At 67.9% G+C, this 115,343-nt stretch carries 95 protein-coding genes and 4 pseudogenes (1 of these 99 only partly in view); 36 read left to right on the top strand and 63 right to left on the bottom strand.

Translation table 11 applies throughout. The features are described from left to right. A protein-coding gene (locus tag BpN12_RS22355) for an NAD-dependent epimerase/dehydratase family protein (protein WP_246797624.1) crosses the window boundary here: on the bottom strand, positions 1 to 335 show its 5' portion. It extends 496 nt beyond the left edge of the window; the window shows 335 of its 831 coding nt (coding positions 1-335); its start codon is at positions 333 to 335; its stop codon lies off the left edge, out of view. Between the two features lie 124 nt (positions 336 to 459). Between BpN12_RS22355 and BpN12_RS22350 the strand changes: the two genes are divergently transcribed. Next, on the top strand, positions 460 to 1,260 hold the full coding sequence (locus tag BpN12_RS22350; protein WP_246797623.1) for an AraC family transcriptional regulator: 801 nt from the start codon (positions 460 to 462) through the stop codon (positions 1,258 to 1,260). A 122-nt stretch (positions 1,261 to 1,382) separates the two neighbouring features. On the opposite strand, the gene alaS is transcribed toward BpN12_RS22350, so the two are convergent. Continuing rightward, complete coding sequence (gene alaS / locus BpN12_RS22345) at positions 1,383 to 4,007, bottom strand: alanine--tRNA ligase (RefSeq protein ID WP_246797622.1); 2,625 nt, start codon at positions 4,005 to 4,007, stop codon at positions 1,383 to 1,385. 430 nt (positions 4,008 to 4,437) lie between these two features. On the opposite strand from alaS, the gene BpN12_RS22340 reads away from it, so the two are divergent. Further along, entirely contained in the window at positions 4,438 to 5,658 is a 1,221-nt protein-coding gene (locus BpN12_RS22340) for a CaiB/BaiF CoA transferase family protein (protein ID WP_246797621.1), read from the top strand. Positions 5,659 to 6,020: 362 nt separating this feature from the next. Here BpN12_RS22340 and BpN12_RS22335 read toward each other — a convergent pair whose 3' ends face one another. Further along, on the bottom strand, positions 6,021 to 6,230 hold the full coding sequence (locus tag BpN12_RS22335) for an ornithine acetyltransferase (RefSeq protein ID WP_042624632.1): 210 nt from the start codon (positions 6,228 to 6,230) through the stop codon (positions 6,021 to 6,023). A gap of 224 nt (positions 6,231 to 6,454) precedes the next feature. Between BpN12_RS22335 and BpN12_RS22330 the strand changes: the two genes are divergently transcribed. Next, positions 6,455 to 8,164, top strand: a complete 1,710-nt coding sequence (locus BpN12_RS22330; protein WP_246797620.1) for a glutamine--tRNA ligase/YqeY domain fusion protein — start codon at positions 6,455 to 6,457, stop codon at positions 8,162 to 8,164. Between the two features lie 94 nt (positions 8,165 to 8,258). On the opposite strand, the gene BpN12_RS22325 is transcribed toward BpN12_RS22330, so the two are convergent. From BpN12_RS22325 to BpN12_RS22315, 3 genes are all read right to left on the bottom strand, one after another. After that, positions 8,259 to 8,735 carry an NUDIX hydrolase gene (locus tag BpN12_RS22325; protein ID WP_042624630.1) on the bottom strand — a complete coding sequence of 159 codons (477 nt, stop codon included), beginning with the start codon at positions 8,733 to 8,735 and terminating at the stop codon, positions 8,259 to 8,261. Positions 8,736 to 8,740: 5 nt separating this feature from the next. Further along, the gene (locus BpN12_RS22320; protein ID WP_246797619.1) at positions 8,741 to 9,121 is read right to left on the bottom strand and encodes an RT0821/Lpp0805 family surface protein; all 381 of its coding nucleotides are present in this window, start codon (positions 9,119 to 9,121) and stop codon (positions 8,741 to 8,743) included. Between the two features lie 123 nt (positions 9,122 to 9,244). Then, complete coding sequence (locus BpN12_RS22315; protein WP_246797618.1) at positions 9,245 to 10,612, bottom strand: cytochrome-c peroxidase; 1,368 nt, start codon at positions 10,610 to 10,612, stop codon at positions 9,245 to 9,247. Positions 10,613 to 10,888: 276 nt separating this feature from the next. Between BpN12_RS22315 and BpN12_RS22310 the strand changes: the two genes are divergently transcribed. Continuing rightward, positions 10,889 to 12,511 (top strand): acid phosphatase, encoded by a 1,623-nt coding sequence (locus BpN12_RS22310; protein WP_246797617.1) that lies wholly within the window; start codon positions 10,889 to 10,891, stop codon positions 12,509 to 12,511. A gap of 137 nt (positions 12,512 to 12,648) precedes the next feature. On the opposite strand, the gene BpN12_RS22305 is transcribed toward BpN12_RS22310, so the two are convergent. Beyond that, positions 12,649 to 14,058 carry a sensor histidine kinase gene (locus BpN12_RS22305; protein WP_246797616.1) on the bottom strand — a complete coding sequence of 470 codons (1,410 nt, stop codon included), beginning with the start codon at positions 14,056 to 14,058 and terminating at the stop codon, positions 12,649 to 12,651. Beyond that, positions 14,045 to 14,710: a response regulator transcription factor gene (locus tag BpN12_RS22300; RefSeq protein WP_246797615.1), complete on the bottom strand. Its 666-nt coding sequence runs from the start codon at positions 14,708 to 14,710 to the stop codon at positions 14,045 to 14,047. Before BpN12_RS22300 ends, BpN12_RS22305 begins: the two co-directional genes overlap by 14 nt. Before the next feature lie 237 nt (positions 14,711 to 14,947). Here BpN12_RS22300 and BpN12_RS22295 point away from each other — a divergent pair, with 237 nt between their 5' ends. Both BpN12_RS22295 and BpN12_RS22290 read left to right on the top strand, forming a co-directional pair. After that, complete coding sequence (locus BpN12_RS22295) at positions 14,948 to 16,000, top strand: ABC transporter substrate-binding protein (RefSeq protein ID WP_246797614.1); 1,053 nt, start codon at positions 14,948 to 14,950, stop codon at positions 15,998 to 16,000. A gap of 148 nt (positions 16,001 to 16,148) precedes the next feature. Further along, positions 16,149 to 17,408 carry an MFS transporter gene (locus tag BpN12_RS22290; RefSeq protein ID WP_246797963.1) on the top strand — a complete coding sequence of 420 codons (1,260 nt, stop codon included), beginning with the start codon at positions 16,149 to 16,151 and terminating at the stop codon, positions 17,406 to 17,408. 90 nt (positions 17,409 to 17,498) lie between these two features. Here BpN12_RS22290 and BpN12_RS22285 read toward each other — a convergent pair whose 3' ends face one another. From BpN12_RS22285 to BpN12_RS22230, 11 genes and pseudogenes are all read right to left on the bottom strand, one after another. Next, positions 17,499 to 17,906 (bottom strand): nuclear transport factor 2 family protein, encoded by a 408-nt coding sequence (locus BpN12_RS22285; protein ID WP_246797961.1) that lies wholly within the window; start codon positions 17,904 to 17,906, stop codon positions 17,499 to 17,501. Positions 17,907 to 18,079: 173 nt separating this feature from the next. Continuing rightward, entirely contained in the window at positions 18,080 to 18,343 is a 264-nt protein-coding gene (locus BpN12_RS22280) for an SMI1/KNR4 family protein (RefSeq protein WP_483298945.1), read from the bottom strand. 352 nt (positions 18,344 to 18,695) lie between these two features. Next, positions 18,696 to 19,184 (bottom strand): DUF4265 domain-containing protein, encoded by a 489-nt coding sequence (locus BpN12_RS22275; RefSeq protein ID WP_246797613.1) that lies wholly within the window; start codon positions 19,182 to 19,184, stop codon positions 18,696 to 18,698. Between the two features lie 88 nt (positions 19,185 to 19,272). After that, a complete protein-coding gene (locus BpN12_RS22270; RefSeq protein ID WP_246797612.1) occupies positions 19,273 to 19,524 on the bottom strand; it encodes a hypothetical protein in 252 nt (83 codons plus the stop codon). 56 nt (positions 19,525 to 19,580) lie between these two features. Further along, a complete protein-coding gene (locus tag BpN12_RS22265) occupies positions 19,581 to 20,006 on the bottom strand; it encodes an SMI1/KNR4 family protein (protein ID WP_246797611.1) in 426 nt (141 codons plus the stop codon). Further along, positions 20,003 to 21,292, bottom strand: a pseudogene (locus BpN12_RS22255) (RHS repeat-associated core domain-containing protein); the annotation flags it as partial. The pseudogene BpN12_RS22255 and the gene BpN12_RS22265, both read right to left, overlap by 4 nt. Before the next feature lie 157 nt (positions 21,293 to 21,449). Continuing rightward, positions 21,450 to 21,953, bottom strand: coding sequence for a DUF4265 domain-containing protein (locus tag BpN12_RS22250; RefSeq protein WP_246797610.1), 504 nt, complete (start codon positions 21,951 to 21,953; stop codon positions 21,450 to 21,452). 7 nt (positions 21,954 to 21,960) lie between these two features. Continuing rightward, positions 21,961 to 26,529, bottom strand: a complete 4,569-nt coding sequence (locus BpN12_RS22245) for an RHS repeat-associated core domain-containing protein (RefSeq protein WP_246797609.1) — start codon at positions 26,527 to 26,529, stop codon at positions 21,961 to 21,963. A gap of 59 nt (positions 26,530 to 26,588) precedes the next feature. After that, positions 26,589 to 29,816, bottom strand: a complete 3,228-nt coding sequence (locus tag BpN12_RS22240) for a type VI secretion system Vgr family protein (protein ID WP_246797608.1) — start codon at positions 29,814 to 29,816, stop codon at positions 26,589 to 26,591. A gap of 236 nt (positions 29,817 to 30,052) precedes the next feature. Then, positions 30,053 to 30,949: a MurR/RpiR family transcriptional regulator gene (locus BpN12_RS22235; protein WP_246797607.1), complete on the bottom strand. Its 897-nt coding sequence runs from the start codon at positions 30,947 to 30,949 to the stop codon at positions 30,053 to 30,055. Between the two features lie 73 nt (positions 30,950 to 31,022). After that, positions 31,023 to 31,964, bottom strand: coding sequence for a LysR substrate-binding domain-containing protein (locus tag BpN12_RS22230; protein ID WP_246797606.1), 942 nt, complete (start codon positions 31,962 to 31,964; stop codon positions 31,023 to 31,025). A 168-nt stretch (positions 31,965 to 32,132) separates the two neighbouring features. Here BpN12_RS22230 and BpN12_RS22225 point away from each other — a divergent pair, with 168 nt between their 5' ends. The 6 genes from BpN12_RS22225 to BpN12_RS22200 all read left to right on the top strand — a co-directional run bounded on the left by BpN12_RS22225 (position 32,133) and on the right by BpN12_RS22200 (position 38,987). After that, positions 32,133 to 33,026 (top strand): HTD2 family dehydratase, encoded by an 894-nt coding sequence (locus BpN12_RS22225; RefSeq protein WP_246797605.1) that lies wholly within the window; start codon positions 32,133 to 32,135, stop codon positions 33,024 to 33,026. Between the two features lie 32 nt (positions 33,027 to 33,058). Further along, positions 33,059 to 34,219 carry an acyl-CoA dehydrogenase family protein gene (locus tag BpN12_RS22220; RefSeq protein ID WP_246797957.1) on the top strand — a complete coding sequence of 387 codons (1,161 nt, stop codon included), beginning with the start codon at positions 33,059 to 33,061 and terminating at the stop codon, positions 34,217 to 34,219. Positions 34,220 to 34,231: 12 nt separating this feature from the next. Next, on the top strand, positions 34,232 to 35,428 hold the full coding sequence (locus BpN12_RS22215; RefSeq protein ID WP_246797604.1) for a CaiB/BaiF CoA transferase family protein: 1,197 nt from the start codon (positions 34,232 to 34,234) through the stop codon (positions 35,426 to 35,428). A 101-nt stretch (positions 35,429 to 35,529) separates the two neighbouring features. After that, on the top strand, positions 35,530 to 36,933 hold the full coding sequence (locus BpN12_RS22210) for an MFS transporter (protein ID WP_246797603.1): 1,404 nt from the start codon (positions 35,530 to 35,532) through the stop codon (positions 36,931 to 36,933). Positions 36,934 to 37,071: 138 nt separating this feature from the next. Further along, a complete protein-coding gene (locus tag BpN12_RS22205) occupies positions 37,072 to 38,007 on the top strand; it encodes an AraC family transcriptional regulator (RefSeq protein ID WP_246797602.1) in 936 nt (311 codons plus the stop codon). Positions 38,008 to 38,408: 401 nt separating this feature from the next. Continuing rightward, positions 38,409 to 38,987 carry a class I SAM-dependent methyltransferase gene (locus tag BpN12_RS22200; RefSeq protein ID WP_246797601.1) on the top strand — a complete coding sequence of 193 codons (579 nt, stop codon included), beginning with the start codon at positions 38,409 to 38,411 and terminating at the stop codon, positions 38,985 to 38,987. Between the two features lie 169 nt (positions 38,988 to 39,156). On the opposite strand, the gene mgrA is transcribed toward BpN12_RS22200, so the two are convergent. Continuing rightward, a complete protein-coding gene (gene mgrA, locus BpN12_RS22195; protein WP_246797956.1) occupies positions 39,157 to 40,197 on the bottom strand; it encodes an L-glyceraldehyde 3-phosphate reductase in 1,041 nt (346 codons plus the stop codon). 300 nt (positions 40,198 to 40,497) lie between these two features. Between mgrA and BpN12_RS22190 the strand changes: the two genes are divergently transcribed. Together BpN12_RS22190 and BpN12_RS22185 are read left to right on the top strand one after the other, a co-directional pair. Beyond that, entirely contained in the window at positions 40,498 to 41,388 is an 891-nt protein-coding gene (locus BpN12_RS22190) for an NAD(P)-dependent oxidoreductase (protein WP_246797600.1), read from the top strand. A gap of 187 nt (positions 41,389 to 41,575) precedes the next feature. Continuing rightward, positions 41,576 to 42,655 carry a lactonase family protein gene (locus BpN12_RS22185; RefSeq protein WP_246797599.1) on the top strand — a complete coding sequence of 360 codons (1,080 nt, stop codon included), beginning with the start codon at positions 41,576 to 41,578 and terminating at the stop codon, positions 42,653 to 42,655. 107 nt (positions 42,656 to 42,762) lie between these two features. Here BpN12_RS22185 and BpN12_RS22180 read toward each other — a convergent pair whose 3' ends face one another. From BpN12_RS22180 to BpN12_RS22160, 5 genes are all read right to left on the bottom strand, one after another. Next, positions 42,763 to 43,467, bottom strand: a complete 705-nt coding sequence (locus BpN12_RS22180; RefSeq protein ID WP_246797598.1) for a ribonuclease activity regulator RraA — start codon at positions 43,465 to 43,467, stop codon at positions 42,763 to 42,765. 70 nt (positions 43,468 to 43,537) lie between these two features. Next, positions 43,538 to 44,332 (bottom strand): SDR family oxidoreductase, encoded by a 795-nt coding sequence (locus tag BpN12_RS22175; RefSeq protein ID WP_246797597.1) that lies wholly within the window; start codon positions 44,330 to 44,332, stop codon positions 43,538 to 43,540. A 131-nt stretch (positions 44,333 to 44,463) separates the two neighbouring features. Beyond that, positions 44,464 to 45,273 carry an NAD-dependent epimerase/dehydratase family protein gene (locus BpN12_RS22170; protein ID WP_246797596.1) on the bottom strand — a complete coding sequence of 270 codons (810 nt, stop codon included), beginning with the start codon at positions 45,271 to 45,273 and terminating at the stop codon, positions 44,464 to 44,466. A gap of 40 nt (positions 45,274 to 45,313) precedes the next feature. Then, positions 45,314 to 46,864 carry a UxaA family hydrolase gene (locus BpN12_RS22165; RefSeq protein ID WP_246797595.1) on the bottom strand — a complete coding sequence of 517 codons (1,551 nt, stop codon included), beginning with the start codon at positions 46,862 to 46,864 and terminating at the stop codon, positions 45,314 to 45,316. A gap of 88 nt (positions 46,865 to 46,952) precedes the next feature. Next, on the bottom strand, positions 46,953 to 48,077 hold the full coding sequence (locus BpN12_RS22160; protein WP_246797594.1) for a mandelate racemase/muconate lactonizing enzyme family protein: 1,125 nt from the start codon (positions 48,075 to 48,077) through the stop codon (positions 46,953 to 46,955). Between the two features lie 115 nt (positions 48,078 to 48,192). Between BpN12_RS22160 and BpN12_RS22155 the strand changes: the two genes are divergently transcribed. Beyond that, complete coding sequence (locus tag BpN12_RS22155; RefSeq protein ID WP_246797593.1) at positions 48,193 to 49,068, top strand: LysR family transcriptional regulator; 876 nt, start codon at positions 48,193 to 48,195, stop codon at positions 49,066 to 49,068. A gap of 57 nt (positions 49,069 to 49,125) precedes the next feature. On the opposite strand, the gene BpN12_RS22150 is transcribed toward BpN12_RS22155, so the two are convergent. Both BpN12_RS22150 and BpN12_RS22145 read right to left on the bottom strand, forming a co-directional pair. Continuing rightward, complete coding sequence (locus BpN12_RS22150) at positions 49,126 to 50,415, bottom strand: MFS transporter (RefSeq protein ID WP_246797592.1); 1,290 nt, start codon at positions 50,413 to 50,415, stop codon at positions 49,126 to 49,128. Positions 50,416 to 50,717: 302 nt separating this feature from the next. Then, positions 50,718 to 51,707 (bottom strand): AraC family transcriptional regulator, encoded by a 990-nt coding sequence (locus BpN12_RS22145; RefSeq protein ID WP_246797591.1) that lies wholly within the window; start codon positions 51,705 to 51,707, stop codon positions 50,718 to 50,720. Between the two features lie 111 nt (positions 51,708 to 51,818). On the opposite strand from BpN12_RS22145, the gene BpN12_RS22140 reads away from it, so the two are divergent. Continuing rightward, positions 51,819 to 53,021, top strand: a complete 1,203-nt coding sequence (locus BpN12_RS22140; protein WP_246797590.1) for an MFS transporter — start codon at positions 51,819 to 51,821, stop codon at positions 53,019 to 53,021. Positions 53,022 to 53,068: 47 nt separating this feature from the next. Here the strand turns inward: BpN12_RS22140 and BpN12_RS22135 are convergent, their stop codons facing one another. Genes BpN12_RS22135 through BpN12_RS22125 form a run of 3 tightly spaced genes read right to left on the bottom strand, consistent with a single transcriptional unit; the run spans position 53,069 to position 56,823 of the window. Next, entirely contained in the window at positions 53,069 to 54,571 is a 1,503-nt protein-coding gene (locus BpN12_RS22135; protein ID WP_246797589.1) for a serine hydrolase domain-containing protein, read from the bottom strand. Further along, positions 54,568 to 55,671 (bottom strand): ornithine cyclodeaminase, encoded by a 1,104-nt coding sequence (locus tag BpN12_RS22130; RefSeq protein ID WP_246797588.1) that lies wholly within the window; start codon positions 55,669 to 55,671, stop codon positions 54,568 to 54,570. The genes BpN12_RS22135 and BpN12_RS22130 overlap by 4 nt, the downstream gene beginning before the upstream one ends. Positions 55,672 to 55,701: 30 nt before the next feature. Beyond that, positions 55,702 to 56,823: a succinylglutamate desuccinylase/aspartoacylase family protein gene (locus BpN12_RS22125; protein ID WP_246797587.1), complete on the bottom strand. Its 1,122-nt coding sequence runs from the start codon at positions 56,821 to 56,823 to the stop codon at positions 55,702 to 55,704. A 459-nt stretch (positions 56,824 to 57,282) separates the two neighbouring features. Here BpN12_RS22125 and BpN12_RS22120 point away from each other — a divergent pair, with 459 nt between their 5' ends. Continuing rightward, positions 57,283 to 57,909 carry an NUDIX hydrolase gene (locus BpN12_RS22120; protein WP_246797586.1) on the top strand — a complete coding sequence of 209 codons (627 nt, stop codon included), beginning with the start codon at positions 57,283 to 57,285 and terminating at the stop codon, positions 57,907 to 57,909. Positions 57,910 to 58,008: 99 nt separating this feature from the next. Here the strand turns inward: BpN12_RS22120 and BpN12_RS22115 are convergent, their stop codons facing one another. Then, positions 58,009 to 58,992 (bottom strand): LysR substrate-binding domain-containing protein, encoded by a 984-nt coding sequence (locus BpN12_RS22115; protein WP_246797585.1) that lies wholly within the window; start codon positions 58,990 to 58,992, stop codon positions 58,009 to 58,011. A 247-nt stretch (positions 58,993 to 59,239) separates the two neighbouring features. Here BpN12_RS22115 and BpN12_RS22110 point away from each other — a divergent pair, with 247 nt between their 5' ends. Continuing rightward, positions 59,240 to 60,439, top strand: a complete 1,200-nt coding sequence (locus tag BpN12_RS22110) for a porin (RefSeq protein ID WP_246797584.1) — start codon at positions 59,240 to 59,242, stop codon at positions 60,437 to 60,439. A gap of 136 nt (positions 60,440 to 60,575) precedes the next feature. Here the strand turns inward: BpN12_RS22110 and BpN12_RS22105 are convergent, their stop codons facing one another. The 9 genes from BpN12_RS22105 to BpN12_RS22065 all read right to left on the bottom strand — a co-directional run bounded on the left by BpN12_RS22105 (position 60,576) and on the right by BpN12_RS22065 (position 70,494). Then, positions 60,576 to 62,426, bottom strand: a complete 1,851-nt coding sequence (locus BpN12_RS22105) for a dipeptide ABC transporter ATP-binding protein (RefSeq protein ID WP_246797583.1) — start codon at positions 62,424 to 62,426, stop codon at positions 60,576 to 60,578. Next, the gene (locus BpN12_RS22100; RefSeq protein WP_246797582.1) at positions 62,423 to 63,253 is read right to left on the bottom strand and encodes an ABC transporter permease; all 831 of its coding nucleotides are present in this window, start codon (positions 63,251 to 63,253) and stop codon (positions 62,423 to 62,425) included. The genes BpN12_RS22105 and BpN12_RS22100 overlap by 4 nt, the downstream gene beginning before the upstream one ends. Continuing rightward, positions 63,254 to 64,192: an ABC transporter permease gene (locus BpN12_RS22095; RefSeq protein ID WP_246797581.1), complete on the bottom strand. Its 939-nt coding sequence runs from the start codon at positions 64,190 to 64,192 to the stop codon at positions 63,254 to 63,256. Positions 64,193 to 64,211: 19 nt separating this feature from the next. After that, positions 64,212 to 65,879, bottom strand: a complete 1,668-nt coding sequence (locus BpN12_RS22090; RefSeq protein ID WP_246797580.1) for an ABC transporter substrate-binding protein — start codon at positions 65,877 to 65,879, stop codon at positions 64,212 to 64,214. A gap of 277 nt (positions 65,880 to 66,156) precedes the next feature. Continuing rightward, a complete protein-coding gene (locus BpN12_RS22085) occupies positions 66,157 to 66,693 on the bottom strand; it encodes an RNA polymerase sigma factor (RefSeq protein WP_246797955.1) in 537 nt (178 codons plus the stop codon). A gap of 294 nt (positions 66,694 to 66,987) precedes the next feature. After that, positions 66,988 to 67,560, bottom strand: coding sequence for a GNAT family N-acetyltransferase (locus tag BpN12_RS22080; RefSeq protein ID WP_246797579.1), 573 nt, complete (start codon positions 67,558 to 67,560; stop codon positions 66,988 to 66,990). A 131-nt stretch (positions 67,561 to 67,691) separates the two neighbouring features. Then, a complete protein-coding gene (locus tag BpN12_RS22075; RefSeq protein WP_246797578.1) occupies positions 67,692 to 68,828 on the bottom strand; it encodes an L-dopachrome tautomerase-related protein in 1,137 nt (378 codons plus the stop codon). A 205-nt stretch (positions 68,829 to 69,033) separates the two neighbouring features. After that, complete coding sequence (locus BpN12_RS22070) at positions 69,034 to 69,459, bottom strand: GlcG/HbpS family heme-binding protein (protein ID WP_246797577.1); 426 nt, start codon at positions 69,457 to 69,459, stop codon at positions 69,034 to 69,036. A gap of 21 nt (positions 69,460 to 69,480) precedes the next feature. After that, positions 69,481 to 70,494: a zinc-binding alcohol dehydrogenase family protein gene (locus BpN12_RS22065; RefSeq protein ID WP_246797576.1), complete on the bottom strand. Its 1,014-nt coding sequence runs from the start codon at positions 70,492 to 70,494 to the stop codon at positions 69,481 to 69,483. A gap of 144 nt (positions 70,495 to 70,638) precedes the next feature. Between BpN12_RS22065 and BpN12_RS22060 the strand changes: the two genes are divergently transcribed. After that, positions 70,639 to 71,574, top strand: a complete 936-nt coding sequence (locus BpN12_RS22060; RefSeq protein ID WP_246797954.1) for a LysR family transcriptional regulator — start codon at positions 70,639 to 70,641, stop codon at positions 71,572 to 71,574. 85 nt (positions 71,575 to 71,659) lie between these two features. Here BpN12_RS22060 and BpN12_RS22055 read toward each other — a convergent pair. Together BpN12_RS22055 and BpN12_RS22050 are read right to left on the bottom strand one after the other, a co-directional pair. Continuing rightward, positions 71,660 to 71,908, bottom strand: a pseudogene (locus BpN12_RS22055) (integrase core domain-containing protein); the annotation flags it as partial. Positions 71,909 to 71,968: 60 nt separating this feature from the next. Beyond that, complete coding sequence (locus BpN12_RS22050; RefSeq protein ID WP_246797575.1) at positions 71,969 to 73,102, bottom strand: hypothetical protein; 1,134 nt, start codon at positions 73,100 to 73,102, stop codon at positions 71,969 to 71,971. 722 nt (positions 73,103 to 73,824) lie between these two features. Here BpN12_RS22050 and BpN12_RS22045 point away from each other — a divergent pair. Next, positions 73,825 to 74,178 carry a SymE family type I addiction module toxin gene (locus BpN12_RS22045; protein ID WP_246797574.1) on the top strand — a complete coding sequence of 118 codons (354 nt, stop codon included), beginning with the start codon at positions 73,825 to 73,827 and terminating at the stop codon, positions 74,176 to 74,178. Between the two features lie 111 nt (positions 74,179 to 74,289). Here BpN12_RS22045 and BpN12_RS22040 read toward each other — a convergent pair whose 3' ends face one another. The 7 genes from BpN12_RS22040 to BpN12_RS22010 form a co-directional block, all read right to left on the bottom strand. After that, entirely contained in the window at positions 74,290 to 74,901 is a 612-nt protein-coding gene (locus BpN12_RS22040) for an ankyrin repeat domain-containing protein (RefSeq protein ID WP_246797953.1), read from the bottom strand. Between the two features lie 172 nt (positions 74,902 to 75,073). Beyond that, a complete protein-coding gene (locus BpN12_RS22035; protein WP_246797952.1) occupies positions 75,074 to 76,555 on the bottom strand; it encodes a catalase in 1,482 nt (493 codons plus the stop codon). Positions 76,556 to 77,100: 545 nt separating this feature from the next. Beyond that, a complete protein-coding gene (locus BpN12_RS22030) occupies positions 77,101 to 78,324 on the bottom strand; it encodes a heme-binding protein (protein WP_246797573.1) in 1,224 nt (407 codons plus the stop codon). Positions 78,325 to 78,902: 578 nt separating this feature from the next. Continuing rightward, positions 78,903 to 79,943 carry a hypothetical protein gene (locus BpN12_RS22025; protein ID WP_246797572.1) on the bottom strand — a complete coding sequence of 347 codons (1,041 nt, stop codon included), beginning with the start codon at positions 79,941 to 79,943 and terminating at the stop codon, positions 78,903 to 78,905. A 762-nt stretch (positions 79,944 to 80,705) separates the two neighbouring features. Continuing rightward, the gene (locus BpN12_RS22020; protein WP_246797571.1) at positions 80,706 to 81,302 is read right to left on the bottom strand and encodes an anthranilate synthase component II; all 597 of its coding nucleotides are present in this window, start codon (positions 81,300 to 81,302) and stop codon (positions 80,706 to 80,708) included. A 65-nt stretch (positions 81,303 to 81,367) separates the two neighbouring features. Further along, a complete protein-coding gene (locus BpN12_RS22015) occupies positions 81,368 to 82,648 on the bottom strand; it encodes an aminotransferase-like domain-containing protein (RefSeq protein ID WP_246797570.1) in 1,281 nt (426 codons plus the stop codon). Positions 82,649 to 82,711: 63 nt separating this feature from the next. Beyond that, positions 82,712 to 83,284, bottom strand: a complete 573-nt coding sequence (locus BpN12_RS22010; RefSeq protein WP_246797569.1) for a VOC family protein — start codon at positions 83,282 to 83,284, stop codon at positions 82,712 to 82,714. Positions 83,285 to 83,729: 445 nt separating this feature from the next. On the opposite strand from BpN12_RS22010, the gene BpN12_RS22005 reads away from it, so the two are divergent. Continuing rightward, the gene (locus BpN12_RS22005; RefSeq protein ID WP_246797568.1) at positions 83,730 to 84,902 is read left to right on the top strand and encodes an alpha-hydroxy-acid oxidizing protein; all 1,173 of its coding nucleotides are present in this window, start codon (positions 83,730 to 83,732) and stop codon (positions 84,900 to 84,902) included. A 33-nt stretch (positions 84,903 to 84,935) separates the two neighbouring features. Here BpN12_RS22005 and BpN12_RS22000 read toward each other — a convergent pair whose 3' ends face one another. The 3 genes from BpN12_RS22000 to BpN12_RS21990 form a co-directional block, all read right to left on the bottom strand. After that, entirely contained in the window at positions 84,936 to 85,706 is a 771-nt protein-coding gene (locus BpN12_RS22000; RefSeq protein ID WP_246797567.1) for a response regulator transcription factor, read from the bottom strand. Between the two features lie 86 nt (positions 85,707 to 85,792). Beyond that, positions 85,793 to 86,104: a DUF4148 domain-containing protein gene (locus BpN12_RS21995; RefSeq protein ID WP_246797566.1), complete on the bottom strand. Its 312-nt coding sequence runs from the start codon at positions 86,102 to 86,104 to the stop codon at positions 85,793 to 85,795. A gap of 483 nt (positions 86,105 to 86,587) precedes the next feature. Further along, positions 86,588 to 87,478 (bottom strand): LysR family transcriptional regulator, encoded by an 891-nt coding sequence (locus tag BpN12_RS21990; RefSeq protein ID WP_246797565.1) that lies wholly within the window; start codon positions 87,476 to 87,478, stop codon positions 86,588 to 86,590. 236 nt (positions 87,479 to 87,714) lie between these two features. Between BpN12_RS21990 and BpN12_RS21985 the strand changes: the two genes are divergently transcribed. Beyond that, entirely contained in the window at positions 87,715 to 88,851 is a 1,137-nt protein-coding gene (locus tag BpN12_RS21985) for a TDT family transporter (protein ID WP_246797564.1), read from the top strand. A 118-nt stretch (positions 88,852 to 88,969) separates the two neighbouring features. On the opposite strand, the gene BpN12_RS21980 is transcribed toward BpN12_RS21985, so the two are convergent. Beyond that, a complete protein-coding gene (locus BpN12_RS21980; RefSeq protein WP_246797563.1) occupies positions 88,970 to 91,366 on the bottom strand; it encodes a penicillin acylase family protein in 2,397 nt (798 codons plus the stop codon). A gap of 361 nt (positions 91,367 to 91,727) precedes the next feature. Here BpN12_RS21980 and BpN12_RS21975 point away from each other — a divergent pair, with 361 nt between their 5' ends. The 5 genes from BpN12_RS21975 to BpN12_RS21955 all read left to right on the top strand — a co-directional run bounded on the left by BpN12_RS21975 (position 91,728) and on the right by BpN12_RS21955 (position 95,083). Next, positions 91,728 to 92,039, top strand: a complete 312-nt coding sequence (locus tag BpN12_RS21975) for a BufA1 family periplasmic bufferin-type metallophore (protein ID WP_042624587.1) — start codon at positions 91,728 to 91,730, stop codon at positions 92,037 to 92,039. A gap of 25 nt (positions 92,040 to 92,064) precedes the next feature. Continuing rightward, positions 92,065 to 93,009: an MNIO family bufferin maturase gene (gene bufB / locus BpN12_RS21970; protein WP_246797562.1), complete on the top strand. Its 945-nt coding sequence runs from the start codon at positions 92,065 to 92,067 to the stop codon at positions 93,007 to 93,009. Between the two features lie 7 nt (positions 93,010 to 93,016). Then, on the top strand, positions 93,017 to 93,784 hold the full coding sequence (locus tag BpN12_RS21965) for an HvfC/BufC N-terminal domain-containing protein (RefSeq protein WP_246797561.1): 768 nt from the start codon (positions 93,017 to 93,019) through the stop codon (positions 93,782 to 93,784). Positions 93,785 to 93,789: 5 nt separating this feature from the next. Next, a complete protein-coding gene (locus BpN12_RS21960) occupies positions 93,790 to 94,293 on the top strand; it encodes a DoxX family protein (RefSeq protein WP_246797560.1) in 504 nt (167 codons plus the stop codon). 148 nt (positions 94,294 to 94,441) lie between these two features. Further along, the gene (locus BpN12_RS21955; protein WP_246797559.1) at positions 94,442 to 95,083 is read left to right on the top strand and encodes a DUF1109 domain-containing protein; all 642 of its coding nucleotides are present in this window, start codon (positions 94,442 to 94,444) and stop codon (positions 95,081 to 95,083) included. A gap of 12 nt (positions 95,084 to 95,095) precedes the next feature. Here BpN12_RS21955 and BpN12_RS21950 read toward each other — a convergent pair whose 3' ends face one another. From BpN12_RS21950 to BpN12_RS21930, 5 genes are all read right to left on the bottom strand, one after another. After that, on the bottom strand, positions 95,096 to 95,422 hold the full coding sequence (locus BpN12_RS21950) for a hypothetical protein (protein ID WP_246797558.1): 327 nt from the start codon (positions 95,420 to 95,422) through the stop codon (positions 95,096 to 95,098). A gap of 143 nt (positions 95,423 to 95,565) precedes the next feature. After that, the gene (locus BpN12_RS21945) at positions 95,566 to 95,808 is read right to left on the bottom strand and encodes a hypothetical protein (protein ID WP_246797557.1); all 243 of its coding nucleotides are present in this window, start codon (positions 95,806 to 95,808) and stop codon (positions 95,566 to 95,568) included. 471 nt (positions 95,809 to 96,279) lie between these two features. Continuing rightward, positions 96,280 to 97,023: a helix-turn-helix transcriptional regulator gene (locus tag BpN12_RS21940; protein WP_246797556.1), complete on the bottom strand. Its 744-nt coding sequence runs from the start codon at positions 97,021 to 97,023 to the stop codon at positions 96,280 to 96,282. Between the two features lie 452 nt (positions 97,024 to 97,475). Then, positions 97,476 to 98,726 carry a dicarboxylate/amino acid:cation symporter gene (locus BpN12_RS21935; RefSeq protein WP_246797555.1) on the bottom strand — a complete coding sequence of 417 codons (1,251 nt, stop codon included), beginning with the start codon at positions 98,724 to 98,726 and terminating at the stop codon, positions 97,476 to 97,478. Continuing rightward, entirely contained in the window at positions 98,710 to 99,372 is a 663-nt protein-coding gene (locus BpN12_RS21930; protein ID WP_055138432.1) for a GntR family transcriptional regulator, read from the bottom strand. The genes BpN12_RS21935 and BpN12_RS21930 overlap by 17 nt, the downstream gene beginning before the upstream one ends. 140 nt (positions 99,373 to 99,512) lie before the next feature. Between BpN12_RS21930 and BpN12_RS21925 the strand changes: the two genes are divergently transcribed. After that, entirely contained in the window at positions 99,513 to 99,971 is a 459-nt protein-coding gene (locus BpN12_RS21925) for a GNAT family N-acetyltransferase (protein WP_246797554.1), read from the top strand. A 349-nt stretch (positions 99,972 to 100,320) separates the two neighbouring features. Here BpN12_RS21925 and BpN12_RS21920 read toward each other — a convergent pair. The 5 genes and pseudogenes from BpN12_RS21920 to BpN12_RS21900 form a co-directional block, all read right to left on the bottom strand. Continuing rightward, positions 100,321 to 101,607: pseudogene (locus BpN12_RS21920) on the bottom strand (MFS transporter). Positions 101,608 to 101,679: 72 nt separating this feature from the next. Next, entirely contained in the window at positions 101,680 to 102,822 is a 1,143-nt protein-coding gene (locus BpN12_RS21915; protein WP_246797553.1) for a mandelate racemase/muconate lactonizing enzyme family protein, read from the bottom strand. Positions 102,823 to 103,080: 258 nt separating this feature from the next. Beyond that, positions 103,081 to 104,400 carry an MFS transporter gene (locus BpN12_RS21910; RefSeq protein WP_246797551.1) on the bottom strand — a complete coding sequence of 440 codons (1,320 nt, stop codon included), beginning with the start codon at positions 104,398 to 104,400 and terminating at the stop codon, positions 103,081 to 103,083. A gap of 141 nt (positions 104,401 to 104,541) precedes the next feature. Continuing rightward, positions 104,542 to 105,816 carry a glucarate dehydratase family protein gene (locus BpN12_RS21905; RefSeq protein ID WP_246797550.1) on the bottom strand — a complete coding sequence of 425 codons (1,275 nt, stop codon included), beginning with the start codon at positions 105,814 to 105,816 and terminating at the stop codon, positions 104,542 to 104,544. Between the two features lie 49 nt (positions 105,817 to 105,865). Beyond that, a complete protein-coding gene (locus BpN12_RS21900; RefSeq protein WP_246797951.1) occupies positions 105,866 to 107,170 on the bottom strand; it encodes an MFS transporter in 1,305 nt (434 codons plus the stop codon). Between the two features lie 328 nt (positions 107,171 to 107,498). Here BpN12_RS21900 and BpN12_RS21895 point away from each other — a divergent pair, with 328 nt between their 5' ends. The 8 genes and pseudogenes from BpN12_RS21895 to BpN12_RS21860 all read left to right on the top strand — a co-directional run. Beyond that, a complete protein-coding gene (locus tag BpN12_RS21895; RefSeq protein WP_246797548.1) occupies positions 107,499 to 108,227 on the top strand; it encodes a GntR family transcriptional regulator in 729 nt (242 codons plus the stop codon). 501 nt (positions 108,228 to 108,728) lie between these two features. Then, positions 108,729 to 109,592, top strand: a complete 864-nt coding sequence (locus BpN12_RS21890; RefSeq protein ID WP_246797546.1) for an STAS domain-containing protein — start codon at positions 108,729 to 108,731, stop codon at positions 109,590 to 109,592. 10 nt (positions 109,593 to 109,602) lie between these two features. Beyond that, positions 109,603 to 109,962, top strand: a complete 360-nt coding sequence (locus BpN12_RS21885; protein WP_246797545.1) for an STAS domain-containing protein — start codon at positions 109,603 to 109,605, stop codon at positions 109,960 to 109,962. 20 nt (positions 109,963 to 109,982) lie between these two features. Further along, on the top strand, positions 109,983 to 110,408 hold the full coding sequence (locus BpN12_RS21880; RefSeq protein ID WP_042624570.1) for an ATP-binding protein: 426 nt from the start codon (positions 109,983 to 109,985) through the stop codon (positions 110,406 to 110,408). Further along, on the top strand, positions 110,393 to 111,532 hold the full coding sequence (locus tag BpN12_RS21875) for an ATP-binding SpoIIE family protein phosphatase (protein ID WP_246797544.1): 1,140 nt from the start codon (positions 110,393 to 110,395) through the stop codon (positions 111,530 to 111,532). The genes BpN12_RS21880 and BpN12_RS21875 overlap by 16 nt, the downstream gene beginning before the upstream one ends. A gap of 86 nt (positions 111,533 to 111,618) precedes the next feature. Beyond that, entirely contained in the window at positions 111,619 to 113,154 is a 1,536-nt protein-coding gene (locus BpN12_RS21870) for an ATP-binding protein (RefSeq protein WP_246797543.1), read from the top strand. Beyond that, the gene (locus tag BpN12_RS21865) at positions 113,142 to 114,668 is read left to right on the top strand and encodes an ATP-binding response regulator (protein ID WP_246797542.1); all 1,527 of its coding nucleotides are present in this window, start codon (positions 113,142 to 113,144) and stop codon (positions 114,666 to 114,668) included. The genes BpN12_RS21870 and BpN12_RS21865 overlap by 13 nt, the downstream gene beginning before the upstream one ends. 470 nt (positions 114,669 to 115,138) lie before the next feature. Further along, positions 115,139 to 115,343: pseudogene (locus BpN12_RS21860) on the top strand (NAD(P)-dependent dehydrogenase); the annotation flags it as partial.

The following is a 115,343-nucleotide window of genomic DNA, read 5'->3' as shown; positions in this document are numbered from 1 at the left end:
CCCGTGCTCGGGAAGATGAACCGCTTCACGCCGGCGGCCCGCGCGGCGCCCGCCAGACGCTGCGTGCCGATATGGTTGACGTGGTGCGCCTGGTCCGAGGTGGCGCCACGGAAAAATGCCGCGCAGTGAACCACCGCGTCGATCCCCGCCACGGCGGCCGCGAGCGAGTCCGCGTCGAACAGGTCGCCCTCGACGAGTTCGACGCCGTCCGCCTGACAGTGCGTGGCACGCAGCGGATCGCGGATCAGCGCGCGCACCCGATCGCCGCGCCGGGCCAGGCGCTTGACGAGCCGGCTTCCGATCTTCCCGGTGGCTCCGGTCACAAGAATTGTCATGAAGGGTTCGCGTCAGAGTGATGGGATCCGCCCACTGTATCCGTCGGCTTCCGGCCTGCATTGGAAAAAACGGACAGATTCCGCGGCACGTGCGCGACCTCCGAACGCTGTTTACACTCTGCCCATGCCCATCGACACCATTCACCGCAAACCGGCCACGCACCGTCCCGCGGTCCCGCCGGTCATCGCGGCCCTGTTCGCCGACGAATGCCTCGCCGACGCGCCGAGAGTGGCGATCCCGCGCCCCGAGCTGCATCTCGTCGTCCGGTTCGGACCGTCGGCCAACCGGGGACTGGACATTCACGTACTCGGCGCGCGTCAGCGCGTGATGCGCAAGGTCATTCGCCAAGGACAGCGGACCATCGTGGCCCGCCTCCAGCTGGGCATGGCGGCGGCGGTGCTCGGCGCGCCGCCCGCCGGGTTCAACGATTGCGTGGTGCCGGTGGAAGCGGTGTGGCACGCCGCCGAAACGCAGCGCCTGTACGACGGTCTGGCGGCGGCGGCCGACGACGCCGAGGCCGCGACGAGTCTGGCGCGAGCCATTGCCGCTCGCCTGTCGCCGGGCACCCCGCGGCCCAGGCACGCATCGCTGGTCGGCGAAGCCGCGAGGAAGCTGCTCGAGGCCAAGGTCAGCGACGTGGCCGCCGACCTGCGGATCAGCGAACGGCAGCTGCGCCGCGTTTTTCTCGACGCGGTCGGGGTCAGTCCGAAGCGGTATGCGCGACTCATGCGATTCTCGCGCGCGACCGATCTGGCGCGCGAGAACACGCGCGCGGATTGGGCGGGCATCGCCGTCGCGGCCGGCTATTACGACCAGGCGCATCTCATCGAGGATTTTCGGGTCTTCGCCGGTACCACGCCCGAAGCATTCCGTCGCGAACTCGATGGCACCGGCCTGCCCGTGAGACAGGCGGGAGCGGCGTAGCGGCAATCGATGCCCGCCCCGCTGCCTCGCTCGCGTACCGCCAGCCCCGCCCCAGCAAGCAAAAAGCCGCGAACCTCGCGGCTCGCGGCTTTTTTGCCTGGCCTCGCAGCCGGCTCAGCGCGTCACAGCTTCGACGCGACCCAGGCCGGCACGCCGGCCAGCGCTTCCGGCAGCTTGCCCGGCTCGGTGCCGCCCGCCTGCGCCATGTCCGGCCGGCCACCGCCCTTGCCGCCCACCTGCTGCGCGACGAAGTTCACGAGCTCGCCGGCCTTCACCTGCTTGCTCGCCTCGGCCGTCACGCCGGCGATCAGGCTGACCTTGCCGCCCTCGACGGCGGCCAGCACCACGGCCGCGCGCTTGAGCTTGTCCTTGAGCTTGTCCACCGTCTCGCGCAGCGTCTTCGAATCGGCACCCTCGAGCACGGCGGCCAGCACCATCACGCCGTTGACGTCCACGGCCTGCTGCGCGAGTTCGTCGCCCTGGCTCGAGGCCAGCTTCGACTTCAGCGCGGCCAGCTCCTTCTCCAGCGACCTGACCTGATCCTGCACCTGGCCGATGCGCTGCGTGAGTTCGGCCGGCTGCGCCTTCAGCATCGCGGCGGCCGTGGCGAGGCGCGCGTCGAGTTCCTGCACGTAGCGCACCGCGTTGTCGCCGGTGATCGCCTCGACGCGGCGGATGCCGGCCGCGACGCCGCCTTCGGCCACGATCTTGAAGAAGCCGATGTCGCCGGTGCGGCTCACGTGGGTGCCGCCGCACAGCTCGCGCGAGAAGCCGAGATCGAGCACGCGCACCTCGTCGCCGTACTTCTCGCCGAACAGCGCCATCGCGCCGCCCTTCACCGCATCGTCATAGGACATGTTGCGGATCACGCCGGGCGCGTTCGCGAGGATTTCCGCGTTGACGATCGCCTCGACCTTGCGGATTTCGTCGTCGGAGAGCGGCGCGTTGTGCGCGAAGTCGAAACGCGTCTTCTCGGCGTCCACCAGCGAGCCCTTCTGCTGCACGTGGCTGCCCAACACCTCGCGCAGCGCCTTGTGCATCAGGTGGGTGGCCGAGTGGTTGCGCTGGGTGCGCGCGCGGCGGCCGGCGTCCACCTCGGCGCGCAGCACGTCGCCCACCTTCAGCACGCCCTGCTCGACCGTGCCGTGGTGGCCGATCACGTCGGCCTGCACCTTCAGCGTGTCCTCCACCGCGAAACGCGTGGCCGCGTTCGCGAGCGTGCCCTGGTCGCCGACCTGGCCGCCCGATTCGGCGTAGAACGGCGTGTGGTCGAGCACCACCACGGCCTGCTCGCCGGCCTTCGCCTCGTTCACGGCGGTGCCGCCGACGTAGAGCGCGATGACCTTCGCGTCGTCGAACGCGAGCTTCTCGTAGCCGTGGAAGGTGGTCTTCGCGCCCGAGTAGTCGAGCCCCTGCGTCGCCTTGAACTTGCCGGCCGCGCGGGCCTGCTCGCGCTGGCGCGCCATCGCGTCGTCGAACGCGGGCTCGTCCACCGTCATCTCGCGCTCGCGGCAGACGTCGGCCGTCAGGTCGAGCGGGAAGCCATAGGTGTCGTGCAGCTTGAACGCGAGTTCGCCGTCGAGCACCTTGCCGCCCTTCGCGTCGAGCTCGGCCAGCGCCGCGTCGAGGATCGTCATGCCGTGCTCGATGGTTTCGAGGAAGCGCTCTTCTTCCTGACGCAGCACGTCGGTCACGCGGCCCTCGGCCTCCTTCAGCTCCGGATAGGCGGCGCCCATCTCGGCCACCAGGTCGGCCACCAGCTTGTGGAAGAACGCGCCCTTGCGGCCCAGCTTGTAGCCGTGGCGGATCGCGCGGCGCACGATGCGGCGCAGCACGTAGCCGCGGCCTTCGTTGCCGGGGATCACGCCGTCGACGATCAGGAACGAGCAGGCGCGGATGTGATCGGCGATCACCTTCAGCGAGTTGTTCGCGAGATCGGCCACGCCGGTTTCGCGCGCGGCGGCCTTGATCAGGTTCTGGAACAGGTCGATCTCGTAGTTGCTGTGGACGTGCTGCAGCACGGCCGCGATCCGCTCCAGGCCCATGCCGGTGTCGATCGACGGCTTCGGCAGGCGCGTCATGTTGCCTTGCGCGTCGCGGTTGAACTGCATGAACACGAGGTTCCAGATCTCGATGTAGCGGTCGCCGTCTTCCTCGGGAGACCCCGGCGGGCCGCCCCACACGTCCGGGCCGTGGTCGTAGAAGATTTCCGAGCACGGGCCGCAAGGGCCGGTGTCGCCCATCTGCCAGAAGTTGTCCGACGCGTAGCGCGCGCCCTTGTTGTCGCCGATGCGGATGATGCGCTCGGCCGGCACGCCCACGTCCTTGGCCCAGATGTCGTAGGCCTCGTCATCGTCGTGATAGACGGTGACCCACAGCTTTTCCTTCGGCAGGCCGTACACGCTGGTCAGCAGTTCCCAGCTGTAGTGGATCGCGTCGTGCTTGAAGTAGTCGCCGAACGAGAAGTTGCCGAGCATCTCGAAGAACGTGTGGTGGCGCGCGGTGTAGCCGACGTTCTCGAGGTCGTTGTGCTTGCCGCCCGCGCGCACGCTGCGCTGCGAGGTGGTCGCGCGCGAGTACGGGCGCGATTCGGTGCCGAGGAACACGTCCTTGAACTGCACCATGCCCGAGTTCGTGAACAGCAGCGTCGGGTCGTTGCCCGGGACGAGGCTCGACGAACGGACGATCGTGTGGCCCTTCGATTCGAAGAACTTGAGGAATTTCTCGCGGATTTCGGCGGCTTTCATAGCGTGCGGGAACGGTCCTGCCAGACTGGCTCTATGGCTATCGGCGCCTTGCGCCGGGGATCGGGCGACAGGCGGCTGGTTTCTGAAACGATCGATTATACGGGATCGCGCCCCGCGGGCGGCAGGCCCGCGCCGGCCAAGGCGCGCGCGGCGCCGGCACGGCCCTTCGAGCGGCGGCGGGGTGCCCTGAAAACGATCCTGAAAACGGCGCGGGCGCGCGGCCCGAACGGCACCGCGGCAACCGGGGTGGGCCGGCGCAACCGCGCCCCTCGCCGGTCCCTTGCCCGCCCCTGCCCCGATCCCGCCGACGCGCCCGCGCGGCGCCGGACTCGCGCCGCCTCCCGCCGATTCGCTTTAAGATGCACGACGACCGCCGCCCGGGGCAACGCCCGCGCGGACGCCGCCCGACACCGAGGGAGAACGACGACAGATGGGTGCTTTGAGTCATATCCGCGTCCTGGACCTGAGCCGCGTGCTGGCCGGCCCGTGGTGCGCGCAGACGCTCGCCGATTTCGGCGCCGACGTGATCAAGATCGAGCGCCCCGGCGCCGGCGACGACACCCGCCACTGGGGCCCGCCCTACCATCGCGCGGCCGACGGCAGCGACACGCGCGAGGCCGCCTACTACCTGGCCGCGAACCGCAACAAGCGCTCGGTGACGATCGACATCGCCACGCCGGACGGCCAGCGCCTGATCCGCGAACTGGCCGCGCAAAGCGACGTGGTGATCGAGAACTACAAGGCCGGACAGCTGAAGAAATACGGCCTCGACTACGAATCGCTGCGCGCGATCAAGCCGGACCTCGTCTACTGCTCGGTGACGGGCTTCGGCCAGACCGGCCCCTACGCGCACCGCGCCGGCTACGACTTCATCATCCAGGGCCTGGGCGGCTTCATGAGCATCACCGGCGAGCGCGACACCGAGCCCGGCGGCGGCCCGCAGAAGGCCGGCGTCGCGATCGCCGACCTCGCCACCGGCCTCTATGCGTGTACCGCGATCCTGGCCGCGCTGGCGCACCGCGACCGTACCGGCGAAGGCCAGTACATCGACATGGCGCTGCTCGACGTGCAGGTGGCGCTGCTCGCCAACATGACCACCAACTATCTCGCGAGCGGCCAGCCGCCGGCGCGCTGGGGCAACGCGCATCCGAACATCGTGCCGTACCAGACGTTCCAGGCCAGCGACGGCTGGATCATCGTGGCGGTCGGCAACGACAGCCAGTTCCGCAAGTTCGTCGAGGCCGGCGGCCGGCCCGAACTGGCCGACGACGCGCGCTTCGCGACCAACCCCGAGCGCGTGCGCCACCGGCCGGTGCTGGTGCCGATCCTGGCCGAGATGACGCGCCGGCACACGCGGCAGGAATGGATCGCCGCGCTGGAGGCGGCCGGCGTGCCGTGCGGGCCGATCAACGACCTGGCCGAGGTGTTCGAGAACGAACAGGTGATCGCGCGCGGCCTGCAGGTGGCGCTGCCGCATCCGAGCGGCGCGCCGGTGAAGCTGGTGCGCAATCCCGTGAAGATGAGCGCGACGCCGCCCGAGGCGCGCAGCGCACCGCCGCTGCTCGGCGAACATACCGACGCGGTGCTCGCCGAGCTGCTCGGCTACGACGCGAGCGCGATCGCCGCGCTGCGCGAGAAAGGGGCGGTGTAGGCAGGCTGGTGCGGAAACAGGCGCCGGCGCACGGTGGCCATGGCTTGCCGCCGCCATGCATGAAAATGAAAAACGCCGGAGCGCGCGCTTGCCCGCTCCGGCGCCGTGCCGGCGGTGAGCGGCCGGACCGGTGAAGGCCGGCCGCTCCCGCGGCGTCGTGTTGTAGCCGGCCCGCATCGCGCGGGCCTGCGTGGCCGCGGCGACGCTCGCCGGTTCTCCCTGATGCCGGTGTTGCTGCCTTGGTGTTGCCTTGGCTGCCGCTGCTGTCGCGTCCCGGCGCCGACGGGCCGGGGCGCGACGACCAGCGAGGCCCGGGCCGCCCGTCAGGCCGCTACCGGCCCGTCAGCGCGCCCGCGCCCGCTTCAGCGATGCACGTTCGCGCCGACGATGCCGCCGGCGGCGGCACCGGCCACGGTGCCGATCGGCCCGCCCGTGACGAGGTAGCCGAGCGCGCCGCCCGCGGCCGCGCCAATGCCGGCGTTGCGCTGGGTGCGCGTCATCGTGCAGGCGCCGAGGCTCGCGACGACGACGGCGAGAACGGTGGCACGAACCAGAAAATGCGTGGTTTTCATTTGAGTGGACATATCGAAACTCCCTGCGCGGCACTTCCATATCGAAGCGGTAGGCGAATCTTAAAAAATGCCCGGCACCCGCGCCAGCGCGTTTTACCTCCCGTTACGACTGATACAGCCGCCCCGGCCGCCCGACGCAGGCTCCTCACCGGGCGCCCGGCTCAGGTAGAATCGACGGTTTCAGGCGGCGCAACCGGCGCGCGCCCACTTCTTCCAGTTCCCGCATGAGCACCGAACGCAACGACGCCCCCGCGGCATCCAACTTCATTCGCAACATCATCGACGACGACAACGGCTCGGGCAAATGGGGCGGGCGCGTCGAGACGCGCTTCCCGCCGGAGCCGAACGGCTACCTGCACATCGGCCACGCCAAGAGCATCTGCCTGAACTTCGGCGTGGCGCGCGACTACGGCGGCGTCTGCCATCTGCGCTTCGACGACACCAACCCCGAGAAGGAAAGCGTCGAGTACGTGAACTCGATCATCGACGCCGTGCAGTGGCTCGGCTTCGACTGGCAGAAGGACGGCGCCGATCACCAGTATTTCGCGAGCGACTACTACGACAAGCTCTACCAGTTCGCCGAGCTGCTGATCGAGCGCGGCCGCGCCTACGTGGACAGCCAGAGCGCCGACGAGATGCGCGCCAACCGCGGCTCGCTGACCGAGCCGGGCAAGCCCTCGCCGTTCCGCGAGCGTTCCGTGGAGGAAAACCTCGACCTGTTCCGCCGCATGAAGGCCGGCGAATTCGCCGAGGGCGAGCACGTGCTGCGCGCGAAGATCGACATGGGCTCGCCGAACTTCAACATGCGCGACCCGGTGCTGTACCGGATCCGCTTCGCGCATCACTACCGCACGGGCGACGCGTGGTGCATCTACCCGATGTACGACTACACGCACTGCATCTCGGACGCGCTCGAGAACATCACGCACTCGCTCTGCACGCTCGAGTTCGAGGATCACCGCCCGCTCTACGACTGGGTGCTCAACGAGCTGGCCGACGCCGGCGTGTTCACGCGGCCGCTGCCGCAACAGATCGAGTTCTCGCGCCTGAACCTGACCTACGCGATCACCAGCAAGCGCAAGCTGCTGCAGCTCGTGACCGAGAACCACGTGGACGGCTGGGACGATCCGCGCATGCCGACCATCGTCGGCATCCGCCGCCGCGGCTTCACGCCCGAGAGCCTGCAGCTGTTCTGCGAGCGCATCGGCGTGACCAAGGTCGATTCGTGGATCGACATGGGCGTGCTCGAAGGCGCGCTGCGCGACGACCTCGACGAGAAGGCGCCGCGCACGGCCGCCGTGCTCGACCCGCTCAAGCTCGTGATCGACAACTACCCGGAAGGCCAGAGCGAGGCCTGCACGGCGCCCGTCCACCCGCACCATCCGGAACGCGGCCTGCGCACGTTCCCGATCTCGCGCGAGCTGTGGATCGAGCGCGACGACTTCCAGGAAGTGCCGGCGAAGGGCTACTTCCGCCTGTACCCCGGCAACAAGGTGCGGCTGCGCTACGGCTACGTGGTCGAATGCACGGGCTTCGACAAGGACGAGCAAGGCAACGTCACGGCGGTCCACTGCAACTACTTCCCGGACAGCAGGTCGGGTACCGACGGCGCCAACACCTACAAGGTCAAGGGCAACATCCACTGGGTCAGCGCCGCGCACGCGGTGGCGGCCGAGGTGCGGATCTACGACCGCCTGTTCCGCGAGGCGCATCCCGACGCGGGCGGGCGCAACTATCTGGAAGCGCTGAACCCCGACTCGAAGAAGATCGTCAACGCCTACCTCGAACCTGGCGCGGAACTGGCCGAGGCCGAGGCGCGCTACCAGTTCGAGCGCCACGGCTACTTCGTGGCCGACCGCCTCGACTCGCAGCCGGGCAAGCCGGTGTTCAACCGGATCGTGCCGCTGCGCGACAGCTGGGGCAGCAGCAAGTAACCGGCCCCGCGCCATGAAAAATCCCCGGTCCGGCCGGGATTTTTCATGGCTGTCGATCCGGCGTCGATTTCTTTGGACACCGGCGCGGGCGGGATCAGCCCGGCAGCTCGCGATGCAGGTCGGCCAGCGACAGCGCGCGCGAGAACAGCCGCGTGAGGCTGCGGCTCGCATAGCGCGCCACCTCCTCGATCGCGACCCAGCGGAACGCGTCCATCTCGGGAATCGAGGCGCCGGTGGCGCGGCTCGGGAACATCGAGGTGCAGAGGCAGGCGGACAGGTCGGTTTCGTCCTCGCGCAGGCGCGCGGCGAACAGGTAGAGATCCTTGTCGGGACGATAGGCGAAGCGGCCGAGATCGACGAGGCGCGCCGGCGCGAGCGCGATGCCGGTTTCCTCGAACAATTCGCGCAGCGCGGCGTCGCGCTCCGATTCGCCGGGATCGAGATGCCCTTTCGGGATGTCCCAATGCGACGTTTCAGTTGCATGCGCAAGCAACAGCCGCCCGGCCGGATCGAGCAGCACGGTGCCGCACGACAGTGCGCGTGCGGCCCGCTCCGGCCGTCGTCCCGCCATGGCCGTCAACGCTTCTGCAATTGCCACTTGCCCGCGGGCGTCTTGCAGTAGCGCGGGCGCAGCGTCATCGACTGGCCTTTCGCGTTAATCTCGGTGGCGATCTCGCGGCAGGTATGGCCGTCCTGCTCGGCGGTCGACGGCGTGAGCTTCGCCTCGATCCGGACGCCGCGATTGCCGTTGTTCCACTCGGTCGTCTCGCCGTCCTTGCCTTCGTCGCGGGCCTGATGCACGGCCTTGGTCAGCGAGGCGACGTCCGCCTTGCTGAAATACGTGATCGGCGTGTCGTTCAGGAAGTTCAGGTTGCTCTGCGCCTGCGCGCCGAGCGCGGCGGCCATCAGCGCGGCGCCGGCCAGGGCTTGCGATAGGTTCGACAGGGTTACCCGCATCGGCTTGTTCTCCTTGTTGGGTTGCCGGGACGCGCACGCTGCGCGCCCCCCGCCGGCGAGGATATCACGGCGTCATGACCCCAAAGCGCGGCCCCGGCGCCGCGCCGCGCCCTCAGTGGCCCCTTAGTGCGCCGCCGCGTCCGGTGCGGCGCCGAGGTTGGCGCTGCTGGTGATGCGGGTAGGCTGGTAGTCGTCCGTCAGCGTGTGGAGGAACGCGATCACGTCCTGGATCTCGGCCTCGTCGAGCGCCGGCTTGTCACCCTTCTTGCGGTCGAACGGCGGGTCCGTGTTGATGTTCGCCCAGTAGCGCTTGGGCAGATCGTCGAACTTCTGCACCACGCCGTGACGCACCGGATAGAACTTCTCCGGATTCGTGTCGCGCTGCACGTAGAAGCGCAGCACGTCCTCGAGCGAGTGGTAGATGCCATTGTGGAAGAACGACTGCTTCAGCGCGACGTTGCGCAGCGTCGGCGTGCGGAAGATCCCGCAGTATTCGTCGCGGCCCTTCAGGTCCTGGCGCTCCGGCCCGCAGGCGCCGAGGTCGAAGAACTTCGGGTCCTTGTTGACGGTGAGCTCGCGGTTGCGCGGCACGCCGATCGCGATCAGGCCGAAGTCGCTGAACTGCGGCGCCGAGCCGTCGAGCGCGCGCTGGCTGATGTGGCAGCTCGCACAGTTGCCCTTGCGCTCGTCGTTGAACAGCAGCAGGCCGCGCATCTCGGCATCGCTGAGCGTGGCCTTGTGGTCGAGGAACGCGTCGTACTTGCTCGAGTACGGCGTGAAGGTTTCCGGCGACTGCTCGAACGCGCCAAGCGCCTGCAGCACCGCCTTGAAGGTCGCCTCGTCGCTGCCGAACACCTGTTCGCCAAAGGCCGCGCGGAACTCTGCCGAGTACGGCGCCGCGCGCACCGCGCTGGCCACCTTCGCCGGCGTGCTGTTCATCTCGAACGGCGTGGTGAGCGGAATCCGCGCCTGCTCCTCGCCGTGATCGACGCGCCCGTCCCAGGTCAGGCCACCCGTCGGGCCGGCGTCCACGCTCTCGTCGCCCTCCTCGTCCGAGTCGTGGAAATGCTCGGTGAAGGGCGGCACCTTCTGCAGATACATCAGCGTCGGCACCGCGCGGAAGCCCTGCTGATGCATGTCGTCGCCGCCCAACTGCACCGACAGCGCGTTGGCCGGCGTGAAAGCATGTTGTGGGCTATGGCACGAGGCGCATGCAAGCTTGCCAGTACCCGACAGCGACGGATCGAAAAACATCTGCTTACCCAGCGCTGTCATTTTTCTGACGGCCTCGTAGACCTGCGCACGCGTCTGCGGCTGGTTCGCGACCACGATCGGCCCGCTCGCGCCCGCCTGCGCGGCGGCCGCCGGCTGCGCCGACGACGCCGCCGAGGCGGCGGCGCCCGAAGCCGGGGCCGCGCCCGAGGCGCCCGGCGCACGCGAGTCGCAGCCCGTCAGGGCAGCCGTCAGCGCGCCGGCGAACACGACCGCCATGAACACGGCCGCGCGCCCGACGCGGGAATGGCGAACCGGCCGGGGCCGGGCGAAGTCTTCGTGCTGGCTGCGCATGTCGATCCGAAAGACAAGAAAGGAAGGCGCGAGCGTATGTCAGAAAAGTGTCAACTCCGTGACGACACACAGACAGGAAAACGAAAGACTCACTACATTTAGCTGTCAAAAATTACTTACATAATCCGGTCGGCCTGCTGTCATTCCGCATAAGAATGATTGCCGGTTCCTACGGTACATGTGCGACAAGAGAGACAACGAATGAAGAAGACTTTTCACCGCGTGACGCCCATCGCGCTTGCAGCAGCGGCCTTCCTTGGCGCCTGCGGCGGCAACGATGACGCCCCTTCGACTCCGCCGGCCACCACCACCCCGGCCCAGCCGGCCGCACAGACCCTGTCGGCCGTCAAGAACATCGTCGTGATCTATGCGGAAAACCGCAGCTTCGACAACCTCTACGGTGCGTTCCCCGGTGCCAACGGCATCCAGAACGTGACCGCCGCCAGCGCGCAGCAGCTCGATCGTGACGGCACGCCGCTCGCGACGCTGCCGAAGATCTGGGGCGGCCTGACCGCCTCCGGCGTGACGCCGGCCGTGACCGAAGCCGCCACGGCGAACCTGCCGAACGCCCCGTTCGCGATCGACGATCCGGCCGGCTTCAACACCGGCATCGACGTGACGACGCGCGACCTGTATCACCGGTTCTATGAGAACCAGATGCAGATCAACGGCGGCAAGAACAACATGTTCGCGGCCTGGGCGGATTCGGGTGGCCTCGTGATGGGCCACTACAACACCAACCAGAACAGCCTGCCGCTCTGGAAGATCGCGCAGCAGTACACGCTGGCCGACAACTTCTTCATGGGCGCGTTCGGCGGCTCGTTCCTGAACCACCAGTACCTGGTCTGCGCCTGCGCGCCGTTCTATCCGAACGCCGACACCAGCGTGGCGGCCGGCTCGATCTCGGCCGTGAACGCCGACGGCGTGTCGCTGCAGGTGGCGAGCACTTCGAAGGCCTCGGCGCTCGACGGCGCACCGGTGTTCGTGAACTCGGGCAACCTCACGCCCGACTTCTACGCGGTCAACACGATGCAGCCGCCGTATCAACCGAGCGGCAACAAGGCGCCGGCCAGCGACGCGACGCTGGCCGACCCGACCCTCTCCAACACGCTGCCGCCGCAGACGGCGACCAACATCGGCGACCTGCTCAACAACGCCGGCGTATCGTGGGCATGGTACGGCGGCGCGTTCGGCGCGGCGCTGCAGAAGTCGCAAGGCACCACGCCGGCCGCGGGTGCCGACGGCACGACGCTGACCACCGCGAACTTCCAGTACCACCACCAGCCGTTCAACTACTTCAAGAACCTGGCTCCGGGCACCACGGCACGCGCACAGCACGTGCTCGACGGCGGCATCAACGGCAGCGAGTTCATCAAGGCGATCGACGCGGGCACGCTGCCGGCGGTGTCGTTCTACAAGCCGCAGGGCAACCTGAACGAGCACGCTGGCTACGCCAACGTCGCGACGGGTGACCAGCACATCGCCGACGTGATCACGCACCTGCAGAACAGCCCGCAGTGGAGCAACATGATCGTCGTCGTGACCTATGACGAAAACGGCGGCTTCTGGGATCACGTCGCGCCGCCGAAGGGCGACCGTTGGGGCCCGGGCACGCGGATTCCGGCGCTGATCGTCTCGCCGTACGCGAAGAAGGGTTTCGTCGATCACACGCAATACGACACCGCGTCGATCCTGCGCCTCATCACGCGCCGCTACTCGCTGCCGAAGCTCGACGGCCTGAAGCAGCGTGACGACGCGCTGGTGAAGAACGGCGGCACCGCGATGGGCGACCTGACCAACGCGCTGACGCTATCGACGAACTAAGTCAGGCTGACAACAGCAGCAATCGACCCGTTGGTAGCGGGCTCGAGTGATTGGGCGGCTTCGGCCGCCCTTTTTTTGTTTGGGGGGCGCCCGCACCGGTTTCTCGTGGATCGAGATCGTACTGCCCGACAGGCGCGTCAGCGCCCCGCCGCCGCCCCGCCAGCCCGTGCGAACGCCAGCGTCACCGCGAACCCGCCCGCCGCCGGAAACGCGAACCTCACCTGGCCGCCGTGCGCGTCCATCACTTCCTTGACGATCGCGAGGCCGAGCCCCGAGCCATCGCGGCGCTGGGCGCCATCGCCGTCGAGCCGCACGAACGGGCGCAACACCGCGTCCCAGTGTTCACGCGCGATGCCGTGGCCGTTGTCCGCCACGGTCAGCGTGACTTGCCCGACGCTGCCGTCGAGGGTGACCGTGATCTGCGTCGCGAGGCCGTGATGCAAGGCGTTGTGCAGCAGGTTCTGCAGCGCTTCCTGCAGGCTGATCGCATCGCCGTCGATGGTCGCGTCGGCGCGCCGGATCTCGAGCGAGACCTGCACGTCGCGCTCGTGCGCGAGCGGAATCGCGCGGCCCAGCCCCTCCTTCGCGAGCGCGACCAGATCGACCGGCTGCAGCGGCACCACCTCGGTGCGGTGAATCACCATCGCATGATTGAGCAGTTGCCCCGTGAGCCGGCCCACGTCGGAGCAGGTCGCGCGCAGCGTGGCGAGCCGCGCGCGCTGGCGCGCCGCGTCCGGCTCGTGGCTCAGCATCTCGATCTGCGCGTCCAGCCGCGCGAGCGGAGTGCGCATCTGGTGCGCCGCGTCGGCGATGAAGCGCTGCATGGTCGCGACGCGCTCCGCGAGCCGGTGCATCAGCCCGTTGATCGCGCCGATGATCGCCGCGATCTCGCTCGGCGTGTCGATCGCCACGGGCCGCAGGTCCGACGGCTCGCGCGCCGCGATGATCGCCTCGATCTGCGCGAGCGGCAGCAGCCCGCGCCGGATCGCCAGCGCGCTCGCGCCGATCGCGAGCGCCGCCATCAGCACGATCAGCGTCCAGACCTTGAGGCTCATGTCGTTGGTCAGCTGCTCGCGCGCGTGGGTGGTCTGCGCGACCGTGACGAGCGCCCAGCCCGGCACGCGTTCCTCCGGCATGTAGCGCGCGATCGTCGCGATCCGCACCGGCTGCTGCTGATAGGTGCCGGTGGCGAAGCGCGTGCCGCGCTGCGCCGCGCCGACCGGCGCCGCGTCGGGCAGATCGTGATAGCCGGCCACCGCGACGCCGCGCGAATCGACCACCTTGTAGTAGACGAGGTCGTAGCGCGACAGCGACGACAGCGCGGCCACCGGCGGATTCAGCGCGAGCACGCCGCCCTGCACGTAGAGGTTCTCGGCCACCTGGATCACCGCGCCCGACAGCAGCTGGTCGTAGGCGCGCTCGGCCGCCACGCCCGCGTAGAAGCGCGTGATCACCGCGAGCGCGAGCGCGCCCGACACGACCACGCACGCGATGAACAGCAGCGTGCGGCCGAACAGGGTCTTCGGGAACCAGTCAGCGCGTCGCAATCTGGTATCCCATGCCGCGCGCGGTGCGGATTTCCACGTCGCTGCCCTGCAGCTTCCGGCGCACGCGCGTGACGTACTGCTCGACCGCGTTCGCCGACGGCTCGCGGCCGAAGCTGAACAACTGGTTCAGCAGTTCGTCCTTCGAGAACACGCGCTGCGGACGGCTCGCAAGGATTTCCAGCAGCGCGAACTCCTGGCGCGAGAGCGGCAGCGGCCGGCCGTCGAGCTCGGCAAGCCGGCTGCTGCGATCGATCGACAGGCCGCCGAAACGCAGCACGTCGCTGGCGTGACCGCTGTTGCGGCGCAGCAGCGCCTGCACGCGCGCGTCGAGTTCGCGATAGTCGAACGGCTTCACGAGGTAATCGTCGGCGCCGAGCCCCAGGCCGCTCACGCGGTCGTCGATCGCCGAGCGCGCCGTCACCAGCAGCACCGGCGTGGTGCTGCCCGAGGCGCGCAGGCGGCGCAGCACCGAGAAGCCGTCCAGCGACGGCAGCATCACGTCGAGCACCACCAGATCGAACGACTCGACGCCGAGCAGGCTGCTCGCCGCCGCGCCGTCGCGCTCGAGATCGACCGCGTGGCCCAGGCGCGTCAGGCGGCTGCCGATCGCCTCGCCAATTTCCGCGTCGTCCTCGACGACCAGAATGCGCATGTTGGAGTCCTGCCAGTCAAAGTGATTAGGGGTATTCCCGAGGGGGAGTTCTCAGCATTTTCTCAGACTCGCCCGGTAACCTCCATTGGCTATGACATGGGACAAACAGGCTTTCCAGGGAGACCGCACGATGCCGTGCGCATTCGAATCGACCGCGACGCGCGGGCGAGGCATCGCGTTTGCGTTCGCGTTGGCGTTCATTCATGTGCCGGCGCCCTGCTCGGGAGATGCCCGGCGATGAGTGCGTCGCCGCGGCGCCGCGCGCTGCTCGCCGCCGGCATCGGCACCGCGACGCTCGCCCCCCTCGCCTCGCCGGCCGCGCGCGCGTTCGGGCTGCCGGCCTGGCTGTCGTCGCCACGCACGGTCCGGATCTCGAAGGGCTATGGCGTGCTGTACCTGCCGCTGCTCGTGATGGAGCGCCAGCGGCTGTTCGAGGCGCATGCCGCGCAACGCGGGCTCGGCAAGGTGAAGCCCGAGTGGGTGCTGCTCGACGGCGGCAACTCCGTCAACGACGCGATGATGGCCGGCACGCTCGACTTCGCCGGCGCCGGCGCCCCCGGCTTCATCGAGCTGTGGGCGCGTTCGCGCGGCATTCCGAACGTCGAGGTGATCGGCATCAGCGGGCTGTCGGCCACGTCGCTGTCGCTGAACACGAACCAGCCGCGGATTCGCACGCTGGCCGACTTCACGCCCGAGGACCGGATCGCCGTGCCCGGCATTCACACCTCGCTCGCCGCCGTGGTGCTGCAGATGATCGCCGCGCAGCGCTTCGGGCTGCCCCGCTTCACCAAGCTCGATCCGATCACCGTGAACCTGCCGCATCCGCAGGCCATGGACGCGCTGATCCGGCGCGACGGCGGCGTCACCGCGCATTTCGCGTCGCCGCCGTTCTCGACGCTCGAGCTGCGCCAGCCCGGCATTCATCGCGTGGTCGACGCCGTGGAGGTGCTCGGGCCGCTGACGCTCGACGTCGTGTTCGCGCCGCGCCGCGTGGTGGACACCGAGCCCGGGCTCGCCGCCGCGTTCATCGGCGCGCTCGACGAGGCGAACCGCTTCATCGCCGCTCAGCCGCGCGAGGCCGCCGCGATCTACGTGGCCACCTCGGGCGTGCGCGTGACGCCCGACGACGTGGCCACCATGCTCGCCACGCCGGAAACGCGCTTCTCGGTGGTGCCCGACCGGCTGATGGCGTTCGTCGATTTCCTGCACGGCGTGGGCACGATCAAGACGCGGCCGCGCCGATGGGAAGACATGTTCACCGCGCAGCTGGCCGCGTATCAGGCGCGCTGAATCGGGTTCCTCGCATTGCCTTTGCAGCAAGGTTGTGTTGTTCAGCATCCGTTCATTCGTATTCGTACCCATTCGTATCCACCAGGAGTTTCGTGTGACCGTTACCTCTCCCCGCATCGCCGCAGCCGACGACGACGAGCCACGCGTGATGTCGAAGATCGCATGGCGTCTGATGCCGATCCTCGTCGTGATGTTTCTGATCTCGTTCATCGACCGTCAGAACGTGGGCTTCGCCAAGCTGCAGATGGTGCATAGCCTGAACATGACGGAGGCCGCGTTCGGGCTTGCCTCGTCGCTGTTCTTCATCGGCTATCTGCTGTTCGAAGTGCCGAGCACGCTCGCGCTGCATCGCTTCGGCGCGCGCGTCTGGCTTGCGCGGATCATGTTGACGTGGGGCTTGATCACCGTCGCGATGGGCTTCACGACGTCGATGCCGGTGTTCTGCGGGCTGCGCTTCGTGCTCGGCATCGCCGAGGCCGGCTTCTACCCGGGCGTGATCTATTACCTGACGCTGTGGTTTCCGCAGAGCTACCGCGCACGCGTGCTCGGCATCTTCACGCTCGGCAGCGCGCTCGCCAACATGCTCGGCTCGCTCGTCGGCGGCTGGCTGCTGAGCCTGAGCGGGATCGGCGGCCTGGCCGGCTGGCAGTGGGTGTTCATCGCGACGGGGCTGCCCGCCGTGATCGTCGGGATCCTCGTGTTCCGGCTGCTGCCGACGTCGTTCCGCGAAGCGCGCTTTTTGTCCGATCACGAGAAGGCGATCGTCGGTGCCGCGCTCGAACGCGAAGCGCCCGTGCAGGCCGAGCATTCGCATCCGTGGAAGGCGCTGCTCGATCCGCGCGTGATCCTGTTCGCGGCCACCTACATGATGATGTCAACCTCGCTGTACGGCGTGACGTACTGGCTGCCGACCATCGTGAAGTCGTTCGGCGTGTCGAACAGCACCAACGGCCTGCTCAGCATGCTGCCGTGGGCGCTGGCTGTCGTGCTGCTGATCTGGCTGCCGCCGAAGCTGCGCCGTGCCAAGAGCCTGCTGCGCACGATCGGGATCGTCGCGGTGCTCGGGGCGATCGGGTTCGTGCTGAGCCTCGTGCTGCCGACCACGCCGCTGAGGTTCATCGCGCTGGTGCTCGGCGGGGCGTGTATTCCGTTGATCTACCCGTGTTTCTGGTCGATGCCGCCGCGGTATTTCACCGGCGCGCGCGCGGCGGCGAGCGTGGCCGCGATCAATTCGATCGGGAATCTGGGCGGGTTCTTCAGCCAGAACCTGATGCCGCTGGCGGGCAAGCTCACGGGCAGCGCGTTCGGGCCGATGATCGTGCCGATCGTTTGTTTGAGCGTGCTGGGGGTGGGTGCGTTTGTGGGCTGGGCAAGGTCGGAGCGGTCGCTGGCGGCGGTGGGGGTTTGAGGTTGGGCAGTTGAGGTTGAAGCGGGCGCGTGCCTTGATGGGTGCGCGCCCGTTTTGCTATGTCCTAGGTCGTATTGTCGGCCGGCCTGGTCAGGCGGTTTGACGGCGTGCCGGGTCGGCGGCGGACAACAGCGAACGCAGGCCGTGCCAGCCCCAGTAGACGCGATGCGCGACGATCAGGCCGGCCTCGATGTCCATGACCTCAACGAGATCGGTTTGATCGCCCGATGGCGTGGCCCGCGGATATTCCCATGTGAGCTGGCGGCCATTCGAAAAGAAATCGCCGGTGCGGTACCAGTCGGCGAACGTGCCGGAGAGTTTGTTGAAGCCAACTGTAAAGAAATCGCGGATCGCCGCGTGGCCTTCGAGGATGCCGGTGCCGAGTTCAGGCAGCACGACGAGGATCGACGGGGATTCGAAACGGGCATGCGGCGCGTAGAGGGACATCAGGGTGCTGATGTCGCCGGTGGTGATCGCGGTGTGCCAGTGGGTGTAGATGTGGCGGGTTTGGGCTTCGGTAACCTAAATAGCTTGCATGATGAATTCGCTCGAATTGTTGAAGTTCACTTCAGATTAGGCAAATTCCATGAGATGTGTTTCACGGCAACGTGAAATATGAACGCTTAATCTGTTGAGTATAGGCGTACGGACTCGAGACAGAGCAACCGCGATCAATACAACAAATTTATAAAATCCGAGAACGATTCGGCAATCTTCACCACCGCCGCATCCGCCTCGCCTTCGAAAGCATCCCGGTTCCAGAAGCAAACAGCCCCGTGCTCAGCTGGAAACAGATTCATCACAAAATAATTACCAGCCGGATCCTCACCAATCGGGATGAAACTCCCACCAAACTCATTGGTCACATGTCGCCTCGCCGCACTCACTGTGTAGGCCGCATATGCATGATTGACTCCATGCAAATAAGAAAGCACAGTACTATTTAGCAACGTCTCGGGCGGGAGTTTAATTCCATTCAGACTTGGATTTCCGCCATTTTCGTGGATTTGAAAATCTCTGTGGTGCTCGGGAGTTTATAACCAAGCGTTTCCTCAAGCTTCGAAATTTGCTCGAGAGTGGGTTTTGGACTGGCTGCTCCAGTCAACATGCTTCGCTGGGTCCGCTTGTTCAGCTTCAAACCATGCTACTTCATTAGGACGAGTTGTTCGTCGCTTATGCCTAGCGGCTTGAATGTCACGCTCATCGATGGTCACGCTCCAAAACTGCGAGATCGCAACTCGGCTCGCTCAAGAAATCATCCAACCATGAATATAAAGCGTTCGAAGCTCATTTCTCATACGCCACCCACCAATTCAAAAGCGTTTCATCGGCTGGATCCTCGAAATTTTTATATATGTTCGAATAATACCACTCAACCCCAGATCGCCTCTTGAATTCATCGAACAGTTCATTGATTTTGCTGATGCCATTAACGGCAGGCACGGAACAGGCCAAGCTCCCCTCATTCATACTGTCCAGCGTACCATTCATCTTGTCTTTTAACTCTGCCTCCAGCCATGAAATGTCATTTTTTGATACTTCATCAGCATAAATTTGAATACAAAAATTTCCACCCCGCATCAAAACAGTTACCGGAAGGTCAACTCCATCTAGGCGAACCAGATCCCCTCTCGCAAGATTGAGCGTCAGCCCTGGCGATGCCAACAACTCATAAACATCGACGTCTATTTTTTTAGCGGGCAATCTGTCATATACTGGACCCGACTCATTATTTCCTGCATACACATCAATTAGGCACCAATTTTCAATGTTCACGCAGAGCCTCGCAGCTTTTATTCAAATGCCCCGCTACACCCCTCACCAACCCAGCACAAAATAAAACTCAGAAACCCACAATCAGAAATTAAGCAGAAAATTTTTTATCAACCCATTCCTGCAAGCTTCCTGCCACAACAACAAAATCCTCAGGTTCAAGATCTCCGAATCCAGAACCGAAAACACAAGACCTCTCATCATTCAGATCAATCAAAAAACCTCTCCCGCCGCCATCATCACCGATCAGCAGATAGCCAACACAGTACCGCCCAACTTCATAAGTTTCATTTCTTTCCGACAAATCATATGACGCCAATACCTTAGATAAAAAATCTCCCATTAAATTTAAATATCACGAAGTACACCTACACAACGCACTCAAATCAATCGCAAAAATCATAAATCATTTCCCGTAATGATGTAATCCCTAATTTTTTCCACTCCAGGAACAAATGAGTTATCTAACCTTCTGACTTCATCATCCGCAAGAGCACCTAGCGGAACGACCACAAACTCACATCCTCCGCGGAGATCCAATGCAAAACAATAATCCCCACCATCCGTACCAATCCCCAAAAATTTCGCGCTCATTCTTTTATCTATCAAATACAAAGAATTGAGATCACTCAGCTGACTAAGCGTCCACATTGACAAGTAAAGATCCCCAACCTCTCCCTCCCCGCCATCAGACCAAAGCAGAAAATCCTTATAATCTGAGGGCAAGGAAGTACCAATCACAGACTCCAGCCTCTCAATATCCAGCAACGCAGATGAGTCATTTTTCTTGAATTTCTCGCCGAAAATTTTAGGAAAATCCATCATTTAAAATCCTCGAGTTTATCGAAATATTTGCATGCCTTTTTCAAAGCATGCTTCCTACAATCATCCGAAACCCCTGCTACGCGCATATCCTGGGAAGAATAATTAAATTGATCTTGAATACTGGTACTCCATGGATCTTGCCCCGCAGCCACCATCGCATCGCGACGAGTATTTTTACTATCACTAATTGCTTTATGCGTGGGATTCTGAGGTATAAGTATGGCAGGCGCCTGCCGATAGTTATACCCATCGATGTCATTTGCCTTCGCCCAACGATCCTGAATAATATGACGGCTCTGATAACCAAAAGGCCTTGGGCTTGATTGATTACCATGTGGCTCGACACCACATGGACAGTCGCATCGTTTTGCAAGGCCAAGTGGATCAATCTACGCCACTGGATTATCAGCATAGGTAAAGGAATTGACTCCCCCGAATAAACCGACAGGGGCCTAGCTAACGAACCGGCCACTGTCCGGATCGTAATACCGATACCGGTTATAGTGCAGCCCCGTCTCATCATCAACCTGCTGCCCCTGGAACCGCAGCGGATTCCTGACCGCCGCCACCCCGGCCGCCGCCGACGCCCGCTCGATCACCTCCCGCGTCTCGCCCCAGACCTTGTAGCTCGCCTCCCAGACAACCTCACCCGCCTCGTCCGTCATCATCAGCGGCGTGCTGATCTGGTCGCAGTGATAGAACATCAAGCGCGCCTCGCCCTGCGCCTCCGGCACGCGCTGCAGCAGATCGTCCTCTGGCGTGTAGCGCTCGTCCGCCCGCGCCACCGGCGTCTCGATCCCCACCACCGGGGCCGTCACATACTGCGCCATCGGCACGAAAGAACGCGCCTCGTACACGTAATGCGTGCTACCAGCCTCGCTCGATTCATAAGCAAGCGTATCGCCGTCCCAGCCGAACACGGTCCGCGCGCCGTTCACGTCCTTCGCGATCCGTCGCCCCAGCGCGTCGTAGTAATACCGCGAGGCGCTATGCCGTGACGGCTCCTCGACGCTCGCCGCACTCATCCGGTCGAACCCATCCCACTCGAATCGCTGCGTCCCGCCCGGCGAGCGCTTCTGGATCAGATTCCCCTGCTCGTCGTAATCGAAGTGCGTACCGGCATATTCCTTCAGCAGATTGCCGAGCACCTTCGGCACCGAAGCCGGCAGTGTGCTCTCGCTGCGCGCCGCCAACGAAGACATGGATGAGATCCGTGCATTCCCCGGCTTGCCGGGATCAACGATATTGCTCGCCGGATCGAACGCGAACCGCTCGCGCCCATCTGGTCGATTCAATCAATCATGCCATCAATTCAATGCGAAGCAGAAAAAAAGCATTTGCTGGCGTAATAAGCTTCGCAAGACGCCCAAACTAGTTGTAGCAGTTAACCAGCCATTATCCTAACGCATTGATAGAGGCTAACTTCCCGGCGTCGACAAAGGTTTAATTGAGTCGCAATGGCACCGTCGCCAGTGACGAACACTCATCCATTCGCACGCTGTCTATTCCCGCGTGCTGGAGGCATGCATCCTCATAGGCAACGTGCTCGCCATCGCATTGCGAAGCCAAGAAGGCGTCGATTCCCTGAAACTCGACATCAGCGGCAATATCAACTGCAAAGAGCGATAACCCGTCGGTTACCGAGCATTGTGCTCCCAATTGTGTGAGGCTCTGGACAATTGCCTTTCTGGTTGCATCATCCTCCGCAAACACCCGGAGGGTCGAATGCCCCTCTCGGGCAATCACTCCAGTGGCAACCACTTCGCCGTCAATCTCCTCGGTCACAACCGTATCACCTTTGCTCACCCCACATATGTAGTAGGGCACGTTGTCGATCACGTAGGAATTCTCGCCAAGAGCCCGCCCCCATAGTGATTCGAAGCCAACGGGCGGATATCCGTCAGCGTCAGTTTTAAGACGAAACACGATTTTTACGAAGCCTGCCATGATGATCCTATTCATTTCCGCAGGGGTTGCGCCCCAAACGGTTGAGTTGCTTAAAATTTTCCTTCAGCTTATTCGAGAAGCCGCGATTGCACTTACGGCATAGCAGTTGTGTGTTTTTTTCGTTGTTTGCCCCGCCTAGTGAGTCGGGTTCGACGTGATCGAACTGGCGTTCGTTCGCCGGGGGTATGACACCGCGTTGACTTTTTTGACCAGGCACCACGTCGGTGCCACAGCATTCACACGTTTCCGTCCCAAAGAAGTCTTTATTCTCCTGAGCCACTTTCTGTTTGACAGAAGCCGGGATGCGTGCCAACCCAAGCGGATCGATCCATTCGGTTGGCGCTGGTACGTATTGATAGACGTTGATGTCGCCCGCCAAGCCGATTGGGTCTTTCGACACGAACCGTCCACTACTCGGATCGTAATACCGATACCGGTTATAGTGCAGCCCCGTCTCATCATCAACCTGCTGCCCCTGGAACCGCAGCGGATTCCTGACCGCCGCCACCCCGGCCGCCACCGACGCCCGCTCGATCACCTCCCGCGTCTCGCCCCAGGCCTTGTAGCTCGCTTCCCAGACCACCTCTCCCGCCTCGTCGGTCATCATCAGCGGCGTGCCGATCTGGTCGCAGTGATAGAACATCACGCGCGCCTCGCCCTGCGCCTCCGGCACGTGCTGCAACGGATCATCCTCGGGCGTATACCGCTCGTCCACGCGCGCCACCGGCGTCTCGATCCCCGCCACCGGCGCCGTCACATACTGCGCCATCGGCACGAAAGAACGCGCCTCGTACACGTAATGCGTGCTACCAGCCTCGCTCGATTCATACGCAAGCGTATCGCCGTCCCAGCCGAACACGGTCCGCGCGCCGTTCACGTCCTTCGCGATCCGCCGCCCCAGCGCGTCGTAGTAATACCGCGAGGCGCTATGCCGTGACGGCTCCTCGACGCTCGCCGCGCTCATCCGGTCGAACCCGTCCCACTCGAACCGCTGCGTCCCGCCCGGCGAGCGCTTCTGGATCAGATTCCCCTGCTCGTTGTAATCGAAGTGCGTGCCGGCATATTCCTTCAGTAGATTGCCGAGCACCTTCGGCACCGAAGCCGGCAGCGTGCTCTCGCTGCGCGCCATCGACAACGACGAGGTGCGCGCATTCTCCGGCTTGCCCGGATCGACGATATTGCTCGCCGGATCGAACGCGAACCGCTCGCGCGTGCCCGGCCCGATCGCCTCGATCAGCCGACCGACCGGGTCGTACCGGTAATCGGTCGCGCCCTTGCGGCTATCCTCGATCTGCGTGAGCTGTCCCGCCGCGTCATAGCGATAGCGCCGCGTACTCAACGCGGCCGGCGCCTTTTCGCGCTGCACGGTCTGCCGCTCGACGCGTCCGGCGGGATCGTAGACGGTGCTCTGCCCGATCCGGCTCGACAGCGTGCGCGTCACCTCGCGATGCAGGTCGTCGCGTTCGAGCTGCAATCGGTCCTCGCCGTCCACCAGCAGCCCATGCACGTGCCCGGACCCATACATCAACCAGTCGATCGCATGTCCGTCGGGCCGCACGGTGCGCACACGGTTGCCGAGTTCGTCGTAGCCGTGATGCCAGACGTAGCTGCGCTTCACGCCGAATACGTCATAGGCATGGTGCTCGCGCACGAGATTGCCGGCCGGATCGAAGAAGCGCTGCACGCGGCTGTAGCGGTTGCTCGCGTCGATCAGCCGTCCGCTCGCGTCATAGGCGAACTGCTCGAGGTCGTCTCCCACCTCGCGCCGCGCAAAGCGGCCGGCACCATCCTGTCCGATCCGCGTCACGCGCCCGGCCTCATCGATCGAGTCGAGCCGCCCGCTGGCTTCGTCATAGGCATAACGCGTCGTCTTGCCGTCGAACTCGACTTCCTCGAGCAATCTGCCAACCGGGTCATAACGGAACGTATAAGACGCATCGTTGGCATCGGTCAGCCGCACGAGGCGCCCAAGCCGGTCGTAGCCATAACTCAAGCGCTGCCCGAGCGCATCGACGCGCAGCGAGACGCGTCCCGCGCCGTCATAGGAATAACGCGTCGTGCGCTGCATCGGATCGACGGTCGAGATCAGCCGCCCCTCGGCGTCGTACTGGATCGTCTCGACGCCGGCGGGCGACACGATCTCAGCCAGATGCCCGTTCGCGCCATAGGCGAACGCGGTAGTGGTACCGGCCGCATCCTTGGTGCTGCTCAACCGCCCAGCCGCGTCATAACTCCATTGCGTGGTCTTGCCCGAGCAATCGCGATACGACACCAACCTGCCGCCTGCGTCATAGCTCAGCGATTTCGTGCCGCCCTTCGCATCGACCACCTTGATCGGCAGCCCCTGCCCGTTGTACTGATACTTCGTCTCGTGCCCGAGCGGATCCTTGGCAAGTACCACGTTGCCGGCATCGTCATACTCCTGCGCCCACGCATGACCCTGCGGATCGATGGTGCGCACGAGCTGATCCTTCGCGTCGTACTCCATCTCGATCACGCTGCCGTCCACGCGCCGATGCCGGATGAAGTTGCCGCGCGCGTCGTAGTCGAGGAATTCCACGCCGCCGTCGCGGTGGATGTACTCCACGAGCTTCTCGTTCGCGTTGCGGTACAGCCACTCCTCGCTGCCATCGGGATGGATCACGCGGAACGTGTAGCCCTTGTAGTCGTAGTAGTGCTGCGTAACGTTGCCGAGCGCATCGGTCACGCTGACCATCCGGAAGTCCGGATGCCAGGCGAGCGTGACCTCGTCGCTGCCGTCGTCGCGATACTCGCGGAAGCATCGCGCCTTCGGATGCGTGCCGTCCCACTCGAGATTCATGCCGCGCCCGGTGCGATCGGTGTAGCGCGTGAGCAGGTGATGCCGGTAGCGGTATTCGCGATGATTGCCGAAGCGGTCCCGGGCGCCGGTCAGATCGCCCTCGGCGTCGTATTCGTAGGCGGCGAGCTGCCCGACGCGCACGCCCTCGGCATCATGTTCGACGATCTCGACGATGCGCCCCTGCGAGTCGTGCTTGAACGCCACCTGCACGTGCGGCGCGATCAGCCGGTACAGGCGCCCCTGCGCGTCGTAATCGCAGGTCAGCTGATTGCCGGCGCGATCCTTGAGAAACGCGAGCCGGTAGCGGTCGCCGTCGCGCTCGTAGGCTTCGAGGAAATCGTGGCCGCGCGTCACGCTCATCCAGCGATCGTCGAGGCGCAGCAGCGTCATGTTCTCGGCCGGATCGTCGTGCGCGACACCCACGTCGAGCAGCGGGTAATCGAGGCTGCGCCCCTCGGCATCGTGATAGACGAGCTTGCTGTCATGCACGTCGAAACGCACGGTGTAGGGCGTGATCCAGCGCGGCCCGAGTTCGCCGCCGGCGTCGTTGGCGTCGAAGAACGAGCGGTAGGTACGCACCCAGATGATCGGCAACGGGCCGTCGATCGTGAAGTCGTCGTGATCGATGCGCTCGTCGCCGAGCGCGAAGCCGATCGATCCGCCCGATCTCGCGGCCGGGGTGGGCACCGCCGAGTTGAGGTTGCAGCATCCGCCGCCGGGATGCTTCGCGTCGGCGGTCTTGTGCAGCGTCTCGTGCGGCCCCTGCCCGCGATGCGCCTGCGCCTGAGCCTTGCCGTGCGAGGGCACGCCCACCGATTGCGACTTCGGGTGCGACATGCGCCACCGCTTCACGCCTTCCTCGGCGACCTGGATCAGCCAGCCGATCTTGCCGATGTCGTTGCCGTTGAGCTCCCTCACGGCCTTCTGCACGGCCGGAATCTTCTGGCGCAGGCCGTTCGCGATCGCCCTGAGCTGATCGCCGGCATGCGAATCCACGGTGTGAACCGCCGAGGAAACGGTGTTGATGCCGGCCTTCGCGACGATCTTGACGGCGTCATGCAACAGCAGGCCGAGGCTCTTGAAGGTGCTGCCCGGTTCGTACACCAGTTGATGCAGGTGCGAGCCAGCGTCGTGGACATTGTTGGCTGCGCTGTAATGCTTGCCGCCCGCATGGTCGAACAGGTCGGCGAGGCCGCTCATCAGCGCGCCGATATACGTCGCAGCCCGGTTGAGCACGTCGGCCAGCGCGCCGCGCAGCGTGGTGAGGAACGTCTCGATCTCGCCCGCATAGCGCGCCTGGAGACTTGACACGATGGCGGTGATGATGCCGTCGCGCACCATGTTGAGGACGGCTTCGCCGGCAGCGCGACCGTTCTTGGCCACTTCCTCGCGCATCAGCTTGAGCATCGGCCGCGCGCCCATGCGCACCTCGGCGGTGCCAACCGGTAGCGGAATCACGCCGATCAGGTCGAGGCCGAGGTTCAGCCAGTCGAACAGATTGAGCGGCCTGTTGCCATGATTGATCATCGCGCGAATGTCGCCGATCAGATCCACGGCTGCGAAGATGTTGGCAAGCACCGGCATGTTTTCCGCGACGGTCTTGAGCCGGTCGAGGGTGATCACGCCATGGCTGATTCCCATCAGCCACTGGTTCAGGTCGCGCAGATTCGCGTCGATGTCGATCGGATGGAAGCCGCTGAGCGGACCGACGAAGATGTCGGTCGGCTTCGGTTGAATGGTGGCCGGCGAATTCATGTTGAGAACGTGCGGATCGGGTTTTTATCGAAATCGACGAAGGAATCGGGCGCCGCGCATCAAACGATTTTCAGGGCGGCGGCCGCGCCGCGCGCGCCTTGCGCGAGGCCACCGAGCTGCTGCGCGGCGGACTTCAGCGCATTGGCCTGGGACAATGCCCCCTGCGCGCCGGCCGGCAGCGCGCTGCCCAGCGCCTGCTGCGCCGCGCCGAGTCCCTTCGAGGCGAGCGCGCCAGTCAATCCGGTGGTACCGCCGGACGCCAGCGAGCCGGCCATCCCGGCGACACTGCCGAGGCTGCCGAGCCCGCTCGCGCCTGCGGCTCCGCCGAGGCTGCCCGCCTTGCCGAGCGCGCCCGAAGCGAGCGAGCCAAGCGAGCCGACCGAACCGAGCGCGCCGCCGAGTCCCCCCAGGCCCCCGCCACCGGCCGCGCCCGTCACCGCGCCGGCCGCCTTGGCCACGGCCCCGGCCGACGACGCCAGCGCCCCCGCCGACGGCAGCAGCGAGCCGAGCTGCGATTGCGCGGCGGCGCCGGCCTCGGCGCCGCCATTCGCGGTGGTCTCGGGCGCCGGCCAGGTCGGCAGCTTGAATGCGCTGGCCTTGTCGGCCTGCGAGCGCGGGTCCTTGCCGAACACCACCTGCACCACGCCGGGCGGCAGCCCGCTCACCACGCTCCTGCCGCTCGCGTCGAGCGCGCCCTGGCGCAGCACGCCGCCGTTCGCGTCGAGCACCGAGAACTGCCCGCCCTTCACGGCCTCGCCGTTCGCGTACTGATGCAGCAGTTCGAGCTGGCCCGGCTGGTCGGGGCGCGGCGACGGCAGCGGGTAGCCCATGCTGGCCGGCCCCGCGAACACGTGCGAGGCGCCCTTCACGTCGACGGTGCCGGGCGTGTGGATCTCGATGTTGCCGCCGCTCAGGCGGATGTAGCCGCCGCCGCTCGTCAGCAAAATGCCCTGATCGGCGGCCAGCTGCACCTGGTCGGTGGCGGACAGCACCTTCACGGTCTTCTGCGCGCTCAGTTCGACGTTGTCGTCCTGCGCCTGGATCTCGATCTTGCCCTTGGCCGCGAACAGCTTCATGCCGGCGTTCTGCACGAACAGGCTCAGCTTCTGGCCAATGCTCGCGACCAGCGACTTGCCGGCGGCCACGTGCGTGCTCTGCGCGCTGACGAGGTTCAGGTGCTGGGTGGCGGCCAGATGGATCGACTGCTTCGACGACACGCCGATACCGGCCGGGCTGCCGAACACCATCACCGGCTGCTGGAACGCGTTGGCGCTACCGGTGCCGCCGCCCGCGGTGTTGCCGCCCGAGGCGCTCGCGCCGCTGGCGCTGCTCTGGGTCGCGTCGGTCAGCGCGCGCAGCGCGTCGTGCGCGTCCTGCAGGCTTTCGGCCTGATGCTGGACGCTCGCGTCGGACATCGCCTCGACGAGGCTCTCGGCGCTGACGAGCTGCTGCTGCGTCTCGCCGACGTCGAGCGGCTGGCTCGCGGCGGCCTTCGGATGCGTGGTCAGGTACAGGCCCTGGCTCGCGCGCAGCGCGCCGTAGTCGTCGGTGCGCAGGTCGAAGCCGCTGCCGAGGTAGGCGCCGCGCGAGTTGCCGCTCTGGTCGATCAGGTAGCCCAGGTGCAGCAGGCTGTTGGCGCTGCTGCTCATCAGCTGCACGCGGTTCTGGCCGGTGGCGTCGTCCATCACCATCTGGTTGTAGCCGCTGCCGCCGTACTCCTTGGAACGATGGCCGGACAGGATGCCGTTGCTGTGCCATTCCGGCTTGACGGCGCCGTTGTAGACGCGCGCGATCGCGAGCGGCCGGTCGCAGTCGCCGCCCACGTGGTCGATCAGCACCTCCTCGCCGACGCGCGGCACATGCACGCCGCCATAGCCGCCGCCGGTGTCGGCCTGCACCACGCGCACCCAGGTCGAGGCGCCCTGGTCGCCGGGATTCACGCGATCCCAGACGAAGCGCACGCGAATCCGGTTCAGCTCGTCGGTATAGACCTCCTCGCCGTCGGGCCCGACCACGACGGCCGTCTCCAGATGCATCTCGGGCTTGCGGTGTTCGAGCGGGCTGCGGTACGGCACGCTGGTGCGCTGCGCCTCCACCTCGACGCGATAGAAGCCGACCGAGCCGTCGGCATGCGCGACGCCGGCCGCCGCGCCGCCGTCGGCGGCACGCGCCTCGGCCAGCTCGGTTTCGAGGCTGTGCGGGAAATGCGGCGCGCCGGTCACGGGCAGGTTGTTCTCGATCCACCACGCCACCTCGATCGTGGCGAACTCGCGCTGCGCGGCCGGATCGGCGTCATGGACAGGATGGTCGGCCAGCGTGAAGCGCCGGCCCGCATCGAGCGCGCGCGCGCCGCCCGCGCCGTGGAAGCGCTTGGCGCGCGACTCCCATTCCTCCATGCGGATCTGCGCGAGCCGGTCGCCGCGCGACTGGTCGCCGAACGTGTAGGCGCCGGTGTAGTCGTACACCTCCAGCTGATCGGGCAGCTCGCCCTGCTGGCCCATGGTCGGCGTCAGCGTGCCCTTTGGATTGGCGGGCACGGCGGGGTTCTTGTAGTCGAACGTGCGGGTGGTCAGCGTGACGCTCTGCAGCGTGCGCGTGCCGGACCACTGCGTGAGCGCGTCGGTCTCGGCGCCGGTGGCCACCCGCGCGAACGACACGCTGGCCGGCGCGAGTTCGGGCAGCGAGGTGATCGCGTCGGTCACCACCAGCGTATGCGATTTGCCGTCGCCGCCCTGCTCCCAGTGGCCGTAGAGCCCCTCGCTCTCGAGCAGCCGGTGGACGAAGTTCCAGTCGGTTTCGTGCTGGCGCGTGTAGGAGCGGCTGGCGAGCGGCTGCGAAAGCGCGAAACGGAACCGGCCGCTCGCCTGCGGGTGCGCGTTGAACACGTCGGTGATGATCGCGTCGGCGCTCTTGTCGATCCAGATCTTCTGGTCGCGCCGGAAGTGCAGCAGGTGCAGCCACGCGTGGATGGTCAGCTGGTAGGTGGTCAGCCCGCCGTCGGCGCCGAGCCGGCGCGCGGTGAATACGTGGCCCTGAATCGGCCGGTAGCTCTGGTCGGCTTGCTGGAGCCACAGCGTGACGGGCTGTGCGATCAGCGATTTCAGCGGCACGTCGTCGTTGGAGGAGACCACGTCGAGCGTGAACGCATAGTCGCGCCCCAGCCTCGAACGGCCGACGGCGCGTTGCACGACCAATTGGTCCGATCCCAGCGGGGTGTCGAGTTTCACGAGCCGGTCCTGCTGAATCACACCGGCCTGGATCGCCCCCGCGATATCCTGCACGTTCATGGTGGTTCGCCCTTCTTCTTATTCAGCGCTCTCGGCAAGCGTCTGATTGAATCGACGGGCGATTGTAACCGGCCAGACAGCGATTCGCGAACCATGCGGGTATGACAATGGCTAATTAATCGGGCCATCGGTTCATGCGCGAGAAAATCGGCCGATTAATCAGAAATTAATACCTCGATTAATCGCCGGATCTGTAATTTCTGCCGACTTTTCGTGATTGGCGCACCGGCCCCGATTCAGCTTTTCGCGTGATCGGGTGCCGGGTCGTAGGCGAGTTCGAGCCGGTAGGCAAGCGCGATGAACAGGCTCTGCGCGAGCCCCATGGTGCTGGTCAGCGAGCGGAAGCCGAAGGTGTCGGACTCCTGCAGCAGCAGCGCCGCGTCGGCGCGGCTCGCCAGCGCGTTGAGCCGGCTGTCGGTGATCGCGATCAGCGTCGCGCCGCGCTGCAGGCCGTCCTCGACGATCTGCAGCGTCTCCTGCGCATACGGCGCGAACGACACGGCCAGCACCACGTCGCCGGCGCGCAGCGAACGCAGCTGCCCGGCCTGCATGCCGCCGGTGCCGGCCACCAGCTGGATGCGCTTGCCGGTGTGCTGCAGCGCGTAGTCGAGATAGGCGACCACCGGATACGAGCGGCGCATGCCGACCAGCCAGATCGCGTCGGTGGCGGCGAGCAGATCCACGGCGCGTTCGAACGCGGGCGCGTCGAGCGACGCGCTGAGCTGCTGCATGCCGGCGATGCTGTCGCCGAGGAATTCGGCGGCGAGCTCGCTGGTGCGGCGCGGCCCGCCCTGCTCGATGATGCCGCGAATCCGCGACTGGTAGCTGAGCTCGGGCGCGACCTGGCGCACCATCGCGTCGCGAAACACGCGCTGCATGCCGGAGAAGCCGGAGAACCCGAAGTGCTTCGCGAAGCGCACCACCGCCGAGGGCTGCACGCCGCAATCGTTGGCCACTTCCTGCACGCCTTGCAGGCCCACGCGCCCGGGATGCGCCTCGACGTGGCGCGCGATCAGCTTCAACTGCTTGCTGAGCGACGCGAACTGCGCCGAGATGTCGGCCAGCAATGCCTCGGGCGTCTGGCGCCCGGAATCCGGCGGGCTGCCGGCGGCGTCGGGTCGGGAAGATGGCATACGGGGAGCCGGGCGGTTTGTCATGTGGCGCCATTCTAGCAACAGGGCCGGCGCGCCCCACGCCCCCTGTCCGTCACGCGGCGGCGGCCTCGCGCAGCGCGATGCCGGTCCACGCGCCGCTCGCGCACAGCTCCACCACCAGCTCGCGGATCACGTGGCGCACGGCGAGCGAGGCGGAACTGACTGGCAGCGCGTTCGGCCAGCAGAGGCTGCCGGGCCGACGGATCACCGGATCGACGATGCGGCGTATCCGCGGCCGGTCGGCCGGCGCGCGCAGCGCCACCGACACGGACGGCAGGATCGTGCAGGCCGCGCCCGACTGCGCGATCGACAGCAGCGTGGGCAGCGAATCGACGTCGGCAATGATGTTGAGCGGCACCTGCTCGCGCGCGAAGCTGCGTTCGAGCAGCACGCGCAGCCCGTTCGAGGCACCGGGCGCGACCAGCGGCACGCCGCCGAGCGCCGCGAGCGGGCAGCTGCGCGCACGGGGCGAGAGGCCGCCCGGCTCGCCCATCAGGCACAGCGCCTCGTCGAACAGCGGCAACGTGGAGATGCCGGGCGTGTTGGTGTCGCGAAACAGGATCGCGAGATCGAGCCGGCCGTTGGCGAGCAGCTCGTTCAGGTAGCCGCTCATGCTCTCGAAGAACTGCAGGCGGATGCCGGGATAGCGCTCGCGCACGCGCTCGAACACCGGCATCGCGAGGATCGCCGACATGGTGGTGGGAAAGCCGAGCGCCACCGTGCCCGATTCAGCGCCCACGCCCTCGCGCACCTCCTGGCGCAACTGCTCCATCTGGTGCAGCACGAGCCGCGCGTGGCGATACATGGCCTGCCCGGCGGCGGTCGGCTTCACGCCCTGCGGACTCCTGACGAGCAGCGGCACGCCGAGATCGTGCTCGAGCTTCGCGACCTGCTGGCTCAGCGAGGGCTGCGCGACGTAGAGCATCTCGGCGGCCTTGCCGAGGCTGCCGTAGTCGACGATGTTGACGAAATAGCGGAGCTGGCGAATATCCATGACGGGGGCGGCGAAAGGATGGCGCAAGGAGCCGGAGCGGTCATAGGATACCCCTATGACCGGCACATCCAATCGGTATTTCCGGCGTACCGCGCATTCCCCTACAGTCGGTCCATACGAATCCGGGCGCGCGAATTCCCTCGCCCGCGCCCTAGCCGGAGACACCGCATGCCCCTCGATCCGTCCGGTTCACCCGCGTCCAGCGCCGATCCCCTCGACCCCGCTGCTCCCATCGCCAAGCCCGCCCGGCAATGCGTGAGCGACCTGATCGGCACCGCGCCGGCCACCGCGCTGGCCGCCACGCTCGATCTCGACGCGCCGCCCGCGATCGGCGACGCGCTGCCGCCGCTCTGGCACTGGCTCTACTTCTGGTCCATCACCCCGCAGGCCGCGCTCGGCGCGGACGGCCACGCGGCCACCGGCGGTTTCCTGCCCGACCTCGGCCTGCCGCGCCGGATGGCGGCGGGCGGGCGGCTGCGGTTCACCGCGCCGCTGCCGGTGGGTTCGACGGCCACGCGCGAATCGCGCGTGCTGTCGATCGAGCGCAAGACGGGCCGCAGCGGCCCGCTCGCGTTCGTCACGGTGCTGCACGAGATCCGCGCCGGCGCCGTCACGGCGATTCGCGAGGAACAGGACATCGTCTATCGCGAGGCGGCCGTGCCCGGCCGGCCGCAAACGCTGCCGGCGCCGGTCGCCGCGCCGGGCGGCGCCGAATGGGAGCGCCGCGTGATGCCCACCGAGGCGATGCTGTTCCGCTACTCGGCGCTGACCTTCAACGGCCACCGCATCCATTACGACCGCGACTACGCGCGCCAAGTCGAAGGCTATCCCGACCTCGTGGTACACGGCCCGCTCGTGGCCACCCTGCTGCTCGACGCGGCCGCGCGCTTCGCCCCCGGCATGCGCGTGGCCGAGTATGTCTACCAGGCCGTCCACCCGAGCTTCGCCGGCCATCCGCTCGCGCTGTGCGGGCGCCGCGCCGACGACGGTTGCGCGTTCGACCTGTGGGCGCACGACCACGAAGGCCGGCTGACGATGTCGGCCCGCGCGCGCCTCGCCTGACTCCCCACCTTGCGGCCCCACCCTTGCCCACGATGAACGCCACCACCGACGCCTTCCAGGACATCCGCGACGCGATTCGCGATCTGTGCAGCCAGTTTCCCGCCGAGTATTTCCGCAAGATCGACGAGGCGCGCGGCTATCCCGCCGAGTTCGTCGACGCGCTCACGCAGGCCGGCTGGCTCGCCGCGCTGATCCCGCAGGAGTACGGCGGCTCGGGCCTCGGGCTTACCGAGGCCTCGGTGATCATGGAGGAGATCAACCGCAACGGCGGCAACTCGGGCGCCTGCCACGGCCAGATGTACAACATGGGCACGCTGCTGCGCCACGGCTCCGAGGCGCAGAAGGCGCGCTACCTGCCGAGGATCGCCTCGGGCGAGCTGCGTCTGCAGTCGATGGGCGTGACCGAGCCCACCACCGGCACCGACACCACGCGCATCAAGACCACCGCGGTACGCCGCGGCGACCGCTACCTGGTGAACGGCCAGAAGGTGTGGATCTCGCGCGTGCAGCATTCGGACCTGATGATCCTGCTCGCGCGCACCACGCCGCTCGCGGACGTGAAGAAGAAGAGCGAGGGCATGTCGATCTTCCTCGTCGACCTGCACGACGCGATCGGCCACGGCATGACGGTGCAGCCGATCCCGAACATGGTCAACCACGAGACCAACGAGCTGTTCTTCGACAACCTCGAGATCCCGGCCGAGAACCTGATCGGCGAGGAAGGCCAGGGCTTCCGCTACATCCTCGACGGGCTCAACGCCGAGCGCACGCTGATCGCGGCCGAGTGCATCGGCGACGGCCACTGGTTCGTCGACAAGGTCACGCAGTACGCGAAGGACCGCGTGGTGTTCGGCCGCCCGATCGGCCAGAACCAGGGCGTGCAGTTCCCGATCGCGCGCGCCCACGTCAACGTCGAGGCGGCCAGCCTGATGCGCTTCGAGGCCGCGCGCCGCTTCGATGCGCACGAGGCGTGCGGCGCGCAGGCCAACATGGCGAAGCTGCTGGCCGCCGACGCCTCGTGGGAGGCGGCCAACGCCTGCCTGCAGTTCCATGGCGGCTTCGGCTTCGCCTGCGAATACGACGTCGAGCGCAAGTTCCGCGAGACGCGGCTCTATCAGGTCGCGCCGATCTCGACCAACCTGATCCTGTCCTACGTGGCCGAGCACGTGCTCGGCCTGCCGCGCTCGTTCTGACGGAGGCATCCCATGCGCCCGCTTGAAGGCATCCGCGTCGTGACGTTCGAGCATGCGATCGCCGCGCCGTTCTGCACGCGCCAGCTCGCCGATCTCGGCGCGCGCGTGATCAAGATCGAACGGCCCGGCAGCGGCGACTTCGCGCGCGGCTACGACGAGCGCGTGCGCGGCCTGGCCTCGCACTTCGTCTGGACCAACCGCTCGAAAGAGAGCCTGACGCTCGACGTCAAGCAGCCGGTGGCGCTCGAGATCGTGCAGGCGCTGCTGGCCGAGGCCGACGTGTTCGTGCAGAACCTCGCGCCCGGCGCCACGCAGCGGCTCGGGCTCGATCACGCGAGCCTGGCCGCGCGCCACCCGCGCCTGATCGTCTGCGACATCTCCGGCTACGGCCTCGACGGCCCCTATCGCGACCGCAAGGCCTACGACCTGCTGATCCAGGCCGAGGCCGGCTTCCTGTCGGTGACGGGCGCGCCCGACGCGCCGGCCAAGGCGGGCTGCTCGGTGTCCGACATCGCGGCCGGCATGTACGCCTATTCGAACATCCTCGCCGCCCTGCTCGCGCGCGTGAAGACCGGGCGCGGCCGCCACATCGACGTGTCGATGCTCGAAAGCACGGTGGAGTGGATGAGCTACCCGCTCTACTACGCGTTCGACGGCCAGCCCCCGCCGCCGCGCGCGGGCGCCTCGCACGCGACCATCTATCCCTACGGGCCGTTTCGCGTCGGTACCAGTCACGGCGGCGGCAACGGCGACACGGTGATCCTCGGCCTGCAGAACGAGCGCGAATGGCAGCGCTTCTGCGAGACGGTGCTGCGCCGCCCCGAGCTGGCCGACGATGCGCGCTTCGCCTCGAACAGCGGACGCGTCGCGCATCGCGACGAACTGGGCGCGCTGATCGACCAGGTGTTCGCGGGGCTCGATGCGCCCGAGGTGCTGGCGCGCCTCGACGCCGCGCAGATCGCCAGCGCGCGCATGAACGACATGCAGGCCGTGCGCGAGCATGAACAGCTCGCCGCGCGCGGGCGCTGGACCACGGTGGCGACGCCGGCCGGCGAGATCCCGGCGCTGCTGCCGCCGGGCCTCGCCGCCGAAGACGACGCGCGGATGGACCCGGTGCCGGCGCTCGGCGAGCACACCGACGCGATCCTCGCCGAACTCGGCTACGGGCACGAGGCGATCACCGCGCTGCATCGGTCCGGCGTCGTCTAGCGACGCTGGCGACGCTGGCCGCGCGGCACCCGCAACCGATCACAAGACGACGCCCCGCGCCCGCTCCGGGCGCACGGGGCGCGATAACGGAGACACCCCTGATGACCCGCACTGTCAATGCCGCGGGCCGGCTCGATCGCCTGCCCGTTTCGCGTTTCCACTGGAAGATCCTCGGCCTGATCGCGGGCGGCGCGTTCCTCGACGCGTTCGACCTCTATCTCGCCAACGGCGCGCTCGCCTCGATGGTCAAGGAAGGCTTCACCGACCTGGCCCATGGCGCGATGTTCGTATCGTCCACCTTCATCGGCATGATGATCGGCGCGTTCGCGGCCGGCTACGTCGGCGACCGGCTCGGCCGCCGCTACTCGTACCAGCTCAACCTCGCGATCTTCGGCGTGGCGTCGCTGGCGGCCTGCTTCGCGCCCGGCATCGACTGGCTGATCGCGCTGCGCCTCGTGATGGGCATCGGGCTCGGCGCCGAGCTGGTGGTGGCGGCCGGCACGCTCGCCGAATTCGTGCCGCCCGCCACGCGCGGCAAGTGGGTGTCGCTGCTCGCGGTGATCACCAACAGCGGGCTGTTCGCGGCGCTCGCGGCCGGCTACTGGATCATCCCGCACCTGGGCTGGCGCTACATGTTCGCGCTGGCCGGCGTCGGCGCGCTGGTGGTCTGGTTCCTGCGCAAGCGCATGCCCGAATCGCCGCGCTGGCTCGAATCGGTGGGCCGGCTCGACGAGGCCGAGGCCACGCTCGCGACGATCGAGGCCGAGGTCCGCGCGCGCCACGGCGCGCTGCCGCCCGTCACGCGCACGGTCAGCCTGCAGACGGGCCGCGTGCCGCTCGCGCGGCTGTTCGCGCCGGCCATGCGCGGGCGCACGCTGGTGGCCGCGCTGACCGCGATCGGCGTGAACGTGGGCCTGTACGGCTTCGTCGCCTGGCTGCCGACGTTTTTCGTGGCCGAGGGGCTGTCGGTGGTCAGGTCGCTCGGCTTCGTGTTCCTGATGTCGATCGGCTCGCCGGTGGGCGGCCTGATCGGCTACGCGGTGGCCGACCGCTGGGGCCGCGCGCGCGGCATCGTGATCGCCTCGCTGGTGACGATCGCGCTGGGCTGGCTCTACGTGACGCTGCGCGACGCCACGGCGATCGTGATCGTCGGCTTCGGGCTCGTCAGCGCGCTCTACACGATCACCACGCTCGGGCTGTTCGGCTACATCCCCGAACTGTTCCCGACCGAGGTGCGGCTGCGCGGCACCGGCGTGGCGGGCACCTGCGGGCGCGCCTCGTCGATCGCCACGCCGTATCTGGCGCTGCTGCTGTACCAGCGCTTCGGCGTGTCGGGCGTGATCTCGATGGTGAGCATCGTGCTGGCGGTGCTGTGCGTGGCGATCGCGGTGCTGCGCGTGGAGACGAGCCGGCACGCGCTGGAGGACATCTCGCCCGGCGACGGCGGCGGCCCGGTCGCGGAGCCGGGCGAGGCCAGCGCCGCCGAGACGGTGGCCGAGCACTGAGCCGGTTGTCCCATGACGAACGGCCCGCGCGGGCGGGCCGCTTCCCGCCGATGATCGAACGTCCCATGACATCAGCGCCCGCGCCCCGCTTGCCCGATCCTCTTTGCGCCGCCCTCCGGCCCGCGTATCATCGCCGGCATGACACCTGAAACTGCCCGCCAACGCATCGACCGCCTGCGCCGCGAGATCGAGGCCGGCATCCTGGCGCATCCGCGCCCCGATCCGCGCGGCCGGACCGAGGTGGACGGCCTCGCGATCGGCTGCCTCACCGAGCCGATCCCGCCGCGCGCCTACTTGTACGAACCGGGCATGTGCGTCTCGATCTCGGGCGTCAAGCACCTGCTGGTGGACGGCAAGCCGTTCTCCTACGATCCCGACCACTTCCTGCTCACCTCGTTCGGCCTGCCCGCGATCGTCGAGGTGCCGGGCGCGAGCCGCCGGCGGCCCTATACGGGACTGCAGATCCGGCTCGACCTCGACGCCGCGCGCGAGGTGCTGGCCGAGACCGGCGCCACGCTGGCCGGCGTCGCGCCGGCCGCGCCCGGCTTCGCGGTGGCGCCGCTGTCGGCCGAACTGCTCGACGCGCTCGCGCGCATGGTGGCGCTGCTGCGCCGCCCGCACGACGCCGCCGTGCTCGGCCGCCTGCTGCACCGGGAGATCCTTTACCTGCTGCTGACCGGGCCGGCCGGCCCGAGCCTGCGCCAGATCATCCAGACCGACTCGCCGGCGCCGCGCATCACGCGCGCGCTGGCATGGCTGCGCACCCACTACCGCGAGCCGTGCAACGTCGCGCATCTGGCCGCGCTGTGCGGGATGGGCGTCTCCACGCTGCATCGCCACTTCCAGCGGCTCACCACCATGAGCCCGATCCAGTACCAGAAGCAGTTGCGGCTGCACGAGGCGCGCCGACTCATGATCAACGACGGCGTGGACGCGGCCAGCGCCGCGTTCCAGGTCGGCTACGAGAGCGCGACGCAGTTCAGCCGCGAATACCGGCGGCTGTTCGGTGACGCGCCCAAGCGCGACGTCAGCACGATCCGCGAGCACGGCGTGGCGACCGAACCGGTCGTCTGAACCGGGCTCGCTTCCAGTCCGCTTCCGAGTCAACTTGCCCGATCGTCTCGTTGCGGCACCGCAAAGCGGCAGCGGGTTCTCCCCTCGCACCGCTGCTCGCCCGCCGCTCACACCCCAGTAGCAAACCCGATTCCCACCACCCACGATCCGACCGATGATCGCGATCGACCGGAAAATCGTACCGTCGCACGCGCCGCCCGCCCCCGTTCCTGTCGCGAAACTGGCGCGTTCGCCAGCCTCACCGCGACTGGCACAAAAAAGTTGCAACGATCTATGACCGCGATTTCAACCGGAGCCGAAACGATGCAACACTAGGCGGCGTTGCCCCGCGCAAAATCCTTCAGTCCGACGCGCGGCCCGTGCCGCGCGAATCCGGTCTCCCCTGTTAAGGTACCCGACCCATGCGAATCCGAAGCGCATCGTCCGATCTGTTGTTCTTCCTGAGGTCCTGGTTCGAGAATCCGCTCAGCGTCGCCGCGATCGCCCCGTCGGGCGAGCCGCTCGGCCGCCTGATGACGCGCGACATCTCCCGCCTCGACGGCCCCGTGCTCGAACTCGGCGCCGGCACCGGCGTGTTCACGAAGGCGCTGCTGCGCCGCGGGCTCGCGCAGCGCGACCTGATCCTGGTGGACAGCAGCGAACGCTTCGCCGCCCTGCTCGCGGGGCGCTTTCCCGACGCGAAGATCGTGGTGGGCGACGCGGCCAACCTGTTGCCGCTCGGCGTGGCGCTGCCGCGCTCGGTCGGCTCGGTGGTGAGCGGCCTGCCGCTGCTGTCGATGCCGAAGGACAAGGTGGCCGCGATCGTCGGCGGCGCGTTCCATTACCTGCAGGACGACGGCGCGCTCTACCAGTTCACCTACGGCTTCCGCTGCCCGATCCCGCGCGCGACGCTGCACGCGCTGGGGCTCAAGGCCGTCTGCGTGGGCCGCGTGTTCCGCAACCTGCCGCCCGCGGCCGTCTACCGGATCTCGCGCAAGTAGGCGCGGCGGCGCTGCGTCCACGAAAAAAAACCGCCGGGCCGGATACGCGCTCCGCGGCGGTTGGATAACGGCGGCCATGAGCCGCCGTGGACCGTGATCATGGCCCGGGCCTTCATGGCCCGCGCATGGCGCGCAGCGGGCGCCATGCCCGCCGCCCGCCACGCAAGCCTTACTGCGCGCCGATGCCCGACGACACGCGCCAGAGATCGACGTTGCCGTCCTGCGCGTGGCGGTCGATCTCGGCCAGTTCCTCGGCGCTGAACGCGAGCTGCTTGACCGCATCGAGCGCATCGTCGAGCTGCGCCACGGTGCGCGCGCCGATCAGCGTGGACGACACGCGCGCGTCGCGCAGCGTCCAGGCGATCGCCATCTGCGCGAGCGTCTGGCCGCGCCGCTCGGCGATCGCGTTCAGCGCGCGGATCCGCTCGAGATTGTCGGCGTTCAGCATTCCCGCGTTCATCGAACCGCTGCGGCTCACGCGTGCGTCGGCCGGCACCTCCTTCAGGTACTTCGAGGTCAGCAGGCCCTGCGCGAGCGGCGAGAAGCCGATGCAGCCCACCCCGAGTTCGTCGAGCGTCTGCAGCAGCCCGTGCTCGATGCTGCGGTTCAGCATCGAGTAGTTCGGCTGGTGGATGAAGAGCGGCACGCCCTCGGCTTCGAGGATCGCGGCCGCCTGGCGCGTCAGTTCGGGCGAGTACGACGAGATGCCGACGTACAGCGCCTTGCCCTGCCGGTGCAGCTGCGCGAGCGCGCCCATGGTCTCGTCGAGCGGCGTATCCGGGTCGACGCGATGCGAATAGAACACGTCGACGTAGTCGAGCCCCATGCGGCGCAGGCTCTGCTCGCAGCTCGCGATCAGGTGCTTGCGGGTGCCGGTCGGGCCGCCGTAGGGGCCGGGCCACATCGCCCAGCCGGCCTTGGTCGAGATCACCAGCTCGTCGCGGTGGGGCTTGAAGTCCGCCGCGAGCCAGCGCGCGAAGTTTTCCTCGGCCGAGCCGGCGGGCGGGCCGTAGTTGTTGGCGAGATCGAAATGCGTGACGCCGCGGTCGAACGCGCGGCGCAGGATCGCGCGGCCGGTCTCGAACACGTCGACGCCGCCGAAGTTCTGCCAGAGGCCGAGCGAGATGGCCGGCAGCACCATGCCGCTGCGGCCGACGCGGCGATAAGGCATGGCGTCGTGATAACGATTCGGGTCCGCCTGATACTGCATCATGTTTTCTCCTCCTGGACCGATGCACGGCGCCGGGCGAATCCGCGGCGTCGCATCGCGTGCGAGGCGACGAGTGTAGAGGCATGGCACGGCATTCCGGAAATTGATTCTGCAGATCGAATCCATCTATTTTCGGAATAGATGCGGCAAGCCGGACTTGCTAAGCTGCTGGCCGTCGCGCCCGCGCGGCGCCCTTGCATCGAAGCTCGCCAGGCGGCGGCCTCACCCAACACCTCGCGCGCCGCGCACGGCGGCGCGCCCCGCTCACCTCATCGCTCACCATTCCCCGGGAGAACACACATGGAAAAGGCTGCAATCGGATTCGTCGGCGTCGGGCTGATGGGCCACGGCATCGCGAAACACCTGCTCGGCGCCGGCCATCCGCTCACCGTCGTCGGCCGCCGCAATCGCGCGCCCGTCGACGATCTGGTCGGCCGCGGCGCGCAGGAAGCCGCCTCGCTGGCCGCGCTCGCGGCGGCCTCGTCGATCGTGTTCCTGTGCCTGACCGACGCGCCGGCCGTCGAGTCCGTGATCGGCGAGATGAAGGACCACCTGCGCGAAGGCACGATCATCGTCGACTGCTCGACCTCGGACCCGGCCGCCACCGAGCGCGTGGCCGCGATGCTGGCCGAACGCGGCGTCGACTATTGCGACGCGCCGCTCGGCGGCACCCCGGAGCAGGCCGAGGCCGGCCAGTTGCAGGCCATCGTCGGCGCCACGCCGGCCGTGTTCGCGCGGCTCGAGCCGGTGTTCGCGCCGTGGACGGCCAAGGTCGTCCACGTGGGCGGCGTCGGCGACGGCCACCGGATGAAGCTGATCAACAACTTCGTCGCGCTCGGCTACGGCGCGCTCTACGCCGAAGCGCTCGCGATCGCGCGCAAGTCGGGGCTCACGGCCGAGCAGGTGGACGGCGTGCTGCGCGGCAGCCGCATGGACTGCGGCTTCTACCAGACCTTCATGGGCTACACGCTCGAGGGCAAGCGCGACGCGCACAAGTTCACGCTGACGAACGCGCACAAGGACCTGCGCTACGTGGAGGCGATGGGCAACCATGCCGGCTGCGCGACCTACGTGGCCAGCACCGTCAAGAACGCCTATGCCACTGCGCTTGCGGCCGGCGCCACCGGCGCCGAGGACTACGTGCCCCATCTGCCCGACTACATCGCGCGCGCCAACGGCCATTCGGTCTGAGCGCCCGCCGGCGCGCACGCGGGCATGCACGCGCCGGCAAGCAACAATCGCTATCGAATCAAGCAAGCGGCAGCCGCTGTTCCGGCCCGGCACCGCGCGCGATACTGAGGCCGGCGCGCGCCTCGCCGGTCATGCCGGCACGGCACGCGGCGCGCGCCGCCCCCTCACCTTCGCCCGCGCCGCCATCATGCCGAACCTGCTCACCGTCGTCGTCGCGAACGCGGCCGACGCCGATCTCGCCACCTATCTGCTGGACCCCGAGCGGCCGGCGCTGCAAGCCGGCACGCGCCACATGGTCGGCCCGCAGGTGATGCCGCTCGCGGTCGCGCCGGACCGCGCCACGCTCTACGCGGCCACGCGCGGCACGCCGCCCACGCTGGTGCAATGCCGGCTGGAACCTCACACAGGCCGGCTCGAAACCGGCTACCGGCTCGCGGTCGAGGCGGGCCACGTCTCGCTCGCGATCGACCATGCCGGGCGCTTCCTGTTCGGCGCCTCGTATGGCGCGCACCAGCTGGTGGTTCACGAACTGGCGCGGCTCGAACACGGCGATGCCGCGCCGCGCCAGATCCTGCCCGGGATCCGCCATGCGCACGCGGTGGTGGTCTCGCCCGACGACCGCTTCGTCTACGCGAGTTCGCTCGGCGGCGACATGCTGGTCTGCTGCACGCTCGACGCCGCGCGCGAGGCGCCGCTCGCGATCGTCGCCACGGTGCCGTTCGAAGCCGGCTTCGGCCCGCGCCATCTGCGGCTCTCGCCCGACGGCGCGTGGCTGTACGTGCTCAGCGAATTCAGCGCGCGCGTCGCGGTGTTCCGGCGCGATCGCGACGACGGCCGGCTCAGCCTGCACGGCGTCACGCCGCGCCCGCTCGAACTCACGGCGCTGCACGACGGCCAGGCTCGTCCGCCCGCCACCGAACCGCAGCCGGACCCGGCCACGCTGGCCCGCGCGATCTGGGCCGCCGACCTGCAGGTGCGGCCCGACGGGCGCTTCGTCTATGTTTCGGAACGCACCACGCACCGCCTGTTCGTGCTGCGCGTGGCCGACGACGGCACGCTCGTACACGCCGGCGCGGTGCCGACCGAGGCACAGCCGCGCGGCTTCGCGATCGATCCGTCGGGCCGCTGCCTGATCGCCTGCGGGGAACGTTCGCCGTGGGTCGCGCTCTACGAGATCGACGCCGAATCGGGCCTGCCGGTGCTGCATTCGCGCCTGCCCGGCGGACACGGTGCAAACTGGGTGGAGATCGTCGCGCACGAGGCGTGACGCGCGGCGCGCGCGGCCGGATCGACCCAGGACAATGCCGCGAGCGCCGCGCCGGCCACGCGCCCGGCGCGGCGCCGCGATCGACCTGAGACAAAGCGGATCGATCGTCACAACGCGCGCTTGTATGCCTCGTAGCGTGCGCGGTTCTCCTCGTTCGGCGGATACAGCCCCGGCAGCGACGCGCCGTTGCGCACCTGCTCCATGATCCAGCCTTCGAGCCGCTCCTGCTCGGGCGCCGCGTTCGCGATGGTGTCCACCAGCGCGGCCGGGATCACGATCGCGCCGTCGGTATCGACGACGATCAGGTCGTCGGGAAACACGGCCACGCCGCCGCAGCCCACCGGCTCCTGCCAGTTCACGAAGGTCAGGCCCGCCACCGAGGGCGGCGCCGCCGCGCCGCGGCTCCACACCGGCAGCTGCGTATCGAGCACGCCGGCCACGTCGCGCATCACGCCGTCGGTCACGAGCCCGGCCACGCCGCGCCGGCGCATCCGCGCGCAGAGGATGTCGCCGAAGATGCCGGCATCGGTGATGCCCATCGCATCGACCACGGCGATGCAGCCGGCCGGCATCGCCTCGATCGCGGCGCGCGTCGAGCGCGGCGACGACCACGATTCCGGCGTCGCGAGATCCTCGCGCGCCGGCACGAAGCGCAGCGTGAAGGCGCGCCCGACGAGGCGCGGCTGCCCCTCGCGCAACGGCCGCGCGCCGCGAATCCAGACGTTGCGCAGGCCCTGCTTCAGCAGTAGCGTGGTGAGCGTGGCGGTGGTGACCGACGACAGCGCGCAGGCGATCTGCGGATCGATTGACATGGTGATTCCTCCAGCAAAGACGAACAGGCAAACAGTCGAATGAACGAACGGGGAGCCGCCAGAGCCCGGCTCAGATGCTGGCGATCAGGCCGCCGTCCACGCGCAGCACCGAGCCCGTGATGTAGGCGGCGCGCGCGCTGGCGAGGAACGCGACGGCGTCGGCGTATTCGGCGGGCTCGCCGTAGCGGCCGAGCGGGATCGACGCGGTGCTCTCGGCCGCCACCGCCTCGACCGGGCGCCCCTCGCGACGCGCCTTCGCCTCGTCGAGGAAGCGGATCCGGTCGGTGGCGATGCGGCCCGGCACCACCACGTTCGCGGTGATGCCGTCGCGCGCCACTTCGCGCGCAAGCGTCTTCGACCAGCCCACCAGCGAGGCGCGCAGCGCGTTCGACATGCCGAGGTTCGGGATCGGCGCGATCACGCCCGACGAGGCGCTCGTGATCACGCGGCCCCAGCGCCGCTCGCGCATGCCCGGCAGCACGCGATCGGTGATCGCGATCACCGACAGCACCATCATGTCGAAATACTTGCGCCATGCCTCGGCCGCCTGCCCCGAGGCCGGCGTCGGCGGCGGCCCGCCGGTGTTGTTGACGAGCACGTCCACACCGCCGAAGCGCGCCTCGATCGCGGCCACGCGCGCGTCGATCGCGTCGAGTTCGGCCAGATCCCAGTGCAACGCCTGCACCTGCACGCCGGCCGGCGCGGCGGCCTCGACCGCCTGCGCCGACTGCCGCAAGGCGGCCTCGTCGAGATCGGCGAGCACGAGGTTCGCGCCCTCGCGCGCCAGCGCCGTGGCAATCGCGCGCCCGAGCCCACCGCCGCCGCCCATCACGAGCGCGGTCCTGCCGTTCAAACCCAGATCCATGTCTGTCTCCCGGCCCGATGGCCGTGGTTGCGAAATCGGTCGGCACGGCGGCATGCCGTGCCGGAATGTGGATGACGCCGGCGGATGACGCCGGCGGATGAGGCCGGCGGATGAAGCGGGCGCAGCGCCGCTCAATCGACGTCGTCGGGGTGCCCGTCGTATTCGACGCGGCAGCCGAAGCCGCCATGGAACAGCGCCTCGAACGCATCCTCGGCCGGCGCCTCGGCGAGGATGCGCGCCGCGTGCCGCTCGGCGTCGTCCTCGGGCCGGTAGCCGAGGAAGCGCGCATTGGCGTTGTCCCAGCGGTTGCGTGCGTTGTCCGACACGCCGTAGACGATCACGAAGTGATAGCCGGGATGCTCGATCGCGCGCCGCACGAGCTGCACGGTGTCGCGATGGCTGATCCACGTATACAGATGGCGCGGCGCGCCGGGCCGGTCGTCGGGGCGGAACGAGCCGATCCGCAGGCAGGCCACCGACAGCCCGTGCTTGTCGGCATAGAGCCGCCCGAGCGCCTCGCCGAACACCTTCGACACGCCGTAGCGGCTGTCGGGGCGCGGCGCGGCCGTGTCGTCGATCATCCGGTCGCGCCGGTGGAAGCCCACCGCGTGGTTCGAACTCGCGAACACGAGCCGCTTCACGCCGGCCACGCGCGCCGCCTCGAACACCTGATAGCAGCCCTCGATGTTCATGCGCTGGATCCGCTCCCAGCTGTCCTCGTCGGGAATCCCGGCCAGGTGGACCACGCAGTCGATGCCCGCCATCGCCCGGGCCAGCTGCGCGGCATCGGTGATGTCGGCCGTGACGACTTCCTCGCCCTCGCGCGCCGGGGCCTGCGCGGCGATGTCGGCGAGCCGCAGCAGCGCGTAGCGGCCCGTCAATCCTTCTCGCAGCACGCGGCCGATCTGGCCCGCCGCGCCGGTGATCAATACCTTCGTCATCTCGTGGCTCCTGTCTGCCTGGGCGGCGGCGCGCCGCCCCTCAACTCATGATCCCGATCTGCCACGGCACGAACTCGTGGTCGCCGAGCCCGAGCAGCTCGCTGCGCGTGCGCTGCCCCGACGCCGTGGCCAGCAGCGCGTCGAAAATCTCGCGCCCGGTGCTTTCGATGGTGGCCGTGCCGTCGAGGATGCCGCCGCAGTTCAGGTCCATGTCGTCGGCGAGGCGCCGGTACATCGGCGTGTTGGTGGCCAGCTTCAGCGACGGCACCGGCTTCGCGCCGAACATCGAGCCGCGCCCGGTGGTGAACGCGATCAGGTTCGCGCCGCCGGCGATCTGCCCGGTGGCCGAGACCGGATCGAAGCCGGGCGTGTCCATGAACACGAGCCCGCGCGCGGTGACCGGTTCGGCGTAGCGGTAGACGGCCATCAGCGGGCCGGTGCCGCCCTTCATCGACGAGCCGATCGATTTCTCGAAGATGTTCGCGAGGCCGCCCACCTGGTTGCCGGGGCTGACCTGGCCGTTGATCTGCACGTCGCGCCCCACCGAGTATTCGTGCTTCCACCAGCGAATCCGCTCCACCAGCTTCTCGCCGATCTCGCGGCTCGCCGCGCGGCGCGTGAGCGTGTGCTCGACGCCGTAGATCTCGGGCGTCTCCGACAGGATCGCGGTGCCGCCGTGCCGCACCAGCAGGTCGACGGCCGCGCCGAGCGCGGGGTTCGCGGTGATCGACGAGAAGCCGTCCGAGCCGCCGCATTGCAGGCCGACGCGCAGATGCGCGGCCGGCACCGTGCGGCGCGTGGCGCGGTTCGCCTCGGGCAGCAGCGCGGCCACGGCCGCGATGCCGGCCTCGATGGTGCGGCGCGTGCCGCCCGATTCCTGCATCACGAACGTATGCAACCGCGTGCCCGGCTGCAGCCCCTCCTGTTCGAGCAGGCCGGCCAGCTGGTTGCGCTCGCAACCGAGCCCGACGATCACGGCCGCGGCCAGGTTCGCGTGGCGCGCATAGCCGGCCAGGGTCCGGCGCAGCAGCGCCATCGGCTCGCCGCTCATCTCCATGCCGCAGCCGATGCCGTGCGTGAACGCCACCACGCCGTCCACGTTCGGATAGTCGGCGAGCCGCTCCGGCGTGAAGTGCGCGGCGATCCGGTGCGCGACGGTGGCCGAGCAGTTCACGGTGGCGAGGATGCCGAGATAGTTGCGCGTGCCCACCGCGCCGTTCTCGCGCACGAAGCCCTCGAAGCTCGCGCGCTCGGCCTCGGGCAGCGGCTCGACCGGGCGGTAGTCGGCGCCGAACGCGTAGTCGCGATCGAACTCGCGGAACGTCAGGTTGTGGCTGTGGACCAGCGTGCCGGCCGCGATCTCGCCGGCCGCGAAGCCGATCACCACGTTGTATTTGCGGATCGGCTCGCCGTCGCGAATCGCGTGCGCGGCGATCTTGTAGCCGGCCGGCACCTGGCTGCGGCAGCTGACAGGCTCGCCGAGCGGCAGCGGCGTGCCGAGCGCGATGTCGGTGCGCGCGATCACGACGTTGTCGTCGGGATGGAGCCGGATCACGGGGCCGGCAACGGTCTTGGTCGATGTGGAAAGCATGGTGTGGGCGAAGGGAAAGCGCCGGCCCGGCGGCAAGCCGGCCGGCGAAAGTGCTATCGCGGGAAGCGCGGCCGACGTGGCAGCGCCATCAGCCGATGCGGGTCCAGCGGCCGTACTTCGCGACCTGCTGCTCGTCGAAGCCGAAGCCGAGCCCCGGCGTCTGATGCAGCACGACGCGGCCGTCGCGATGGCTCAGCTGGCGGTCGACGAGCCGGCGGAAGTTCAGCACCTGATCGTCGGGGAAGAACTCGACGTAGCGCGCGTTCGGCGTGGCGGCCACCAGCGGCGCGTGCAGGTCGTGGAACCAGTGCGGGCACATCGTGACGCCGTGGCTGGCGGCCGTGGCCGCGATGCGGCGCCACTCGCTGATGCCGCCGCAGACGGCCGCGTCGGTCTGCAGGATCGCGGCCGCGCCGGCCTCGAGTAGCGCCTTGTGATACCAGCGGCCATAACCGATCTCGCCCGTCACGACGGGAATCCGCGTTGCCTTCGCGAGCCGCGCGTGGTTATCGACGTCGTCGGGCGAGAACGGCTCCTCGACGAAATACGGATCGTAGGCCTCGAGCCGGCGCAGGTATTGCAGCGCCTGCGGCACGTCGGTCCAGCCGTTGTTGATGTCGAGCATCAGCTCGACGTCGGGGCCGATCGCCTCGCGCGCGGCACGCACGCGGGCCTCCTCCTCGCGCGGCGAGAGCCGCCCGCATTTCATCTTCACGGCGCGAAAGCCCTGCTCGACGTAGCCGGCCATCTCCTGCCCGAGCATCTCGGGCGTCTTGCCGTCGAGGTAGTAGCCGCCGCTCGCGTAGGCCGGCACCGTGTCGAGCTGGCAGGCGCCCAGGTATTTGTGCAGCGGCACCGCGTGGGTGCGCGCGTTCAGGTCCCACAACGCCGTGTCGAGGATGCTGATGGCGCGCATCACGGTGCCGGCGCGCCCCTGAAGCAGCGCCTCGTCGTACATCGCGCGCCACAGCCCTTCCACTGCGTAGGAATCCTTGCCGATCAGGAGCGGCGCGAGCAGCTGCTCGACGGCGGCGCCCAGCAGCGCGCCGCCCGCGCTGCCCACGTAGCAGAAGCCGATGCCTTCCACGCCGTCGGTCGAACGCACTTTCACGAGGCCGTAATGGCGCACCGCCACGGTTCGCGTGGCAAACGAGGTCACGCGGTCGAGCGGCACGGCCGCCGCGCACACCTCGATCGATTCGATGATGGGCATCTGTCTCCTCCGTTGAGGGCGGCCCTTACCGGCCGCCTGTTAGGGTAAGTGTGAAGGCAGCGCGGCAGGCAAAGGAAGTATGCTTTGGCTTCTTCAAAGCATAGAATTTTTATCGATGGACTCCCGCTACCTGCAGAGCTTCGTCTATGTGGTCGAACTCGGTTCGATCGCCGAAGCGGCGCGCCGGCTCGACCTGACGCCGGCCGCGGTGGCGCAGCGGGTGAAGATGCTGGAGCAGGAGCTGGGCGCGCAGCTGGTGCGCCGCTCGGGCCGCACGGTCGGCACCACCGAGGCCGGCGAGCGGATCCTCGAACGCTCGCGCGCGATCCTGCACGACATCCGCGATCTGAAGTCGGACCTGGCCGAATCGTCGGTGCTGGCGGGCCAGCTGCGCATCGGCGGCATGGCCACCATGATGACGGCGTTCATTCCCGCCGTGCTCGCGCAGCTGCTCGCGCGCCATCCGGCGATCGACTTCTACCTGGAGCCCGGCACCTCGCTCGATCTCTATCGCAAGGTGGTCCACGGCGATCTCGACGCGGCGCTGATCGCGCATCCGCTGTTCAACATCCCGAAGAGCTGCGAGTGGCATACGTTCCGCGAGGAGCCGCTGGTGCTGCTCGCGCCGGCTTCGATGGCGGTCAGCGACCCGCACCTGACGCTGCAGGCCGAGCCGTTCATCCGCTACGACCGCAACGTGGTGGGCGGCCAGCTGGCCGACAGCTACCTGCGCCAGCACGGCATCATCACGAACCAGCGCTGCGAGCTGGACGGGCTCGCGGCGATCGCGGCGCTCGTCGATCGCCGGCTCGGCGTGTCGCTGGTACCGGACTGGAACGTGCGCGCGCTCGACGGGCTGTCGCTCGCGAAATGGCCGCTGCCGCACGCGTTCCTGAAGCGCCGCGTCGGGCTGATCTGGCATCGCTCGTCGGCGCGCGTGCGGCTCGTGCAGGCGTTCCTCGGCGTCGCATCGGAGCTGGCCGGCGCCTGAGCCGCCGCATTCGGCACCCGAAGCCACGCCCGCGCGGCATGGGACAATCGCCCCGCCTCACTCCACCGAATGCGCGTGCGAGACACGCAGCGTCAGCGCCCCGCGAATGCAGAACAGCATCGCCAGCGCGCCGGCGAAATCGATCAGCGCACCGAACAGGAACGCGCTGCTGTAGCCGCCGAAGTACTGGATCAGGAAGCCCGTCAGCGCCGGTCCGACGATCCCGGACAGATTGCTGAGGAAATGGATGAAGCCGCCCACGCCGCCCTGCCGGTGCAGCGGCAGGATCTCGTGCTGGATCGCCCAGATCGACTGGCACGAGCCGGTCAGGAACAGCAGCGCCGCGCCGATCAGCGCGACGGCCAGGCTCAGCGAGTTCGCCGAGGTGATCAGCAGCACCGCCACGCCCGACAGCGCGAGCGGGATCGTCGCGACCAGCTTGCGCGCGAGGATCGGGTCATCCATGCGCCGATAGATGAAGTCGCCGATCAGGCCGCCGCCGAAATAGCCGAGCGCGCCGCAGATCCACGGGATCGACGAGACCAGGCTCATCGACTTCAGGTCGAGATGGCGCTCGGTGGTCAGGTAGCTCGGCAGCCACGAGATGAACACGTACTGCGTGTAGTTGACGGCGAACAGGCCGGCGCCGAGCGCGAGCGTGCTGGGCCGCTTCAGATAGGTGCCGAGCGTGGTGCCGGCCGGCTCCGCGTTGCGCACCTCGGCGCTCGCGCGGCTGTCCTCGATCAGGCGGCGCTCGGCGGCGCCCACATGGCGGCTCGCGGCCGGCGTCTCGGTCACCAGCAGCCGCCAGCAGGCGATCCACAGCAGCCCGAGCACGCCGATCACCACGAACGACACGCGCCAGCCGAAGCCGAGCGCGATCAGGCCGATGATCGGCCCGGCCATCGCGTTGCCGAGCGTCTGGCCCGAGAACGTGAAGCCGATCATGGTGGCCGCCTCGTGGCGCGGGAACCAGTTCGAGATGGTGCGGTTCGTGTTCGAGCTCATCGGTCCTTCGCCGATGCCGAACAGCACGCGGTAGACCAGCAGCGAGACGAAGCCGGTGGCCGCCGCGGTCAGCGCGCAGAACAGCGACCAGATCGCCATCGCCCAGGTGAACACGCGCCGCGTGCCCCATTTGTCCGACAGATAGCCGCCGAGGAACGAGAAGATCGAGTAGCCGACGAAGAACACGCTGAACACGATGCCGAGCTGCGACGGCGACAGATGCAGCGTGCCGCCCACCATCGGCGCGACGATGCCGAGCGCGGCGCGGTCCATGTAGTTGATCGCGCCGGCGGCGAACAGCAGGCCGGCTACCACGTAACGGTATCGTCGAAGGTTCATCGCTGTCTCCATGATTCGACTCATCGGCGGCGCCCGGCACGGGCCGGGCGCGCCCCGCTCGCGACGGCGCGGCGGGCCGGCGCGCGCGAGGCACGCCGGGTGTCGGTCAGGAGTGTGCTGGCGATGCCGGCATGGGGAAAGCCAGCGCCGATTGTTTCAAAAGATAAAAATTCTTTCGACCTCGGGCGGGCTGGCTCGCGCCGTCAGCCGTTTGTCAGCGTGCTGCGCGAATGTGAGGGACTGCGAATGAACGAACAAACGATCGATCGGCCGGCGCACGGCCGCGAAGCGAGGCGTCGTTCTCAGCCCGTATACGCGTCGCCCAGCGCGCGCACCACGCCGGGCGGATGCCCGATGGTGCGCTTGAACGCGCGGCTGAACGCGGCCAGCGAGCCGTAGCCGAGCCGGTACGACACCGCCTCGATCGGCTCGCGGTCGCGCGCGATCCATTGCGCGGCGAGCCGCATGCGCAGCTCGGTCAGGTAGCGCACCGGCGTCATGCCGGTGGCCGCGAGGAAGCGCTCGGCGAACACCGAGCGCGAGTTGCCGGCCTCGGCGGCCAGCTCGGCGACGGTCCAGTTGCGGCCCGGGTCGCGATGCAGCGCGACGAGCGCGCGGCCCAGGCGCGGGTCGCGCAGCGCCTGTACCCAGCCCGCAGCGTCGCCGCAGCCGCACTCCACCCAGCCGCGCACGATGAACGCGGCCACCACGTCGGCCAGCCGCGCCAGCACCGCCGCGAAGCCGGCCCGCTCCAGGCACGACTCGCGCTCCATCGCGTCGAGCATCGCGCGCAGCTCCGGGTAGCGTTCCAGCAGCGTGCCCACGTGCATCATCTCCGGCATCGAGGCGACCAGCGGCTGCATCCCGCCGAGATCGAGCTCCATGCAGCCGCTGAAGATCAGCACGTCGTCGTCGGCCTCGCCGTGCGCGGGCCGCCCGCCCTGCATCGTGTCGATCGCGGCGATCGATTCGCAGAGCTTCGCGGTGTCGAAATCGGCCACCGACATGCAGCTCACGTCCGGCGCCGAGAGCAGCGCATGCATGCCGCCGCGCGGCATCAGCACGGCATCGCCGGCATGCAGCGCGACGGTGCTGCCGTCCGCCTCGCGCAGCAGCACCGAGCCCTTGCCGATGAAGTGGAACTGCGCGCAGACGGGCGGGTTGTGGAAGCGCACGCCGAACGGCGGCGCGAGATGGAGCCGGCGGTACTGCACGCCCTTCAGGCGCATCCCGAGCAGCAGTTCGCTGACGAGATCGTGGGAATCGGGGAGGGATTGGGGCGTGTCGGGCATGGTGATCCGGACGTTCGATCAAGTTTCGCGGATTGTATGTCATAGACCGTCAGCCTGCTGGCCCGTACTCTATGCGCTCGTCGTAAACCCTAGTCTCGAGCGAAACGAACCATGGATATCAGCCCCCAGACCTCCGCCACCGTGACCCCGGCCGAACAGCCCGCATGGAGCGCCGTCTACGCGATGGCGCTCGGCGTGTTCGGGCTCGTCACCGCGGAATTCCTGCCCGCGAGCCTGCTCACGCCGCTCGCCGCCAGCCTCGGCATCACCGAGGGCACGGCGGGCCAGGCCGTCACGATCACCGCCGCGGTCGCGCTCGTCACCAGCCTGCTGATCGCCGTGATCACGCGCGGCATCGACCGGCGCCGCGTGCTGCTGGCGTTCTCGGTGCTGCTGGTGGCCTCCAACGTGCTGGTGGCGAGCGCCACCAGCTTCGGCGCGATCCTGATCGGCCGCGTGCTGCTGGGCGTCGCGCTCGGCGGCTTCTGGACCATGTCCGCCGCCACCGCGATGCGGCTGGTGCCGCCCGCGATGGTGCCGCGCGCGCTGTCGATCATCTTCAGCGGCGTGGCGGTGGCCACCATCGCGGCGGCCCCGCTCGGCAGCTACTTCGGGCATCTGATCGGCTGGCGCAACGTGTTCTTCGCGGCCGCCGCGGTGGGCGCGCTGTCGTTCGCGGCGCAGCTGGCCACGCTGCCGTCGATGGCGCCCTCCGGCACCACGCGGCTGCGCACGCTGGTGGACGTGCTGCGCCGGCCCACCGTGGGGGTGGGCATGTTCGCCACGATCCTCGTGTTCACCGGCCACTTCGCGTTCTTCACCTACCTGCGCCCGTTCCTCGAAGAGGTGGCCGGCGTCGGCGTGAACGCGCTGTCGGCGATCCTGCTCGGCTACGGCGTGGCGAACTTCCTCGGCACGCCGCTCGCGGGCCGCGTGCTCGAACACCGGCTGCGCCCGATGCTGATCGCGATGCCGGCGCTGATGGTGGCGCTCGGCATCGCGCTGTCGATCTTCGGCCACCTGCCGGCGATCGACGCGGTGCTGGTCGCGCTGTGGGGCATGGCGTTCGGCGGCGTGCCGGTGGCCTGGTCCACCTGGGTCACGCGCACCGTGCCGGACGAGGCCGAGAGCGCGGGCGGCCTGATCGTGGCCGCGATCCAGCTCGCGATCTCGCTCGGCGCGGCCGCCGGCGGCGTGGTGTTCGATTCGCGCGGCGCGACCGGCGTGTTCGTCGCGGCGGCCGTGGTGCTGGCCGTGGGCGTCGCGATCATCGTGGCCGGCGTGCCGGTGCGCGCCGAGGCCAAGGCCGGTTGAAGTACGTCGGGCGCAACGCCCGCTTGAAACGAAGCGGTGGCGCGTGATCAGGCGCGAAGGCGCTGCCCGCTCAGCGGCGGCTGTTCGAGCGCGCCGCTGTTGACGTTCACGGCGCGCCGCAGCGTCACGCGTTCGCCGTCGAAGCGGCATTCGACGGTGTCGCGAAACGCCGTCTCGGGATAGAGCCAGACCATCCGCAGCGTCGCCGCGTCGAGCCAGCCGGCGCGCGCCACCACCGGGCTGTCGGTGAAGCGGTAGCCGTGATGCAGTTCGGTGCCGGGCATGCTGGTGGTCGATTCGATCCAGTCGCCGAGCCCCGCCGTCACGACGTGTTCGCCGTCCGCATCGACGAGCCGGCACTCGCACTGCCCGGCCGTGAACACGAACCGCAACTCGGTCGCGCCGGCCTCGTTCGGATCGAGCCGATAACGCCAGTCACCCACCACCTGAGCTTTCCCCGGACGCTCCGCATGCGTGCCGTCGAACGCGCGCTGCCACGGCAGGTCCGCGTCGGGCGACTGCCAGCGCGCGAGCGCCGCGTCGAGCCGCGCATCGGCCTCGGCACCATCGAACGGCGCGGCGCGAAACGCCGACGGGAAATGCCATTCGATCAGCGGCATCAGCCGCTTGCTGCCCTTGATCGCGCCCGTCACGGCCAGCGTCGCGCCGGCTTCGGGGAACACGCGCGCGAGCTGCGTGAACACGCCGATCGCGCTGTAGCTGCCGCCGTCGTGGACCCACCAGTGATAGCCGTAGCGATTCGATGCCTCCTGCGCCTGCGTGGCCGCCTCGATCCAGGCCTCCGGCAACACCTGACGGCCCTCCCACACGCCATGCTGCGCATGCAGGATGCCGAGCTTGAGCAGGTCGGCCGTGCGCGCCCACAGTCCGTTGCCGCCCGGGTTGATGCCATCCGTACCGAGATCCCAGGTCTCGCCGTGGATGCCGAGCGGCGCGAACAGGCGCGGCTTCAGGTAATCGTGCAGCGTCTGCCCGCTCACGCGGCTGATGATGGCCGACAGCATGTAGCTGGCCGCGCTCGTGTAGACAAAATTGGACCCCGGCGGCGTGGCGACCGGGATCGCGAAGAACGCGTCGATCCAGCTCGTCGTCAGTTGCCGCCACAGCGCGCCCGAGGTCTCGCCGGCATGGCCGGTGCGCATCGTCAGCAGGTCGGCCACCGTCATCGCGGCGCCCGGATGCGGGGCGGCCGGCGCGTCGGGGAAGAAGTCGGCCACGCGGTCGTCCAGCCGCAGCCGCCCTTCCTCGATCGCGAAGCCGATCGCGCAGGCCGTGAAGCTCTTCGCCACCGAATGCAGGTTGCGCCGGCGCCCGGCGTGGTATGGCCAGCGCCAGCCCTCGGCCACCACCTTGCCGTGCCGGTGCAGCATGAACGCGTGGACGTCCAGCCCGGCACGCTCGACGTCGTCGAGCCAGGCGACGATCGCGCCGGCATCGACGCCCACCGCCGACGGCCGCGCGCGAGCGAGCCCGTCGTCGAAACGCGCGGCCGCGCCGTTGCTCCCCTCGCCGCTCACCCCGGCGCTCATCTGCGGCCTCCGGCGAACAGCGCCGCCGCGTTCATCGCGGCCTGCGCGCGCGACGCGCTCGCGTCGAACAGCGCCGGCACCGACGGCGAGGCCACGTACTGGTAGAGATCCTTCGGATCGCCCGGCATCGGGATCAGGTCGATGTCCTCGCCCACTTCGAGCCGCGTCGCGACGTCGAGCAGGTAGCGCAGCGCCGAGAAATCCTCGAGCGCGAAGCCGACCGAATCGAACACCGTCACCTGCGCCGCGCTCTCGCGGCCCGGCACGCGGCCCGCCAGCACTTCCCACAGATGCACCACCGGAAACGCCGCCGGCAGCTGCTGGATGTCGCCCTCGATGCGCGTCTGCGGCTCGAACTCCACCACCACGCGCGCGCCCGTGAGCACGTCCGCGTGCAGCTCGGTCTTGCCCGGGCAGTCGCCGCCCACCGCGTTCAGGTGCATGCCGGGCTCGATCATGGCCGGCGTGACGATGGCGGCGTTGGTCTTGTCGGCCGTGATGGTGGTGACGATGTCAGCGCCGCGCACCGCCTCGGCCGCGCTGGCCGCGCGGACCAGCGTGAGCCCCGGCGTGCCGCCGAAATTGCGGACCAGCTTGTCGGTGGCCGCCTCGTCCACGTCGAACAGGCGCACCTCGTGGATGCCGAGCATCGCGCGGAACGCGAGGATCTGGAATTCGCTCTGCGCGCCGTTGCCGATCAGCGCCATCGTGCGCGAATCGGCGCGCGCCATGGCACGCGCGGCAAGCGCCGAGGTGGCCGCGGTGCGCAGCGCCGTCATGATCGTGAACTCGCTGAACAGCAGCGGGTAGCCGGTATCGACGCGGGCCAGCACGCCGAACGCCATCACCGTCAGCAGGTTGATGCGCGTGTTCTTCGGATGGCCGTTCACGTACTTGAAGCCGTACAGGTCGGCGTCGGAAGTCGGCATCAGCTCGATCACGCCGCCGGGCACGTGGTTGGCCACGCGCGCGGACTTGTCGAATTCGTTCCAGCGCAGGTAGTCGTCGCGGATGTAGTCGGCGAGCGTGGCGATGAAGCGCTCCGCGCCGGTCGCGGCGACCAGCTTGCGAATGTCGCCGACGTCGAGGTATCTCGTCATGATGATCAGGTTCCTTGGTGAAAGTTCGGCTCAGGCTCCGAGCAGGTAGCCGGTGCGGACGGAATGCTCCCCCGTCACGCGCCCGAGCGGGTCGCCGGCGCGCACGTAGCGCACGTCGCGGCGCATGTAGAACATGCCGGCCGTGCGGCTGTGCAGCCGGGTGCGTGTGCCTTCGACCGGATCGACGATCTCGAACATCTCGGTGCCGGCCTCGACGCGCGTGCCTTCCGGCACGCGGTGCAGCAGGATGCCCGACACCGGCGCGTAGAACTGCTCGCTGCCGGCCAGCGGCGTGGCCGGGAACGGCAGCGGCGGCGGCGGCTCGACGGGCGCGTCGATCATGCCGGTGAGCGAGAGGTAGGCGATGATCGCATCGGCGTCGCGGCCGGCCAGCGCGTCGCTGACGTCGCGCTGGCCGCGATGCTCGACCGTCACCGAGATCGCGCCGCGCGGGATCGGGAAGCGCTCGCCGAAGCGCTGCTGCAGCTGCCACCAGGTCAGGCTGTGCGCCTCGTCGAACGACTGGCCGCCCGAGTCCACCGCGAGCAGCGAGGCCTGCGCGCCGAGATAGCGCGCGAGCGGCTCGACCTCGTCCCAGATCGCCGCGCCCGTGTAGACGTGCATGGCCGCCTCGCGCGAGCAGTGCAGGTCGAGCACGATGTCGGCATCGACCGACAGCTGCATCAGGCGGCGCTGCAGATCGTCGAAGGTCTGGCGCGGCGTCATCGCGTCGAGCAGCGCCTTCCATGCCTCGCGGATCACCGTGCGGTTGTGGTCGATGTCGTCGCTCAGGCGCGCCTCGACCGCCTCGGCGATGCGTTCGCCCAGCACCGGGAAGCCGCGATTGAAGTTGCGCCCGCTCGCCAGGTCGAAACGGCCGACCGGCGTGCCGAGCACGAACTGCGCGAGCCCGACCGGGTTCGCGGCCGTCAGCAGCACCACCTCGCAGCGCAGCCGGCCCGCCGCCTCCAGCGCCTGCAGGCGCGCCTTCAGATACACGGCCACCAGCATCGCCGGCACTTCGTCCGCATGCAGGCCCGCCTGCACGTAGACCTTGCGGCGAGCCTGCGGCGAGCCGAAACGCTCGACGCAGAGCTGGTGGGCGGTGCCGTCGGCGACGGGCAGCAGGGGATGGATCTCGCGGGAAGACATGAAGTGGCGTTCCTCGGTTGCGTGGGACCGTCCGCGGACGGGGTTGATGGACACCGATGCTAACCACACCGGGTCGCCCCAGGAAGCCGGTTCGGACCTATCGTGATCGCAATTTTCGATCACGACGCGCGTGCGAGCAGCCCGCGCGGACTCGCGGGGACCTGGATCCACCAGCTCAACCTGAACCCGAGATGGGGAATGCCGTATCGTCGGCGGCAAATAGCGAAGAAGATCGTTTCGATCAGTGAAATTACAGAAACACTGCACGCGAATTCGAAACAGCCTTCCTTGACAAAAATTACATAGCAACTTGTTCAATCGACTCAGAATTGTAAATTTACCCCCAAGAAATTCGCCTTTACAACCGCTTCACACGAATCGCAAAATCGCGTAGCGTAGGAGCCGGCGGCCTTTCTCGTTCATAAAATCGCCGCCAGCCAATCAACCACGGAGACTATCATGGCCTCAGCTTATGCCGTTTTATACAACCAGGATGGCTGGTTTCTCATCGCCAAGAAACGCACAAAAGGGTATTACTTTGGCAACGGCAAGACGGGAAACGTCTACTCCGCGGGTCGGGATATCAAGAATGGCCCGGGGCTATACGCACTACCGGGGGGCGGAACGGAAGGCCAAGCCGTTGACGCGGCCGCCGCGCGCGAGTTTTCTGAAGAGACAGGGCTCGCCTTACCCCCTTGCTCGAAAAAAGAAGTTAAAAATTTCAACATCCCCAAAGTCGGCGCCTGGGGAGCCGCATACTTTTGCGCTGCAAACGGTGGAGACGTCATCACTACCAGCTCAAAAATACATTCCACCTCCATGCCGAACTCGGTGAAAATCATAAACGAGATCATAAAAAACAAATGGAAAATCAACGAATACAATAAAGTCGTTGAATTTACGGAAAATAATAAAATATCTCCGTGGCCACACGACAACGAACTTGAAAGCGTAGGCTGCTGGAACGTCAAAAACCCCGACAACTGGCAAACCATCACGTCCTGGAAAACCGCAGGAAATGGCACCGACTGGTACTACTACACGCTCGAATATTTGCGCAATAATATTTTGAAAATTCCTCAATAGCCGCAAATTAGCGTCCGCATCAATTTTCATCTTGATGCGGACAGGATTCGAACCGCCAACGCAAGCCATCAACGAATCGGGAGCCGATGACGGCGGTTCCTAGAGCGTGGCGCTGCCGCCGTCGTCATCCTCGTCCTCGTCATCGCTCTCGCCGTGCGGGCCGCCGCCGCCCGTCACGCCGCGCCGCAGCCGCGCATACGAGGCCAGCATGCTGGCCAGCGCCTGCGCGACCGCGGTGGGCGGCGAGGTGCTGCGCCGCACGAGGCAGATGTCGCGCGAGCTGAAGGTCTCGCGCACGGGGATCCGGATCAGCGCGCCCGAGAACAGCTTCAGGTCGGCCAGCACGCCGGGGTCCACCGTCAGGTAGTCGGTCTCGCTGACGAAGTAGAGCGATTCGAGCAGCGTGTCGGCCGTCAGCACGATCTTCGGCATGCCGAGGCCGCGCTCGCCGAACATCTTGACGAGCCGGTTTGCCGCGAAGCCGGCGATGCCCTCGCGGCGAAAGCCCACCCATTCGCAGTCCACCAGCTCGTCGATGCTGGTCGCGCCCGCCTTTGGGTGCCCCGCGCGCGCGAGCACGGCGGCCGTCGAGCGGTACAGCCGGTCGATCTCGAGATCCGCGTCGCTCAGGTTCGGCGCGAGCGGGCACAGCGCGAAATCGAGCCGCCCGTCGCGAATCCGCTCGGTCAGCATCTTCGACGAACCGCTAGACACATGCACGAGCACGTTCGGATAGTCGGCCATGAAGCGCTTGAGCACCGGCATCAGCAGCTCGGCGAGCGGCTCGGAGGTGACGCCGAGCGCGATCCGGCCGCTCGGCTGGCCCTGCAGCTCGCGCATGTCCTGGTCGATCCGCTCGCAGTCGCGCAGGATCGCGCTGGCGCGAATCAGCAGCCGCTCGCCGAACGGCGTCAGGCTGATGCCGAGGTGCGAGCGCGTGAGCAGCGGCGCCGCGAGCTCCGCCTCCAGGCTCTGGATCGCGTGGGTCAGCGCGCTCTGCGCGATGTTCAGCGTGCGCGAGGCGGCGCGGAAGCTGCCCTGCTCCACCACCACGCAGAATGCCCGCAACTGGCTCAGCGTCATCGCGTCCTCCCGTTCCTGTCCTGGCCCGCCAACACGGCGCCGTTGCGCCGTTCCCACACGTAACAATCGCGCGATGCCATGCGCCGGGCGGGTGATCGCCCAATCAGATCACGATGCATACGATCGGTCTTCCTGACAAAAAATTGCCTGCTTAGCATTCCTCTCGACCAATCAGGTCGGGGGCGGGGAGACACACGGATGTTCCCGCATCACACCACACCCATCGGCTCGGCCGAGGACCACGAAGATGAAAAAAAGCCTTCCCGCCATCGCGGCGCTGCTCGCCCTCTCGGGCGCCGCGCACGCGCAAAGCACCGTCACGCTGTACGGCTTGATCGATACCGGCTTCGCGTTCAACTCCAACTCGAAGGGCGGCCGCCAGTACTCGGCCTCCTCCGGCAACCTGCAGGGTGACCGCTGGGGCGTGCGCGGCGTCGAGGATCTCGGCGGCGGCTACGCGGCGATCTTCCGCCTCGAGGGCGGCTACAGCGTCAACACCGGCGCGCTCGGCCAGGGCGGGGACCTGTTCGGCCGCAAGGCCTACGTCGGCCTGCAAACGCCCTACGGCACCGTCACGCTCGGCCGCCAGTACGATTCGCTCGGCGATTACGTCGGCGATTTCGAATCGGCCAACTTCGAGAAGTTCGTGCCCGGCACCGAGTGGGGCAGCATCTACGGCGCGCACCCCGGCGACATCGACAACCTCGACAACAGCTACCGCATCAACAACACCATCAAGTACGCGAGCCGCAGCTACAACGGCCTGAAGTTCGGCGGCATGTATAGTCTCGGCGGGCAGGCCGGCGACGTCACGCGCAACCAGCTCTACAGCCTCGGCGCCGGCTACGACAACGGCCCCGTCGCGCTCGGCGTCGCGTTCGAACGCGCCAAGAACCCGAACTACTCGGTGTTCGGCACCAACCCGAACGCCAACTCCGCCACCGCCGCGAACGCCGCCAACGTCACCAACCCGGTGTTCAGCGGCTTCGCCTCGGCCGGCGCATGGCAGGTGATCTCGGCCGGTGCCGCGTACCACCTCGGCCGCGCCACCATCGGCGGCGTCTACAGCAACGTCGAATTCCAGCACCTCGGCGCCACCGCCGGCGCGGGCCTGAACCCGCTGCATCTGGCCGGCACCGCGAAGTTCAACATCGGCGAACTGAGCGCGTCGTACCTCGTCACGCCGGCGCTGCAACTGGGCGCCGCATACACCTATACGGCCGGCAGCTCGGTGGGCTCGGTCTCGGGCGCCACCTACAACCAGGTCAACCTCGGCGCCGACTACTTCCTGTCGCGCCGCACCGACCTCTACCTGGTCGGCCTCTACCAGCACGCGAGCGGCGTCGATTCGACGGGCAAGAAAGCCGTGGCCGCGATCGCGAACCTGTCCAACTCGTCGAGCGACCGGCAGGCCGCCGTGGTGTTCGGCATTCGCCACAAGTTCTGATCGCTCGGTCATGCACGAAACGGGCACTCGCCGATGGCGGGTGCCCGTTTTTTATTGTCCGCCGGTGGCGAAGGGGTTCGCGGGATGCCCGCTTGCCCTCCCCCTTCAACCCTTCAACTCGCGGCGGTCCTGCCCATCAATAACGCGCGACCCAATGCCCGTCGCGACCATCCACGCGGTGCAGCGTCGGCAGCCTGCCCGCCGCGCCGTCCGGGTCGAAATAGTCGGCCGCCTCGCCGCGCGCCGGCGGCACCTCGCGCACCATCACGCGAAAGCCGTTGGCGCCGTCGCCATGAAGCTCAGGCACCGCGCGCAGCAGCCGGCGCGTGTACGGATGGCACGGATCGTCGAACACGGCGGCGCGCGTGCCGAGTTCGACCAGGTGGCCGCGCAGCATCACCAGCACGCGCGAGGCGATCTGCTCCACCACGCCGAGATCGTGCGAGATCAGCAGGCAGGCGAAACCGTAGCGTGCCTGCAGCGACGTGAACAGATCGAGCACCTGCTTCTGCACCGTCACGTCGAGCGCCGACACCGGCTCGTCGGCGATGATCACGGCCGGCCGGCTCACCAGCGCACGCGCGATCGCCACGCGCTGGCGCTGGCCGCCCGACAGCTCGTGAACGAAGCGCCGTGCGTGCTCGCCAAGGCCAACGTCGCCCAGCACCGTGGCCACGCGCGCGGCGCGCTCGGCCGCGTCGAGATCGCGGTTCAGCCGCAACCCCTCGGCCACCAGCTCGCCCACGCGCATGCGCGGATCGAGCGCCGAGTACGGATCCTGAAACACGATCTGCACCGCGCGGCGCGCGGCCTGCAGGCGCTTCGCGCCGCCGTCCAGATAGGTCGCGCCATCGAGCAGCACCTGCCCCTCGGCCGCCGCGACGAGGCCGAGCGCGACCTTGGCGAGCGTGGTCTTGCCGCTGCCCGATTCACCGACGATCGCGAGCGTCTCGCCCGCATGCAGCCGGAACGACGTCGGGAACACGGTGCGCACCATGCCGCGTCGCGCGCCGCCCGTGCTCGAGCCTGGTTGGGTTCGCTTGAACCAGCCGGCGAGCCGCCCGCCGCGCGGCTGCGCGTAGTCCACCGCCACCTCGCGCATCTCCAGCACCGCGCGACTGTCGCCGGCCGTGGCCGGCGGCGTGTCGGGCCGCTTCGGCAGCGCCTCCAGCAGCGCGCGCGTGTACGGATGCGCGGGCCGCGACAGCACGCGTTCGGCCGTGCCGGTCTCCACCGCCGTGCCCGCGCGCATCACCAGCACGCGCTCGGTGTAGGCCGCCACCAGCGCGAGGTTGTGGCTGATGAAGATCAGCGCCGTGCCTTCGTCGCGCGTCAGCTCCATCATCACGTCGAGCACTTCCTTCTGCACCACGCAGTCGAGCGCGGTGGTGGGCTCGTCGGCGATCAGCAGCTTCGGGCGCAGCAGCATCGCCGAGGCCAGCACGATGCGCTGGCGCATGCCGCCCGAGAACTCGTGCGGATACCGCTTCATGCAGTCGCGAGGATTGCGCACGTAGACGCGTTCGAGCATCGCCAGCGCCCGCTGCGTGGCTTCCTCGCGTGACAGACCACGGCGGCGCATCAGCGCCTCGGTCAGCTGCACGCCGATCCGGAACGCCGGGTTCAGCGACACCATCGGCTCCTGGAACACCATGCCGATGCCGGTGCCGCGCGTGGCGCGCCATTGCGCGGCGCTCTGCGCGAGCAGCGGCGCGCCGCCGAAGCTCACGCCGCCACCGAGCACGCGCGCCGAATCGGGCAGCAAGCCGAGCAGCGTCTTGCCGATCAGCGTCTTGCCGCTACCCGACTCGCCCACCACGGCCAGCGAATGGCCGGCCGCCAGCTCGAAGCTCACGCCGTCCACCACGCGCTTGACGTCGCCGCCCGGCACGTTGAAGCCGAGCGTGAGCGCGTCCACGCGCAGCAGCGGCGCGTCGGGCGTGGTCGTATTCATCGCCGGTGCATCACCGTTCTGGTTCGCGGTCATCGCGTCACTCCTTTCATGCGCGGATCGAGCAGGTCGCGCAGCGCGTCGCCGAGCAGGTTGATGCCGAGCAGCGCCAGCGAAATCGAAACACCGGGGAACACCGCCAGCCAGATCGCGCGATCGATCGCGTCGCGGCTGTCGGCCAGCATCCCGCCCCAGGTGGGCGCCGGCGGCGGCACGCCGAGGCCGAGGAAGCTCAGCGCGCTCTCGGCCAGCAGCGCCGAGCCGAACAGCGAGGTGGCGAACACCAAGAGCGGCGTGACGATGTTCGGCAACACATGGCGCCAGAGAGTCCAGGCGCCGCCGTTGCCCATCGCCTGCGAGGCCACCACGAAGTCGCGCCCGCGCAGCGTGAGCGTGCCGCCGTGCGCGAGCCGCGTGACCGACGGCGTGTAGGCCAGCCCCAGCGCCAGCACCACCGAGCCCTTCGAGCCGCCCACCACGGTCATGATGCCGAGCGCGAGCAGCAGGCCCGGGAACGCCATCAGCGAATCGGTGATCACCAGCACCACGCGGTCGACCACGCCGCCCGCATAGGCCGAGATGGTGCCGAGCACGGTGCCCGCCAGCAGCGCGAACAGCACCGAGCCGAGGCTGACCGTGAGGCTGACCGAGGCGCCCGCCATGATGCGCGAGAGCACGTCGCGGCCGAACTCGTCGGTGCCGAGCCAGTGTTGCGCGCCCGGCGCCGCGAAGCGCGCGATCAGGTCCACCGCGCTCGGATCGTAGGGCGTCCAGACCAGGCCGACGGCGGCCGTCAGCACCAGCCACGCCACCAGCAGCGTGCCGACCGCCAAGTTGAAGCGTTTGAACAGGGAGCGTTTCATTCAGATTTTCATGCGTGGATCGAAGACCGGCCGCAGCAGGTCCACGACGAGATTGACGAGCACGTAGAGCAGCGCGATCACGAGCAGGCAGCCCTGCACCACCGGATAGTCGCGCGCGTAGATGCTGTCCACCAGCAGGCGCCCCATGCCGGGCAGCGTGAACACCGTCTCGATCACCGCGCCGCCCGCCAGCAGATGGCCCAGCACGAGGCCCACCACCGTCAGCGTCGGGCCGAACGCGTTGGGCAGCGCGTGCAGCATCACGCGCGGCTCCGACAGTCCCTTGGCGCGCGCGTGTGCGATGTATTCGAGGCGCAGCACCTCGATGCTGCTCGCGCGCATCACGCGCATCAGCACCGCGATCTCGCCGAGCGCGACCGCCAGCACCGGCAGCAGCAGGTAGCGCAGCGAGCCCCAGCCCGCCTCGGCGAAGCTCTGGTAGCCGAAGGTCGGCAGCCATTGCAGCTTCACGCCGAATACCCACATCAGCAGGATGCCGATCCAGAAGCTCGGCAGCGAGACGAACAGGATGCCGGTGAAGACGATCGCCGAATCGGTTCGGCGGTTCTGCAGCCAGGCCGCCACGAGCCCCGCCGGGATCGCCACCAGCGCCGCGATGAAGGTGGCGGCCAGCACGATCTGCGCCGTCACCGGGAAGGTGGTGCGGATCAGCTCGCCCACCGGCTGGTGGCGCACGATCGACATGCCCAGATCGCCGTGCAGCAGGTGCGTGAGCCAAAGCAGGAACTGCTCGGGCAGCGGGCGATCGAGGCCGAAGCCGTGGCGCATCTGCGCCAGCAGCGCGGGATCGTTGATGTCGCCGAGCATCAGCAGGGCCGGGTCGCCGGGGATCGCGCGGATCATCGCGAACACCAGCACCGTGACGATCGCCACCGACGGCACCGCCATCACGATCCGTTTCAATACGTAGTTCAACATGCGGAAGTCTCGCTGCGGGTCAGTGCTTGGTCACGTTGAAGACGCGCGTGCGCCGCATCGGCCACGACGCGACGCCGTCCAGCCGGCGGCTCGCGATCTGCAGGTCCGGCACGTAGTACATCATCAGCATCGGCACGTCGGCGAGCATCAGCTCGTGCAGCTGATCGAACACGCGGCGGCGCGCGGCGTCGTCGCTTACGCCCTGCAGGCCGCGCAGCAACGCGCGCGCCCGCGGGTTCTCCCACTGCGCCATCGGCCGCGTGTCCTTGTCGCCGAGCACGTCGCCGTACATCAGTTCCGGATCGATGCGCGCCGAATAGGCGAACGACATCAGCTGGAAGCGGCCCGAGCGGAAATCGGCCAGCTGCTTGCCCCACTCCACGATGTCGAGGCGCGTGGCGATGCCCGCCTGCGCCAGCAGCGACTGCATATAGACGGCCATCGTGTACATGTGCGGGAAGCGCCGGCTCGTCTCCAGGCTCAGCGTCTGGCCGTGGTAGCCGGCTTCGGTGAGCAGGCGGCGCATTTCGGGCAGGTTGCGTGTGTAGCCCTGCGCGTCGTCGTGCGTGAACAGGCGCGTGGCGCTCGGCACCAGCGACGGATCGTAGGGCGCGCGACCGTCGGTGACCGCGTTGACGATGCCCGGCAGGTCCAGCGCGAGCGAGATCGCGCGGCGCAGGCGCAGGTCCGACAGCAGAGGATCGCGCGTCTGCATCAGCAGCATCGCCGAATCGGTGCTCGGGCCCGAGATCACGCGCCAGCGCGGATCGGGTGGCAGCACGCCGTTCTCGCCCACCGACATCAGGTCGATCTGCCCCGCCACCAGCGCCGATTTCTGCGCGGCTTCGTCGGGGATCACCACGAAACGCACGTCGCCATAGGCGTGCTTCGCGCCGGCCAGGCCGCTCGGCGCTTCGGCGCGCGGGCGGTAGCCGGGGAACGGACGCAGCAGCACATACTGGCCGCGCTTCCATTCGGCGAACTCGAACGGGCCGGTGGCGACCGGCTTCAGCCATTGGCCGGCCGCGTCCACGCTCGACGGGCTCAGCACCGCGAGCGGACAGCGCGGGTCGACCATGCGCGTGAGGAACAGCGCGTTCGGGCGATCGAGATCGAAGATCACCGTCATCGGGTCGGGCGTGCGCACGTCCAGCACGCGCGCGCCGCGACTGCCGTCGTAGACGTTGCGGCACTCGAAGCCCGAGCTGCGCTTCATCAGGAACGTGTAGCTCCAGCGCACCTCGCGCGAGGTCATCGGCGTGCCGTCGTGGAAACGCACGCCGTGGCGCAGGTGGAACGTGTAGGTCTTGCCGTCCGGGGAAATGTCCCAGCTGTCGGCCAGCATCGGGCCGACACTGAGGTCGGCGCGCAGCGCGACGAGGGACTCGACGACGTTGCCGAGGATGTTGTCGGTGGCCGTGTTGCGCGCGATGTTGCCAGGCATCGAGGTGGGTGTGTCGGCGCCTTCGGCGACGCGGATTTCGGGTTGCTGCGGTGATTGAGGCGCGGGTTGGGCCGGGGTGGCTGACGGCGGCATGGGTGTCGCTTCTGCTGCCTGGCCTGGCATCAGCAGCGCGCCGGCGGCGAGCAGCAACGCGGACAGGCCGGTACGAAGCACCGCGCGGCGCGCCATCGTGGCGGTTGGCTTGCGCCCCGGGGGCTCGGTGCAGGCAGTGAGGGGATGCATCCAGTCTCCAGATCGGTATCAGCTAACGTGCTTCGACCGGATGCTCGCTCCGGCCGCGGGGCGCTCGATGCGTGCCACCGTAGCGTGACGACGATGCTAGGCATCGCCCGATGCGGGAGGAAGCCTCGCCAAATTATCATGATCTAAATTTTAGATCAGGGGCAATGGCGTCGGGACGGGATGGAGATTTATCCGACGGTTCGGGAGAGAGAGCCGGCCATGCGGTTGCCACACCGTAACGAACACGCCAGCCAAACGTTTGCGCGACTGGCCGATTTCATCGGCCGGCTTGCTGATAGATCGTGGAAGGCGCCGGCACGTCACCCACGCCCCACTCCGCACCGATAGCCCGGCGCGCATGCGATAAGCGGTTCATGACGGTGTCGACCGGCACGCCGAGCACCTCAGCCGCCTCGCCGTAACGAAGCCCTTCGATCACTATCAGCAGCATCACGACGCGTTGCGCTTCGGGCAAACGCTCGACGGCGGCCACGATCCGGTCGTTCATCGTGGCCGCCTCCGGATTGCCGGCGCTCGGTTCCAGCCCGGCCTCCATGCAATCCCGGTCCCGGTCCTGTCTCGCGCTGAAGCGGCTGCGCACGCTGCCCGCGTCGCGTTCATTGGCCCAGATGCCGTGCAGGGTCGAAAACATCCAGATCAGCGACGACATGCCCGGGCGCCACTGATGCGCGCGCGCCAGACCTTGCGCGCAAGCGCGCTCGAGCATGTGCTCGGCATCGTGCCGGTTTCCACACAGGCGCAGGGAGAACACCCAGAGCCGGGGCAACATGCCCGGCAGCAAGCCAGCCAGCATCTCGAGGTTCGCGGCCGACGTGGTGGCGCCGTCCGCAAACCGGGCCTTCCGAGATGATTGATTCGATCGAGATGAATGCATCAATCCGTGTCCAGATTTATAGAATCGCCCATCCAGTCCGACTGCCGGCGCAACCCGCTACCTTTTCAACCACCATTCGTGATGTCACCCGCCAATCAGCTTGCCCGGATCGCCTCGGACTGATGCTCAACCGCGACGCGCCGGTGGCGGCGGATCACTTCGACATTGCTCCGCCGGAATAGCCTTGCCAACCCGCGCGAGAGCGACCCATCATCAGGCTTGCTTGACGAGCGAGAGGATCTGAATGTTGTCGACCTTCGGCTCGCCGACACCGGCGGCAAGCGGAAAATCCTCCACCTCGCCGGTCAGCCCATAGCCGCGGCGCTCGTAAAACGCCAGCAACTCCGGGCGCCCCGACAGCACCGAGATGTCGAAACGGGCCGCACCGAAATGCTGCCTCGCATACTGCTCCGCGTGATCGAGCATCTGCTTGCCGACGCCACTCGCCTGCCGGGCGGGATCGGTGGCCAGCATGCCGATATAGGCACCCGCCTCACTGCCCTGCACGTGAACGCAGGCCACCAGCCTGGCACCGTCGCACAACAGCAGGACAGCGGATTTCTCGCCGAACAAGGCGCCGACCTGCTGCGCGGAAACTCGCGGGCCGGCAAGCATGTTGGACTCGTGGGTCCAGCCGCCGCTTTTCCCGTCGGGGCGATACGCTCGATTCACGAGATCGGCAACGTCCGCCGAGTCGGCATCAGAGGCAATTCGAAGATCCAATGTCATGGTTTCCTTGTCAAAAGCGGCGCTCAACTCAATCGCGCCGCAGCCGATGGCACGCACCGACGATGGCCAAGGGAAAGGATTTGGCCACGCCGGCACTGGCATCCATCAGCTTGTTAACAGCTTACAGTCCAAACGAAAACCCAACATCGGTCATTTGACCGATAGGGAAGCGCCGGGACACCCGCACCTCAACGCAGGTTTCCCGGCAGCCTGACGCGATACAACTGGATGGGAAGATGGATGGTGGAGTGCCCGTGGTTGAACGCGGGCGCGCCGTCGATTTGCGGAACCGGCAGCAGGATGTTGCCCCGGCCGTCGAGGAACGGCGCATCGACCCAGCGCAGCCTGCGATCTCGCACGATCGTCGAGAGCGTTCCGTCCGGGGCGCGTCGCATCAATGTGTTGTCGGCCAGCGGCGTGTAATAGAGGCTGCCGTCGGCGCCCATCGCGGTCCCGCCGACGGGTGGATTCTCGAACCAGACCGTGACCTGTCGCGCCAGATCGGCGTCGCTCATCGAGTCGTCATCGAGCAAGCGCGTTTCGATTCGCGAGAGCGGGCCGGAGAGCGGGCCGAAATAGAAATACCGGCCATCGGGACTGACTTCAAGCGGATCCGCGTTGACCTTGAGCGGCTGCCCATCCCCGGCGGTCAGCACCTTGCCGTTGACGACGATCCGGTCGTTCGGCCTGGCACGAACAAACGGCATGCCGTCGAACCGGCGTCGCACGCTGCCGTCATCGAGGTTCAGCACGAGGATCGCTCCCTCGCCCGCGTCGGTCAGATAGGCATGGCGGCCGTGGATCCGGATGTCGTCAACGTAGGTATGCGCCTGAATCGCGGCGGCCGGCAGGACATAGATGCGGACCACCGCGTCGGTACGCGGATCGATGCGAACGATCTTGGCGCCGCCGGGGATCGTTGCGCCACCGAACGCCGGCGCCCCGGTATCGACGAGCCACAGGTCGCCACCCGCGTCCTCGTGGATCGCATTGACGCTTACGAACGCATGCGATGCATCACCGCCGGGCGTCCATCCGTTCCAGGCGCGATCGGGATAAGGCGTGAGCGAGCCGTCCTTCCCGGCCACGGCGACGGCCGGGCCGGTGTTGCCGGTCCAGCGCGGCGCACTGACGATGACGCGCCCCGCCGCATCGACGGCGACCGCGTTCCAGGGCATCTGCGTGTTCTGCCGCGCCACCATCAGCGTCGGGCGCTGTCGAGCAGGGTCGCGCGCTTGCGTGACCGCCGGCGTGCCGGACAAAGCGGCGAAGAGCGTCAGGGCAAGCAGGCTTGCGAGGGATTGTTTTCTGCGGGAAGGAAACACGTTTTCTCCAGCGACAGGTGTGGGCGGCGCGAGATCCGGACGTGCCGGGGCGCGGCCCGCTCCTGCACCCGGATCTCGCTCGATGCCGCTGCGTGGCGATCATTCGCCTTCGTGGAAAGGCCGAAAAAGAATCGCCGGATGGGAATCGGCGGCATGCGCCGCCGTGCGCCGATGCTCGAGCGCATCGACAGTGGAGCCGCTCGCGTTACTGCAGGAAGCCCGCGTTGCGCAGCGCTTCCTCGGCGGCCTCGTGGTCCTGGATCGAGGTACCGCCCGAGATGCCGATGCCGCCCACCAGTTGCCCTTCATGGAAGATGGGGACGCCGCCGCCCACCGGCGTCATGCGCGGATGGTGTGCCAGCGGGGCCACCATGGGTTCGGCCATGTACTGGTTCCAGCGATGCGTCGACATGCCGAACGAAACGGCGGTCCATGCTTTGTCGGTAGCGACGCCGACGGTGAGGAACGGCGCCGAATCCGCGCGCTCGAACGCCCGCAGGTGGCCACCCGCATCGGTGATGGCGATGGTGGCGGCAAAGCCGCGCGTCGCGCAGGCGCGGCGCGCTTCCGACAGCAAGGCTTGCGCGGCTTCCAGGCTGATCGTGGCCGTGCTGATGATCGATGAGGTCATAAGTGGTCCTATGTTTTTAGTTCAGGAATTGGCGACAACGACCTTGCCGATCATGTCGCCCGCCTCCACCAGCGCGTGGGCTTGAATCAGGCTCGCGGCATTGATGCCGTCGATACGCTGGGTCAGGGTGTGCTTGAGGTCGCCGCGATCGACCAGTTGCGCCACGCGGCGCAGCAAGGCGTGCTGGCGGGCGATGCTGCCGGTGGTGAACATCGCGCGGGTGAACATCAGTTCCCAGTGGATCGAAATGGATTTGCCCTTGAACGGCCCGATGTCCAGGTTCACCGGGTCGTCAATCAGCGCGAACTGGCCTTCCGGGCGCAGCACGGCCGCGATTTGCGGCACGTGGGCCGCGCTCTGGTTCAACCCCGCCACATGGGTAACGTGCTCGATGCCGAGTGCCGCCAGTTGCGGCGCCCAAGGCTGGCGATGATCGATGACGTGATGCGCGCCCTGCTTCAGCACCCACTCGCGGGTTTCCGTGCGCGAGGCCGTGCCGACGATGGTCATGCCCGTCAGCGCGCGGGCCAGCTGCGTGAGGATCGAGCCGACGCCCCCCGCCGCGCCCACGACCAGCAGCACAGTGCGCTCCGTCGGGTCCGCGGACTGGACCTGCAGCCGGTCGAACAGCAGCTCCCACGCGGTGATGGCCGTGAGCGGCAGCGATGCCGCTTCCGCGAAATCGAGCGACGTCGGCATTGGCCCGACGATGCGCTCGTCCACCGCCTGCAGTTCGCTGTTGCTGCCCGGACGCGTGATGTCACCCGCGTACCACACGCGGTCACCGGGCTTGAAGCGCGTGGCCAGCGGCCCCACCGCGCGGACGATGCCCGCCGCATCCCAACCGGCGATGCGCGCGCCACCCGCCGGCACATCGCCACCGCGCCGGATCTTCGTGTCGACCGGATTGACCGACACCGCTTTGACTTCGACCAGCAGGTCGTGATCGCGCAGCTCGGGCACCGGCAGTTCGATGTCCTGCAAGGCCTGGGGATGAGTGACGGGATGGTTCTGATGGAAGCCAACTGCATGCATGAGGAAAGCGCCCCCTGGAGATCGGAGATTGACCGGAACCCGGAACGCCACTGGCTTTCCGGGACATAAGGGCTTCATGCTATCTTTCTTGAAATTGCAGATAAATCCGGCTGAAACCGAAACACTTTCGTGAGTTCAATGAAAATTATCCGGATCGACGACGTCCAGATTTTTGTACGAACCGCCGACGCCGGCAGTTTCTCGGAAGCCGCGCGCCAGATGAATATCGCGCCCGGTCACGCGAGCGCTTCGGTGCATCGGCTGGAAAAGGCGCTGGATACGCGGTTGTTCACGCGCTCCACGCGCAGCATGCAATTGTCCGAGGCGGGAGAACGCTACCTGCCGCATGCGCGGGTGATGGTGAGCGAGCACGAGCAAGGCGAGCGGGATCTGGCGGAGGGACAGCGTGCGCTTTCCGGGCCGCTGCGGCTGTCGGCGCCTTCCGATTTCGGGCGGAATTTGTTGTTGCCTTGGCTGGATGAGTTTCAGCGTCTGCATCCGGGGGTGTCGCTGCATTTGAAGATCAGCGACCGGGCGGCGGATTTGATTCGGCAGCCGCTGGATGCGGTGGTGCGTTACGGTGCGTTGCCTGACTCGTCGCTTCTGGCGTTGAAGCTGGCAGGTGATAACCGGCGGGCTTTATGCGCCGCGCCGTCTTATCTTCAGCGGTATGGGGTGCCGGCCAAGGTCGAGGATTTGCGGCGGCATAACTGCCTGCGGTATGTGTGGAGCGAACAGTTGCATGAGCGATGGCGGTTTACGCTGCCTGGCGGCGATCGCACGGTGGCGGTTACGGGGAATCGCGTTAGCGATGATGCGGATGCGGTTCGGCGGTGGGCTGTTGCGGGTGAGGGGTTGGTTTATAAGTCACGGCTGGATCTTGTCGAGGATTTGAAGGCCGGGAGGTTGGTGGAGTTGTTTCCGCCGGAGTACTGTGAGCCGGCGCCTTTGCATTTGGTCTGTGCGCATCGCTCGCAGGTGACGCCGGTGATTAGTGAACTGCATGGGTTTTTGGAGCGGCGTTGTGGTGAATCGTTGGCTGGTTGTCCGCCTGCGGGGATTTTTTCGGAGGCGTCGTGACGAGGAGTGGCGCTGGACATGCGATGAAGATGGAAACGCGCGATGGCCATACAAGCCACGCGCGTCATCGGTTAGGACAGGACGCCTACTCCCTTGGACACCCTGACCGGCCTGATTCCTTCGGACAGTTCCAATCTAGGAAAACGGCCTGGCTTGCTTCAGTCGAACAACATCGCTGCTTGAAGTCGTTCGGCGTCAGGCAGGCCAGGCTCGAATGCGGTCGAATGGCATTGCAATGACGCCGTCATTGCTCGATGACGACCCTGGCCTCAATACGCGCTCGAAACCATTCCAGGCTCAGGCATTCGTCCCTGAGCTTGCCGTTGAAGCTTTGCCCACAAAAATGTGACAGGCTCGCCGGTCTTGCCCTCCCGGCAGAAGCCTTAGCACCGAATCACTCCCCGATGAGATTCATGACGTCGAACGAATCCATGCCGCCATCGCCGCCACCGATAGCCGGCGGTGGCGCCGGCAATTCGCGAACGCTCGGCTTGCCGGCGCGATCCATCGTGACGAGCATTCTTTTGTTGTAATTGAATATGCCCCACGCGGGAAGCTCCCATTTTCCGATATGAGTCAGTGTCAGGTCGTTTTCAATCCTCGCCCGAATTCGCTGATCCTCGTCGAGCGGCATGGGTTCATCAACGATGACGGCATTGAATTTGTTCGAAATACCAAAAGGAATCTCTAGCGTCAGCGCGCCACGATTCAATCCCATGACACCGCTTGCGTCGACCTGCATCTTAAGGTGCGCGTCATGTTTGCAGCGCAGCGCATCGAGGATATTCAGAGGCATCTTCCACGGCGCATCCTTCATGAAGCTTCCGATAAATCGTGCTTCCAGAATCGATGCGGTGATGACGCAGTCCGGCATGCGTGACAACTGGAGTTCGGCTTTCGCACCGATGCGTGCCGGCTGAAGCGTTTCCGTATCCTGGCCAAATTCGAAATCGTCCCCCTGCAGCTCCACGTCGATGCGCCCGATGACGGCCTTATCGAAGTTCTCCGACACATATTTGGCGTAGAAGCGCTCCTTTCGCCGGCTTGACAGGAATACGTTTCCCAAGGGCAGGTCGTTGATGACCAGCCTCGCATCGTGTCGAACCGATTCACTCTCCGCATGCGCCTTGAATTCGAGCTGGTTTTGTCCGTCGAAATACGGTGTCCAGCGCGTGTCTAAACTGAACTTCGAATTGTATAATCCGTTAAGAGTTAGCGATGCAAACGCGCGCAACATCAGCTTGTCTTGAAGCGCACGTTGGTTCACCACGGTGGCCGCCACGTATCGGAACGGGTATTGGATGATATTGAGCGAGGTGCCATACAATCCACCGAGCAATTGATTCAAGCGTTCGGCGCTAAGATAAGGATGCACATCCCGCCGTCCATAATCGATCGACTTGATCCAGTCACGCTCGGGAAGCAGGGCTGGCGTATCACGCGGGGTAGGCGCTCCGCACGCCGGGCAGTTGCGGGGATACATCCACCGATAATACTTGAGGTTGCAAACAGGACAGGTAACGAGCATTGCGGCTTCCTCTCAATCTCCCCGCGATAATGCAAATCGCCGGGCTCTCGTGGCGATGAAAAGCATGTTGCAGTTCGAGCCGACATATCCTCACGTCAAATCGACTGAGCCGATCCATGCAGCATGATGTGATTTCATATTCACACGGCAGCAAAATCAACGTCAACCGCATTTCCAGTATAAATCGGAATAAATTTAATTGTATTTGCAGTTGATTTTTACCAACCACTGGATCGATCTGAAAATCAGTCGATTTATCATCGAAGCATCGTTTCCACCGCACTCTCACTACGGCATCGAGCGGTTTTACCACTGGTCGAAATCGATTGTCTTGCGGCGGTACTCTCTGATGGTGGCGTTGATGGTTTGTATGGGGGACGAAATCCGCCGATGTCGCCCAGCCACGCTTTGACTTCTCAATCTCGTTCGAGGGTCACCGTTTCCGACGGAAACGACGGCGACTCTCGATCGTTGCCTTGATCGGCGACTGTACCTTGACCTACCCAAACGGCTAACGTCACCCCCAAACGCACATAACCATCACCTCACCCCGTCCACCGGCGCTAAAGTAATCAGGCGTACACGCGCGGGCCTCCTCCCTTCCCCGACAGCGAACCCAAACCGCCGTCCCTCCAGAGCTCCGCCGTAAGCAAGCGCGGCTCGCAGGTGCGCCAACACCATACGAGCCGCTAACCACCACCAACTCAACACCGGAGTTAGCCATGGCTGCCAAAGATCATAACGCACCGAATCTTTTCCCCACTCGTTTCGTGACCATTCGGGAGTCGTTCCGTTACAACCGCGACACCCTGTCCCCTACCGGGCGGCGTCAATTTGAATTAACCAAGTTTCCGTCGATGAGAATATCCGGAAAGTGGCTGGAAGCGGCGGGATTCGAGCCGCCGCAGCGCGTGAAAATCGAAGTAACCTCAGGGCGCCTGATCCTGACACCGATACCCGAGGAAGAATGCGACCACCTTGGCCGAGACGGATTCCCGATCACCGATTCCTTGACGGGATTGCGGCGTCGCCACCGCTACCAAGGGCGGCGCAAGGCAAGCGAACCCGCGGAGTGATCCAGCAAGCATTCACAAAATGAATTCATGAAGACAAAAAGCGCGCGACGGCCACCCGAGCCTCGCGCGCCCTCGGCGCAATCCACGAAATCGCCCAACCTCAAGCCAGAATCACCGCGTGGCCCCCACCGTCAACAACGCGCGATACGCCTCCTGATTCCCCTGCTGCTGCGCGAGCCGCAACGCCGTCGTCCCTCTCGCGTCCGCATGATCCGGGTCCGCCCCATGCTTGACCAGTTCGGGCAGCAAATCGAGCCTTCCAAACAACGCGGCAAACGACAACGCCGTCTCCCCCGCGTTATTCACCTGATCGATCGGGCACCGGGTCTCCATCAACCGCCGGGCAATATCGAGTTCGCCTTTGAAAATCGCCCCCATCAGCGCGGTATTCCCGTTCTTGTCGCCGGCACAGGCATTCGCCCCATGCGAAAGCAGAAACCCCATCGCCTCCGGCTGCGCGTCATACGCGGTGAGAATCAACGCCGTATATCCACGCGAGGTCACCGCATCGACCGGATACCCCGCCTGCAGCAGCGCGTCGAGAATATCCGTGCGCCCGAGTCGCGCCGCCGCGAACCAGTCGTCGTCGTAGTGGTGGACATCCTGCACGGTCGCGCCCGGTTCGGGCTTGTGCAATTCGGGCGCGGCGCAAGCACCGAGCGAAACCAGCAGCGCGGGCAGCACGGCCTTGACGAGCGCGGATGGGAACCTGCGGAACGGCATGACATAACGCTCCATCGAAAGACGAAAGAATCGATCCAGGGCAGCGAAGCGCGAGCACACCAACCACAACACAGCCGCAACACGCCCGCTGCCCCAAACAACCCATCAAGCAGGCCGCCGCCAGGCACCCTTCACACAAGAGCGCCCCCAGCGGCCCACATCAAGCTCACGCTCACATATCGCTGAGCGTCGCGGCCTTCGCCTGCACCCGCGAAAGATCCGCATGCGTCGCCGCCGCCAGCCGCTTGCCGTAATCCGCATCGGCCATGTAGAAGTACGACAGCATCGTGATCTTGTTGTCGTCGTTCGTCACATGGTTCAGGTCAGCCGACAGCGCCGTCACGAGATCCGCCTTGTCCTGCTTCGACAGCGCCCGGTAGTACTCCCCGGCCTGGCGGAAATTCAGCGTCTTGTGGATCGCCTCCTGCTGCGTCGTGCCATGCAGCGGCGTGCGCACGTACTTGTACTTCGGGTCCTGCGGGATCTCGCCGAGCGTGGACGGCTCGTAGTTCACCTCGCCCTTGCGGTCGCCGGCGTTCATCAGGCCGTCCTGGTTGTTGTTGACCACCGGCACGCGCGGCCGGTTGATCGGCAGCGAGTTGAAGTTCGGCCCGAGGCGGTACATCTGCGTGTCGGCATACGAGAACATCCGGCCCTGCAGCATGCGGTCCTCCGACGGCTCGATGCCGGGCACCATCCGCGACGGCGCGAACGCCGATTCCTCGGTGCTCTCGAAGTAGTTGTCGGGCACGCGGTTCAGCGTCATGGTGCCGATCTTGCGCTCGGGCACGTCGCTCCACACCTTGGTGTCGTCGAGCGCGTCGTAGTCGAACTTGTCGAGATCCTCGGGCTTCAGCACCTGGATGTAGAGATCCCACTTCGGATCGTCGCCGGCCTTCAGCGCGCCATACAGGTCGTTCGACATCAGGTTCCAGTCGCGGCCGATCGAGGCGGGAATGTCCTGCGGGCGGATGCCGTGCATGCCCTGCTCGCTCTTCCAGTGGAACTTCACGTAATGCACCTCGCCCTGCGCGTTCACGAGCTTGAACGCGTGGACGCCGAAGCCGTCCATGTTGCGATACGAGTTCGGCATGCCGGCGTCGGAGTACAGGCGCGTGAGCATGTGGGTGGCTTCGGGCGCGTGCGCGAAGAAGTCGAACGCAAGGTTCGCGTCCTGCACGCCGGTCACGGCGCTCGGCTTGTTGGCGTGGACGAAGTCGGGGAACTTGATCGCGTCGCGAATGAAGAACACCGGCAGGTTGATACCCACCAGGTCCCAGTTGCCCTCGCTCGTGTAGAACTTGGTGGCGAAGCCGCGCGGGTCGCGTGCCTGCTCGGGCGAGCCGCGGTAGCCCATCACGGTCGAGAAGCGCACGAACACCGGCGTGTGCGCGCCCGGCGTGAACACCTTCGCGACCGACAGGTCGGAGATGTCCGCGTCGGCCACGAACTCGCCGAAGGCGCCCGTGCCGCGCGCGTGGACCACGCGCTCGGGAATCCGCTCGCGGTCGAAGCGCTGCAGCTTCTCCACCAGGTGCGAATCCTGCAATAGCGTCGGGCCGCTCGGGCCGGCCGTCTGCGAGTTCTGGTTGTCGCCGACCGGCGAGCCGTTGTCGCGCGTGAGGTTGCCGGCCGCGAACGCCATCGACGACATCATCAGGCTGATCGCGGCCGGGATGGCCCAGCGCGACAGATTTCTTTGCGTCTTCATACCGTCTCCGTGAGGAAGTGACACCACTGTGGTTGTTGGTTATCGGGACGGAGGAATCGTATTGACGCGAGACGTCGAATGCCAATTTGCATTCACGATGAATCGAATAGCCATTCTCAATCATATGCCGGATTCGCATGCTGATACGGCGCTTCGCATCGCCACAAAACCCAACACCAGCAAGGACTTTCACCGTACCAAGCGGTACCTTGATCGATCAGCAATCCGATATTTCCGCCACTTTTCCGGTGACATTTCATGAAATGTGCTATGGGCTTTTTGAAATCAGTATTTATTGCGATGCGTCAATTCCAGACATCGGAATAAATGCCAATTATTCGGCAAACGAAATGAGAAGGCAGTAGCATCGTGCGCGAACCAGGGCGACCTCCGCATCGCCCGGGGCGGTTCACGGCGTTCGAGGCGAAAAAAAACGGGCCGCCAGATCGGCGGCCCGTCGGTTGGCTTCGTTCGTTACCGCGCGGGACTCACTCCCAGGCCGACGCCGGCACCGTTTGCAGATCCTCCGGCACGAGCGTGGCGACCGACACGTGCGGCCAGCTCAGGCCCGCGAAGTCGAGCAGCACGGTCTGCGCATACTGGATCTGGGTGGAAGTCACGGTGAGGGTGACGGACTCGGTCAGCTCGCGCGGCGGCGTGACGTCGAACACGGGCACCGGCAGGCCGGGCAGCGTCGGCGCGGGCGACAGCTTCAGCGCCGGCTCGCCCGGCTGGTACGGCGGCACCACGATCTGGTGCTGCACGGTTTCGATCCAGAACGTGGAGGCCATCAGCACGCTGTTGGCGTTCGGCTGCGAGCGGTTCGCGTCGCCTTCCAGGAACGCGATGTTGTCGATGCCGCCACCGAATTCCGGCAGTTGCGGCGCGGTGGTCACGGTGAACGTCACCGTGTCGAGCACGGTCTGGCTGGCCAGCACGTCGCGCAGCACCTGGGTGGGATCGTCGAGCACGGCCTGCGTGATGGTGCCGGCCTCGATGAAGCGCGACAGGTCCTGCGGGATGCGCGGCGTCTGCGCGTCGCTCGCGATCTGGCTGGCGAAGTGGATCCGTTCCCCCGGGTTGCCGATGACGAACGGCGTGATGCCCACCGGCGAGATGTCGGGCGGCCCGCTCGTGGCGGCCGCGGGCTCGAGCCCCTGCGCGTTGATGGTGGTGCCGTGCGGGATCGAGGCCATCCGCGCCAGCGACGCGCCGAGCACCGGTTGCGTCTCGGTGGCAGGCACGCGCATCCACAGGCCGGGCTCGAAATGGATGCCCACCGGCGCGCCGTCGCCGCGCCCGGTGTCGTTATTGGTCACGTCGTTGACGGCCTGCGCGTAAGGCACGCCGTTCAGGAAAATATCGGCCTGCGCGCGCAGCCCTCGATTGGGCACGCTGCCCAGCGCCTTGGTGAACGACAGCGTCTCCTGTGTCAGGTTCAGTTCGAGCACGTTGTCGTCGGGGATGCCAGGCGGGATCGGGTTGGGAAACGCGGTGCCGCTGTCGGGCACCGAACTCCGGGGGCGGAAGATCGTGTTGAAACCAGGGCCGCTGAAGGTGCCCGTGAAGCGCGACAGCGCGATGCCGAGCGGCGGCTCGGGCTCGGCGCCGAGCAGTGCCGCGCCTTCCGGCAGCACCTGGCCGAACTGGAAATTCTGCGGCAGCGATATCAGGGTGTCGTCTGCTTCGGGTTGGGTCGGTTGATCGGTCATGATAATAGGCCCCTTAGCGATATAGGAATGTCAGCGTGGGAAAAACATGGCGATCGCGATCCGGCCGGATCTCTGATTCAAGCAATGCGGGATGGCGTGAAATCGAAAGACTGGCCCCGGCAACGCCTTGAAAAGAGTCGGTCTGGTCGCGTCTCTGCCTTTCTGGTTCTTTCAACGAAACAGTGCCGATACGTGCGGCCGGAAACCTTGCTGCACGGCCTCCTTCCGCCCGGCACGCGTGAATGTAAGGTTATAAATTCAGGCGGGCAATGAATGGTAAACCCCAGTGATGGCGATTTTCGTGTCGCCTGGTTATTTTGATTAGCGGGGTTTTCTGTTTACTACTGCCGGGATTTCGGGTCGCAGTTGCACAAGAGACATGGCTGAGCGATATCGCGGAGTTCCGGATTTCGGCCGGCTGGCCTATCCGTTCTGGTGATCTACTGCTTGGACTGGCTAGTGGCAACTGGACGATCAACTGGTCAATCGACAGGCATCCGGACCCCGGGCTTGGGAAAACCATGCTGGTTAATTGACCCTCGCTACGCTCGCAGTTCGCCACCGCTCATCGCAACGAATCAGGTTTTCGTCACCACCGTGAAGATCAGAACATCGCTGTAGCTACCAGGCTTCAACTGAGGCATTACGAAGGTCCTGAAGGTCGGTGAAAAACAGGTGGGACTCGTTACATTCAACCGGATTCCCGCTTTTACCGCATTCGGTAACAACACCGTACTTGAGCCACTGTCCAACGCCAGACTATACGGTACAACCTGCGTCGGATCATCCAGATCTTTTAATTGATACTGCCCCCCGATCAAGCCATTCTGGCTATCGGCGTCGATGACGATGTCGAAGCCGGCAATATCCGGATCAGAATACCAGAAGCAGAGCTGATCGCCCATCGCCGTAAATCTTTTCTCTCCATGTTGCGGTGGCAGTTCACCCAGATTCCAGTCAGGAACGTTCGCGACCAACATAATCGAAGGCTTCGGAGGTTTTGGCGGATGATCCGGTGGGACCACCGGACACCCTGTTCCTTGCGCGCCTGGATATAAATAGGCCGCCCCCATTTCCTCATACATCCCCCAATAACCTATTACAGGGCCACCAAGAAACATGTCAGCGGCGAGAACACTGATCGCTTGCCTGGCACTCCCTGAGAATGTTGCAGTCAAGTGCATGGTAGATGCCGCTGCGTTTTTCCATTGCCCGCTTACCCCCCAGATCATCACATGATCGATATTGGGAATGCCATACTGATTCGCCCGCTTCACTACGGCCTCTATTCCATCCGCCTGCACATTCACTGGAAGCGAACCGGAGCCGAGCGCATGTGGCATCCCGTCACTGTCATACGCCCATAGCATAATTGCATGGTCCATGAAATTAAACGGACTTTTTTTATAGAGAATATCGACAGAAACGGTAATGGAATTATCTCCATTTTCTTGCCAAGTGCAGTTTTGATAACCGTAAATCAACGGATATGCAGTCGCATTCGATTGACCCATGACCGATTCGCTAAAAAACAGAAAAGACAGGATAAGAATCCAGCCCATTGCAACCACGCTGGATTTCTCCTTGCTGAAAAAGAGACCTCTCCCAAAATCACGCATCGATAATCGGCATTTCTGCCGGAAACATAAGCTGCCAACTGGATATATCAATATCGCACTCCGCTCGAGCAATCTGGCGCCTGACCGCGCGTTGACTTTCGATACGCAGGAGCCGCTAGCCTGGCGATGCAACGTGCATGACAGGCAGCATGACCGTAAGCCGCGGTTGAGGGTGGCCGGCGAGCGTGGACAAATCGACCGGCCTGGAGGACGCCGCAGGTAGCGAACGAGGATGCGCAACGACTGGAGCGAGGCAAACCGGACAATTCGCCTGCCTTGCCGGACGAAACGGCTGGCGCAACAGAATCGAGAGAAACGTAAGACCTTCGAGCTTTTCATGCTGGCGCCGGCGTCTCGTGCCGGCGTCTCGTGCCGGCGTCTCGTGCCGGCGTCTCGTGCCGGCGTCTCGTGCCGGCGTCTCGTGCCGGCGTTAGCTTTCAGTTAGAAACTGTGGCACCCGGACGAGCACGCATATTGATCACCCTCACGGTTTCGAGTGTTTTTGTTATCTCTTTTTCAATGACGATCCGTCGGCTTTTCCATTTGAAATAACACGGCACGCCAGCACCGGAATCGACGGTGCCGGCGCCCACCCGTGGCTCGCGATTGATTGACTACTCGCCCGAGCGCAACGCGATGCCGCGCACAGCCTCACGTCCCGGTCGTGTCGGCGGATCTCGGTGGAGCAGGCGGTGCCGGAGGAATGGATATCGAGGCGGGTGCGAAAGCGCCCCGCGAGGCGGTGCCCCCGGCGCGTCGCACTCAGGCCGCGCGCAGTCGCTTGTGTTCGAGCGCGATGTCGCGGAAGTTGCGGAACAGGTCGATGCCGGCCTCGGTGCTGATCGATTCGGGGTGGAACTGCACGCCGTGCAGCGGCCGCGTGCGATGGCGGATGCCGTGGATCACGCCGTCGTCACCCCACGCGCAGAGTTCGAACGGCTCGCGCACCTGCCGGACCACGAGCGAGTGGTAGCGCACCACGGCCAGGTCGGCGGGCAGCCCCTGGAACACGCCGCGCCCGTCGTGATGAATCACGTTGACGCGGCCGTGCATCGGCTCGGGCGCGAGTCCCACCTCCATGCCGTGCAGGTGCCCGAGGCACTGGTGGCCGAGGCACACGCCCAGCAGCGGCAGCTCGGTATCGCGGATCACGTCGGCGCTGATGCCGACGTCGCTCGCCACGGCCGGCGTGCCGGGGCCAGGCGAGATCACGATGCAGTCGTAGCGGGAGAAGTCGATGGCGTCGAGCGCGGTCGTGTTCTTCACGACGGTCGGCTCCACGCCGCACACCTGCCCCATCTGCTGGAAGATGTTGTACGTGAACGAATCGAAGTTATCGATGATCAGGGCTTGGCACATCGTGGCGCGAACCTGTGAACGGGTGGAGAAACGCGGCCGGCAGCCGGCCGCGCGCGTGGATCAGATCAGGCCACCGCGCCGCGCTTCGCGTCGACGTAGCCCGCGAAGCGCCGCACGCCGTCCTCGATCGCCTCGGGGCCGGCGTTGCTGAACGCGAGCCGCACCTCGTCGCGGCGCGTGCCGTCGAGCGAGAAGAACGTCATCGGCATTACGATCACGCCGTGATCGCGCGCGCATTCCACGGTCTCGCGCTGGCCGAATTCGAACGGCAGCGTGACGCCGAGGAAGAAGCCGCCGTCGGGCCGGTTCCAGCGCACCGCGCCGCGCCCGCCGTCGAACGCGCGTTCGAGCGCGCCCACCAGCGTGTCGCGGTTGCCGCGATAGAACGCGCGCGGTGCCTCGACGAGCCGCGCGAGGCTGCCGGCCTCGCGCAGCAGCACGCCGCCGACCAGCGCCTGCGTGACCTGGCTGGTGTTGACGGTCACGAAGCTCTTGCGCTCGGACAACTCGGCGCGCAGCCGCTCGGCGGCGGCCTCGCTGCCGAACAGGCGCCGCGGCAGCACCGCCGCGCCCACGCGCACGGCCGGGCACAGCGTCTTCGAATAGGTGGCCAGATAGATCACGCAGCCGGCCGGGTCGAGCGAGAACATCGGCGCGGTGGGCGTGCCGTCGTAGCGGAACATGCCGTAGGGGTTGTCCTCGAGCGCGACGATGCGGTGCTCCAGGCAGCCGGCGATGATCGAGCGGCGCTCGGCCTCGTCGAGCACGGTGCCGGTGGGATTGTCGAACTCGGGCGTGAGGTAGAAGCCGCGTGCGGTCTTGCCTTCGCGGCGCAGGCCGGCGGCCACGCGCGCGAGCGCCTGCTCCCAGGTCTCGCCATCCTCGCATTCGATCGGCAGGATCTCGATGCCGGCGAAATCGGCCACGCCGGTGATGCCGATGTAGGTGGGGTTGCGCGCCAGCATCACGTCGCCGGGCGCGCGGCAGAGCGCCGGCACCAGCAGCGCGAGCGCCTCCTGGCAGCCGGCCGTCACGACCACCTGCGCGGCCTCGCAGGCCACGCCCTCGTCGCGGCCGAGCTGCTCGGCCATCAGCGCGTTGATGATGCCGGCCGTGCGGCCGTACTGCGCCAGCAGGCGGCCGGCCTGCGTCACGCTCTGGCCGGCGGCCCGCGCCGCGTGCGCCTGATAGTCGGGCACCGCGGCCAGCCATCCTTCGAGCGAGAAGAACTGCTCGGCGGGGCGGCCGGAGGCGAACGAGATCGCCTGCGGGTAGTCGTTGGCCGCCTCGTTCAGGAAGTTCATCACGGAAAGCCGCGATGCCGCGGCTGTGGTTTGCGTCGTCAAGGCGCCCTCTCCTCGTTGCTTGTCATGTCGGGCGGCCGGCCCGGCCGCCGTGCCGGCGGTGCTTCAGTAGGAGTCCGATTTTTCCAGTTGATCGAACAGCGACTGGATGTTGTCGTCGACGAAACCGTGCTCGCCGTTGCGCTTGATGATCTCGAAGCTGAGGCCGGTGTTGCGGTCGCGCGAGGTGAACGATTGCGTGAGGCCCGGCCCCTCGATCACCGAGGTGTCGAAGCCCATGCCGCGCCGGCGCAGCTCGTCGACGGTCTGCGCGACGTCGTCCACTTCGAGCGCGATGTGCGCGACGCCGGGGCCGAACTCGCTGACGAGGCGCGAGACCTGCGATTCGGGCTCGGTGCCCTGGCACAGCACGAATTTCAGCCCGCCGCCCGATTCGAGTTCGGCCGAGCGCATGCCCGTTTTCCTGCCCTGGATATGGCGCCGCGCCATCAGCCGGAAGCCGAGCACGTGGGTGAACAGTTGCACCGCGGCTTCCAGGTCGACCACCGCCAGCGCGATGTGGTCGATCGCGCGGTAGTCCAGGCCCGGCGCAACCGGCGTGGTTTCGCCGTGGGCCGTCTCGCCCTGCCCGGCCTGCGTGGATGAAGCCGATTGCGCCGCGGGTTGCGACCTCTGCATGACTCGCCCTCTCTCTCTTCGTTCTGTTCGCGCACTGCGCGCCGGGATTTCCGGCAACAGTGCGCCCGATCGTTGCCGGTACGATAGCACCGGCTCTCCCCGGGAAACTATTGGGTGATTTTTCTTGATGAAGCCGGCCGCATCGTTTCAGCGGCCGCGTTTCAGTGGTCGTATCGTGCGGGCGCGGCGGCCATTCTGTTAGCGCCTCGCCCGACGACGCGCCGATGGTTGCACCGACTCGCGCCGCGTGCGCCCCGCGATGCGACGCGGCGCCTGCACACGCGAACAAATCGTCCACAAAATTCGCCACTGTTTCGCGTTGGTGTGCATCGGTGCGTGCCGGGGCGCGCGGGTGCGTATACACTCGTGCGCTCCTGGCGGCCCGGGGTCCGATCCGCTGCCGCGCTTCATCCGAGCCCGATCTCGTCCCACCGGTATCCACGCCATGCCTTCACCGATCAACGTCGATGATTTCCGAACGCTGGCACGCCGCCGGCTGCCGCGCCGCGTGTTCGACTATCTGGACGGCGGCGCCGAGGACGAACGCGGGCTGCGCCGCAATCGCGCCGCGTTCGAGCGGCTCGCGTTCGTGCCGCGCCGGCTCGCCGACGTCAGCACGCGCGAGCTGTCCACCACGCTGCTCGGCACGCGCATCGCGGCGCCGTTCGTGATCGCGCCCACCGGCCTCAACGGCCTGATCCATCCCGACGGCGACCTCGCGCTGGCTCGCGCCGCGCAGCGCGCCGGCATTCCGTTCGCGATGTCCACGGCTTCGAACGTCTCGCTCGAACGGCTCGCGGGCGAAGCGGGCGGCGAGCTGTGGTTCCAGCTCTACGTGATGCATCGCGAGCTGGCCGACAGCCTCGTGCAGCGCGCCGCGCGAGCCGGCTATCGCACGCTGGTGATCACGGTGGACGTGCCGCTCAACGGCAAGCGCGAGCGCGACCTGCGCAACGGCTTCGCGCTGCCGCTGCGCTACACGCCAGGCGTGCTGCTCGACGGGCTCCGGCATCCGCGCTGGTCGTGCGCGCTGCTGCGCAGCGGCGGCGTGCCGACGCTCGCCAACGTGGGCGCCGACGACAACGCCAGCATCGAGGTGAAGACGGCGCTGCTGCGCCGTCAGATGGACGCGAGCTTCAACTGGAACGACCTGCGCCGGCTGCGCGAGCGCTGGCCGCACCGGCTGCTCGTGAAGGGCATCCTCGACACCGGGGACGCGGCGGCCTGCCTCGACGTGGGCGCCGACGGCGTGATCCTCTCGAACCACGGCGCGCGCCAGCTCGACGACGCGGTCGCCCCGCTCGACATGCTGGCCGCCGCGCGGCACACCTGCGATGCGCACGGCACGCTGCTGGTGGACAGCGGCATCCGCCGCGGCTCGGACGTGGTGAAGGCGCTCGCGCTCGGCGCGAACGCGGTGATGCTCGGGCGCGCGACGCTGTACGGGCTCGCCGCGGCCGGCGAGGCGGGCGTGACGCGCGTGCTCGAGATCCTGTGCGACGAAGTCGATCGCACACTGGCGATGCTCGGCTGCCGCAGCGTGGCCGAGCTGTCGGCCGCGCATCTGGCGCCGGCCGTGCCGGCCACGCTCAGCGCGCCGGCCGGCGAAGGCATCTGAACGCGGCACGCATCGCGGCTCACCCCGTCGCGCTCACTGCGCGGCCACGCCTTGCGCCGCCAGGCCCATGCGCCGGCGCGGCGCCTCGTCTTCGCCAGGCTCCGGCACTGCCTCGCCCGAGAAGTAATAGCCGGCGCGGCGCACGGTGCGAATGAAGCGCTTGCCTTCCGGGTCGTGAATCTTTTTGCGCAACTGCTTGATATGGACTTCGATCAGGTTCGTGCCGGGATCGAAGTGATGCTGCCAGACCGCCTCGAGGATCATCCGCCGCGTCACGACGCGATCAGGATGAAGCATCAGGAATTCGAGCAGGCGGAACTCGGTCGGACGCAGCATCACGAGCGTCGCGTCGACGAACACCATGCGGCGAATCCGGTCCAGCACGATGCCCGGCGCCCGCAGCTGCGCGGCGGCCTCGGGCGTGCTCGCGGCCGGCGGCCGGTCACGGCGGCGCAGCAGCGCGTGGACGCGCGCGCCGAGTTCGTCGAAGTCGAGCGGGAACGGTTGATAGTCGTCGGCGCCGGCCTTCAGCATGCGCACGCAGCGCTCGATGCTGCCGTCCGGATCGAGCGCGAGAATCGGCAGCGTCACGCCGGTCGCGCGCATCGCCGCGACGAGCGTCGGGCCGTCGATGTCGGCGATGTCATGGGTCACGGTCACGAGCGCGTAGCCGCCGCCCGTCACGCGATAGAGCGCCTCGCGCGCCGTGGCCGCGTGCTCGACCGTCAGGGCCTCGCGCGCCAGCGAGGCGGCGATCCGGCGCGCGAGCGGCGCGTCGGGTTCGATCGTGAGGATGCGGGTCATGAGCGGCCTCGCGCGCGGTTCGGGTGGCGGTGTCGGGTCCGCGGGCCGGGGCAGCCCGGGGGCGGGTTCGACGCGAGCCTCATCGCTCAGCTGCCGAAATACACGTTGCAGTAGCTGGCCGGGCCGACGCAGTCGGCCGCGGGCATCGAGGCCGAGCGCTCGCCTTGCGCGGCCGCCGCGCGCTGTGCCTGGTCGGCCGAGACCTTCGCCTCGGCGGCCTGCAGCGCGGCCGGATAGTCGGTGCTCTCGCCGCCCGACGGCACGTAGCCGGCCTGCTCCAGCGCGACGAGTTCGGCGTAGACCTGGGCGCGCGTGATGGGCGCGCCCGACTGCGCGAACGACAGTGCCGGGACCGACAGGGCGCAGAGGGCGATGGCGAGGGTGGTCAGCTTCTTCATGATGGTGCTCCTGGTAAGGGTGGCGCGGGCGGCCGGGAAGTCGTCCGCTCGCGGTGCTGCCCGGTCTTTCGACCGTGAAAAAATCACTTCGACATCCTGATCAATCGATGGATTTCGTTCCGCTCGACAGGCCGGGAGGCTTCGTTGATCAGGCTGTCAAAAGTGCTAACAAGATCTCGCGGCGAATATTCCGGATCGCATCGAAAACTTTTCGTTGCGCATGCCACGAGTGGCCTGGCGGCATGGTTGCGAGGCGAGTCATGCGTTGCGGTGATGGATCGGCGCGAGGGTTTCGCGACGCACGCGGCATGAACGGCTGCGCGCGTCCTTCATCAGATCGCGGGCCATGCGGTTTTGGTTACATCGACGTGGAAACTGCGGACGAGAAACGCGGCGGGAGGGGAAGCGGAAGGAAGAAAAACGACGGAGGCGGAAACGACGATCGACGTCCCGGCACGCCGCCGGGCCTGTCCCACCGGGGGTCTACGATGCCGGCGCCTCGGCCCGCGCCACCAGATCCACCAGCGCCTGCGCGCTCGGCGACAGCGAGCGGCCCTTCGGCCAGACCAGGTGCAGCGCGCGCGTGATGCGCAGGCCGGCGACTTCGACGGCCACCAGCTCGCCGCGCGCGATCTCGTCGCGCACGCTCAGCATCGACAGATAGGCGAGCGCCGGCTGCGCCACCAGCATCCGCTTGATCGCCTCGGTGTCGCTGATCGACATGCGCGGCTCGATGCGCAGCCCGTGTTGCGCGTAGGCATCCTCGACGATCGCGCGCGTGCCCGAGCCCGGCTCGCGCAGGATCACGGCGCGCGCGGCCAGCTCGGCCGGATCGAGCCGCCGGCCCGCGAGCGGGTGACGCGCCGAGGCGATCACGGCGATGTCGTCGGCGCCGATCGGCCGTGCGTTCAGCAGCGCGGCGTCGAACGGCCCCTCGACGAAGCCGAGCGTGAGGCTCATGTCGCGCAGGCCGGCCTCGACGCGCTCGGTGTTGGCGACGGTCAGGTCCACCGCCACGCGCGGATGCCGCGCGCTGAAGCGCGCGATCAGCTCCGGCAGCAGATAGACGCCGAGCGTGCCGCTCGCGCCGAGCTTCAGGTGCCCGGCCGCGAGGCCCGCGAGTTCGGCCAGTTCGGCCTCGGCCGCGTCGGCGAGCGCGAAGATCCGCGCGGCATGGTCGAACAGCAGGCGCCCCGCCTCGGTCAGCGCAACGCCGCGCGGCAGCCGGTCGAACAGCACGAGGCCGAGCCGCGCCTCCAGCTCGCGGATCTCGCGCGTGACGGCCGGCTGGCTCACGCGCAGCCGCGCGGCGCCGGCGCTCACGCTGCCGGCGCGGGCGACTTCGTGGAAAGCCAACAAGTGCGTGAAATTCATCGGGCGGGTTCGGTCGGGATGTTGGGGACGGCATGCCCCCGCGCAGGCAAACACGGTTTCGCGCCGCTTATTCCCGCCGCGCGAGGATTGGGTGAGGCAAGCCGCGAAAAGCCGGCACGGGGCGCTCGTGCGGCCAAAGCATATCAATAAAGCATGCCTGCAATCTCAATTATGTATTTTTCCTATCGCATGGCGCTTCGTAGACTGGTTTCATCTCGACCCAGACGGAGACCGTCATGACATCCCCCACCCTCGCCCGCTCGCGCCGCCACCGGCCGGCCTGGCTCGAAAGCGTCCGCCAGTTCACGCCGAACTGGTTCGCGATCACGATGGGCACCGGCGTCGTCTGCCTCGTGCTCAACGCGCTGCCTGGCGCGTCGCCGCTCAAGACGCTGCTGGCCGGCTGGCTCTGGCGCCTCGACATCGTGCTCTATGCGCTGTTCGCGGCGATGTTCGTCGGCCGCCTCGTGCTGTTCGGCGAAACCGTGCGGCCGCTGCTGCATCACCCGCTGCAGTCGATGTTCCTCGGCGCGATCCCGATGGGGCTCGCGCCGATCGTCAACGGCATCGTGCTGTTCGCGGGCGTACACGACGGCAACGCGGCGACATCGGCCGCGCTCGCGCTGTGGGCGTTCGATGCGCTGCTGTCGGTGCTGGTGGCCGTCGGCGTGCCGTACCTGGCGTTCACGGTGCAGGCGCACAGCTTCGAGCGCCTGACCGCCGCGCTGTTGCTGCCGATCGTGGCGCCCGAGGTGGCCGCGGCCAGCGCCGCGCTGCTCGCCCCGCATCTGCCGGCGGCCAGCGCGCAGGTGGTGGTGGGTGTCGGCTATCTGCTGTGGGCGATCTCGGTGCCGCTCGCGTTCTCGATCCTGACGATCGTGCTGTTCCGGCTGGTGATCCACAAGCTGCCGCATCGCGAACTCGGCGTGACGAGCTGGCTCACGCTCGGCCCGATCGGCACCGGCGCGCTCGGCCTGATCACGCTCGGCGAGGCCGCCGCGCGCGCGTTCGCCGGCACCGCGCTGCAGCCGGCCGCGCTGCTCGCCCGCGATTTCGGCGTGTTCGGCGCGCTGCTGCTGTGGGGCGCGGGCCTGTGGTGGCTCGCCTGCGCGACGCTGTTCATGTGGCGCTATCGCCGCGAGGGGCTGCCGTTCAATCTCGGCTGGTGGGGCTTCACGTTTCCGATCGGCGTCTACACGCTGGCCACCTTCAACCTCGCGCGCGTCACCGGCTTCGGCGCGTTCACCGAGGCCGGCGTGATGTTCGCGAGCCTGCTCGGCATGCTCTGGCTGCTGGTGCTGGCCCGCACGCTGCACGGCTTCACGGTCGGGCGCATGTTCCAGGCGCCGTGCCTCGCCACGCGGCACGGTTGAGGGCGGCGCGGCCGGCGTGCGCAAGTGGCATCGCCTGCCGGCTCGACCGTCGTGCACGAACACGACTTCAACGGCCGAGGCCCGCACGACCGGCAGCGAGACCCACTCCCCCCCGAGCCTACGGCGCGAAACGCAGCGTATGCCGCGTCTCGCCGGGCAGGAACGGCAGCGCCTCGCCCTTCACCCACGCCTCGTGCCCGGCCAGGAAGAACGGGCTCAGCGGATGCCCGCTCTGCCCGCCCGGCATGTTGAAGATCCCCTGCGCCTCGTGTCCCGGCGCCACCACCATCCGCTCCGACTGGCCGAAGTTCGGGCCGGCCACGCGCGGCATGCCGACGTCGCCGGGCACCTCGTCGGCGGGCGCCTTCAGCCAGCGGCCGAACAGCGGCACGCTGGCCGCGAACGGATGCACGATGCGCAGCGTGTTGCGCCGGCCCCAGGTGGCTTGGTCGAGCGGCGTGCCGTCGTGCGTGACGTCGGCGATGGTCCGGTCGATCGCGGCCAGCTGCACGTCGCGCCAGTTCGCGGCGCCGGCCGGCAGCCAGCCGGCCGGCTGCGCGTCGAGCAACCGCTCCAGCACCACCGCCCAACGCGGATTCGCAAGCTGGTAGGCGGCCTCGGCATCCTCACGCTTGATCTGCGCGTTCAGCCCGCCGAACACGTCGTCGGCCAGCGTATAGAGGAAACCGCGCGCGAGCCGGTAGCCGACCGAATCCACGCTGGCCCGCCCGTCCCAGCTCTGCGTCAGCAGCCGGCGGAACGCCGCCCGCTGCGGGTGGCCGGCCAGCGCCGCGTCGTCGAGCACGCGCAGCGCGCGCTCGCGCCATGGCGTGATGAAGCGCGCGCGATCGTCGAGGTCGACGCGGTAGGCGGCCTGTTCGTCGGTATGGCCGAGCGCGGCAAGGTCGTCGCGCAGCTGGCCGGCGCGCGCGCCGTTGTCCGCGCCGCCGTCGCCGATCAGCCGGTAGGCCGCGCCGGCCAGCTGGCGGTTGTTGGCGGTCCAGAGCTGCCCGGCCGCCGGATCGACCACGCGCGGCACGGCGTCGGGCGGCAGCGCCGCCTGCCATGCGCCGGCGTCGGCGCCATCGGCTGCCCCCGTGATCGCGCGGCGGTCCGGCAGCGGGCCGGCGATCGACCAGCCGATATCGCCCGCGCGATCACCCACCACCACGTTCTCGGCCGGGATGCCCGATTCGTTCGCCACGCGCAGCGCCTGGTCGAGATTCGTGGCGTCGGCCATCCGCGCGAGTTCGAGGTTCACCGCGCCGGGCGCCTGCGCGATCCAGTGGATCGCATAGGGCCGCCCGTCGAGTTCGCGCACCGGCCCGAGCGAAGTCTCGACCACCGGCAGCGTGACGGACGCGGCGCCGTGGACGCGGATCACCTCGTCGTAGCGCCGCGCCGTCTCGGCCCGGCCGCCGACGCGAAACGCGAGCGGATCGCCGCCGTCGTGCTCGACCGGCACCAGGTCGAGGCCGTCGATATAGCCGTCGGTGAAGCCCCAGGCCACCTGGCCGTTGCTGCCCACCACCACCGCGGGCACCCCGGCCAGCGTCACGCCCACCACGCGTCGCGCCGGTTGCGTGCCGTCGTTCGTCACCAGCGCCGCGCGATACCAGGTGTTCGGCAGCGCGATGCCGAGATGCATGTCGTTGCCGACGATCGCCGCGCCGTTCGCGCTGCGCGCGCCCGCGATCACCCAGTTGTTGCTGCCGATCGACGAGCGGACCTCGAGGTCGGCAAGCTGCCTGGCCGGGCCGGCATCGGTCGCGGCCGGCGCGCGAAAACCGTCCGGCGCGCTGGCCGGCAGCGGCGGCGCGGGCAGATCGATGGCGGGTGCGTCGAGCGGCGCGTCGAGCGCCGAGGCGGCCGGCAGCAGGAAGGCCGCCTGCGCCGCGCTCGCGTGGGTGGCGAGCCAGTTGCGCGCGATCGCGCGCGGCAGCTGGTTGCCCTGCAGCTCGAAGTACATCGCCCAGATCGCCAGCAGCGAATCCTCGGGCCGCCAGCGCGCCGGCCGCGCGCCGAGCAGCACGTATTCGAACGGCCGCGCGCCCAGCGCGGCGAGCCCGTCGTTGACGCCCTGCGTGTAGCGGTCGAGCAGCCGGCGCTGGTCGGGCGGCAGCTGCGCGAGCGTGGCCTCGGCGCGCGCGCGCAAGCGGAACAGCCGGTGCGAGCGATCGAAGCCGAGCGCGATCGGCCCCACCAGTTCGGCCAGCTCGCCGGCGCCGCTGCGGCGCAGGTAGTCCATCTGGAAGAAGCGGTCCTGCGCGTGCAGATAGCCGACGCCATAGGCGAGATCGAAGCGGTCGCGCGCGGTCACGGTCGGCACGCCGAGCGCATCGCGGGTGGCCGTGACCGGCGCACCGAGGCCCGCCGCGTGGATCTCGCCGTCCAGTTGCGGCAGGCTCGCGCGCAGGAACAGGAACGCGCCGGCGGCCGCCAGCACGACGACGAGCACGACGAGGCTCGCCAGCATCTTCAGCCACCACACCGGGCGGCGCGTTCGGAAAGTCATGGGATCGCGAATGGATGACACAGAAAGGCGGGACACGCCGGCATCGCGAACGCCGTCGGCATCGCGCGGCGGCGAGCGTCCGGTCGCCCGCGCCGGCCACCCCGTTCGGCGCGCGGCCGGGCGGCACCCGGACCAGGCATTCGACTGATCATAGCGCGATCGCCGCGCGCGCCGCCAGCCGGCCCGAACTGTCGTGCCGCCAGGCGCAGCGCACGCACCGGCTGCATTGGCTTCATCGGCGGCATTGGCCCCCCCCCGTTCGTCGAAAAAAAACGATCGGCTGTAACCGGCTTCGAGAGGCCCGCGAACTAACCAGCGTACCCACCATGGGTACCGTCCAATCACTCACAGGAGAACCTCCATGTCCGCAAAGAAATCGGTCAATTCCGCCCTCATCGTCGGCGCCGTCGCCAGCCTGCTCGCATCGGTCGCGCACGCCGCTCCGCTGACGCAAGCCGAGGCGAGCGCCGCGCTGGCCGCCCACAAGGAGAAGTGCTACGGCGTCGCGCTGAAAGGCCAGAACGATTGCGCGGCAGGTCCCGGCACGACCTGCCAGGGCACCTCGACGGTCGATTTCCAGGGCAACTCGTGGAAGTTCGTCCAGGGCGGCACGTGCGCCAGCATCTCCGTGCCGAACGGCGGCCACGGCTCGCTGACGCCGATCAAGTCGTAAGCGGCGCACGGCACTGGAGACGACCATGGCACATACCATCGTCAGCCCGGCAGGCCACGATCCTGGCCGTCTCCAGCCGGCCGTCCCGCGCGGCCTGCTGGCCGGCACCAGCCTCAAGCCGCAGCACCTCGCCGAGATCCTCGACGACGGCCTCGCCGGCGGTTTCTTCGAAGTCCACGCGGAAAACTACATGGGCGCGGGCGGCCCGCCGCATCGCTCGCTCACGGCGATCCGCGAGGCGTATCCGCTCTCGGTGCATGGCGTCTGCCTGTCGATCGGCGGCCCGGCTCCGCTCGATCGCGACCACCTCGCCCGCTTTGCCCGCCTCGTCGCGCGCTATCAGCCGGCGCTCGTCTCCGAGCATCTGGCCTGGTCCACGCACGACGGCGCGTTCTTCAACGACCTGCTGCCGCTGCCCTACACGAAGGCCACGCTCGATCGCGTCTGCGAGCACGTCGACCAGGTGCAGACGGCGATCGGCCGGACCCTGCTGCTGGAGAATCCCGCCACCTACGTCGCGTTCGAGGCATCGACGATGAGCGAGACCGAATTCATCGCCGCCGTCGCGCGCCGCACCGGCTGCGGCCTGCTGCTCGACCTCAACAACGTATTCGTTTCGGCGACCAATCACGGCGAATCGGCCGAACGCTATCTCGCCGCGTTCCCGCTCGACCGGGTCGGCGAAATCCATCTGGCCGGCCACACCGCGCAGCACGACGACGAAGGCGCGCCGCTCTTGATCGACAGCCACGATCGCGCCGTGGCCGACGCCGTCTGGCGGCTCTATGACGACGTGCTGGCGCGCACCGGCCCGCTCCCGACGCTGATCGAATGGGACAGCGCGCTGCCCGACTGGCCGACGCTGCGCGGCGAGGCGCTGGAAGCGCGGCGCCGCCTGTCGGCCGCGGCAGCGGCCCGGACAACGGCACAAACGCACACGCATGCGGAGGCGTCCGATCATGTCAGCTGAAACTGGAATGGATTCGGATCGCTGCGCATCGGCGTTCGCGGCCGGCCTCGTGAATCCCGAACTGGCCGCGCCGCGCGGCGTGATCGCGCATGGCGGCAAGGGTGTCGTGACGCGCTACAACGTCTATCGCAACAACGTCACGGTCAGCCTGATCGACGCGCTGGCCGCGATCTACCCGGCCGTGCAGCGCATCACCGGCGTGGAATTCTTCCGCGCGATGGCGCGCTTCCATCTGCGCGAGACGCCGCCCGTCTCGCCGCTGCTGTTCGAATACGGCCGCGCGTTCCCCGACTTCATCGCGCGCTACGAGTACGCGCGCGAGATGCCGTGGCTGGCCGATACGGCACGCATCGAACGCGCCTGGCTCGACGCCTATCACGCGGCCGACCTGCCGGTGCTGGCGGCCGACGCGTTCGCGTCGATCGCGCCCGAGGTGCTGGCCGAGGTGACGTTCACCGCGCACCCGGCCACGCGGATCGTGCGCTCGCCGTATCCGGCCGTCGCGATCTTCGCGATGAACAAGCAGGACGGCCCGGTCGAGCCGCTCGTCTCCGGCGACGCCGAGGACGCGCTCGTCACGCGGCCCGATCTCGACGTGATCGTCTCGCGCCTCGCGCCCGGCGGCGCCGTGTTCCTCACCGCCCTGATCGACGGCGCCCCGCTCGGCGCGGCCGTCGCGATCGCGCTCGATGCCACCCCTTCGTTCGATCTGCCGGCGAACCTCGCCGCGATGATCGACAGCGGCGTGTTCAGCGCCGTTCACCTCGGAGACTGATCGACATGTCAGCCCCTCGCACGCCTTCCCGGCCGCTGTCCGGCGGCCTCCCCGAATGGGTCCGCCGCGCCCGGCTGGCCGTCGAATGGTTCGCGCAACCGTGGCTCGCGCAACTCGCGCTGCGGCTCGCGCTCGCGGTGCCGTTCTGGAAATCGGGCGTGCTCAAATGGAGCGGCGTGTTCCAGCTCAACGACACGGCGATCGAGCTGTTCACGAGCGAGTTCCAGCTGCACCTGCCCGGCGGCCCCTACCCGTTCCCGATGCCGGCGCTGTTCGCGTTCCTGTCGGGCTGCGGCGAGGTGGGATTCCCGGTGCTGCTGGTGCTCGGCCTCGGCACGCGGTTCGCCGCGATCGGCCTGCTGCTGATGACCTGCGTGGTGGAGCTGACGGTGCCCGACGGCTGGCCGGTCCACCTGACCTGGGCCGCGATGGCGCTCGGCATCGCCGCCTGGGGACCGGGCCGGATCTCGCTCGACAGCCTGCTCGGCGATCGCTCGCCGCGCACGTGAGCCGGCTCCGCGCGGCGCGCCCCGACCTGCGCGCGAGCCCGCCCGTCATGTGCCGGTTCGCTGCGCGCGGTCTCGGCGTTCGGGATGGTCGATGCGAACCTCATGGCGTGCATCGCTCGGGCAGCCTTGCCGCCGCCCCGGCTCCAGGATGAAAACGCGCGACCTCGTCACGCGGCTCGCGGCCGACCTGCGGCCCGTCGAGCCCGGCGCCGTCGCGCGCCGCATCGAGCGCGCGCTGCTGACCGGCTTCGCCGGCAGCGTCGCGCTGCTGGTCGCGCTGTACGGCATCCGCAGCGACATGCCGGAAGTGATCCTGACCACGCGGTTCTGGGCGCGCCTCGCGTTTCCGCTCAGCCTCATCGTCGCGGCGATCAAGCTGACCGAGCGGCTCGGGCGGCCTGGCGCGCCGGTGCGCATGGCGTGGATCGCGGCGGCGCTGCCGGTGCTGACGATGCTGCTGGCGGGCGGCGGCGTGCTGCTCGCCACGCCGCCCGGCTACCGGCTGCAGCTGATGCTCGGCACGAGCGGGTGGCTGGCCGCCGCGAACCTCGTGCTGCTCTCGCTGCCGCCGCTCGCGGCGGCGATGCACGCGCTCAAGGGGCTCGCACCCACGCGCCTCGCGCTGGCCGGCGCGGGTGCGGGCCTGCTGGCCGGCGCCCAGGGGCTGCTGGTGTTTTCGCTGTACGGCGCCGATATGTCGCTGTCGTTCTGGGGAATCGGGTACGCGCTGGCGATCGTGCTGACGACCGCGATCGGCGCGGCGCTCGCGCCCGGCTGTCTCAGGTGGTGAGACGCGCGCCGCTCAACGGCCGTGCAGGCACTCGCCCACCACCGGCGCGGCGATGCATTCGCGCAGCGCGGCGGTATGTTCGATGAAGGCCGCGTACATCAAGAGCGAGCAGTCGCTCTCGCGCAGCGACATGCTCATGTTCGCCGTTTCGGTCTCGAGGCGGCGCAGCAGCCCGTCCTTGTCCGGGCAGATCTCCATCAGCGCCTTCAGCAGCGCCTCCTGCGCGTGAATCCGGCCGGACAGCACGTCGATCCGCATCTCGTCCTTCGTCATCCTGCCCGGCGGCATGCCGTGTACCTCGCCCACGTATGCCGTCCGCGTCTCCTGCCGCACGTTCATCTGGTCTCGCTCCTTTGTCCCGATCGCGGGCGCGGTATCGCCGTGCCACCACGAAGCAAGCCGCCGCCGCCGTCCTGCCCGCCCCATCGATACCGCGCCCGTCAGTCAATCACGCCATCTCCGTCGCTCCGCCCGCGTCCGCCTCAGCCGTGCCGCCACGGCGCGCCCGGTGCCGCCACCGGCTGCCGCGCGGCGTGCCCGGCCGCGCCGGCCAGCGCATCGCCGCGCGCGACGGCGCCCTGCTGCATGCCGGCGTCGTCGGGCGTGCAGCCGCCGAGGATCGCCAGCGCGACGGCACAGGCGACCAGCAGCGCGCTCGCGGCCAGACAGCATTTCTCGACCGTCACGGCGACGCTTCGGCGCGCCTGACTGAATGGACGTTCCATGGCTCTCCCGATGATGACCCGGCCCCTCGCCGCGCCCGCCGCCGTGATGCCGGCGAACCACCTCGCGCCGCGCTGCGGCAATCAATCGATATCGTCAATTATGTTCGGCTTCGCATGCAATTCATTCGGGCATTTATGCTGAATACAAAATCAACCGCATTCCGTGATTGACTGCAATTCGATCGGCCTGGCGCCACCCATCGCCCGCGCCGGCATGGCCGGCGTCCGGTTATCGAAACAAGGAACAACGGATTATTTCACGAATGCCGCGGCGGGCTTCGGCGCCATCCGCGCGCGCGTCGCGCGGCGCCGTCCCAGGGCTCGCACCGCCTTGCCGGCCGGCGTACCCCGCCAACGCGCCCGTATCGTAACACCCGAATTTTCCAGCCACTATATTAAATATCAGTGCCGTCTGATAGCCCTTTATCGATGAAAAAAGATTCCGTACCGCACATGTTTTAAGTGAATCATTTATTGATCCAGCAAACCCAGCGTGGCAGCCCGCTTTACCGTCAGTGAAATGTGATTTACGGAAAATTTTTCATTAAGCCGCTTGTAATAGCCGTAGACCGTCGGTACCGCGACGCTCAATTCCTTGGCGATGTTGTGGGCGGTATAGCCGCTGCGCAGCAGCCGCAGGATGCCCGTCTCGCGTTCGGTCAGCGCCAGCGAACGCGCCGCGTCGCGGCGGATCTGCCCCGCGTGCCAGTCCAGCAGCTCGTTCGCGATCAGCCGGAAGAACATCCGCTTCGCGTGCAGCGCGGGCTCGGCCTCGCGCGCCGGCGCGGCGCTGCCCACGTAGAGCACGCCGCCCAGGTTCAGCGTCGGCAGGTGGGCCGGCGCGATCAGCTTCGCGCCGAAGCCGTGCGCGGCGTCGTGCGTGCGCAGCGCGAGCTGGCCGTCGGTCTGCGGCGCGATCGAGCCGGCCGTGGTGGGGGTGGAGGTGCGGCGCGCGTAGGCGATGCCGGGGTCCGCGTCGAACCAGCGCCGCTCGCGGTAGCCGCTGAGCCAGCCCGGCGCCGCGTCGGTCAGCACCGCGTCGTCGTCGAGCCGCTGATGGGTGGCGCCTTCGGCCGGCATCAGCAGAAACGCGAAGCGCTCGCCGCCCAGCGGCCGGATCAGCCGCGCCACGATCTTGCGCAGCGTGGTGCGATCCGGTGCGTGCTCGAGTTCGTCGAACACGGCGAAATAGTTCTGCTGGTCGATCTCACGCACGGCGCCCACCTCGCGCCTCGGGCCGCGCCGGTGCCGGCGGGCTGCGCCGGGCCGCAGCCGGTTGCTGCATCGGGGTTTCCGTCAGGACAGTCATGCGAACGCTCTCTCTCGGTAAGCTGCGACGTCCGAGAGCGGCTGCGCTGCCCTCGATCACGTCGCGACGTCATGGACACGTCTTCACTTCACCTGCTGCATGCCGACGATCGCGCGAATCTGCGATCGCAGTTTGCTTGATCCTTCCAATCGAAACGCGGCCGTCGTTCCCGTCTCGGGAAAGCCGGCCCTGCCGCTACTGCTTCAACCGCTCGTCACGCTTGCCGACGCGCCGCCCGCCGTGGTCGATGCCGTCGGCCGGCGCGCGGCGGGTGAATCCGTGCCGTCGCGCGGCATGCCTCGCGCGGCGGCGGCGGCCGGCCACGCGGGCGCCCGCGCCCGGGGCCGGCACACGTCGATCAGTTGGTCCGGTACGAGGCGCCGCCGTCTACGCTGTCGGCCGCCGTGATCCGTTCGTCGCTCGACAGGCGCAGCGACACCGTCATCGCCACCGTGCTCGCGTAGACGTTCATCGCCGTGCGGCCCATGTCGAAGAACGCGTCCACGCCGAGGATCAGCAGCACGGCCTCGGCGGGCAGCCCCACCGCGGCCAGCACGATCGTGATCGCGACGATCGCGCCCGACGGCACGTTCGCGGCGCCGTCGATGGTCAGGATCGTCAGCGCGAGGATCGTCAGCGCGAGCGGCCAGCTCCAGGCCACGTGATAGGCGTCGGCCAGGTAGCCGACCGCGAGCGCGGTATAGAGCACCGCGCCGTCGCGGTTGAAGATGTAGGACAGCGGCAGGATGGTCGAGGCGATCGCCGGCGGCACGCCCATTTCCGTCAGTTTCTTCAGATGCACCGGATAGGTGATTTCCGACGAACGCGTGGTGAAGGCGAGGATCAGCGGCTCGCTGACCTTGCGGATCACGGCGAGCGGCCGGTTGCCGGTGGCCACGATGATCAGCGTCAGCAGCACGGCCAGGATCGCCATGCCGAGATACGCGATGCCGAGCAGCTTGACGAGCGGCATCAGGCCGGCCACGCCGCGGCTGCTCATCAGCCCGGCCACCGCCGCGAAGATCGCCAGCGGCGAGAGCGCGACGATCCACTCGACCATCTTGAACAGGCCGGCCAGCAGCGAGGCGAACAGGTTGATGGCCGGGCGCCCCGCTTCGCCGGTGACGCCGAGCGCGGTGCCGAGCATTACGCCGAACACCAGCACTGGGATCGCGTTGCCCGAGGAAAGCGCGGCCACCAGGTTCTGCGGCACCATGTCGGTGATGAACTTGATCCAGTCGATGCTGGTGGCGAGGTGGTCGGGCAGCGCGCCCGAGCCCGTCGTCGAGGCGCCGAGGCCCGGACGGAACAGCCAGTAGAGCCCGAGCCCGAGCGCGCTCGAAATGACCGTCATGACGATGAAGAACAGGATCGCGATCACGGCCGTGCGCCCGAGGTGGCGGCGCTGCTCGACGGCGCGATAGCTGCCCACCACCACCGACAGCAGGATCAGCGGCATCACCACCATCTTGATGGCGTGGCCGAACAGCGTGGAGAGGAAGCCCACGTCGGCCGCGAAATGCGGGGCATAAACGCCAGTGAACGCGCCGAGAATCAGCGCGATGATCATGATCAGGGGTAGCGAGGTCCTGCTATTCTTTTGATTCATTTCTGGCCCGGATTAATTTGATTCTTGCAGGGGTTCCATCTACGATGTGATTCCACATGTGACCGCGGGCTTCCTCGGGTTGCCCGTCCCGGATCGCGGAATAAATCGCCAGGTGTTCCGTGGTGCCACGCCGGACCGTCTCGATGTCCTGACGCGGCAATTCATTCAATGCAAGCGTCTGTGCTCTCAGTAATTTATAAAAATTGTGCAGCCGTTCGTTTCTCGCGGCCAGAAACATTTCCTGATGAAAAACCCAGCCAATCCGCTGCTCGGCCATGATGTCGGTCTCGCCGCTCTCGATCAGCCGCTCCATCCGGTCCACCGAGGCCGCCATCGCGGGCGTCGGCCCGCGGCACGCCGCGAGGTAGGCTGCCGTGCTTTCCAGCGCGAGCCGGACCTCGAAGATCTGCTGGAGATCGTCGCGGGTCGGATCGTTCACATAGGTGCCGCGCTTGTCGAACACGGTGACGAGATTCTCGGCGGCCAGGCGTTGCAACGCGCTGCGCACCGGCATCTGCCCGATTCCGAGTTTGCTTGCCAACCCGCGATGTGAGATTTTCTGGCCTGGTTCCAGGCGTCCGTCGAGAATTCGTGTTCGAATTTCGTCATACGCGTGGTCGGCGTCTGAATTTGTTTTTTCTTCCATTCTGTGATCGCAGTATTGTCTTTTGCTAAACACGCAATCGGCCCGCGGACGAGGATACCCTTACCGCCAGCGCCGAGCAACCGTCAGATGTGACGGGCAACACTGATTTCAAAGACCGCACTCTATCGCCCAGATTCTCGATGATTAATCACGCTTCGCTGTTTGAAATTGTTATGGTCGGCGCCGACGACGTTTATCCGCTGCGCGCCCGGTTACTGCTCGATGGCGATGAAATTGCCTCGCGCCTGACCGGCGATCTGGAAGCGGACACGCTGCATCTCGGCATCCGGCGCGACGGGCGGCTGGTCGGGGTGGCCTCGGTGTGCCGCGAGGATCATCCCGCGTTCGCGCCTGCCGGCGGCTGGCGCCTGCGCGGCATGGCGATCGACGAGCCGCTGCGCGGGCTCGGATTCGGACGCGTGCTGGTGCGGCTCTGCGCGAACCATGCGCGCGAGCATGGCGGCAGGACGCTCTGGTGTACCGGCCGCGAGACGGCGGCCGGGTTCTACGAGGCGCTCGGCTTCGCGCGCGATCCCGAGGCGCTGACGCTGGCCTCGAAACCGGGCGTGCTGTTCTACCGGATGTGGATGGCGATCTGATTCGCGTGCCGCCGAGGCAAGGCGGCGGCGGGTCGATCGATGCGTAGACCGGATGCCGGCGCGCGGCGATGGCGGGTGAAGCGAAGCGACCGGCGCGGCAGCAACGTCTGTCGCGGCGTCGCCACACAGCCGCGAACCGGAAACGCGTGTCCGACGCACGGGATCCGTCTCGCGGGCCCGGCGATGCCCGTGAATGGAAACGGTCCCGCGAAAACCGGCGCCCCTGGCACCGGTTCCCGCACGCGGCAACCACTTCTGGAGCCGGCGGGCCACCAGCCCGATTCATCCCGTCCCGACTGCGGCCTGCCCTGGTTTCAGCGCGACTTCGACGGCGCGCCAGCCGAACCCCTCACACCGCGCCGCGCAGCCGCTCGACGGCGGCCGGCCGCACCGCGAACATCAGGATCAGCGCGCCGACGAACGCCGACGCGCCCGCCAGCACGAACGCGCTCTCATAGCCGCCGCCGTACTGCACCAGCCAGCCGGTCAGGCTCGGCGACAGGATCCCGGCCAGATTGGCCAGCAGATGGACGAAGCCACCCGCGGCGCCCACCCGGCGGCGCGGCACGATCTCCTGCAGCAGCGACCAGCAGGCCTGCGGGGCCATGAACGCGAACAGGCTCGCGATCGCGATCAGCGTGACGGCCGCGCCGAGCGAACTCACGCGCGAGGCCAGCAGCACGCAGGCGGCGGCCACGCCGAGCCCCACCACGATCACGATCTTGCGCGCGAACAGCACGTCGCCGGTGCGCCGGTAGATGCGGTCCGACACGCTGCCGCCCGCCGCGAAGCCCACCGTCGCGCCGAGCCACGGCAGGATCCCCACCACGCTCATCTGCTTGATGTTCAGGTGCTGGTAGTCGGTCAGGTAGCTCGGCAGCCAGGACAGGAAGAAGTACAGCACGTAGTTGAAGCTGAAGAACGCCAGCGCCACGCCGAGCACCGGCCGCGACAGCAGGTAGTGGACCAGGCCGCGCTCGCCGCCGCCCGCCGTGCCGGCCTCGGCCACCGCATCCACGGCGCGGTCGGCCACGATCTCGCGCGCCTCCTCGGCCGACACGCGCGGGTGCGTGGCCGGGTCGTCGCGGAACAGGGTCAGCCAGGCGGCCAGCCACAGGAAGCCGAGCGCGGCGATCACCACGAACGAGATGCGCCAGCCGAACTACAGCGCGACCAGCCCGACGATGGGTGCCGCGATCGCCGCGCCGAGCGGCTGCCCGGCGTTGGTCCAGCCCACCGCGCGGCCGGCCTCGCTGCGCGGGAACCAGTTCGAGATCGACTTGTTGGTGGTGGTGCCCATCGGCCCCTCGCCCACCCCGAACGCCACGCGCACGATCATCAGGTGCGCGAACGAGCCGGCCAGCGCGGTCGCGCCGCAGAACAGCGACCACACCGCCGCCGCCACGCCGAACACGCGGCGCGGGCCGAAGCGGTCGGCTGCCCAGCCGCCGACGAAACAGAACAGGCAGTAGCCGACGAAGAAGCTGCTGAACAGCACGCCCATCTGCGCGTCGTCGATGCCGAGGTCGTGCTTGATGATCGGCGCGACCACCGACAGCGCGGCGCGGTCGAGGTAGTTCAGCATGCCGGCGCCGAACAGCAGCGCGCCGATCCAGTAGCGATAGCGGATTGTCATCGTGTCTCCGGGTGGTCTTGATTGTCTTGGTTGTCGTGGTGCTGTTCGAGCGATTCGAGCGCGGCGGCGCGCTCAGTCGAGCGTGGCGCGGGCCAGCGTGTTCTCTGCCAGCAGCGCGAGATCGGGCGCGAAGCCGAGGCCCGGCGTGTCGGGCAGCGTGAAGCGCGCGCCGGGGCGCTGCGCCGCGTGCAGCCGCTCGGGCCAGTCGAGGTAGGGAATTTCCAGCGCGACGTCGTCGGGCAGCGTGGCCACCACGTGCGCCGTGGCCAGCAGCCCCGCGCCGTAGTAGAAGCAGTGCGGCACCACGCGCACGCCGTGCCGCGCGGCCAGCGCGATCACGGCGCGCATGCCGGTCGGCCCGCCGATCTTGGCGATGCTCGGCTGCGCGACGTCGAGCGCACCGCGCTCGAACAGCTCGCGAAAGCCCGCCACGCCCGAGGCGTTCTCGCCGGCCGCCACCGGCACGCCGAGCGCGCGCACGCGGGCCAGGCCGGCCACGTCGTCACACGGCCAGACCGGTTCCTCGATCCAGCCGAGGCCCAGTTCGCGCAACGCCGCGACGCGCGCGGCCGCCTCGTCCACGCCCCACGGGCAGTTCACGTCCACCATCAGGCGCCCGCCCTCGGGCAGCGCGGCGCGCGCGGCCGCGATCGCGGCGTGCTCGGTCTCGTGCAGCTTGATCGAGCGGAAGCCCTCGTTCCACGCGCGGCGCACGTGGCGCGCCACTTCGTCGGGTTCGTTCTCGTAGCTGACCAGGCTCGCGTAGACGTCGATCTCGCCGCGCTCGCCGCCGAGCCAGCGGTACAGCGGCAGCCCGGCGGCCTGCGCGGCCAGGTCGTGCAGCGCGGTGTCGATCGCCGACAGCGCGTAGAGCACCGGGCCGGTGCGGCCGAACGCATGCAGCGCCTGGTCGGCGCGCTCGCGCAGCGCGGCGATGCCGTCCAGCGTCGGCTCGAATTCGGCGCCGCGGAACCAGCGGCCCACCGGGCCTTCGAGCGCGGCGAACGTGACCGGGTTGATCAGATGGCCGAACGCCTCGCCCCAGCCGGTGCGGCCCGCGTCGTCGGTGAGCCGCACCAGCAGCGTCTCCATCCGGCGCAGCGAGCGGTCGGCGGCGTTATAGGTATCGGTGGCGGAATCGGATGCGGCGGCGGGGCGGCGCCCGGCGTCGAATGCGAGTGACAGGCGGATGACTTCGACGGCGGCGATTTTCACTGGCGACTCTCGTGACCGCCGGCCCCAAGGCGCGGCGCCCTCGCCCGCCGCGCCGTCGCAACGGCACGAGCGAGCCACGGACGCCCCGCCTCGGGGCCGGCTCGAATGAATTGTCCGTCATCGTATGACATAGCGAAACACAATGCAATCGACGGGATTGTTCAATCTTTCAGCTATCTGGCGACGCGGCATGCCGCGCCGCGCCGTCTTTATCATTAGACGTCGTACATCCTATCGATTCGCGACGATGTCGGCCGTTCAGCCGGGCGCGCGCAGGCCGCCCTCCTCGCCGGCCTCGCGCAGCACTACCGGCGTCATGCGCGGCATCAGCAAGTGCATGATCGCGAGCGCGACCAGATAGGCCAGCGCGCCGATCGCGAACAGCGCCCAGTATTGCCCGGTGCGCTGCAGCGTCTCGCCGATCACGCCCGAGAACAGGAACGAGCCGAGCATGCCCATGGTGCCGCCGATGCCGATCACGGTGCCCACCGCGCGGCGCGGGAACACGTCCGACACGAGCGTGACGAGGTTGGCCGACCAGCCCTGGTGCGCGGCGGCCGCGAGCCCGACCGCGAGCACGGAGAACCAGAGCGTGTGGAACTGCGAGAGCAGCGCGATCGGCGTGACGCAGAGCGCGCAGACCGCCATCGTCAGCTTGCGCGCGTAGTTCACGCGCCCGCTGCGCGCGATCAGCCGCGACGACGCCCAGCCGCCCAGCACGCTGCCGCCGCAGGCCATCGCGTAGATCGTGACGAGCGGCGGCCCCATGTGCTGCATGTCGATGCCGTTGGCCTCGTTGAGCCACTTCGGCAGCCAGAACAGGTAGAACCACCAGATCGGGTCGGTCAGCAGCTTGCCGACCATGAACGCCCACGCCTCGCGATGGCGCAGCACCGAGAGCCAGCCCACCTTGCGCTCGTCCGGCACGGCGCCCTCGTCGGCGTTGATGTAGGCGAGTTCGTCGGGCGCCACGCGCGGATGCTGCGCCGGCGTGCGGTACATCACCAGCCAGGCCGCGAACCAGACGAAGCCGACTGCGCCGCTGACCGCGAAGGCCGGCCGCCAGCCCCACAGCACCGCCATCGCCGGGATCACGGCCGGCGCCACCACGCCGCCCACCGTCGCGCCCATGTTCCAGATGCCGGTGGCGAGCGCGCGCTCGCGCTTCGGGAACCAGACCGCCGTGGTGCGCAGCGCCACCGGGAAGTTCGATGCCTCGGCGAAGCCCAGCAGCCCGCGCACCGCCGCGAAGCCGGGCACGCTCGCGGCCAGCGCGTGCAGCATCGCCGCCGCGCTCCACAGCGCCATCGCGCCGCCGTAGACGAGCTTGGTCGAGAGCCGGTCGGCCACGCGCCCGAACAGCAGCAGGCCGAGCGCGTAGGCGGCCGTGAAGATCATCACGGTCTGCGCGTACTGCACCTGGCTCCAGCCGATGTCGGCCTGCATCAGCGGCGCGAGCAGGCCGAGCGTCTGGCGGTCCATGTAGTTGATGGTGGTGGCGAAGAACATCATCGCGCAGATGGTCCAGCGGTAGCGGCTCGACAGCGCGCCGGGGCCGCCCGGGTTCGGTGGGTTCATGTCGTGTCTCCGTCGTTGTGATGATGTTTGTGGTTTGCTGCCTGGCGGCTTGCTAGGTGCGGCGCGCCGCGCGCCTTCCGCCACCGCCGGCGGGGCGAACCGCGTTCGCGACCCGCTCCGCCGGCTGCGAGACACGGTTACTCAGAAGCGCGGCTTGCGGTTGGTCCAGTCGGGCCGGTACTTGCGCATCTGGCCGACGTCGTCGCGCTGGCGGATGCCGCAGGTCCGGTACAGCTCGTGCAGCTTCATCAGCTGGTCGCGGTCGATCTCGAGGCCGAGCCCCGGCGCGTCGGTCAGCGCCACGCAGCCGCCCGTGATCGGCAGCTTGCCGCCCTTCACCACTTCCTCGTCGCTCTCCTGCCACGGATAGTGCGTATCGCACGCGTAGGACAGGTTCTCCACCGACGCGGCCACGTGCGTCATCGCCATCAGGCTGATGCCGAGGTGCGAGTTCGAATGCATCGACACGCCCAGGCCGAACGTGTCGCACATCCGCGCCAGCTGCTGCGTGTCGCGCAGGCCGCCCCAGTAGTGGTGGTCGGCCAGCACGATCTGCACGCTGTCGAGCGCCACGCTGCGGCGGAATTCGTCGAAGTCGGTCACCACCATGTTGGTGGCGAGCGGCATGCCGGTGCGGCGGTGCAGCTCGGCCATGCCTTCCAGGCCCGGCGTCGGATCCTCGTAGTACTGCAGGTCGTCGCCGAGCAGCTCGGCCATGCGCAGCGCGGTGTCGAGCGACCAGTTGCCGTTCGGGTCGATGCGCAGCGGCGCGTCCGGGAACGCGCGCTTCAGCGCCTTGATGCAGGCCACCTCGTGTTCGGGTTCGAGCGCGCCGGCCTTCAGCTTGATGCTCTCGAAGCCGTGCGCGTCGATCATGCGGCGCGCCTGCTCGACGATCTGCGCCTCGCTGATCGCCTCGCCCCAGGCGTCGGGCGCGTAGGGGCTGTCGACGTGCTGCGCGTACTTGAAGAACAGGTAGGCGCTGAACGGCACCTCGCGGCGCACCGCGCCGCCGAGCAGGTCGACCAGCGGCGCGTTCAGGTAGCGCGCCTGCGCGTCGAGGCAGGCCACCTCGAACGCCGAATAGGCGTTGCTGACCGCCTTGCTCGCATGCGAGCCCGGCGCCAGCTCGGCGCCCGGCGCGCTGGCCGGCGCACGGCGCGCCACCACGCCGCGCACGATCTCGCGCAGCCGGTTCAGCTTGAACGGATCGAGCCCGATCAACTCGCCCTTCACGGCGTCGAGCACGGCCAGCGCCGGCGCGTCGCCGTAGCTCTCGCCGAGGCCGATATGGCCGGTGTCGGTCTCGATCTCGATGATCGAGCGCAGCGCATAGGGCTCGTGGATGCCGGCCGCGTTCAGCAGCGGCGCGTCCTTGAACGCGATCGGGGTGACGGTGACACGGGTGATTTTCATGGGATTCCGGAACAAGTGGCGAAAAAGGCGGCGGGCGGTGCGGCGGGCCTCAGCCGGCCCGCGTATCGCGCGCGGGCCGCGCTCGCGTGAGCCAGACGGCCGCGACCGCGGCGAGCGAGGTGACCGACAGCCCGGTCAGCCCGCCGCGAATCGAACCGGTGTGCTGCTCGAGCAGTCCGAACACGGCCGGCGCGACGAAGCCGCCGAGGTTGCCGATCGAGTTGACCAGCGCGAGCACGCCGGCGGCGATGCGCGCGTCCAGGTGCTGCTGCGGGATCGGCCAGAACAGCGACGAGGCGGCCTTGAAGCCGACCGCCGCGAAGCAGATCGAGACGAACGCGAACACCGGACCGCCGAAGGTCGAGACGAACATGCCGGCCGCCGCGATCACGAGCGCGACCGAGGTCCACAGCTGCTGGTGGCGAAACCGCGAGGCCAGCGCGGCGAAGCCCGTCATCGCGACGATCGACACCAGCCACGGGATCGAATTGAACAGGCCCACCTGGACATCGCTGAACTGCCCCATCTTGCGGATGATGCTGGGCAGCCAGAAGGTGGCGCCGTAGATCGTCAGCGACACCGCGAAGTAGATGAAGCAGTAGAGCGCGATCTTCGGATCGGCCAGCAGCTTCCACGGCGACAGGTGCGCGGGCCGCTCGCGTTCGCGCTCGGCCTGCTCGGCCGCGATCGTCTCGGTGAGCGCGCGGCGCTCGTCGTCGGCGAGCCAGCGCGCGTCGGCGGGCCGCGAGTCGAGCCAGAACCAGACGGCGGCGCACAGCACGATCGAGGCCGCGCCCTCCACCACGAACATCCACTGCCAGCCGCGCAGCCCCGCGCCGCCCAGCTGCAGCAGCGCGCCCGAGACCGGCCCCGCCACGATCGAGGCCAGCGCCGAGCCGCTCAGGAACACCGCCATCGCGCGGCCGCGCGCGCCGGCCGGCAGCCATTGCGTGAAGTAATAGATGACGCCGGGAAAGAAGCCCGCCTCGGCCACGCCGAGCAGGAAGCGCAGCAGGTAGAACGAGGTCTCGCCGCGCACGAACGCCATCGCGGTGGCCGCGATGCCCCAGGTCAGCATGATCCGCGCGAGCCAGGCGCGGGCGCCGAAGCGCGCGAGCAGCAGGTTCGAGGGCACCTCGAAGATCGCGTAGCCGATGAAGAACAGCCCCGCGCCGAGCCCGTAGGCCGCCGTGCCGATGCCGATGTCGGCCGCCAGGTGCTCGCGCACGAAGCCGATGTTCACGCGGTCGAGGTAGTTGACGATGAACATGACGACGAACAGCGGCAGCACGCGCCGCTCGATTTTCGCGACGGCGCGGCCGAGCGGTGCGGCCGGCGCCGGCGGGTCCGACATGACGCGATGCTTCGCAGTTTCCACGGTGTCTCCTGGTTGCCCGGTCGGCGCTCGACGGCCGGCGCGGCAGCGCGGCGGCTCGATGGTGGCGAGGTCCGATGGCGAACTCGATTTGGCCGGATTAAAACACTAAAACATTAGTGCGTCAATGAAGCCGAACTGCGCTATCGTTGCGGCTGCCGCCGTGGCGGTGCATGCGCATGCCGGGTGCCGCCGGGCCTCGCCGCCGGGTGCCGCCGGGCCCCATCGCCCGTTCGGCCGTTGCGGGCGCATGCGGCGCCGCAGCTGCCCGAGCCCGACCCGTACTCCCCGTTTTCCGATTCGACCGATGACCCCGACGCTTGCCGAGCTGCCCGCCGCCACCGCCCTGTCCGACCTGATCGCCCCGTCGTTCGACCGCTCGCGCCATGCCGCACCGCAGGTGTTCGAGCATCTGCGCGAGCTGATCGTGGCGATGCGCCTCGCGCCCGGCACCGTGCTGCAGCGCGCGGAGCTGGCGGCGCTGTACGGCCTGAGCCAGACGCCGGTGCGCGACGCGCTGATCCGGCTCGGCGAGGAAGGGCTGGTCGACATCTTTCCGCAGCACGCCACCGTGGTCAGCCCGATCGACGTGCCGCTCGCGCGCCAGCAGCTGTTCCTGCGCCGCTCGGTCGAGCTCGAGATCGTGCATCGGCTCGCCAGCGACACGCCGGCCGGGCTGGTCGCGCGGCTGCACGACAGTATCGAGCTGCAGCGCATGCACGCGGCGCGCGAGAACTACGCCGAATTCGTGCGCACCGACCAGGCGTTCCACCAGCTGATGTACGACGCGGCCGACGTGGCCGGGCTGTGGGCGCTGGTGCGCCGCCAGAGCGGCCACCTGGACCGGCTGCGCAGCCTGCACGTGCCGATCCCGGGCAAGACCGGCCGCGTGCTCGAACAGCACGAGGCGATCGTCGCGGCGATCGCGGCCGGCGACGCGGCCGGCGCCCAGCAGGCGCTGCGCGCGCACCTGTCGGGCACGCTCTCGCAGGTCGAGGACATCCGCGCGCGCTACGCGGCGTTCCTGAAATACTGACGACCGGCATGCCCGCGCCCGGCGTCCGGCCTCGACAGGTGCCACGGCAAGCTGCCGGCGCCCTCCCGATCCGGCCGTCCCGGGCGCCGCCCGCCCCTCATTTTCCGTGGCATGCCCCGGCACGCCCTCTCATGCCTTGCACCGCACGGCGCCAGCGGCATCGGACCTGGCATGCTCCGGCAGGATCGGCATCCCGCCCGGGCCGGCCCCTCCCGCGCCGGCGCGGCCGCGAGCGCCGACCTGCCCGCCACGCCGATATCGATTGCTTTTGCACATCGGGGGTCCTATCCTCCTAACTCGAAAAAACGGACGAACGCCCCGCCGCCCGCGCGCCCCGCTCCACGGTGCGCCGGCCAAGGCTGCCGTCAGCTGTTCCGCCGCGGCCGCGGCGGCGGGACGCGCTGGACCACCGGCGGTGACTCACGAGCCGGGCCGCATGGCCCGCCGATCGAACCGCGACACCACGACCGGGCACGCTTACCGACTCTTTCCGGAGCATTCATGAATCAACCGAACCGCCTTGCGCTGGCCGAAATCCTTTCGCGCAACCGCGCCACCCTGCTCAACGACTGGCTGAACCAGCACCTGTCCACGGCGCAGCGGCGCGGGCTCACCACCGATGCCGAGATGTCGGACCAGTTCCGCGGCTTCCTCGGCATCTTCATCGACACGCTCAGCAGCGTGGACACCATCGACGCCGCGCGCTCCGAATGGGAGCCGGTGCGCGAGTTCCTCGCCGAGATCTCGAAGCACCGCGTGCGGCTCGGCTTCACGCCGGTCGAGACCGCCACCTTCGTGTTCTCGCTGAAGCAGCCGCTCTACACGCTGCTGCGCACCGAGTTCGGCAACGACGCGGCCGCGCTGGCCGACCTGAGCTGGTCCGTGAACCTGCTGCTCGACGCGCTCGGCCTCTACACCACCGAGGTCTACCAGCGCAGCCGCGAGGCCATCATCCTGCGCCAGCAGGAGGAACTGCTCGAACTGTCCACGCCGGTGGTGCAGCTGTGGGAAGGCATCCTCGCACTGCCGCTGATCGGCACGCTCGATTCGGCGCGCACCCAGATCGTGATGGAAAGCCTGCTGCAGAAGATCGTCGAGACCGGCGCCGGCATCGCCATCATCGACATCACCGGCGTGCCGACCGTCGACACGCTGGTCGCCCAGCATCTGCTCAAGACCGTCGCCGCGGCGCGCCTGATGGGCGCCGACTGCATCATCAGCGGGATTCGCCCGCAGATCGCGCAGACCATCGTCCACCTCGGCGTGGACCTCAGCAACGTCACGACCAAATCGACGCTCGCCGATGCCTTCGTCGTCGCGCTCAAGCGCAACGGCACGAGCATCGCCGGCGGCACGGCCCAGTGAGGCGCGCGACATGGACCGCATTCCGATATTGCAGCTCGGCGACGTCCTGATCGTCGCGATCCAGGCCGACATGCACGACCGGCTCGCGCTGTCGCTGCAGGAGGACCTGACCGAGCGCATCGTCAAGGTGTCGGCCAAGGGCGTGCTGCTCGACATCTCGGCGCTCGACGTGGTCGATTCGTTCATCGGCCGGATGATCAGCAACATCGCCGCGATGGCCACGGTGCTCGACGCCGACACGGTGGTGGTCGGCATGCAGCCGTCGGTGGCGATCACGCTGGTCGAACTCGGACTCACGCTGACCGGCGTGCGCACCGCGCTTGACGTCGACCGCGGCATGGCACTGCTGCGGCAGCGGCGGCGCCATTGATTTCACCCACCTATTCCGCCATGGACACCGCCGGCGTCACCGTCGTCTCGACCACCCGGGTCGGGCTGCGTTCGGACCAGGAAATCGTCAGGCTGCGCCAGCTCGTGCGCGACCATGCGATCGAGCTGGGCCTGTCGCTGGTCGACCAGACCAAGTTCGTCACGGCCGCCAGCGAGCTGGCCCGCAACACGCTGCTGCACGGCGGCGGCGGCGACGCGGAGCTCAGCGTGCTGGAACGCGGCGCGCGCAAGGGCCTGCGGGTCGCGTTCATCGACACCGGCCCGGGCATCGCCGATATCGACCGCGCGCTGCAGGACGGCTTCACCACCGCCGGGGGCCTTGGGCTCGGGCTCGGCGGCGCGCGGCGCCTGTCCGACGAGTTCCAGATCGAGACCGAGCGCGGCAAGGGCACCCGAATCACGATCGCAAAATGGAAAATTCGCTGAGCGGCCTGCGTGCCGCGCACGCCTCGTTCGAGATCAGTGATCCGAGCGGCGTCGCGTTCGCGCGGCGCGGCGCGAGCGACATCGCGCGCCGCGGCCTGTCGGGCGAGACCGACCTCGGCCGGGTCGCGCTGATCGTCACCGAAGCCGCCACCAACATCCTCAAGCACGCGAAGCACGGCGAACTGCTGGTGCGCGAGCTGCCGCAGCACGGGCCGCCATCGGCGACGCAGCCGAGCGGCGGCGTCGAGCTGATCGCGCTCGACAACGGCCCCGGCATCATCGACGTGCGCGCCGCGTTCGAGGACGGCTATTCGAACACCGGCACGCCCGGCACCGGGCTCGGCGCGATCCGCCGGCTCTCCGACGAGCTCGCCGTGTACTCGCAGCCGGGACTCGGCACCGTGGTGCGGGCCACGGTGCGCGCCCGCGGCGCCGGCGGCGGCGGCGCAACCGCGGCGGCGGTGCCGGGCCTCGACATCGGCGGCGTCTGCGTGCCCTACCCGGGCGAAACCGTCAGCGGCGACGGCTGGGGCATCGAGGTGGACGGCGCCGGCCTCGTCGTGACGGTGGCGGACGGCCTCGGCCACGGTCCCGACGCGCATGTCGCCGCGACCTGCGCGATCGACATCGCGCACCGCAACCCCGGTCTCGAGCCGGGCCGGCTGATGCACGCGATGCACGACGCGCTGCGCGCCACGCGCGGCGCGGCGGTGGCGATCACGCGGCTCGATGCGGCCCGTACCGGGCTGTCGTTCGCCGGAGTGGGCAACATCGCCGCGTCGCTGTGGGGCGGCGGCCGGCCGCTGGCGATGCCGCGGCCGGTCGGGCGCCCGGTTCCCGACGACGCCGGCTCGCGCGGCGAGCGCGAAAGCTGGCAGCTTGCCTCGCGCAACGGTATCGTGGGGCATGCGATGCGCGACGCGCAGGAGATCGCGGCGCGCTGGCAGGACGGCGCGATGCTGATCCTGCACTCCGACGGCATCGGCACGCGCTGGGACCTGGCCGCCTACCCGGGGCTGCGGCTGCAGCCGGCGGCGGTGATCGCGGCCGTGCTGTATCGCGACTTCTCGCGCCGCCGCGACGACGCGACAGTGGTGGTGATCAAGACGGCGCAATCACGCTGACGAATCGGCGGGCTGACGACGCAGGCTGAAATACCCGGCTGACGAACCAGGCCGACATCGAGACTCACGAACAGGTCCACCCGAGCATGGCCATCCAGATACAGCTCATTTCGCTCGATTCCGAGGAACAGGTGGCGGCCGCACGCCGCCAGGCGCGCGTGATCGCCGCCGGCCTCGGTTTCGCCCCGCTCGATCAGACCCGCATCGCCAGCGCGGTGTCGGAGATTGCCCGCAATGCGCTCGACCACGCCGGCGGCGGCACGGTGTCGTTCGGGTTCGACGCCCAGGCGCGGCCGCAGGCGCTCACGATCGTGGTGCGCGACGACGGCCCCGGGATCCGCAACCTGCAGGCCGTGCTCGACGGCAGCCACCGCTCCGGGCCTGGCGTGGCCGGCAACGGCATCGCCGGCTGCCGCCGCCTGATGGACCGCTGCACGATCGAATCGGCGGCCGGACGCGGCACCGCCGTGGCCATGCTGCGCGCGCTGCCGGCCGACCGGCCGCCCATCGCGGCGGCGGCCGTGCACGCGCTGGTCGAGGCGCTGCGCGGCGAGCCGTCCGCCTCGCTCGCTTCAGCCGCCGCGCCCGGTTCGTCCGGTCTGCAGGCCGTGCCCGCGGCGCCGCGCCCGCTCGCCTACGAGTCGCGCAGCCCGTTCGCCGAGCTGCAGCAACAGAACCACGAGCTGCTGGCCGCGCTGACCGAGCTGCAGGCGCGCCAGGAGGACCTGTCGCGCCTGACGAGCGAGCTCGAGGCCACCAACCGCGGCGTAGTCGCGCTCTACGCCGAGCTCGACGAGCGCGCCGAGGAGCTGCGCCGCGTCGATTCGCTCAAGACCCGCTTCCTGTCCGACATGAGCCACGAACTGCGCACCCCGCTCAGTTCGATCCGCGCGCTGTCGAACCTGCTGCTGAACCGGCTCGACGGCGAACTGACCACCGAGCAGGAACGGCAAGTGCTGCTGATCCGCAAGTCGGCCGAGGATCTGACCGACATCGTCAACGACCTGCTCGACCTGGCGAAGATCGAGGCCGGCCGCACCGACGTGCTGCCGGTGCAGTTCGAACCGCACAACCTGGTGGCCGCGGTGCGCGCCACGCTCGCGCCGCTGTTGAGCAGCCCGGCCGTGCAGTTGATCTTCGACGACATGCAGGGCTTGCCGTCGATGCTGACGGACGAGGCCAAGGTCACGCAGATTTTGCGCAACTTTGTATCGAACGCGCTCAAATTTACAGAGCGCGGCGAGATTCGCGTCAGCGCGCGCTTGCAGCCCGACGACGAACACATCACGTTTTTCGTCACGGACACGGGCATCGGCATCGCGCAGGAGGATCAGGAATTGATATTCGAGGCATTTGGTCAGGTGCGCAGCCATCTGCAGCAGCGCGTCAAGGGCACCGGCCTCGGCCTGCCGCTGTGCCGCAACCTCGCCGCGCTGCTGGGCGGCGAGGTCGGCGTGGAAAGCCGGCTCGGCGAAGGCTCGACGTTCTACGCCACGCTGCCGCTGCGCTTCGACGCCCAAGCCCCGGCGGCCCCTGACGGTGCGGCTGCGGTGGCCCGCGCGCGCGCGGCCGGCGGCCTCGACGCCCCGATTTCGCGCGGAGGCGATGCATGGCCGCGCTGAGCCCGCTGATCCTCAACGTCGACGACAACGAGGGCGCCCGCTACGCCAAGACGCGCGTGCTGGTCCACGCCGGTTACGAGGTGATCGAGGCCGGCACCGGCCAGGACGCGCTCGAGCTGGTGGACGCGCGCCGCCCGGCGCTGGTGCTGCTCGACGTGCGGCTGCCCGACATCAGCGGAATCGACGTCTGCTCGCAGATCAAGCGCGACGCGCGCACGCGCTCGACGCTGGTGCTGCAGACCTCGGCCGCGGCCGTGCAGTCGCTCGACAAGGTGCGCGCGCTCGACGGCGGCGCCGACAGCTACCTGACCGAGCCGATCGCGCCGGCCGAACTGGTCGCGAACGTGCGTGCGCTGCTGCGCCTGCACCGCGCCGAGGAAGCGCTGCGCGATGCCGACCGCCGCAAGGACCAGTTCCTCGCCACGCTCGCGCACGAGCTGCGCAACCCGCTCGCGCCGATCCGCAACGCGATCGAGCTGATGGACCCCAAGTACCACGCGGCCGAGGCGCTGGTCCACGACGCGCGCATGATCGCGCGCCGCCAGGTGGACCACCTGAGCCGGCTGGTGGACGACCTGCTCGACGTATCGCGCATCACCCACGGCAAGATCGCGCTGCGCATGGAACCGGTGGACATCGAGGCGGCCGTGGCCGCCGCGGTGGAAACCAGCCAGCCGGCCGTGGAGCGCAAGCACCACATGCTGCGCGTGACCATGCCGCCGCTGCCGTGCGTGGTGCGCGGCGACGTGATCCGGATCTCGCAGGTGATCGCCAACCTGCTGTCGAACGCGGCCAAGTACACGCCCGACGGCGGGCGCATCGAGCTCGGCGTGGCCGTCGCGCCCGGCGCCGTCGAGATCAGCGTGGCCGACAACGGCATCGGCATCGCGCCGGCCGAACTCGACGACGTGTTCAACCTGTTCATGCAGTCGGCCGACTCGGTCAAGCGCTCCGAGGGCGGGCTCGGCATCGGCCTGTCGCTCGCGCGCACGCTCACCGAGCTGCACGGCGGCACCATCGGCGTCAGTTCGGACGGCATTGGCCACGGCTCGCGGTTCGTGGTGCGGCTGCCGCTCGCCGTACCCGACGAAGCCGACGCCGGCCCCGACGCCGCCGACGCGGCGCCGCGCCCGCAGCGCCGCGTGATGGTGGTGGACGACAGCGTGGACGGCGCCGAATCGATGTCGGTGCTGCTGCGCATCCTCGGTCACGAAGTGCGCACGCTCTACGACGGCAAGTCGGCAATCGCGGCCGCGCCGATGTTCCGGCCCGAGGTGGTGATGCTCGACATCGGCCTGCCCGGCATGGACGGCTATGAGATCGCGCGCGCGCTGCGCGGCCTGCCCGCCACGGCCGGCGCGCTGCTGATCGCGCTGACCGGCTACGGCCAGGAAAGCGACCGCCAGCGCACGCGCGCGGCCGGCTTCGATCACCATCTGGTGAAGCCGGCGACGCTCGAGGATATCGAGCGCGCGATCGCCACCGCCGGCACCGACGCGGTGGCGCGGCACTAGGCGGCACCGGCGGTACTAGGCGGCACTAGGCGGCACTAGGCGGCACCGGGCGGGGCCACGCGGCGCCGGGCGACGTCAGGCGGCGCCGGTTGGCCGCACTTCGGCATCGGGCGAGCCGGCCGACCGAACCGGGTCGAAGCGAGCCGCTCGCTGCCTCGGCCATCGGGCCGAACCGGGCCGCTGAACCGGATTGAACCACCCTGTCGGCCCGAGCGGACGAGAGGTCCGCTCGGCCGGACCGAATCGGCCCGCCGGCCCGCGCCAACCGCGCACCGCGATCGCCGCGATCGCCCGCCGGTCGACGCCCCGCCAGTCCGCCCCGCCTTTACGATCTTTCACTTCTCTTTCGCCGCGTCGCCCGATTCTCCGCGCCCGGCGCGGCTTCGCCGGGCCGGGCACACGCGTTGCTGATCCTGTCGCGAGCCTCGGGATCGCGATCCCGGGTCCCGTTCACGACCAGGAGCTTCGCCATGTCCGGCAGCATGGATCAAACCACGATGCGTGATCCGCTCACGCAGTACCCGCGCCCCGACTTCGAGAAGCAGCCGCAGCCCGCGCCGGGCCTCGCCCGCGACATGCACCCGAAGCCCGACCATGGCGAAACCAGCTATCGCGGCATGGGCCGCCTGACCGGCCGCCGCGCGCTGATCACCGGCGCCGACAGCGGCATCGGCC

The organism is Burkholderia perseverans (assembly GCF_022870505.1).
Classification (GTDB): domain Bacteria; phylum Pseudomonadota; class Gammaproteobacteria; order Burkholderiales; family Burkholderiaceae; genus Burkholderia; species Burkholderia plantarii.
The sequence above is the reverse complement of the archived record's forward strand: the minus strand, read 5'-3'. Positions and strand labels throughout refer to the sequence as shown.

Bases quoted from the DNA above. Each gene is read 5' to 3' on its own strand.
- BpN12_RS22350 (WP_246797623.1), top strand. From the start codon at position 460: ATGCCCATCGACACCATTCACCGCAAACCGGCCACGCACCGTCCCGCG.
- alaS (WP_246797622.1), bottom strand. From the start codon at position 4,007: ATGAAAGCCGCCGAAATCCGCGAGAAATTCCTCAAGTTCTTCGAATCG.
- BpN12_RS22340 (WP_246797621.1), top strand. From the start codon at position 4,438: ATGGGTGCTTTGAGTCATATCCGCGTCCTGGACCTGAGCCGCGTGCTG.
- BpN12_RS22335 (WP_042624632.1), bottom strand. From the start codon at position 6,230: ATGAAAACCACGCATTTTCTGGTTCGTGCCACCGTTCTCGCCGTCGTC.
- BpN12_RS22330 (WP_246797620.1), top strand. From the start codon at position 6,455: ATGAGCACCGAACGCAACGACGCCCCCGCGGCATCCAACTTCATTCGC.
- BpN12_RS22325 (WP_042624630.1), bottom strand. From the start codon at position 8,735: ATGGCGGGACGACGGCCGGAGCGGGCCGCACGCGCACTGTCGTGCGGC.
- BpN12_RS22320 (WP_246797619.1), bottom strand. From the start codon at position 9,121: ATGCGGGTAACCCTGTCGAACCTATCGCAAGCCCTGGCCGGCGCCGCG.
- BpN12_RS22315 (WP_246797618.1), bottom strand. From the start codon at position 10,612: ATGGCGGTCGTGTTCGCCGGCGCGCTGACGGCTGCCCTGACGGGCTGC.
- BpN12_RS22310 (WP_246797617.1), top strand. From the start codon at position 10,889: ATGAAGAAGACTTTTCACCGCGTGACGCCCATCGCGCTTGCAGCAGCG.
- BpN12_RS22300 (WP_246797615.1), bottom strand. From the start codon at position 14,710: ATGCGCATTCTGGTCGTCGAGGACGACGCGGAAATTGGCGAGGCGATC.
- BpN12_RS22295 (WP_246797614.1), top strand. From the start codon at position 14,948: ATGAGTGCGTCGCCGCGGCGCCGCGCGCTGCTCGCCGCCGGCATCGGC.
- BpN12_RS22290 (WP_246797963.1), top strand. From the start codon at position 16,149: ATGTCGAAGATCGCATGGCGTCTGATGCCGATCCTCGTCGTGATGTTT.
- BpN12_RS22270 (WP_246797612.1), bottom strand. From the start codon at position 19,524: ATGGGAGATTTTTTATCTAAGGTATTGGCGTCATATGATTTGTCGGAA.
- BpN12_RS22265 (WP_246797611.1), bottom strand. From the start codon at position 20,006: ATGATGGATTTTCCTAAAATTTTCGGCGAGAAATTCAAGAAAAATGAC.
- BpN12_RS22250 (WP_246797610.1), bottom strand. From the start codon at position 21,953: ATGGCAGGCTTCGTAAAAATCGTGTTTCGTCTTAAAACTGACGCTGAC.
- BpN12_RS22245 (WP_246797609.1), bottom strand. From the start codon at position 26,529: ATGAATTCGCCGGCCACCATTCAACCGAAGCCGACCGACATCTTCGTC.
- BpN12_RS22240 (WP_246797608.1), bottom strand. From the start codon at position 29,816: ATGAACGTGCAGGATATCGCGGGGGCGATCCAGGCCGGTGTGATTCAG.
- BpN12_RS22235 (WP_246797607.1), bottom strand. From the start codon at position 30,949: ATGCCATCTTCCCGACCCGACGCCGCCGGCAGCCCGCCGGATTCCGGG.
- BpN12_RS22230 (WP_246797606.1), bottom strand. From the start codon at position 31,964: ATGGATATTCGCCAGCTCCGCTATTTCGTCAACATCGTCGACTACGGC.
- BpN12_RS22225 (WP_246797605.1), top strand. From the start codon at position 32,133: ATGCCCCTCGATCCGTCCGGTTCACCCGCGTCCAGCGCCGATCCCCTC.
- BpN12_RS22220 (WP_246797957.1), top strand. From the start codon at position 33,059: ATGAACGCCACCACCGACGCCTTCCAGGACATCCGCGACGCGATTCGC.
- BpN12_RS22215 (WP_246797604.1), top strand. From the start codon at position 34,232: ATGCGCCCGCTTGAAGGCATCCGCGTCGTGACGTTCGAGCATGCGATC.
- BpN12_RS22210 (WP_246797603.1), top strand. From the start codon at position 35,530: ATGACCCGCACTGTCAATGCCGCGGGCCGGCTCGATCGCCTGCCCGTT.
- BpN12_RS22205 (WP_246797602.1), top strand. From the start codon at position 37,072: ATGACACCTGAAACTGCCCGCCAACGCATCGACCGCCTGCGCCGCGAG.
- BpN12_RS22200 (WP_246797601.1), top strand. From the start codon at position 38,409: ATGCGAATCCGAAGCGCATCGTCCGATCTGTTGTTCTTCCTGAGGTCC.
- mgrA (WP_246797956.1), bottom strand. From the start codon at position 40,197: ATGCAGTATCAGGCGGACCCGAATCGTTATCACGACGCCATGCCTTAT.
- BpN12_RS22190 (WP_246797600.1), top strand. From the start codon at position 40,498: ATGGAAAAGGCTGCAATCGGATTCGTCGGCGTCGGGCTGATGGGCCAC.
- BpN12_RS22185 (WP_246797599.1), top strand. From the start codon at position 41,576: ATGCCGAACCTGCTCACCGTCGTCGTCGCGAACGCGGCCGACGCCGAT.
- BpN12_RS22180 (WP_246797598.1), bottom strand. From the start codon at position 43,467: ATGTCAATCGATCCGCAGATCGCCTGCGCGCTGTCGTCGGTCACCACC.
- BpN12_RS22175 (WP_246797597.1), bottom strand. From the start codon at position 44,332: ATGGATCTGGGTTTGAACGGCAGGACCGCGCTCGTGATGGGCGGCGGC.
- BpN12_RS22170 (WP_246797596.1), bottom strand. From the start codon at position 45,273: ATGACGAAGGTATTGATCACCGGCGCGGCGGGCCAGATCGGCCGCGTG.
- BpN12_RS22165 (WP_246797595.1), bottom strand. From the start codon at position 46,864: ATGCTTTCCACATCGACCAAGACCGTTGCCGGCCCCGTGATCCGGCTC.
- BpN12_RS22160 (WP_246797594.1), bottom strand. From the start codon at position 48,077: ATGCCCATCATCGAATCGATCGAGGTGTGCGCGGCGGCCGTGCCGCTC.
- BpN12_RS22155 (WP_246797593.1), top strand. From the start codon at position 48,193: ATGGACTCCCGCTACCTGCAGAGCTTCGTCTATGTGGTCGAACTCGGT.
- BpN12_RS22150 (WP_246797592.1), bottom strand. From the start codon at position 50,415: ATGAACCTTCGACGATACCGTTACGTGGTAGCCGGCCTGCTGTTCGCC.
- BpN12_RS22145 (WP_246797591.1), bottom strand. From the start codon at position 51,707: ATGCCCGACACGCCCCAATCCCTCCCCGATTCCCACGATCTCGTCAGC.
- BpN12_RS22140 (WP_246797590.1), top strand. From the start codon at position 51,819: ATGGATATCAGCCCCCAGACCTCCGCCACCGTGACCCCGGCCGAACAG.
- BpN12_RS22135 (WP_246797589.1), bottom strand. From the start codon at position 54,571: ATGAGCGCCGGGGTGAGCGGCGAGGGGAGCAACGGCGCGGCCGCGCGT.
- BpN12_RS22130 (WP_246797588.1), bottom strand. From the start codon at position 55,671: ATGACGAGATACCTCGACGTCGGCGACATTCGCAAGCTGGTCGCCGCG.
- BpN12_RS22125 (WP_246797587.1), bottom strand. From the start codon at position 56,823: ATGTCTTCCCGCGAGATCCATCCCCTGCTGCCCGTCGCCGACGGCACC.
- BpN12_RS22120 (WP_246797586.1), top strand. From the start codon at position 57,283: ATGGCCTCAGCTTATGCCGTTTTATACAACCAGGATGGCTGGTTTCTC.
- BpN12_RS22115 (WP_246797585.1), bottom strand. From the start codon at position 58,992: ATGACGCTGAGCCAGTTGCGGGCATTCTGCGTGGTGGTGGAGCAGGGC.
- BpN12_RS22110 (WP_246797584.1), top strand. From the start codon at position 59,240: ATGAAAAAAAGCCTTCCCGCCATCGCGGCGCTGCTCGCCCTCTCGGGC.
- BpN12_RS22105 (WP_246797583.1), bottom strand. From the start codon at position 62,426: ATGACCGCGAACCAGAACGGTGATGCACCGGCGATGAATACGACCACG.
- BpN12_RS22100 (WP_246797582.1), bottom strand. From the start codon at position 63,253: ATGAAACGCTCCCTGTTCAAACGCTTCAACTTGGCGGTCGGCACGCTG.
- BpN12_RS22095 (WP_246797581.1), bottom strand. From the start codon at position 64,192: ATGTTGAACTACGTATTGAAACGGATCGTGATGGCGGTGCCGTCGGTG.
- BpN12_RS22090 (WP_246797580.1), bottom strand. From the start codon at position 65,879: ATGCATCCCCTCACTGCCTGCACCGAGCCCCCGGGGCGCAAGCCAACC.
- BpN12_RS22085 (WP_246797955.1), bottom strand. From the start codon at position 66,693: ATGCTGGCTGGCTTGCTGCCGGGCATGTTGCCCCGGCTCTGGGTGTTC.
- BpN12_RS22070 (WP_246797577.1), bottom strand. From the start codon at position 69,459: ATGACCTCATCGATCATCAGCACGGCCACGATCAGCCTGGAAGCCGCG.
- BpN12_RS22065 (WP_246797576.1), bottom strand. From the start codon at position 70,494: ATGCATGCAGTTGGCTTCCATCAGAACCATCCCGTCACTCATCCCCAG.
- BpN12_RS22050 (WP_246797575.1), bottom strand. From the start codon at position 73,102: ATGCTCGTTACCTGTCCTGTTTGCAACCTCAAGTATTATCGGTGGATG.
- BpN12_RS22045 (WP_246797574.1), top strand. From the start codon at position 73,825: ATGGCTGCCAAAGATCATAACGCACCGAATCTTTTCCCCACTCGTTTC.
- BpN12_RS22040 (WP_246797953.1), bottom strand. From the start codon at position 74,901: ATGCCGTTCCGCAGGTTCCCATCCGCGCTCGTCAAGGCCGTGCTGCCC.
- BpN12_RS22035 (WP_246797952.1), bottom strand. From the start codon at position 76,555: ATGTCGTCGATGGCGTTCGCGGCCGGCAACCTCACGCGCGACAACGGC.
- BpN12_RS22030 (WP_246797573.1), bottom strand. From the start codon at position 78,324: ATGACCGATCAACCGACCCAACCCGAAGCAGACGACACCCTGATATCG.
- BpN12_RS22025 (WP_246797572.1), bottom strand. From the start codon at position 79,943: ATGCGTGATTTTGGGAGAGGTCTCTTTTTCAGCAAGGAGAAATCCAGC.
- BpN12_RS22020 (WP_246797571.1), bottom strand. From the start codon at position 81,302: ATGTGCCAAGCCCTGATCATCGATAACTTCGATTCGTTCACGTACAAC.
- BpN12_RS22010 (WP_246797569.1), bottom strand. From the start codon at position 83,284: ATGCAGAGGTCGCAACCCGCGGCGCAATCGGCTTCATCCACGCAGGCC.
- BpN12_RS22005 (WP_246797568.1), top strand. From the start codon at position 83,730: ATGCCTTCACCGATCAACGTCGATGATTTCCGAACGCTGGCACGCCGC.
- BpN12_RS22000 (WP_246797567.1), bottom strand. From the start codon at position 85,706: ATGACCCGCATCCTCACGATCGAACCCGACGCGCCGCTCGCGCGCCGG.
- BpN12_RS21995 (WP_246797566.1), bottom strand. From the start codon at position 86,104: ATGAAGAAGCTGACCACCCTCGCCATCGCCCTCTGCGCCCTGTCGGTC.
- BpN12_RS21990 (WP_246797565.1), bottom strand. From the start codon at position 87,478: ATGAATTTCACGCACTTGTTGGCTTTCCACGAAGTCGCCCGCGCCGGC.
- BpN12_RS21985 (WP_246797564.1), top strand. From the start codon at position 87,715: ATGACATCCCCCACCCTCGCCCGCTCGCGCCGCCACCGGCCGGCCTGG.
- BpN12_RS21980 (WP_246797563.1), bottom strand. From the start codon at position 91,366: ATGACTTTCCGAACGCGCCGCCCGGTGTGGTGGCTGAAGATGCTGGCG.
- BpN12_RS21975 (WP_042624587.1), top strand. From the start codon at position 91,728: ATGTCCGCAAAGAAATCGGTCAATTCCGCCCTCATCGTCGGCGCCGTC.
- bufB (WP_246797562.1), top strand. From the start codon at position 92,065: ATGGCACATACCATCGTCAGCCCGGCAGGCCACGATCCTGGCCGTCTC.
- BpN12_RS21965 (WP_246797561.1), top strand. From the start codon at position 93,017: ATGGATTCGGATCGCTGCGCATCGGCGTTCGCGGCCGGCCTCGTGAAT.
- BpN12_RS21960 (WP_246797560.1), top strand. From the start codon at position 93,790: ATGTCAGCCCCTCGCACGCCTTCCCGGCCGCTGTCCGGCGGCCTCCCC.
- BpN12_RS21955 (WP_246797559.1), top strand. From the start codon at position 94,442: ATGAAAACGCGCGACCTCGTCACGCGGCTCGCGGCCGACCTGCGGCCC.
- BpN12_RS21950 (WP_246797558.1), bottom strand. From the start codon at position 95,422: ATGAACGTGCGGCAGGAGACGCGGACGGCATACGTGGGCGAGGTACAC.
- BpN12_RS21945 (WP_246797557.1), bottom strand. From the start codon at position 95,808: ATGGAACGTCCATTCAGTCAGGCGCGCCGAAGCGTCGCCGTGACGGTC.
- BpN12_RS21935 (WP_246797555.1), bottom strand. From the start codon at position 98,726: ATGAATCAAAAGAATAGCAGGACCTCGCTACCCCTGATCATGATCATC.
- BpN12_RS21930 (WP_055138432.1), bottom strand. From the start codon at position 99,372: ATGGAAGAAAAAACAAATTCAGACGCCGACCACGCGTATGACGAAATT.
- BpN12_RS21925 (WP_246797554.1), top strand. From the start codon at position 99,513: ATGATTAATCACGCTTCGCTGTTTGAAATTGTTATGGTCGGCGCCGAC.
- BpN12_RS21910 (WP_246797551.1), bottom strand. From the start codon at position 104,400: ATGAACCCACCGAACCCGGGCGGCCCCGGCGCGCTGTCGAGCCGCTAC.
- BpN12_RS21905 (WP_246797550.1), bottom strand. From the start codon at position 105,816: ATGAAAATCACCCGTGTCACCGTCACCCCGATCGCGTTCAAGGACGCG.
- BpN12_RS21900 (WP_246797951.1), bottom strand. From the start codon at position 107,170: ATGTCGGACCCGCCGGCGCCGGCCGCACCGCTCGGCCGCGCCGTCGCG.
- BpN12_RS21895 (WP_246797548.1), top strand. From the start codon at position 107,499: ATGACCCCGACGCTTGCCGAGCTGCCCGCCGCCACCGCCCTGTCCGAC.
- BpN12_RS21890 (WP_246797546.1), top strand. From the start codon at position 108,729: ATGAATCAACCGAACCGCCTTGCGCTGGCCGAAATCCTTTCGCGCAAC.
- BpN12_RS21885 (WP_246797545.1), top strand. From the start codon at position 109,603: ATGGACCGCATTCCGATATTGCAGCTCGGCGACGTCCTGATCGTCGCG.
- BpN12_RS21880 (WP_042624570.1), top strand. From the start codon at position 109,983: ATGGACACCGCCGGCGTCACCGTCGTCTCGACCACCCGGGTCGGGCTG.
- BpN12_RS21875 (WP_246797544.1), top strand. From the start codon at position 110,393: ATGGAAAATTCGCTGAGCGGCCTGCGTGCCGCGCACGCCTCGTTCGAG.
- BpN12_RS21870 (WP_246797543.1), top strand. From the start codon at position 111,619: ATGGCCATCCAGATACAGCTCATTTCGCTCGATTCCGAGGAACAGGTG.
- BpN12_RS21865 (WP_246797542.1), top strand. From the start codon at position 113,142: ATGGCCGCGCTGAGCCCGCTGATCCTCAACGTCGACGACAACGAGGGC.